Origin of the sequence: uncultured Endozoicomonas sp., assembly GCF_947495845.1 — a bacterium.
Classification (GTDB): domain Bacteria; phylum Pseudomonadota; class Gammaproteobacteria; order Pseudomonadales; family Endozoicomonadaceae; genus Endozoicomonas.
This window is the reverse complement of record NZ_CANMAO010000009.1, coordinates 1-115,343: the sequence shown is the minus strand read 5'-3', so window position 1 is coordinate 115,343 and position 115,343 is coordinate 1. Positions and strand designations below refer to the sequence as shown.

Below are 115,343 nucleotides of genomic sequence, written 5' to 3'. Positions count from 1 at the left end.
AGCCTCAGCAGTACAACTCAACTGTGAGAACAGTTGCCTGCCATCAAGGCAAATATCCACACCTTTCAGGATTAAATTCAACGGTTCATTCTCCCTGCAATTCGTCCATTCTTCACAGTCCAGTTGCTCAATAGAAACGCCACTGCGTAGGCAAGGAATGGCAAAATCATCTGAACCAGCCCATAAACACCGATTAAACGACGATTCCCCCCAGAAACCAGACCAACCGCTTCAGTGGTTACCGTTTCAATTCTTCCGGCACTGGCAAACAATGTTGGTAGATACTGGGCAATGCTCACGGCAAAACCCAGTGCAATAGATGCCATCAATGGACGCCACAGCATCATCAGTTTTATCTGAAAAAATGTTTTCAGCCGCGACTGAGAAAGCAGCAACCCCTGAAGACTCTGCCGTTGATCATAATAACGCCATGGGCCAGAAAGGCTGAGAAAACAATAAGGCAATACAAACAACAGATGCACACCAACGACAGTAGACCAGTATCCTTCCAGCTGATATTCAAGCAGTAAAATCTGGATACCAAACAAGAACGTCATCTGCGGTAACAACAACGGCGCATACATGGCAAGGCTGGAAAATAGTGTCAGCCTTTTCCCCAGCCCCTGGTGTTTTCTCCTTTGCAGATTAATCAGTTCCAACAGCACAACAGCGAACACGGTAGCCAGCACAGACGCTGCCAGCCCAACTTTCAGGGAGTTCACAACGGGCTCAATCAAACCATTCCACGCTCTTTCCCAACTCCTTAATGACCAATCAGGCCAAAGAGAAGGAAAACGCCATCGCCAGACAAATGACCATATCAGTAAGGTGATCGCACTTAGAGAAAATACAAGCAGAACACTCTTCCAGATAGCTCTGAATAGTGTCATTGATACACCAGAAAACCGCCCACGATCACCATTCGTCAGCCAGTGTCGTGAACTTCGTTTCGCGATGATTTCAATCAAATAGAATGCGCCAATACAAAGCGCCACCAGCATCAGAAGCAGTAAGCTTCCAGCCGCAGCCAGCAGCCGGCTGGAGAGATCAGGATCTTGAATCCACTGAAGAATTTGCACAGCAAAGGTTGGAGGATTTGTTGGGCCAAGAATCAACGCAATATCCACAACCGAAATAGAGAATGCCAGAACGGTATACACGGGCAAGCGAATCATTGGATACAACTGAGGCCAGATCAACTTCACCCAAACGGTCATTGGCTGAAAACCAAGGCTGGCTCCTAGCTTCAGGGTTCCGGAAACCGGCACCTGCACCAACGCCGTTAGCAACATCAGAATCAAGAAGGGCGTTTCCTTGATAACCAGAAGCAAGATCATGCTCAGCCCAAAAGCATCATTCACTGTTTGCCAATCTGGCGGTAACTCCCAATCAGCCAATAGCGCAATCAGTCGGGTAAACAAGCCACTGGGCATTAAGATAAAGGCAATGCCAAATGCAAGCGCAACGTGGGGAACCGCCATGACCGGCGATAACCAGTGCTGAAGCCTACGCCAGAGCGGCGTTCCCCATAACGCGCTGACTGCACCCAAAGCCAGCAACAAAGACAAGAGCGTAGAAAAGACAGAAGTGCCAAGGGTCAGAAACAGCATTTCTGATAACTTTGGTGTCACTAGAAGGTTTAGCCAAGGGGCGACACTGAAGTTTGTAAACCCAAGAGCCGGCATAATATTAAATGCCGGCAAAACAACACTGACGACACCCGACAACACTGGCAAAAGAAAAAGAACCGTTAATCCCACTGCCAGAAACGCAGATGGAGATAAACGGCTCGAGAAGTATTTAACGACGGTCACTACCGGTATCTTTTAACCCACTCTTTCTCAAGCGCTGACACCCATGAACTGTGCGGCTCAGGCAGTGTAGCTCCCAAGCCTTCAGCAGACAGTGTTGCAGGCCCAAGCGGCAGTTCTGCAAATCGTTTCTGGTCCATACTGTTCAAGCTGGACATGGTTAATACTGTTGGGTCTCCCCAGACATCCGGATTGGCTTTATGAGCCTGAGCTTCCGGTGACATCAGGAAATTGATCACTACCTGAGCCCCTTCACTGGCACTGCTGTTAAAGGGAATGGCCAGAAAATGGGTATTCCCCAGAGTTCCGGTTTTGTGAACATACGTTCTTACCGTTTCCGGCAGTTCACCACTGGCAATAGCAGAGCTTGCATAAGAAGGATTAAACGTCATCGACAGGAGAATTTCACCGTCGTCCAGCAACGGTGTTAATGCAAGGTTGTTTGCCGGGAAGGTTTCACCTTTACGCCACAGCAAAGGATGAATCTCATCCAGATAACGCCACAATGGCTCAGTAACTTTATCGAAGTCAGCGTTTTCCACTGGTTTCTGCAGAACGTCCGATTGTGTGGATAACTCACTCAGTAACTGCTTGAGAAAAGTGGTACCAATAAAATCCGGTAGCAGAGGGTACGTCACACGACCTTGATGCTTCCGAGCAAAAGCCAGAAGTTCTTCGGCATTCGCTGGCGGCGCATCTAAACGATCAGTGTCATACATAAAGACCAGCTGCGCCATTCCCCATGGTGCTTCCAGTCCATCCACCGGTTCTCCAAAATCCACCACCGTGGTTGGTTTCTTAACAGGGTCAATACCGTTAAACGACGGCAAATCAGTGACAAAAGGACCGTAAAGCAAACCATTGTGCTTCATCGAACGGAAGTTTTCTCCATTGATCCAAACCAGATCAACAGTCCCTTTATCCGTACGGCCTGCAGATTTTTCCGCCAGAACCCGACTAACCACATTGGCAGTATCCGTCACTTTGACGTGTTTCAGCATTACGCCATATCGCTTTTCTACTTCTTTGGCCGCCCAATCGATATAGTCATTGATCTGTTCGCTACCACCCCAGGCATTGAAATAAACCGTCTGCCCGCGGGCTTTATCAGTCACCTGTTGCCACTGTGTACTGTCAGCCAAAGAAAGGGCTGGTGCCAAAGCAACCATGGCAGCCAGCGCCACCTTATTAATCCATCGTTGTATTCTTATCATTTTTCTTCTCGTCTCATGTTAACGATTGAAGATCCTTTTCACTGAAACCCAGCAGGTACAAAATACTATCCAGTCCCAGAGTAGAAATCGATTGTCGTGCACTCTGTTTCACCAGCGGTTTGGCTCTGAATGCCACACCAAGACCGGCAACACTCAACATTGGCAGATCGTTAGCCCCATCACCCACGGCAATGGTCTGATTTAAAGAAATGCCTTGTTCAGAGGCAATTTGCTTTAACAGCTCCGCTTTTCTATCACCATTAACTATCTGTCCCATCACCTGGCCGGTCACTTTACCATCGCGGATTTCCAGTTCATTAGCATGAACAAAATCGATGCCCAGCTTGTTCTGAAGATAACGGGCAAAATAAGTAAAGCCACCAGAAAGAATGGCAGTGCGATAGCCCAGTGAACGCAAAGTTGATATCAGTTCTGCGGCACCTTCTGTCAGTTTTAACTCGTTGGCAATGCCTTCGAGTACGGACTCATCCAGCCCTTTCAGCATGGCAAGGCGTTCACGGAAGCTCTCATTAAAATCCAGTTCACCCTGCATGGCGCGCTCGGTAATTTCCGCGACTTTATCGCCGACGCCCGCCGCTTCTGCTAACAGATCGATCACTTCAGCTTCTATTAGGGTTGAATCCATATCAAACACAACAAGTCGTCTATTTCGACGAAAGATGCTGTCTTCCTGAAACGCAACATCGGCATCCAAGTCCGCCGTCAGGTTCAAAAAATCTGATCGCAGTTTATCCAGATCCGGTGAAGTGCCTCGAACAGAAAATTCCAGACAAGATGTGCGACCAGTCTCGTTTTCACCTTCCAACAATGAGCGACGACCAGACAGGCGGGAGATATGATCAATATTGAGACCGTGAGCAGACGTAATACCGGATACTCGGGCAATTTGCTCTGCCGTCACATTTCGGGATAGCAACGTCAGGATATATCGGTTCTTGCCCTGTTCGGACACCCAGTGTTCGTAGTCGTTCTGGGAGACGGGCTGATAACTGAACTGCAAATCGCGCTCATGAAAATGAAACAGCAAATCTTTTAGAACCGCCGCGGAGTTCTGCCCTGAATCTGGTAGGCGAACCAAGGTTCCCCAAGTCAGGGTGTCGTGGATAACCGACTGGCCTATATCCAAAATCTCAAGACCATAATCCGCCATGATGGATGTAATGGATGAGGTAAGCCCCGGCTTATCCCGGCCAGTTACATTAATTAAGATTATTTCACTCACTGGACAGTCCAACTCTCAGGTCGATTCAGGCGCACAGTCTAACATACCGATGTGGATCAAACTGAAGTTTTGATAGGATAAGCAGTTGACCATTTGCTCAGGAGCTTTCTGTTGAAAAAGCGCACTCTCACGCCCGGACTGATTTCGCACTTTTCGTCCCGGTTTTCCATCCGTACTCAACTGATGGTGATTTTTGGCGTGATGCTGACCCTTCTGGCGCTGGGCATGTCATTGGTCATCAACAACGAGGTTGATTCGGCCAGCCGTCATCAAGCCGATAGCATCGGTCAATTACTCAGCGCTCAAACCGCCAGCGCTGCAACCGATATGCTGGTCACCGGTGATCGGCTGAGCCTGAATGTTTTACTCCGGCAGCTGGTGCAAAACCCTTATGTAACGGATGCCAGCATCTACAGTATTGATAATCAGCGAATTGCCAGCGCCAGCTCCAACAGCGGGGAGACAGATAGTGACAATCCGTCGTATTCGTCACCCATTCATTATCAGGATGTGATTGCCGGTTATGCTCGCCTGTCTCTGAACAACGAACTATTAAGCCAGAAACCGAAAGATGCACTGTTAATTATTGCCGCCATTAGTTTACTGGTCTTGATGGTTGGCCTGATTGTACTTCACCTTTACGGTTCCGGCATGGCTACAGAGCTTGGCATTATCGAGCGACAGCTGAGATCCATGATGCCAGGTGATGCCACCACGCCTGAAGTAAAGGGTGAGATTGCCCGATTATCTGCCTTTGTAGAACAAAAACTGCTGGAGAAGAGAACCGTTGAGCCAGAGGAAACTGAAGACGCCCCGGAAACCTCTGTAATCGTTGCCATCAAAGTAAAAAACCTTGGTCGCTTACAACAACTGCTGGCCCCCAGAGAACTTCAGGGTATTCTGTGGAGCTATAGTGAAATTATCCGCGAGTCGGCAAAACTGTACGGGGGTGAAGTTACTTACACACCAGAAGGCAACGCCTACCTAAGGTTTTCCAGCAATCAAAGCCCAAAATTCACCTCTGACGCTTTGTTTTGCAGTTTGATGATTGAAGCCCTGGTAGAGATCGCGGGCAAAGTGAATATCGCCAGCACACAACTGGGTATAGGTATCAGCATCAGTGAGCAACAATCGGAGTTTCCGGAAGAGCAGCATCCGGCGCTTGAAGAGAGTGCAGCAAGTGAAGCATTAACTCTGGCGAACCAACCAGAGATGAACGGTATTTATATGGTGCGCTCAGTAGTCAGTTGGTTACCCTCAGAGCTGCCAGATTTTGAAGCACTGGATAACGAAGTTGTTCGTATTAAAGGAATTAAAAGCGATGATATTGATGTACTTCGTAATCGTATTCACGAAATAGCCAGAACGCTGCAGCTTTCATAATCGAGAAACTATTCTCACATTACCAACAAAACGAAGATAAATGGTCTAGAGTCACTTCTCTGAATAGTTGAGGGATTACTCTGTGGACAATCCAAGCTCAGTAAACACTTTTGGCTCAACCTACGCCCTGCTCGGGAGTGACAATAATGCGCAAAAGAAAGCCGTAAAAGTATCTTGTTGCGGATTCGAGGTATCTATTCCGAGCTGTCTAACTGCTTGTCTTGGTTTAAGAACCAAGACTGAAGATCACCAGTTCACAGCACTGCCTACAAACGATACGAACCCAATAGTCAGAAAGATAGAGGAACGCGCTGCTGAAAGAGTCGGCGGCAATTAATACAATCGCTACGCCTGCTTCGAGTGGCTTTAATCAGTCCCAGAATATGTCAGTAAATTGATCTCACTATTATAATCTCATTTCAATTCCACATGACGCCATATATTGCTTAGCCTCCGGAATAGAATACTGCCCAAAATGAAAAATACTGGCCGCAAGAACCGCGTCGGCCTTTCCTTCTTTAACGCCGGCGACCAGGTGATCCAGGTTTCCGGCACCCCCTGAAGCAATTACCGGAATTCCCGTCGCTTCTGAAATGGCCCGGGTCACTCCAAGATCATAGCCGTTTTTAACACCATCCTGATCCATGCTGGTCAGTAAAAGTTCACCTGCACCAAAGGCTTCCATCTTCATGGCCCATTCAACGGCATCAAGCCCGGTTGGTTTTCTGCCACCGTGGGTAAAGATTTCCCAGCGATCTTTTTCTCCGGGCTGGCTGACTTTCTTGGCGTCAATGGCGACAACGATGCATTGAGAACCAAAACGATCCGCAGCTTCTTTAACAAAGTCCGGATTAAACACTGCGGCAGTGTTAATGCCGACTTTATCGGCTCCAGCATTCAGCATGGTGCGAATATCTTCGACTTTGCGAATACCTCCGCCTACTGTGAGAGGGATAAATACTTCGCTGGCCATTCGTTCTACCGTATGAACCGTGGTATCTCTTCCTTCGTGGCTGGCAGTAATATCCAGAAAGGTGATTTCGTCCGCCCCTTCATCATTATAACGACGGGCGACTTCTACCGGATCACCGGCATCACGAATATCCAGAAACTGAACGCCTTTGACGACTCGCCCATTTTCGACATCGAGACAGGGAATTATTCTTTTAGCCAGTCCCATTACAGCACCTTCTTTTAATTAACCAACCGCAGCGTCATCGGGTAGCGATAAAATTCGCCATTGCCCGCCTTCATGGCAGCTCGCACCATAAATATCAACACTACAATGGCGATAATCGGAACTAATGGCAGCAGTAATAACCCCACCAACATTAGTTTGAGCGCAACCCAAACGGCAATCAGTAAAGCAAGAGTAATCTGAAAATTCAGAGATTCCCGGGCATGGTGTTCAATGTATGGGGATGAATCCCTTTTCCAAAGCCAGATAAGCAGGGGAATAACAATACTGAGTCCAGGCACCATAAAGCCAAACAATGGCAGAAGGTGCGATAGCACCGCCATGTTTTTATCATCCCGATTGATGCTCGGACTATTAACTGGTGGAAATTCTGAATCTTTCATCATGTGGTCTCTATACCCAAAGGATTTCAAGTTGCTACGCGGCGGCAACCGAGTGAATCCCCATGAGCCTACGAATAGTAGGTGATTGGGGTGAGCGAGCGAAGCCAACAAAGTAGCAACTTGAAAGGCGACGGGTATAAATCGTTACTGAAGACAATAACGCTGAGCTTCTCCAAGATCCAGAGAACCTTCATAGATTGCACGGCCAGTAATGGCGCCTTCAATGCCTTCATGGGATACAGCTTTCAGAGCACGAATATCATCCATATTAGTGATACCACCAGAAGCGATAACGGGTATGGACATACTGTTCGCCAATTGTCGTGTAGCTTCCACATTCACACCCTGCATCATGCCATCACGGGCAATATCGGTGTAAACAATGGCGGATACACCATCCTGTTCAAACTGTTTCGCTAAAGAAACAGCCTCAACATCGGTGACTTTTGCCCAACCATCGGTAGCGACCAAACCATTCTTTGCATCGATGCCCACAATCACATGACCAGCAAACTGTCGGCAGGCCTCCTTGACAAAATCCGGATCTGTCACTGCTTTAGTTCCAATAATTACCCAGGAAACACCAGACTCCAGATAAGCTTCTATTGTCGTCAGATCGCGAATACCGCCGCCAATCTGCACAGGCAAATCAGGGTATTTTTTGGTAATGCCACGGACTGCTTCTGCATTGACTGGCTTGCCGGCAAACGCACCGTTCAAATCAACCAGGTGCAATCGACGACATCCAGCGTCTACCCAACGACTTGCCATGGCCACAGGGTCATCGCCAAATACCGTAGCATCGTCCATCTCACCCTGACGCAGACGGACACAGGCACCATCTTTCAAATCAATAGCTGGAATGATTAACATCTTATTATGGTTTCCACTTCAAATAATTTTCGAGAAGCTTGAGTCCGCTGTCGGCACTTTTCTCTGGATGAAACTGGACGGCAAATACATTCTCATGGCTTAGAGCCACATCAAATTCAAGGCCATACTCTGTTTTCCCAACCACCATCGAGGCATCAGCAACATGAGCGTGATAGCTGTGGACAAAGTAAAAACGGCTATTGTCTTCAATCCCTTGCCAGAGTGGGTGGGAAGGATTTGTCTGTTGAATCCGGCTCCAGCCCATATGAGGGACTTTCAGGCGATTGCCATCGTCATCCTGAAGCGGGTTAGCAAAACGCTTCACATCGCCAGGCAGTATTCCAAGACACTCAACACCACCATTCTCTTCACTGTGGTCCAACAACACCTGCATGCCTACGCAGATACCCAGCAATGGTCGGGTATTAATAATTTCCCGGACAATATCATCAACCCCGTGCCGGATAATTTCTGCCATGCAGTCACGGATTGCACCGACGCCGGGCAAGACAACACGATCCGCCGCAAGGATGTCTTCTGGTTTAGAGGTGATAATGATTCGGGTGTCAGTATCGGCAACATGTTCCAGCGCCTTACTGACGGAATGGAGATTACCCATTCCATAATCAATGACAGCCACCGTTTGCATGCTAGAGCGTTCCCTTGGTGGATGGCATTTGTCCGGCCATTCGTGGATCCGGAGTCAGTGCCATGCGCAGGGCTCGACCAAAAGCCTTGAAGACGGTTTCTATCTGATGATGGGCGTTGCGGCCTTTAAGGTTATCAATGTGCAGGGTGATACCCGCATGATTCACAAAGCCCTGAAAGAACTCATAAAACAGATCGACATCGAAACGACCGATCATGGCTCGGGTGAAGTCGATGTTGTATTCCAATCCTGGTCGGCCAGAAAAATCGATCACCACTCGTGACAATGCTTCATCGAGGGGAATATAGGCGTGACCGTACCGGTAGATACCTTTTTTATCCCCCACCGCTTTAGCAAATGCCTGCCCAAGGGTAATACCGATATCTTCTACGGTGTGGTGGTCATCGATCTCGTTATCACCCACTGCCTTGATATCCAGATCAATCAAACCATGACGGGCAATCTGATCCATCATATGGTCCAGAAAGGGTACGCCCGTATCGAAGGTGGCTTTACCCGTGCCATCCAGATTGATGGCAACACGAATTTGTGTTTCCAGAGTGTTTCTTTCAACACTGGCCTTGCGCTGAGCCATGCAAATCTCCGGTTGGATTATTCATATATTCTGTTTCCGGGAGCTTGCATTATACCCAAAGGATTTCAAGTTGCTACGCGACGGGTATATATGGAGCGCCGGATTTAATCAGCTCTGACTTGCCCAAATATATCACCCTCCAGACTCTCCAGCAGTTTATTGACTGCTTTACGATCAACCTGTGCAGGCTTTGGCTTCAAAGGTTGGGGACGATCATTTACCCAGTGGGATGACCAGAACCAGGTAGTTGCCACACATTCCTCAGGATAACTCTTTAGCTGAAACTGCTTTGCAATCCTTATACAGCCTGTTAAAAATTCATCCACTGCAGATATACGAATCGGGTAATCAGACGATGGTTTTTCATAGAATTTAGCGCGAGTCTGATAAATCCAGAACTGCCCTTGCTCTGGAATACGGCTGTTGGTCATGGCAGCCAATTGGTCGGGGCGTATCTGAATCCGACAGGTTTGTATCTGCTGACGGTCTGTATATCGAATCTCTGAAGGCGTAATAGGAAACAGTATGCCGTTAAACACACTTCCTACTGATTGCATGACGCCAAGGTCGGTTTTTTTAAGCGTATCACCAGCACCGCTTTTAGTAAGCCAACCTCTCTTATAGCCATCAACCTTTACAGGTATGGCATGCTGATAGTTTCTGTTTTCTGATTGACCATAAAGCAAATCACCATACCCGATCATATATTGCGGACTATTTTGATCGACTACCGGATAGCATTCACTTGCGCGGACAATAAAAGGATATAAGAAAAGTAAAATGCCAAATAAAACTCCCGTTATTCTTTTTCGAAATATATAGAAGACAGTGCACTTTAAATTTAACATTTCAAACACCTTGAATATAGAAATCAGTAGAATAAGAAAAACAAAAAATCAAATCCCAAAAAAAAACCTGTAAAGAAAATCATAATTCACCCGAGTAACCCTGAAGGATGAGTATTAAGTTTAGCTATTAATCAGACGCTGATTAATATTGGAGACCTGAATAAATAAAAGCGGTGACTATTAAAGGTTGATTTTAGTCACTTGTCAGGTATCGTGTAATTTACAGAGAAGGATTTGATTACCATGCCCGGTCGAGTGTTTAAGGAAAAACAACTCCGGCTTTGTGTCGTGGCCGCCTTGACTTCACTCTCTGCACCCGTTGCAGAAAGTCTGCTGTTGCCGCCAAAACCATTGGCCTCCAATATATCTTGGCGATGCGATTCTGGCTTAGCCCAACAAAGGCTGTGTAATAATTTGGTGGATCCGAATTATCGTTATGCCCGCAACACTCACAACACTAACAAGTCAAAATCAATTCAGGCACCGCCGAACTCTTCACCAGCTTCACAGCAGCCAGAATTAAATAAACCTGTTTATTCACAAAACAATTTACAACCTGATTTTTCAGAACCATATATCAATATTGCCCCTGAAAACCGTTTATTAAATCTCTCGGGCAATCAATACGTGCTCCAATGGATGGCCGCAAAAGAACGCGGACAACTAGAAGCATTAAAACAGCGGTACCCTGTCCTTAAAGACGCACTGATTGCAAAATATGAACGTTCCGGAAATACCTGGTTCGTGCTTCTCGACGGTCCATTTAAAAGTCGCACCGATGCCATGGTGGAATTGGAGTCACCACCACGATCGGCAATGGCAAGAGAGCTTTATCCCTGGACTCGGTCTCTGGCCAGCATTCAAAAGCTGAACCCTGTTGTTTCAAATCCCAGCTACCGAGTTGCAAAGAACAACTGGCAAGACCCGACTCAAGAGCGAGTTTCTTACTCTACGCCATTGTTGGTAACCACAGAACAAACAGCACCCTATATAAATCAGCAATACATTGACCCACCGACTTATAATGATAACTACTCATCGCAACAAGTTGAGGTCGTTGCGAATCGCCAGAGTAACTCTCATTATGAGCGTGGCTATGAGAACGGCCGCGAGATGGTTCTACCCTACGGGGCTGAATTCGACGAAGTAACTAACTCGGGCAATAATAGCAGTACTCAACAACAGAGCTACCAGAACGCAGACAACTCACAGTCTAAATCACAGTCTAATCACACCAGCGTTTCGGCCTATATAAACCCAAAAGTCGATCAGCAATCGTCACACGAAGTGGATTATAACCTGCAAAACACCCAACCAGTTTCTTACAACAAACCGGCTCAACAACCAAAGCTTCGCAGAGAACCGTCCTACCATCCGCAGCTGCAGTATGCGATGAATGTTCTAACAGCAAACCCCAGAAGTTATACCATAGAGTGGATGAGCTCCAACCGAAAAGCCTCTCTGGAACGAGCACAGCTGCGTTACAGCGAACTACAGAACACTCAGATAGTTCGTTACAATAGAAACAACCGAAAACGTTATATGCTGGTGAGCATGTTGTTTGTTAATCGTGCAGCAGCTTTGGATGCTTTACTGACCCCATCCCTTGCACGCATCTCTACCCGTTTCTCGCCAAAAGTGAGGCGCGTGGCTGATCTGCAGACAATGGTCGGCAACACGGTTCAGGATAACCATGCATGGGTTGGTCCGGCACTGGAGCCATCTATCCAGAAACGACACTGGATCGGCACTGATGATCCGGGTAATCGTGAGTACATTGTCCATAGCCGCTCAGAACGCTCACGGGCAAAACCAGTCGCCAGCAACTATTCGACATTGCCACAAACAGTGACACAAAGAATGCCTGAACCAAAGTCTATGCCGATTATAAATAATGACCAGCAACAACTCAGCTCATTACTGAACACGCCAGGTGATGCATACACTATTCAGTGGTTCTCATCGTCCAATGAGCAATCAATAGAACAGCTTAAGCAGCGCTTCCCACAGCTGCAGGATGCTATGACCGTGCGGGTGCAAAAAGGTAGCAGACAGTGGTTTGTTCTTGTGCAAGGACAATACAGAAATAGCCAGGAAGCCATTCGTGCATTAAAAACACCGTCAATGCAAACCATTGCCACCGTATTACACCCATGGACCCGCCCTGTGGATTCCCTGAGAAAACTGAGCGTAGCCACGCTGTAACGCTCTGGCTTAAGCACTTCCTTTTCGAGGCTGCTTTTCGCATCCGCCTGCCATATAAATTTACCTACACGACAATAGTGTTAAGATAGATTTAAATATCTAAAACCCATTCCCAGACATTCCCTGAGGCTATCCATGAACCGCGCTATTAAGTTCATTGCCGTTTTGCTGGCGGCATTGGTTCTGCTGGTTGTCATTGCTGCAGCACTCCTTCCACGATTTATTGACCCGAACCAGTTTCGTGGCGACATCACCCAAACGATTTATGACCAGTCTGGCCTGAAGGTAAACATCAATGGCGATATCGGCTGGTCGATTTTTCCCTGGGTTGGCCTTTCTCTTTCCGATGTTGCGGTTGAGGGCAAGCACAACTCAAAACTCGCAAAGCTGGGTTCTGCTGATGTCAGTGTTAAAGTCATTCCGTTATTGAGCAAACGGATTGAAATGCAAACCCTTGAGCTGAAAGGCCTTGAATTAACATTGGTAAAAAATAAATCCGGGATTGGCAACTGGGAAGTCTCAGCGCCGGTCACGACCAAACAACAACCTGCAACAACCTCTGACCCCGCTGACACAACAACTGACACAACAACTGACACAAAAAGCACGGAATCCAGCACCAGCGCATCCGCAATCAAGCTCAACATTGCCAGTGTAAACGTCAGTGATCTGTTAATTAGTTATGACGATCAACAAGCTGGCCAGAAATACATTATTGATAACGCCAGCCTGACTACCGGCGCTATTCGCAGCCAACAGCCTTTCGATTTTCATTTGAAAGCCCATGTAGAAATGCCCGATCTGGCACTGAATACATCCATCATGGGCAATATGACGTTTAATCTGGCGGCGGGCACCTACCGGCTTGAAAAGCTCAATATCAGCGCCAGCCCGGATACGGCCAAAGCAGAAACCGTCAGCATTGTCGGCAACCTTCTTTACCAGCAGGAACCGATGTTGGTTCAAGGCAACCTTGGGGTGAATGCATTTAATGCTGCCAATCTTGCAAAGCAAATCAAACTTCAGCTCCCCCCTATGGCTGATCCGAAGGCACTGACCAAAGTCGCTTTTGACAGTCATTTCAATACGAATGGTCAAAGCCTGAATGCAGAAAAGCTGACATTCCAATTAGACGACTTTTCCCTGAACGGGAACTTCAAGATGTCCAGCATTGAACGAGGTGATATGAAATTTGCTTTCAAAGGCAATCACCTGAATGTGGATAAATATCTGCCACCAGCCGCCAGTTCAGAGCCAGCAGCTGCTGAAAACAGCCCTAATAATAACGACAGAGAAACAACAAATCAGACACAATCCTCACCGCCCAAAGAACACCCGTTGATTCCTGAAGCCATGCTCCGCGGGTTGAACCTGGATGGCTCTTTGACGCTGGAATCCCTCACGGTCGCCAAACTTCTATTCGAGAAACCATCAGTGGGCATTAAAGCGGCTAATGGCACGCAGGAAATCAAAATTGGCTCAGCCTTTTATCAGGGTACTATTGATCTGACGTCTACTCTTGATGTGCGTAAGGCTGGCAATCCAAAAATGGCAGCTAATGGCAAGCTGAAAGGCATCAACCTACACGCCCTGGCCAAACCATTGCCTGATCTAAAACCTGTGGAAGGTGACGTCAATGCCACTATGAAATTAAACACTCATGGTCAGTACGCCAGCACCCTCACTAAAAACCTCAATGGCGATATCGCCTTCCAGATCAATAAAGGCGCATTCACAGAAGCCAATTTCGACAAAATGGTCTGCGAAACCGTGGCTTTTGTGCGCAAGAAAGAGCTGCAAACAAAGGACTGGGGAAGCACTACACACTTTACCGACTTGAGCGGCACCTTTGTTATCACCAATGGCGTTGCCGAAAACAAGAACCTCATTGCCGCACTCGCTAACATGAACCTGAAAGGGGATGGATACGTAAATCTTGTGGACCGGAAAATGGACTATCATATTGGCCTGAATATCCGTGGCGAAGAATCGCCAGACAGTGATCCGGCCTGCCAGATCAACAAGGATTATGTAAACGTCACCTGGCCAGTACGTTGCCACGGCTATTTGGACGCGCCTAAGTGTGGAGTGGACACCAAACGTATTGGTGACGTTATTTCCAGCGTAGCGAGTAATAAGCTGCAACAGAAAATCGAAGAAAAGGTACAGGGGCCGGTTAAGGATCTGCTGAAAGGCCTTTTTAAATAGTAAACAACTTCTGACCGCTATTTATCTAAAGCGGTCAGAAGTTTCACATCAAATTCTAAATGACCATAAAAGACGAAGTAAGCACCCAAGTTTTTAGCCAGAAAATTCTTCGCTGGTTCGACCACCATGGCCGTAAAAACCTACCATGGCAGCAGAATAAAACCCCTTACCGGGTCTGGATCAGCGAGATTATGCTCCAGCAGACTCAGGTCACGACAGTGATTCCCTACTATCAAAAATTCATGGCTCGTTTTCCAGATGTGTTCACCCTTGCGGCAGCCCATGAAGATGAAGTGCTCCACCACTGGAGTGGTTTAGGCTACTACAGCCGTGCCAGGAATCTTCATAAAGCCGCTAAAGCGGTGGTTGCGCAATTTGATGGCGAGTTTCCCAAATCGGTTGAACAGCTGATGGAACTGTCCGGCATTGGTCGCTCAACTGCTGGCGCGATTGCTTCCATCAGCATGGGAATCCGGGCGCCTATTATGGATGGCAATGTGAAACGAGTGCTTACCCGTTACTTTGCCATTCCCGGCTGGCCCGGTCAGACGACCATTAGCAACCAGCTTTGGGAGCTGGCGGATCAGTTAACACCTGATCACAGAACCGGTGATTACACTCAGGTTATGATGGATCTGGGTGCCACAGTCTGTAAACGAAGCAAACCTACCTGCGACATCTGCCCAGTATCTGATGATTGCGTTGCTCACCGACTAGGACAGGAAAAACTCTACCCCGAATCCAAACCAAAAAAAGCCAAACCCGAAAAGTCCACCATCATGCTTATGGTGGTCAACCAGTTTGGTGAGATTCTTCTGGAAAAACGTCCACCTTCGGGTATCTGGGGCGGCCTTTGGGGATTTCCAGAGGTATTAGGTCTTGATCAGGTTAAGGAGCAGGCAAAAGAAAAAACGGGTCTGCAACTGGGTGATTGTGATTTCTGGCAACCTTTCCGACACACTTTTAGTCATTATCATCTGGATATTACGCCAGCTCTGTCATTTATTGAGTACCCTGATAGTGATACTGATTATTCCATCAAGGATGGCGACTCGCTCAAATGGTTCCCATTGGCAACACTTCCAGAACTGGGGCTTGCAGCACCAGTCAGTAAACTGCTTGGCAAGTTGCAAAAGGCTTTATAAGACCTGATCGGAGTGGCTTCATAAAAAAACGGAATATAAGTTTTTCGTCGTTCAATTTTTACGTGAGGTGCTACCCTTATAAGCAGTATAAATTTGCAGATAACGGAGAGCACAATGAAGTATGCAGTTTCTCTTCTCGTTGCAGGGTTACTCTCTATAAGCCTTTCTACTTGGGGAGCGGAAAAACAAACGGTTACGATGAACCTGAAAAGCCCTCAGGTAACCAATGGTCAATCGTTTCACAACCAGCAGATTTTCAACCATTGGGGATGTACCGGTAAAAATGTCTCACCTGAGCTTCAGTGGGATAAAGTACCTAAGGGAACAAAAAGCTTTGCCGTAACGATGTATGATCCCGATGCCCCGACCGGCAGTGGTTGGTGGCATTGGGTTGTCATTAACATTGCAGGTGATGTTCACAGCCTTACTGAAAATGCAGGGAAAGAAGGCGGTAAACAATTGCCCAAAGGGGCTCGCATGCTGCGTAATGACTTCGGTTTTGAAGGCTATGGTGGCGCCTGCCCTCCTCCTGATGCCAAACCTCATCAATACCACATTACCGTCTATGCACTGGACATTGCTAATCTGGATGTTGATAGCAATGCCTCTCCGGCAATGGCTGGCTACTACATCCTCCAGCATATGTTAGCAAAGGCTGTCCTGACGGCACCAACAAACAAACGTTAATCCATACACACTTCCGGAGTTGAATATCTGTCTGAGGTAACCGTTCATACGAGCAAACCTGCTCTACACTTCCAGAGAGATTTTATATTGGATATTTATCGTATTGGTTTGCTTTCTGAAAACATATGGGCTGATCTTAGTCTTGTGTCTCCCAGTTTCTTTGGTCAACGCCTTAGAGCCATCACCGGAATACTGGCAACTCGCAACGACTGACAACAAACTTGGTTTTGCATCAAACCTATGGGTTCAATATTCCCATAGCCATGCAAATCAGGCGTATCAACAACAGATGCCTGGTTTCAAAATGAAAACTCACGGCTATTCCTTGGGCTGGAACACAGCGCTGGGAAAAGAGCAGGAAATAACAACCGGCGTTTTTTATACCGCAGCTCGAGGAGATATCCACAGTAAAGACGACAACAGCCAGTTAGACACAAAAGATCATATCGTTGGCATTAATACATCGTGGTACGAGGATAATTTCTTTTTCCATGGCCAGCTGCAATATGCCAGAGGTGAAAACCGTGGCAATCAAGATCAGCATAAACTTCGGTATGACAACCAGCATCGAGGATTCAGCCTGAACGCTGGCTACACGTATGCTCTTGGGCAACACTGGCAATGGCAGCCTTGGGCATCTTTCAATCGCTATACCATCGAAACGGATAATGTTCACAGCCAAACCAGACTTCCGCTGAATAGGCCTTTTTGGAACCACCCCATCAATAAAAAATACCACATCAAAGAAGCGGGCGGAGGTTTAAGGCTCATGGGAAGTCTAAATACAGGCACGCTTCTCTTTAAACCCGAAATGGGCATTAAGGGTTTTCATAATTTCAAAGATGATCCCATTGATGTCGTTGCCAGTTTCGATAAAGCGGGCACTCTTTTCATGATTGATGCCACCAGCACAGATCGCCGCCGTTATCAGTTTGATCTTGGCCTCGCGCTGGAACATGCAAATCAAACATTTCTCACCCTGAAATACGCCCACCAATGGTTAGATAACTTCAAAGTCGACGGGTTTATAGCCATAATGCGCTATGAATTTTAATAATACCTTTTCCCGTTTACCCGATATTTTCTTCACCAAGCTGAACCCGGCACCGCTGGATAACCCACAACTGGTGGTTATCAGCCCATCTGCAGCGGGCCTCATCGGATTTGAATCGTCTTCTCAAAACCTGGATACGCTCACAAAAATGTGTGGCGGCCATGAGCTTTTCTCCGGTTCAGCCCCTCTTGCCATGGTTTACTCAGGGCATCAGTTCGGTGGTTATAGCCCTCAACTGGGCGATGGTCGTGGATTATTGCTGGGCGAAGTGGTCAATGATCAAGGCGAAAAGTGGGATCTACACCTGAAAGGCTCGGGCCCGACGCCTTACTCTCGCTCTGGCGATGGTCGAGCGGTATTGCGCTCCTGCATCCGTGAATTTCTGGCATCAGAAGCATTGCACCATCTTGGTATTCCAACCACCCGGGCACTCTGTGTGGTCACCAGCGATACACCGGTTTATCGGGAAACCACCGAAGCAGGCTCAACCCTTCTGCGATTGGCGAAAAGCCATATCCGCTTTGGTCACTTCGAATACTTCTACTACACCAGAAATCACGAAGCTCTGAAGACCCTGGCGGACTACACCATTGAAAATAACTTTTCTGATCTCGAAGGCATGCAAGAGCATGCCGGCACCGATGAAGGTTACCGGTTGTTTTTCGCAGAAGTCGTCCGTCGCACAGCAAAATTGATTGCCAAATGGCAGGCTGCCGGTTTTGCCCACGGTGTTATGAATACCGATAACATGAGCATCATTGGCGACACCTTTGACTACGGCCCCTATGGTTTTATGGATGACTTCAACTGGCATTACATCTGTAACCATTCCGACCATCAGGGTCGCTATGCCTTCAGTCAACAGCCGGAGATCGGTCACTGGAATCTTGGCAGGCTTGGGCAGGCATTGGTGCCCTTGTTTGATAATGCCGAGCTGATTCAAACGGCACTGGATGAATACCCAAAAATCTACACTGACACTTATATGGAGCTGATGCTCACCAAGCTTGGCATTTCGAATAAGCAAGAAGGCGATGATCAACTGGTTACCGATTTACTCCAACTGCTTCATGACAGTCGTTGCGATTACACGATCTTCTTTCGTACGCTCTGTGACTTGCCCTCAGATAATGCCAAACACGCTCTGACCGAGCGGGTGAATCACCCATCATTAGCGCCTTGGCTAACTGCATACCACCTCCGGTTAGCAACGGGCACCACTGACCATCAAGCACGCCAAACTCAGATGATGCAGGTGAATCCAAAGTTTATTCTCCGGAACTATCTTGCCCAGCAAGCGATCGAAAAAGCGGAGAAAGGCGATTATCAGGAAATGGAAAGCCTGATGGCGGTACTCACTGCACCCTATGATGATCACCCTGATTTGGAACATTATGCCGATGCGCCACCGGACTGGGGCAAAAAGCTGGAAATCAGCTGCTCTTCTTAGTCATCCGTTTTACAGTTAAGATAACGCCAACAGCTCAGCTCAACAAAACAGTACAGCGAGATAACAATATGACCAGAATGGTTCACTGCGTAAGACTTAAGAAAGAGGCAGAAGGCCTGATGGTTCCACCTCTGCCGGGCCCAAAAGGCCAGTGGGTTTTTGAAAATGTCTCCCAGGAAGCCTGGACCGAATGGCAAATTCACCAAACCCGGCTGATCAACGAGAAGCACCTGAATCTTATGCAGCCCGAGGCTCGTCAGTATCTCACCGAACAGATGGATAAGTACTTCAAAGGTGAAGCGGTGGATGCGGCTGATGGTTACGTTCCTGAAACAAAATAATCCCTTCACATAAGTACCCAATCTGATAAAGCCAAATGGGAATTGCATTTTCATTTGGCGCGCAATCTTGACACCGCTAAGATCAAAAGATAAGTTGCGGATAAGTTACGAGTCGCCGGCTAATTCAAACAATAAAAAGAGTGCCTTTATGAGCCAACAGTATCTGGATCAGTGGCATAACGTTGTGTTCAAACGAGATATGAAACAACTGAGTGCCATATTGCATGACGATGTAGAGTTTCATTCGCCAACTCTCTGGAAGCCCAAGGTCGGGCGCCCGGTAACCCAATACATTTTACAAATGGTGATTGAGATCTTTAAAGATTTTCAATATCACCGGCAATGGGTTGAGAGAGATGGCCACGAAACAAACATGGCACTGGAGTTTTCCGCTACAGTGGATGGGAAAAATATAAAAGGTATCGACCTTATTCGCTGGAATGAAAAGGGTCAGATCGTGCATTTTGAAGTCATGCTTCGCCCGATGAATGGGTTACAGCTCATGTTTAATAAAATGACTGAGCACCTTCAGGAAGCAGGCTTTATTCCAACTGCCTGACGGTAGTGGGTCAAAAGCGTGAATAGCGGATGACTCTGAAGATAATCTATCCACTCATTTGGCCCGCCACCCACTCTTTTAAGGGCATACAGACTTCGATTCTGAAAAATTTGCCAAGCAGTTATTCCCTTAAATAGCACTGGGAATAGCTGTTCACTTATTCTTCCCTACTCTCATGGTATTTATCACCAGAGGTCTTGCTATTGCACCGCCATAAATCCTATTCTTTCCAGCCCTTTGAGACCATTACCCTGAGCAACACATTGTGGATCGTAAGACTTACCGACAGCGCCGTGATTTTCTGGTAGCGCTGGGACAGGCTCTGCATAAATTCGGGACGCCGGCTTTCCGCCTTGAAAGCCATATGCTGAACGTCTGCCATACTCTTGGGCTGGAAGGTTACTTTATTGTCTCGCCGACCTTGCTCACCGTTGTGTTGTGGATTCCCGAGATTTCATCAAAACGACACAATTATCATATCCGCGTAAAGCCCGGCGATTTGGATCTTGGCTCTCTTGCCAAAACAGACCAGTTGGTTGATGACGTTGTCAGTGAAACTATTTCTGTGGCTGAAGCGTCTGTTCAGCTGAAAGAAATTCTATCAGCGCCTGCCCCTTACAGCCTGGCGACCACCTACTTTGCCTTTGGTATAACCAGCGCAGCTTTCGCGATGCTGATTGGTTTCAATTGGGCAGAAGTCTGGATTTCTTTTCTGGCTGGCATAGTTGTGTTCAGTATGATTTGCCTGTTAGAACGATTTTCTTCCAGCAATGAAGCACTAGACCCTCTGGTCGCGTTAGCCGCTGCACTGTTTTCAGGGATGGCCAGCTATTGGTTTCCGCAGATAAACGTCCATCTTGTGGTTTTATCGGGCATCATTGTTTTTATCCCGGGGCTTTCTATCACACTTGCATTAAAGGATCTGGCTGCAAGGCATTTGATTTCCGGCACCAGTCGTTTAATGGACAGCCTGCTCTGCCTTTGCAAACTCTATTTTGGTTCTGCTCTTGGTAATGCATTGGTTAAGTTGTTCTGGGAGCAACCTGCCACATTGCCAATCTCCAATATTCCAGCATGGATGGACTGGATCGCGATTCCATTACTGTCACTTTCGCTGGTCATTGTTTTCAAAAACCGATTGCGAGATATCCCCTGGAGTTTGCTTTGCTGCTTTATTGCATTCGGGGGAGCACGTTTTGGTGCAGAGTATCTTGGAGAAGGTATGGGGCCATTTGTTGGCGCTTTGCTTGTGGGGATCTACAGTAATATCTGGTCACGCATTACTAACAAATCGTCGCTGATTATTTTGTTGCACGGTGTCGTATTACTGGTACCGGGAAGTAAGGCGTATATCGGATTGGACAGTGCCATCAACGGTGTCGCTTTTATCGACCTGCCACAGATTGGTGTGCACACATTTATGATGTTTATGTCGATTCTGGCAGGGTTAATCTTTGCTCGCTTACTTTTTCCGGCGAGAAAACTGCTTTAAGAGCAAGGAGGCAAAACCTCCCAGCTCATTTAGTTTAAATATCCAAATGAACGCCGGCAGTGAAGCCTTTGATCTTATCGGACTGGGCATGGCTGCCGTCAGTTTCAACGGTGTACTGACGATAACCAGCCTGCAGATAAACCGCAGGAAACAGTTCTACACGAGCACCTGCAGCAACATCTTTGACAGTATCATCGGAGCCTCTGCCATAACTTGCCCTGGCATAAAAAGACAGATCATTGTTAGGCAACAACTCAAGATCTGCAATCACCATGGGTAATGTTGCATCATAGTGATCACTGCCATCAATTCGATGAAGCCCTGCTCCCAGGTCTACGGATACAAGGCTATTGTCCAGTATTTCGTAATAGCCATAGGCGTCTGCAGTATTGAATCCATCCTTATCACCTTCGAAGCCAGTCGCTCTCAATGCAACGTTTGGGAGTAGAGGTACAGGGTGTTCAATCTGAGCATAAATTGATCCAGCGGTGCCATGGTCTTTGGTTTCCCACACATCACCGCCGAATTTGGCACCCACTATATCGCCATAGCCGTAAGTGCTTGAGAGTAACAGCAGGGAAAGGCTAATTGCTTTCTTCATTATCGCAGTCTTATTTGAGTAAACATGGCATCTTACCTGATAATCAGCAGGCCTTTTATCACGTCCTCAAAATTTGTGACGGCTCCGGGGTTATCTGTTATCAGAGCTCCCCGGAAGCTACCTGCGTTATTAATGCAGCTCTGTCACAATATTCTTACTGAACGATTTCTCGCAGTAATGGCACTTCATCATCACATCTATCTTTCCCTGCTTCAGAGAAAACTGACTCTGAACCGGCTCGTTGTGGCTAATGCAGTTTGAATTCGGGCAGGCCAGCACGCCGGTCATGGTTTCCGGCATGGACATTTTAAACTTACCCACCACCTTATAATCTTCAATAACATTGATAGTGGCGGACGAAGCAAACAACATCAGTTCATTGGCTTCCTGCTCGGTAAACTGACGACCCTCTACCTTGATGATGTCTTTTGCGCCAAGTTCGTCGCTGGGCAAATTAAAACCTACCGTAATGCGAGCGTCGCTGTTTAATACCTGCAAACGGTCAAGTACTTTCACACCGTGGCCAGCAGGAATGTGGTCAATCACAGTACCTGTGCCAATGGCTTCTACCTGAAGTTTCTTGTTCATGATAAATCTCCCCCAGATAGTCGTTTAAAATACAGCTTCGTTAAGAATGAGAGCCAGCAACGCCTGACGTGCATAAACACCATTACGCGCTTGTTCAAAGTAATAAGCATGGGGTGTTGAATCCACCTCAACCGCAATTTCATCCACGCGCGGCAGTGGGTGCAACACTTTCAAATGTTCTGGCGCTTCTTTCAACGCCGCTTTTGTCAGTACATAGTTGGAGGCAATGTGTTTGAATTCGGTTTCATCAAAGCGCTCTTTCTGAACCCGGGTCATATAGATGATGTCCGTCTTATGAGCCACTTCTTCGATGCTTTCTGCGCAGCTGTATTTGATACCCTTCTCATCCAGCTCCTGCAAAATGTAGTCCGGCATCGCCAGAGCATCTGGAGCAATAAAGGTAAATTCCGCGTTAAAGTGTGTGAGAGCCTGAGCCAGAGAGTGAACGGTGCGTCCGTATTTTAAATCACCAACAAAAGCAACTTTCAGATTATCCAGCGTGCCCTGACATTCTTTGATGCTGAAAAGATCCAGCAATGTCTGGGTCGGATGCTGATTAGAACCATCACCACCGTTGATCACCGGTACGCTGGAAAACTCTGCAGCCAGCCGAGCCGCACCTTCCTGTGGATGACGCATCACCACGGCATCGGTGTAAGAACTAATAACCTTGATAGAATCGGCCAGCGTTTCCCCTTTCTTGGCCGACGTATTGCCACCGTCGGCAAAACCGATCAGGCTGCCGCCCAATCGCTGAACCGCCGTTTCAAAGGATAAGCGGGTACGAGTGGATGCTTCAAAAAAACAGCTGGCAACGACCCGGCCTTTTAACAGATCCGACCGTGGATTCTTTTTCAGCTCTGCCGCAACGTCCAGTACTTGCTCCATGTCTTCCCTGTCCAAGTCGGCTATGGAGATTATACTTCTGTTTAGAAACCGATTTTCCATTGGTCTTTCACCTACTGCTTTCATTTTTCTGGCCCAAAAAAAAGCCCCTGATCAAGGGGCTTTTTTACCAACAGAGAAGAAACGGCAAATAAGGTCAATAGAATTGACTGATTCATAACCAGCTCTTTCCATTAAATCCTTAATTTGCATAAAATTTCGCCTTTCTCCGCTGCTTCTTCCTCAAAATTGCTGAAAAATACAGCAACTTAAAGAATCAAATTTGTGCGCCATTTTACGCACACTGCTTGTAAGGTCAAGGGAGAGAAGCGCTGCCATTTTTTGTTTTCTCTAATGATTGTGACTCAAGTCAATCCACCTTCCCACATAACAACCAACAATGTTTATCAACACTTTAATGTAATAAAAAAGGGATCTTCAATGGCTGTAGAACATCACCTTAATAGCACATCTGCTGCTCCGCTCTGGTCTCACTTCCAGAACATTGCCAGCATTCCACACCCATCCGGGCATGAAGAAGCACTGGTTAGACATATTTCGGATTTTGCTGAACGCCTTCAACTGAAGCATGTGCGTGATACTGCAGGGAATCTGATTGTTTATAAGCCAGCGTCAGAAGGGTTTGAGGGCAAGCCCGCTATCATCTTACAAAGCCATCTGGACATGGTGCCCGAAAAATCAGAAGACAGTGGTCATGATTTTCTGAAAGACCCTATTGCCTTACAGCTGGATGGCGAATGGCTCACTGCCACTCACACCACTCTAGGTGCTGACAACGGTGTGGGTGTTGCAGCCATCATGGCCATTCTTGAAGACAACACGCTCTGCCATGCCCCAATTGAAGCGCTGTTTACCGTTACCGAAGAAACAACCATGGCTGGTGCCCAGGGTCTTGATGCCAGCCTGTTGAGCGGTAACACTCTGCTTAACCTGGATACAGAAGAAGACGGTTCACTTTATATAGGCTGCGCCGGCGGTGTAAACGTCGAAGTTCGTCAGAAGTGTTCAATGGTCTCTGCACCAAGAGAATATCATTGGTTTGATCTGAAAATTTCTGGTTTAAAAGGGGGGCATTCTGGCTGTGATATCCACCATCAACGAGCGAATGCCATTCAAACCATGGCAAGACTATTAAAAGCACTGAAACCCTGTGGTTTGAGTCTTGCCAGCTTCCATGGTGGCGTGCTGGATAATGCGATTCCAAGAGACTCAAAAGCATTAGTGGGCGTTCGATTGGATCAGGTCGAAAATGCCTATGCCATTATTGACCAACTGAGCCAAACCATACGACAAGAGCTCGCTCACATTGATCCTGACTTTCATCTTGCCTGCTCTACTGCAGAAGCACCTGCCACCGTTTTCAGAGAATCCGACTTGGCAATATGGCTCAATGCCTTACATAGTTGCCATCATGGTATCAAACGATACAGCGATCAGTTCAGCGGCGTCGTTGAAACCTCAAACAATCTTGGCGTCCTGACAATGGACAATGGCAGTATATCCATTGACTGTTTCACCCGAAGCCTTGTGGACAGCGCTACACAGGAGCTGGCAGGCAACATCACCGGTCTTTTTCAGCTCACCGGAGCCGAGGTGAAACAAACAGGCCTGTTCCCGGGCTGGCAACCTCATGCTGATTCCAATGTGCTTTCTCTAGCGACAGCACAATTCAGGAAGCTGTTCCATAAAGAACCTGAGATCAAAATCATTCACGCAGCTCTCGAATGCGGTATTCTCAGTGCTGCTATGCCCGCTACGGATATGATCTCCTTTGGACCTCAGATTGAGAATGCCCACACACCATGGGAACGGGTTCATATTGCCAGTGTTGATCGGTTCTGGTCTCTACTGAAAGCCACCATTGAGAGCATTCCATGATCGACCTTCATGGGTTTATTTCAGAATACGGCGCTGACTGGATAAAGGTGTTTCACCCGCCAGTCACCAGCTGTGATGAGTTCAATAACTTGTTCCCCGAATTGCCTGGTTCCAGAGCCAAAAATCTCTTTCTCTGTGACCGAAAGGCCAGACAGTTTTATCTGTTGGTGATAGAAGACCACAAATATCTCGATTGGAAGCACATCAGTAAACTGGCAGGGAAACGGCTTCAGATGGCATCTGTCGATAATTTGAAAGAACAGCTGAATCTGGATCGAGGTGCGCTGTCCATTTTCGCCCTGATAAACGACCCGGAACGAAAGGTAACATTGATGGTGGATGAAGATGTGTGGTCGTCAGAAGCGGTGCAATGCCATACTCTCAACAACACCAATACGGCAGTGGTTCCCATTGATGGGATCAAACATTTTTTAACACTGACAGGGCACGAAGCGCTTATCATTTCACTGCCTGCCTAAAATTACAGCACTAAATTGATACTCGGGTTACTCCATGGATAACCCGAGCTCTCTTCGGACTTTCTTCGTTAACCCCTGGGCTACCATGCGATAAGATTCCATGATGTAGTATTCCAGCTCCTCTTTATCGGCGATGACTTCGTCGAACTGCTGTATCCACTTCATACCCCGAGATGCAAAATACGGCGCTGGTTGGTAACCCTCCTTTTCCCGCAAAAAGTAATAGTTATTTTCAGACGCTTTAAAGGTAAAAGCTGGGCTTCTGTCTTTTCTGGCAAAGCCTATGGCAAAAACCTTACCGCCAATTTTCCAGACATGGGAACCACCCCACTGCATTACATACGTTGTATGGGGCAAGTTGCTGCAAAATGCATTGAATTGTTTGTGCGTCATTGACAAAAGTAGTCTCGATACGCCTCGTGGCTTAGATAAATACAGTCACCATCCTCAGAAAAGTGAAACATCTGAGTATCCTTATCGAACAGAGCGATTTCATATGAAATCAAGATAGAAGTCTCATCTTCAACAAGCACTTCAAATTCTATCTCATCATAGGCAATACTCGGATCGGATAAAAATGACGCACTCATCCTGCTATCAGTAAAATTAAACTTGAGATCTCCAAGAATGTTGGAAAATAGGGCTACTCTCTCATCAGATATCTTGCCAATTTCCTTCATACTCTGAATGGTTCTTTCTGGATTAGAAATCCATTTTCCATCCAACCGTCCGGCTTGTGCATTAGACGACACAAATATTAGCACTGCGATGAAAAAGGCGATCGACGTATGATTTTGTGAAGACATCATTGGTACTTCCTCCCTGCAAGCTGAAATGTCGATAGCCTCATGATTTCCAATCTGACGATCGTTATTAAAACCTAGCTACCCCTCGGGTTGATTATTTAACCCTGACCTACCAATAACGCGAGACGATAGAATACTTGCAAAAATAGCTACAGCGACAACAACCACAAGATAAAAGGCAATAATATCGATAGCTGGCACTGAAAAGTTCAAGGTTTTACTTACTCCAAGGATAACCGGGAATATCCATGACATGAATGAAACAACACCAATGACGGTCAGTTTTTTTATCTCAGCTTCAGATAGAGAGTCAGCCAATGACCGACCAATTGAATCGTTGACTCTCGGCAATACAACACGATGCACCAAGAAACCATTCAACGTCAGAACCACAACAATAAATAGCTTTCCCCATACCTTCTGATTGACTAGAAACTCCGGTGTATAAAGGTAGTAATAACCAATAAACGAAAAACCTGATAGCCACAATATAACAAGCCCAGCCAGAACGAACTTGGATACGAATTCGATAGTAAAATATTTATCTTTGGATATCGGGTTATGCAGGTGCTTAACAATAAAAGCATCCAGAACCCATGCCCCTCCTAACCCAATAGCCAGTCCGGCCAAATGAACGAACGTGATCAGCGACTTAAGATTGGTAATATTGAATAGAACTTCCATGATTCACATCCATATCTGTGTTGAGGTTATTGAAAACATCTCACACAAGGACATAACATCTCGCCTTGCCATTGTGTACGGACAGAGTAAAAGAGAATGAATGTTGGGTTATGATCAGGAGGAGACAACAGCAGAATCGTCTTCTTATGACCTGCTGATTCAGCAGCTCAAAAATCCATTTCCAACAGTCATAAACCGAACAGCCATCCAGACTCTTCAATTAAAAAGCATAATGTATGCCAGTTAGTGTTTATGCTGCGCCAAGCTTTTATTAAAATTTCCTGAATATTTATACGTCAGTTGTAATATAGATTCCAGATAAAGCAGTTCGATAATTGATCAGAATATGAATTATTGAGAACTAGTATACATTTGTCGTTTATAACGAATAGACAGAAGCGTGATGAAATATCGCTCAATATTTCATCACGCTTCTGGGCTGATCAATAAGCCAGTACACCACTGATGGTTTCATAAAGACGTGAAATAGAAGTATTACGGGTGGGTGTTACAAAAATGGTGTCATCTCCACCAACACAACCAAGAATGCCATCCCCCTTACCTAAGGAATCCAGCAATCGCGCAACAACCTGGGCACCACCCGGTGTGGTTTTAATAACAACTAACTGATCATTGTAATCTATATCTGTCACCAAACTGGCCAACGGGGCATCAATGGCCGGCACAATCATTTCATCGGGAACACAGTAAACGGTTTCTTTCTTTGCATTCCGAGTGCGAACAGCACCAATGTTATTGAGGATGCGAGACACTTTTGACTGGCTGATGTCGTGGAATCCTTCCGCCTTGAGAGCATCCACCATTTCCTGCTGGTTGTGAAAATGGTGTTCACACAGCATCACCTTAAAGGTTTTTATCAGTTCAGAGTCCTGGGTACGCATAACAATCTCCCTACTTTCTTCGGGGCTGAAGCAGAGAGCTTGCACTCTCTGCTTCGCCTTTTACTACATCGCGGCTACGCTCAGGCAGACCATGGCAATGACTGCAAGAACCAGCAGCAGAGGAGCCATAAACTTAAACCACCGTACTATAGATATACGACCAATTGCCAATGCGGCAATTACTACTCCAGAGGTAGGTGTGACCAGATTCACAAGGCCAGAAGCAGACTGATAAGCAGTAACAGCAAGGTCTCGACCTACACCGGCAAAGTCAGCCAGTGGTGCAATGATGGGCATAGAGAACACAGCCAAACCAGAGGTAGATGGAATCAGGAAAGACAATACGACGTGAATCCAGTACATCAGGTTGATAAAGACGACAGATGGCGCATCAGCCAGGGCGCCTTCACCCCAGTTCAGAATCGTGCCGGAAATCATGCCGTTGTCCATGATGGTGCCGATACCACGGGCAATACCCAGCACCAGCACGACACCCAGCAGATCTTTTGCACCTTCCAGAAACTTGTCGACAAACACTTCTTCGCTCATGCGATCAATGATGGCAACCAGGATGGAAGCAGACAGGAACAGGACAGACATTTCATTCATCCACCAGCCACCATAGGCAACACCCCAAACCATCACGGCAAAGGTCAGGCCGAAAATGCTCAGAATCAGTTTGTGTCTACCAGTAAACTCTTCTTCGCCAGCCTTTTGACCACCTTTTTCAAGGAAGTGCTTTTCGTTGCTTTCTTTCATGTCAGCTACGATTGAAAGCTCTGGGTTGTTGCGGATTTTTTTGGCGTAGCGCATCACATAGAAGCAACCTGCCAGGAAACTCAGAGCCAGAATCAACAGACGCAACCCCATGCCTTGAGTAAACGGAATACCTGAAGCATCAGAAGCAATAACAGTTGCGAACGGGTTGATGGTGGAACCCAACACCCCGACACCAGAACCCACCAACACAATGGCTACGGCCACTGTCGCATCATAGCCAGCAGCAATAATCACTGGGAGCAGCAGGATATAGAACGGAATCGTCTCTTCCGCCATGCCATAGATAGTGCCGCCTGCAGCAAAGCACAGCATCAGCGCTGGAATCATCAGATGCTCTTTGCCTTTCATGCGCACCACGGCACGGGCAATACCGCTATCAATGGCGCCGGTAGCAGTGATGACCATCAGATAACCACCAATAAACAGAATGAAAAGACCTAAGTCGATGGTCTTCTGTATTCCGGTAATGGGTGCTTCGATGATGTCCATAATGCCCTGTGGGTTGGCTTCAGCCGGTGCATAAGTACCGGCAACGGCCACCTCCCGGCCAAGGGTTTCATTCATCGCCATATCGTATTGACCAGCAGGAACAATCCACGTCATAGCCGCCATAAAAGCGATAATCATGAACAGAATTGTATAGGCTGAGGGTAGCTTTATTTCACTTATTGCCTTCATCACTCATTCCCCTTTTACTGAAAGAAAAGAACGAGACCCAGGCATTTCATTTGTTGATCTTTGTTTCTAAACCCGGGTTCGAGTTCCTCTGAGTGCAGTCTCCTTAATTGATGAAGGATTTTTGTTGATCTATATCAGGGTTATACCCGTCAGGTTTTAATGCATAAAAACCTGAAATACACCCACTAAATATTTCCCATAGTGCATATTCACCCTGAATAGACCCGTAATTACTTATTATTGCGGATATTCCGCCCACTCTATTCGTTATCAATATTGACTCACATCAATATTATTCAATTTGCAAAACGTACACTGAATTCCAACGACAGGTTAATTACAACATTCAAAAGCATATCAATTCATTAATTCGTTATTGATTGATGTTGTTTCTCTAGAAAGCAAGACCTTGTTTGGGAGTGTAAGATGGATAGGTTTTATGTAGGCTCTGAAGTCGGCAAGCTTCGTAAAGTACTTCTGCATCGTCCACAATTGAGTCTAAAACATTTAACGCCAGGAAACTGTGAATCACTTCTTTTTGATGACGTGCTTCGCATTGAAAAAGCGGGCGAAGAACACGATGCATTTCAAAAAGTTTTAACAGACAACGGTGTTCAGGTTTATTTGTTGACCCAGATGCTGGCGGAAACATTAAGCATGAGCAATGCCAAAAAATGGATTCTTGATCGCCAGATCAATAACTTCCGTTTTGGCGAAACCCTTGCCATGGAAGTTCGCTCTTATCTGGAATCTCTGGATAATTTGACCCTTGCCAAGCACCTTTCCGGTGGCTTGACTCTCGCTGAAATGGGCGCCACCAGCAAGAGTATGACTCTGGGCAGAATGACCGAAACAGACTTCCTGATCGAGCCAATTCCTAACCATCTGTTCACCCGTGATACCTCCTGCTGGATATACGGCGGTGTCTCCATGAACCCAATGGCGAAAGACGCCCGTAAGCGCGAAACCGTTCATCTTCGCGCTATTTACAAGTTCCACCCCATGTTCAAGAACTCCGAGTTCATTACCTACATGGGTGATGAAGACCTCAACTACGACAACGCCACCATTGAAGGCGGCGATGTACTAGTACTGGGCCGTGGCAATGTATTGATCGGTATGTCTGAACGCACTACGCCACAAGGTGTCGAGCAACTTTCCAGAGCACTGTTAAAAACAGGACAGGCTAAGAAAGTCATTGCTCTCGAACTGCCAAAAGCTCGTAGCTGCATGCACCTGGATACCGTGTTTACGCACATGGATATCGATTGCTTCACTTACTACCCAGACATCATGCGTGCCGATACGGATTGCTGGGAACTGACCATGAACGACCATGAACAGGTAGAAGCCAATCGCGTGAAAGATGGATTTACTAATGCCATTGCCCGTGCGCTGGATGTACCTGAACTTCGTTTGATTCCAACCGGCGGTGATGCATTTGAAGCAGAACGCGAACAATGGAACGACGCAAATAACGTCCTCACCATTGAACCCGGTGTTGTTGTCACCTATGAGCGAAATGTAAACACCATTCGCAACATGGAAGAAGCCGGCATCAAGGTATTGACCATTCCAGGTGAAGAATTAGGCCGTGGTCGTGGTGGTGCTCGCTGCATGAGCTGCCCAATACTGCGTGATGACATTTAATTAAACAGAACTTTCAATTAATTTTAATTAACGTGCAAAACATTTTTTCAAAGGTGTTCAAAAGAACAGCGCTATTGCTTTGCACTTTTTTCAGGAAATCGTTATGTCTTTTAATCTGAGAAACCGCAACTTTCTTAAACTGCTCGACTTTGAACCAAAAGAAATCCAGCATCTGTTGACCTTGAGTCTTGAATTAAAAAAGGCCAAGTACGGCGGTTATGAACAGCAGCGTCTGAAAAACAAAAACATCGCACTGATCTTTGAAAAAGATTCAACTCGTACTCGCTGTGCATTTGAAGTAGCTGCCTTCGATCAAGGTGCCAATGTGACTTACATTGGCAGTGGCTCCCAAATGGGTCACAAAGAAACTGTAAAAGACACCGCTCGTGTACTGGGTCGATTCTATGACGGCATCGAATTCCGTGGTTTCTCCCAGGATGCGGTTGAAGATCTAGGAAAATACTCTGGTGTTCCTGTGTGGAACGGCCTGACAGATCAGTGGCACCCAACCCAGATTCTGGCCGATTTCATGACCATGATTGAACACGGCGAAGGTCGTCAGTTGAATCAAATGTCCTTCGCTTATCTGGGCGATGCCCGCAACAACATGGGTAACTCTCTGCTGGTTGGCGCCGCCAAGATGGGAATGGACATTCGTCTGGTGGCTCCAAAAGCCTTTTGGCCAGAAGAAAAATTGGTAGACGAGTGCAGCCGTATTGCTGAAGAAACCGGCGCTCGCATCACCCTGACTGAAGACGTTGCTGCCGGCGTGAAAGGTGTGGACTTCCTGTACACCGACGTTTGGGTCTCCATGGGTGAAAGCAAAGATGCCTGGGATGAGCGCGTAGCCATGATGACCCCTTATCAGGTGAACATGGAACTGATCGGCAAGACGGGCAACCCACAGGTTAAATTCATGCACTGCCTGCCTGCATTCCATAACGAAGACACCAAGATCGGTAAGGATGTGGCAGAAAAATACGGAATGAAAGGACTGGAAGTGACTGAGGATGTGTTTGAATCCAAGCACTCCATCGTCTTTGACGAAGCCGAAAACCGCATGCACACCATCAAGGCGGTGATGGTTGCCACGCTGGGTGACTAATCAGAGCAATTAATTATACCAATGGCGTTTTTTAATTTTGGAACGAGCAAGTTATTTTGGGCGACTGGGCAATACCCACAGGGCATAAAGGCGAAGAGACGAGTCATAGCCTTTATGCCCTCGGGTATTAGCTATGGCGAGGAACTTCAACGCAGATCCAGTCAGTCAAAATAGCTGCGCAGCCCATAATTTAAAAACAGAATTGGTATTACACAACGCCTGTCGGGAAAGGGTTCTCCTCTTTCCCAACCTCAAAGAATTCATGACTTGGAAAAAAACCCATGAGAATTGTAATCGCTCTTGGTGGCAACGCTATTCTTCAGCGCGGCCAGCCTATGGAATGCCATGTTCAACGGGAAAACATCGCCAAAGCTGCTGCGGCTATTGCTCGTATCGCTAAAGATCATCAGGTGATTCTGACTCACGGCAATGGCCCGCAGGTTGGCCTGCTGTCTCTGATGAATGACGCTTATAAAAAGGTGACACCGTACCCGCTGGACGCTCTGGGCGCCCAAACGCAAGGCATGATTGGTTTTATGTTTGAGCAGGAATTACGGAACCATCTGCCCGGTAGAGAAGTGTGCACCATTGCAACGCAGACTCTGGTCGATCCGCAAGACCCAGCGTTTAAAAATCCGGACAAATTTGTTGGCCCTGTTTACAGCAAAGAAGAAGCCGATGCGTTATTAGCCGCAAATCCTGACTGGACTGTTCGACAGGATGGCGAATACTACCGTCGTGTCGTTCCATCACCTCAACCTGCAGCCATCCTTGAACTGGAATCCCTGAAAACCATCGCTGCTTCTGAAAACATCACCATGATCTGTGGCGGTGGCGGCGGTGTGCCGGTTTATCGAGCAGAAAATGGCATGCTCGAAGGCGTAGAAGCCGTTATTGATAAAGATCGCGCATCTCGATTACTGGCTGAAGGGCTGGAAGCGGATGCCTTTTTGATTCTCACCGATGTTGCAGCCGTTGCTACCAACTTTGGTCAGCCAGACTCCAAAGACATTCGTCGTGCAACACCGGAGGCAATGGACGCTCTGAACTTTGCTGCTGGCTCCATGGGCCCAAAAGTTGAATCTGTCGTACAGTTTGTACGCAATGGTGGCAAGATGGCTGCGATTGGCTCATTGGAGCAAGCTGCTGACATTCTGACCTCTGACTCTGGCACGGTTATCTCTAACGATTTACTGGAAGGCATCTCTTATTATTAAACTCTGACCGGTTATCTTTATTTTTCAAGATAGCCGGCATTATTATTTCAATTCCTCAGCAGGAGTATCGCTGGACGATTACTTTTAAATTTGGTCACTTGCTCCAATACATATAATCTTCAGCAGCGCTTACTGCACTTAACTTTGCTCTACGAAAGTCATTATAATCTATATGACAGCAGGAATACTCACTATGCCCGGTGTTAGACAGCTCAGCCGGAACATGATATCTATAACACTTACTAGTTAATTGTTCAGATCCAAGATAAACAGAAGCAAACATAGTATCGGGGTGTTTTTCTTTAAACAAATCACGATCCATCTCTGAATTAAAAACTTGAACCTCTACCAACATTTTTTCATTTTCAGGAGAAGGTCGTAAATAAGTCAAAGCAAGCTCATTTTTTTGGCTTCCTCTGTTATATTCCCCTCAGCGATATTGACTGCCAACAACCTTCCTATTTCCTTTGCCTTATCAAAATCATTGTTTTCGATTGCAGTTTGCTTTTTTTCATGGAGGGTTTCTATGCTGCAAGTGGTCAGTTTTGATTTTTTTCGAAACCACGCTTCGATTTTGTGTACAGCACATGAACTCTGATTTATTGAATTTTCTAAGCCTTGGTTGAGTTGTTCCTGGCTTAAGACAGACCCACCGCAAAGTTCAACGTTAAAACCATTAAATTCAAAGACATCATCGCACATACCATTCTCTAATAATTTGTTTTGTTTTTCTTGTACTAGTTTTTTAAATTCTGGTGTGCTGGTTGCGCCTGCCTTAATCAAACTCCAAAAATCACTACGCCAAAATAGTTCTTCCTTTTCTATTACGCTATAAAGCTTACTGTTTAAAGCATCCTGAATTAGAATATATTCCATGGCTCTTGTATTTGGGAGTATCAAATCCCGATCTTTAAAAGATTCTGTTAGGATTTCATTAATAGCCCTGCCCGTAAGTTCGAACGTGTTATGAAGATCATTACAGAGTGCGTCAATACAATATTCATCAAGCCTCTTGACAGTTCTTCCATCTTCAGCTTTCTTCTCGGCTAAATATCTTTTAAGTTGGAAAAGATCGTTATCATTTATCATTCCCGTAGCGCTCTCATAGAGAGGAAAATGGTTTAAGGAGACGACTGGTGTTATCATGATGTTAATATCATGTAGCTTCTCAAAAAATGCTGGGGAACCAAAGTGCCATATATTCGGAGACCTTGGTAGACGTGAAATATGTACTAAGGTTTAGTATTAATTTACGTCACTCACAGCACTTTTTGAGAAGTTACAACCTCATTAATTAAAAAAAATTTCCCACAATTATATTGTAATTAAATAGGCAGGCCAGTAACAAAATAGTTAGCAATACTAACACAAAAATTCAGACGTGAGAGAGCGACTTTTCCCGCGCGATAAACATGTTTGTTTTTTTGGAGTGTAGGTGCCTTTGTAATCATGACGATAGTCATCGTGGTAATACTGGTTCTTAGGGTGGACATTAAGGATTTTACTGTGTGGCGCAAGCGCTTCAGAGGTCTCTATCCATTGGAATCAATTGATTTAACAGACGAAAAGCGTCTCTTGTGTCCTGCATCTGATTTTAAACTAGCTGCCTTCACCTGATCTGACTTTCGGTAGCCCTTGGAAACAGAGGGCGAACCCTTAATGTCTACCTTAAGAGGCGTCTCTGCAACAGGAGAAACTAAGCAGCCATTAAAAGAGCCTGTCTTTAATAACTCCGATGACCCATTATTATTTAAAGGACTGATAACCGAATTAACACCTAAACTCGAAACACCATTATTATTCATTTTTAATCTCAATTTATTGTACTTTTTAAAACCGCGTAATTGTAAGCACAATAATATAACTCAAAAAAAAACAAAACAGAGCTGTTAGGCATGCTAACCAAAACGATTCACGGGCTTAAAATCATAATTTTTTACATTCTGTCTGTAACCTTTATAATGCCAATCCATTGAATCTAAGGAATGCCTGAAGGGATGAAATACCTGATCGTCGGTCCTTCATGGGTAGGGGACATGGTGATGGCACAGACGCTGTTCATCGCCCTTAAACAACAACATCCTGAAGCGATTATTGATGTGCTTGCTCCCGCCTGGAGCCTTCCAATCATCGAGCGTATGCCAGAAGTCCGTAAAGGTATTGATATGCCTCTCGGCCACGGCAAGCTTGGTCTGAAAGAACGCTACGCTCTCGGAAAAAGCTTGAGAAGTGAACAATACACTCACGCTATTTCTCTGCCAAATTCATTAAAATCAGCGCTGGTTCCCCTCTGGGCAAAAGCCAAACAACGCATCGGCTGGCGTGGTGAAATGCGTTATGGGCTGCTGAACGATCTGCGTATTCTGGATAAAGTAAAATACCCATTAATGGTGGAAAGGTTTGTTGCCCTTGGTTATCCGAAAGATGCCAAGCTGCCAGACCCACTGCCCATTCCGGCATTGCAGGTGGATGACCAAACGGCCGCGAAAGCGCTGCAGCGTTATAACCTGAATACAGCCATGCCGATTCTGGCGCTTTGCCCGGGAGCGGAGTTTGGCCCATCCAAACAGTGGCCGGCGGGGTATTATGCAGAAGTGGCAAGAACCCTGTGCGAACAAGGCTGGCAGGTTTGGTTGTTTGGTTCCGGGAAAGATCGTGGGATCACCAGCGAAATCAAACACTGCCTACCGGATAACCTGCAAAAATATTGCCATAATCTGGCCGGTGAAACCACGCTGGCGGATGCCATCGACCTGCTCTCTTTTGCCAACGCTGTCGTCAGTAATGATTCAGGTTTGATGCACATTGCAGCAGCACTGAGCCGACCTCTGGTTGCCGTTTATGGCTCCACCTCGGCAGAACATACACCGCCCATGAACAGTAACAGTGAAACCCTGTCCATGAATCTGGAGTGCAGCCCCTGCTTTCAGCGGGAGTGTCCGTTGACTCCTCAGGATCACATGAACTGCATGAAGCTGTTGTCACCAGAGTTGGTTCTGGCTGCTATTTCTCGTCTGACGAATGATCAGGCAGTAGCGGTGGAGGTTATCTCTTGAATCAACCTACCCGTGTTCTGATTGTTAAAACCTCTTCCATGGGCGATGTGATCCATACGCTGCCGGCGTTAACAGATGCCGCCAATGCCATACCCGGCATTCGCTTCGATTGGGTGGTGGAAGAAGGGTTTGCCGAAATCCCGACCTGGCACCCTGCTGTGGATAAAGTAATCCCCGTAGCCATTCGCCGCTGGCGAAAGTCGCTGCTGCAAACCTGGAAATCCGGCGAGTGGAAACAGTTCAAACGCATCATCGGTGCACAAAAGTACGACGCCATTATTGATGCCCAGGGGTTACTGAAAAGCGCTTTGCTGCTGCGTTATGCACAAGGGCCCCGCTACGGGCTGGACAAAGATTCTGCCCGCGAGCCAATGGCGAGTCGGTTGTATCAGTTTCCACAAAAAGTTGAGTGGAATCAGCATGCGGTAGAACGAGTCAGGCAGCTTTTTGCCAAATCTCTGGGTTACGCGGTTCCGGAAACACCGGGGCAGTTTCTGCTGAACAAAGAGCAGTTTCCGTCCGAAATCGTGCAACAGAAACCGTATGCAGTGTTTCTCCATGGCACAACGTGGGCAACCAAGCACTGGCCTGAAAATTACTGGTGTTCGCTGGCTCAGAAGGTTAACCAGGCGGGTTTACACGTTGTACTGCCCTGGGGCTCGGAAAAGGAACGAATCCGAGCGGAGCTCATCGCATCATCCTGCGATAATGCAACGGTGTTGCCAAAACTGAAGCTGGCAGAAGTGGCCGGGGTCATCTGTGAAGCCAAAGCAGCTGTAGCAGTGGACACGGGCCTCGGGCACCTGACTGCAGCACTTGAAACTCCGGCGGTTTCTCTTTACGGGCCAACCAGCCCGGTAAAAGTTGGTGCCTATGGTACCGGACAAAAACACCTGACTCTCGAGCAGTGCCCTGCCGGGGAGTTCCCGGCAACAGAACCAGAAATATTCGCACCAATGACACCGGAAGTTGTGTGGCGCGCTTTTGAGCCACTTATTGAGACTCATTGAACAGTTGCGCTATTCACAGAAAGTACCTAAAGTTGCCGCTTTTATAATCTGATCGTTGGAATAGAGAATGTCCAAACTGGAGCAACTTAATACCATTTTGGCGGAACTGCTCAAACTGGATACCAGTGAATTTGATGAGTCTACCGAACTTCTGGGCGCTCTCCCGGAGTTTGACTCAATGGCGGTTGTTGGGCTGATTACCGCTATGGAAGAAACCTTTGGCATCGCTGTCAATGATGATGATCTGGATGCAGAATTGTTTTCTACTGTTGGATCGGTACTTGCTTACATTGAGAGAGCCTCTGCATAACGAGGCTCCACGCTAAAATTTATATTTCCAAAAACAAAAAAGGAATAGCTTTAAGCAATGCGTCCAACTCCAACGTCGCTTTTCAAACGAGATGGCAAATGTGTTGATATTTTCAAGTAGGAGCCCTCATCTTACCAACATCAAATATTGCTTGAACTTGAAGCAACACTGGATCAACAGATATTCAGTCTATCTGCTCTCTGCTTAATTTAACGGATGAAGATATAGAGCAAAAAGTCACCGACTACTTCATTATCGCTTAGAGAAATAACTCAACTACTTCCGGGTGACCTAAAAAACGCTGAGGGCTGGCGGTAGCACCATAAGCACCAGACTGCAGCACAACAATAAAATCACCAATATCTGCTTTAGGTAACGGCAATTTTGCACCAACGATATCCAGAGGCGTGCACAATGGCCCTACCACTTCAACTGTCTCAAGCTCTTCACTTTCCAGACAATGAGCTAGTACCACAGGGTAATTTTTCCGAATCACTTGCCCAAAGTTTCCAGAGTTCGACAAATGATGATGTAACCCCCCATTGGTCATTAAAAAAGTCTGTCCGCGGGATACTTTTTTATCCGTCACCTGACAAATGTAATAACCAGCCTCACCCACCAACCAGCGGCCAAGCTCCATAACAAACTCGGTAGATACTAACGACGATGGGAGAGCATCTATCAGAGATTGCAGGTTTTCAGCAATACCGGCTAAATCCAGAGCCTGCTCTCCCGGAAAATACGGAATTCCCAGGCCACCACCTATATTTACATGCTTTACCGGTGCAGAAGCTAACTCTGCGAGGCGGGCAGCCAGCTCAAAGGTTTTCTGATGACACTCAATCAGTGACTCAGATCGAAGGTTCTGTGAGCCAGAAAAAATGTGGAAGCCCTGAAAATCCACTTTCTCTGTATCAAGTGTGGCCAAAATAGAAGGCATCTGTTCTGCGTCAATACCAAACTGTTTTGGGCCGCCAGCCATCTTCATGCCGGAAGATTTCAATTCGAAGTCCGGATTTACCCGGAACGCGACTCGGGCACGAATACTCAGATCATCATAACATTCATAGAGACGCTGCAACTCAAGGGGAGATTCAACGTTAACGGTGATCCCTGCAGCAACAGCCGCTTTCAGTTCGAGCATGCCTTTAGCTGGCCCCGCAAAACTAATGTCAGCAGCAGCCATGCCACTACCCAGAGCAATCAGCATCTCCTGGTGAGAAGCCACATCAAGACCATCCACATGCTGAGCCATATGGCTGACTAACGCCGGCATAGGATTGGCCTTAATGGCGTAGTGCAACTTTAATGCTGCCGGCATCAGCTCTCTGAACTGAACCACTTTTGCACTTAAAACGGATCGATCATAGATATAACAAGGCGAAGAGCCCGCTATAGCCACCAGTTCATTTGCTGTGCGGCCGGCAATTATCAGACGATTATCGTTAGATTGAAGCGTTTGCAGGCGATGATGAGTCTTACTCATGCCTTGCTCTCCTGAAATAGCCTACGATACTCATCCAGCAAAGGCTTTCGATCTATCTTCCCGTTAGGATTTCGAGACAGCGAAACGTGCTGAACCACCCGTTTTGGCACCATATAGGCAGGCAGACATTGTTGACAGTGACGAATCACTGAAGCTTCATCCGACACACCGCCTTCACTGCATACGACAACCGCCACAATGGCCTGCTCAAGCCTTGGATGAGGTACACCAATCGCAGCCACTTCAGCAACCAGGCCAGAAGCGTAAATCACTTCCTCAACTTCTGAAGGACTGACCCGGTAACCAGACGTTTTGATCATGTCGTCTCGTCGGCCAATAAAATACAAATAACCTTCGTCGTCTTTTCTGACAATATCACCGGACCAAACCGCTAGTTCTTTATTGGGAATCTCGGGAAGCCCATTAGGTGCAGGTCGAAACCGTTCAGCGGTGCGTTCAGGATCATTCCAGTAACCCATCGTGACCAATGCACCTCGATGCACCAGTTCGCCAGGTTCATTAGGTGCACTGGCTTCGCCCAGCTCATTAATCACCATGACATCCGCATTGGGAATGGCTTTACCAATGGAACCAGGGCGAATATCCACTTGTTCAGGAGGGAGATAACAGGAGCGGAATGCTTCCGTAAGGCCATACATTAAAAAGGGTCTGGCATTTCGGAAACGGCGACGCAGGATATCCAGAGTGGAAGTGGGCATTGAGCCACCGGTATTGGTGAAGTAGCGGAGGCTGTCTGCAGCGCCTTCTGCCCAGTTCAATTCGGCCAGTTGAATCCAAAGCGGCGGAACCAGACCGAGGCCAGTAATCTGCTGCTGCTCAATGGCTTTAATCACATCTTGAGGTAACAAGTATTCCAACAGGTAGCAACTGGCACCCACCAGAAATGCCGTGGTTAATTGGCTGAACCCATAATCGAAACTGAAGGGTAAAACACACAACAGGCGATCTTCAGATGTGTTACCAATGTATTCAGCAACACTGGTCGCACCCGTCACCATGTTGCGGTGAGAGAGAATAACGCCTTTCGGCTTCCCGGTACTTCCTGAGGTGTAGAGTATCGCCGCCATATCAGCATCAATGGCGTGTATGGGTTCCCACATTCCGTAAGGCTGAAGAAAGCGCGCCCAATTTGTTGTACCACGGACGTCTGCATCCACCAGCACTACGTGTAAAAGGTCGTGACACTGACTGATCTCGGCTTCCAGTTGCTGATAGCGAGCTTTGTTAGTGATTAATACACGAACATTGCAGTCTTTCAGAATGTGGAAAACCTGCGCAGCCTTTAACACCAGATTCACCGGAACCATGACACCGCCCGCAGCAGTAGCGCCAAAATAACTGAACACAGCTTCCGGTGTTTTCGGCAGATAAATACCCACTCGTTCATTGGTAGATAGCCCCAGTTTTTGCAAACCGGCAGCCACTGACCGAATCTGTCGGGCGAGTGTTTGGTAATCAAGCCACTGATTTTTGCAGCCGAGGGCCTCTGAGGCTGGCGTACGTTCTGCCTGCCTCAAAGGGATCTGGTGTAACAACAAGCTCATGGAGGTAATTACTACTCAGGAATTTTCAACAGTTACAGCGCTTCACGCGCATTTTTTACTGCCTTCCGAACCTGCTCCGGTGCAGTGCCTCCAAGATGATTTCGGGCACTGACGGAACCTTCCAGAGTCAGAACATCAAATACGTCCTGCTCAATGGTGTCGGAGAAGGCTTTCAATTCATCCAGGGTCATTTCAGACAGATCACGACTCTCCTGAAGACCAAACGCGACGGCTTTACCCACCACTTCATGGGCATTTCTAAAAGGCATACCCTGTCGTACAAGATAGTCTGCCAGATCTGTTGCCGTACTAAAGCCTCTGCGGGCTGCTTCCAGCATGCTCTCTTTTTTTGCCTGAATATGAGGAACCATATCTGCAAAAGCTCTCAGGCAATCCCGCAGTGTATCTACAGTATCAAACAGTGGTTCTTTATCTTCCTGATTGTCTTTGTTGTACGCCAATGGTTGAGACTTCATCAACGTTAACAAGGACACCAGATGGCCATTCACCCGGCCAGTTTTGCCTCGCACCAGTTCCGGCACATCGGGGTTTTTCTTCTGGGGCATGATGGAAGAGCCGGTGCAGAAACGATCAGGCAATTCAATAAAGTTAAACTGTGCAGATGTCCAGAGCACCAACTCTTCAGACATCCGCGACAGGTGCGTCATGATCAAGGCGCCAGCAGCACAAAACTCAATGGCAAAATCCCGATCACTGACGGAATCCAGCGAGTTATTGGTCGGGCGATCAAAGCCCAAGGCTGATGCCGTCATTTCACGATTAATTGGATAGGTTGTTCCAGCCAGTGCTGCGGCGCCCAGTGGGCTGACATTGACCCGCTTTCGGCAATCCTGCAGCCGTTCAAAATCACGCACCAGCATTTCGTACCACGCCATCAGATGATGACCAAATGTCACCGGCTGAGCTGTCTGCAAATGGGTAAAGCCCGGCATGATGGTGTCGGCTTCGCGTTCGGCAACATCCAGCAGGCCTGCCTGCAACCGTTTCAGCTCAACGCTGATGTTATCGATTTCATCACGTAGCCAAAGCCTGATATCCGTCGCGACCTGATCATTCCGTGACCGACCAGTGTGCAGCTTCTTACCCGCATCGCCAATGCGATCGGTCAGTCGTGCCTCAATATTCATATGAATATCTTCAAGCTCGATGGACCAGTCAATGCGATCCTGCTCGATATCTTCCAGAATGCCTTCCAGACCAGAAATAATGGCTTTCAGTTCCACCTCGGTGAGGAGGCCAGCTTGATGCAGCATATTCGCGTGAGCCATAGAGCCCTGAATATCGTGACGATACAGACGTCGATCAAAATCGATAGAGGCAGTAAAGCGAGCCACAAAGGCATCCACACCTTCACTGAAACGACCACCCCACTGCTGGTTACTGCTTTTATCACCGTCACCTGCTGACATCGATTTCTCCTTCGTCTGGCGTCGTTTCAAACCGACTCACATCAATATTGAATGAAACAAAAACGCCAACTGGTTCTCATTTTTAGAAGACGAACGTACAATCTCATCAAAATCCGTCATCAACGAACTTTTAAGTATCTGACCATATGAAATCCCAGATTTCTGGCTTAATGGGTAGTTACTATGTAAGGCGCAGCGGCGTGAGCATAGCCTTAGCTATGTGATCAGAGCTGCAACGCAACAGAGTGACTGACCAGTAAGTCAGAAAATAGGATTTTATATGATCAGATACTTCAGGCGGCATTATATCGGTGTCACGTATTGATTGCATCGCTCTTTGAGAGAATAGATCTATCACCGATAACTAATAAATTGAATTTGCCAAGACCAGAATTTTCCCTAATGACAGATCACCACGAACATCTTAAGGATGATTTTTTTCTACCGGACCTGGGCTCTGTCAGATCCGTATTTCTGTTGGTACTGATATCGGAGTTATTTGTGTTGGTGCAGGTGCTCGCCCTGCCCGGGACGATGGATTTCAGCTGGTCGCGTTTGGCGATGATGTCGCTGTTCGTACAATGGATCGTTCTGTCCAGTAGCGCTTTCCTCTATCTGGCCAGGCCATACCTCAAGAAATTACCGACCTGGCAGTCTGTGACCATTGCCATGGCTGGCGTTCAGGTCATCACTCTGATACTTACCTTGCTGGCTCAGAAATTTATCCTGCCACTCAGTGGCCCCATGCCTGACTGGTTGCAGATTCTGCGAAACATGCTGGCGGCACTGCTGATATCAGGCATGTTGTTCCGATATTTTTATATCCAGTATGAAGTTCAGATGCAACAGCAGGTTATCCACAACGCTCGACTGGATTCACTGCAGGCTAACATTCGCCCGCACTTTCTGTTCAACAGCATGAACATCATTGCCAGTCTGATCCAGATAAATCCGGATAAGGCAGAACAGGCGGTGGAAGATCTTTCCGACCTCTTCAGAGCAAGCCTGCAAAATCGCAGCGCCGTGGTGCCAATTCATAAAGAGATTCAGATCAGTAAAAGCTACTTGAGAATTGAGCAGCACCGACTGGGTGACCGCCTTCGGGTAAATTGGCAACAGGGCGACTTACCTGCAAATATCACCATTCCCCCATTTACTCTGCAGCCCCTTGCAGAGAACGCGGTTTACCACGGAATTCAACGGCTTGAGCAAGGTGGCAGTATCACTATTCAGATATCTGCTGACCATCAAATGGTTCAGATTTCCGTAGAAAATCCGATGCCCTATACAGAGACCATTTCAACAGGCAACCAGATTGCTTTGAGCAATATCCGCTCCCGGTTGGAAATGCTGTATGGGAATAAAGCAAGAATGACAACGGATATCAAAGAACAGGATGGTTCAAAATGGTTCACCGTACGGATTCAATATCCCAATAAAATCGATAATCTACTACAGGAATAGACGACTGGAACAATGAATGTACTGATCGTTGATGATGAGCCCCTGGCCCGGGAACGACTGCGACACCTGATCGCCCGGATTGATAACTTTATGGTACTGGAGCACGAAGCCAGTAATGGCCGTGATGCCATTGATTTGTGCACCAAGCTGCAGCCGGATATTGTCCTGATGGACATTCGTATGCCGGTTATGGGCGGCCTGGAAGCCGCAAAGTACATCAGTAATATGGAAAGGCCGCCGGCCATTATTTTCTGTACCGCCTACGACAGTCATGCCCTTGAGGCGTTTGATGCTCAGGCTGTCGGCTATCTATTAAAACCTATTCGCCTTGAAGATTTGACCATGGCGCTGCAAAGAGCCAGCCGGCTCAATCGTTTGCAAATGGCCTGGTTGGATGTGCAACTGCCGGAACAGCATCATGAAAAAGAGCATATTGCCGCAAAAACCCTTCGTGGTATCGAGCTGGTTCCGTTAAACGATGTTCTCTATTTCATGGCGGATAATAAGTACGTCACGGTTCATCATCGTCATGGGGAAGTATTGATTGATGATCCACTGAAAGTGCTGGAAGAAGATCACACTCACGACTTTGTGCGGATCCACCGTAACGCCCTGGTACGTCGTGATGCTATTGAGAGTTTGTCACGTAATGATAAGGGTCACTGTTTTCTTCATTTGAAAGAAGTGCCTGAGCCGTTGTCCATAAGCCGTCGTCATGTGCCGTTGATCAAAAAGATCATGCAATCTCTATAAGTAACCGTATTCAGGCTCCGGTAGTGGAGCCTGAACTGTCTCTTCCCCCAAGTCTGTCGTATTATCTTCCCTAATAAGCCCCATTGACTGAATAAGAAGTTATCAACCCCGTGAAAGCCATCCGCATTGCCACCCGAAAAAGCGCGCTTGCCCTCTGGCAAGCTGAATACGTCAAACAGCAGCTGGAACTGCATCACCCGGGCATTCGGGTCGAATTGGTGAAGATGAGCAGTCAGGGCGACCGCATTCTTGACGCGCCTCTGGCCAAAATTGGCGGCAAAGGCTTGTTTGTCAAAGAACTGGAAAATGCGCTGCTGGAAGACCGTGCAGATATTGCCGTGCATTCCATGAAGGATGTGCCTATGGAATTTCCTGAAGGGCTTGGTCTTGGGGTTATCTGCCCACGGGAAGATCCCAGAGATGCGTTTGTCTCCAACCACTATGTAAACCTTCATGAACTGCCCCAGGGCGCCGTGGTGGGCACATCCAGTCTGCGCCGACAGTGCCAGATTCTGGCTGCCCGGCCGGATCTGACCATCAACTTCCTCCGGGGCAATGTGAACACCCGTCTGGCAAAACTGGATGACGGCCAGTACGACGCCATTATTCTTGCCGCTGCGGGTTTAATTCGTCTGGAAATGAAAGATCGCATCCGCTCGTATCTGGATACAACCACCAGCCTGCCAGCAGCCGGCCAAGGCGCTGTTGGTATTGAATTACGTATGAATGATGAAGAGACCCGTCAGCTGATTGCACCACTCCATCATGAAGAAACCGCGATTCGGGTTGGTGCTGAGCGCGCCATGAATCGTCGATTGAACGGCGGTTGTCAGGTACCTATTGGCGGTTTTGCAGAACTGGAAGGCGATCAACTCTATATGAGAGGTCTGGTTGGCGATCCGGATGGCACCACCATTTATCGCAGCGAAGTTCGCTGTGCTATCAGTGATTTTGAAGCCGCTGGGATTCAGGTGGCTGATGCGCTTCTGGCACAGGGAGCGGATAAAATCCTGTCAGCGCTCTCGCACCCATAACTGCAGGTACATAATCCAATGAACCTGTCTCACATCCGAGCATTGGTCACCCGCCCTGAGCCTCAAGCTCAGGCGCTGGCGGACAGTATTATCAAAGCCAGTGGCAACGCCTGGACAATGCCGATGCTACACATCAAGGCTTTGCCAGAAACACAGACTATGAGAGATTGTGTTTTGTCCCTTGAACAGTTTGATAAAATCATCGTCACCAGTCGCCCCGCCGCCAATCTGGGGCTTGAGTTGATAGAACAGTACTGGCCACAATTGCCTATTCATTGCCAATGGTTCGCCATCGGTGGCAGTACTGCTGCAGAGCTGGAACATTACAACATCAAGGCTGCATTCTCAGACGTCGGTGTGGATAGCGAAGCACTGCTCAATCTTGATGCCTTTAGTCACATCCAGAATGAGAAAATACTCATCATCAAAGGTGTCGATGGTCGAGGTTTGCTGGAAGAACATTTGCATCAGGCTGGTGCAATAACCCAGACGCTGGACGTCTACCAACGCGCATGCCCCCAGTACGAAGATGATGAATTGGTAAAAAAGTTGGAAAGCCATTCAATCAATGTCATCCTCTGTGGTAGCGGTGAAACCCTCTCTAACCTTGGGCGTTATCTTCCGACCTCCCGTCGAACCGGCTTCCAACTGCTGGTTCCCAGTGAACGCGTCGCCCAACAAGCCAGGGATCTGGGTTTCCAACAAGTTTTGAATGCCTGTGGCGCCAGCAACGATGCCATGCTGCAGGCTTTAGCCCAAATCTGATTTGGGCAAACAACCCGGACGACCCAAACGTGAGTAATACTGACCAAAGTAATGTAAATCCACCCGGTGCTGACGAGAAAAGCACTGACCGTTTGCCAGAAAACAAAACGAAAGACACCTCTCAGAAAGCACAAAAAAAACCGGTAAAAACAAACGCATCTTCTGGCCGGAGTTTGGCAGGTCTGTCGCTGATACTTGCCCTGGGTGCCATCGGCCTTTCCGGTTATATAGCCTGGCGAGCCATGCCCATCGAGCAAAATCAGCCTCTGCTGCAAGAGTCCATGAACCTGCTGCAGGCTCAGGTGGCAAGGCAACAGGCAAGGCTAACAACCGTGGATGAAACCACCACGAGCCTTCTGGAAAGACTGCAAAATCAGACCACCGACCTAGAGGAACGGGAAGAGCGACTGTTATCTCGAGTCGATAGCCTCTCTGGAAAAGTGACGAATCTGGAAGGCTCCACTCGGAACCAATGGCATATTGGTGAAGTTGAGTTTTTACTGCGCTTGGCAAACCAACGACTTCTGACCACGAACGATACTGCTTCAGCCCTCAGCTTAATGGAAAGTGCCGATCAGATTCTGGATCAGATGAATGAGTTTTCCGTATTTCAACTCCGGGAAGCACTGGCTGAAGACATCGCTGTATTGAAATCTGTCGATGTACTGGATCAGGAAAATGTCTGGTTGCGCATACACGCTCTGACGGATCTGATTCCACAGCTGATCACCCTCGATGATAATCAGCTCACTGAAAGTGCGACAGCACCTCTGGCAGAATCAAACTCTGCAGAAACAACTGACGAAAGCACAACCTGGCAACAAACCATTCAAGTCATCCTCGCTGACACCTGGCAACGATTTACCAGCTTGTTTCGGGTTAATACCGATCGAGCCAAACCCATTGAAGTGTTGCTGGATGCAGAACAGGATTTGTTAATTCGACAGAAACTGATTCTCTTGATTGAACAAAGCAAGCTGGCTCTAATGACCGGGCAGTCGGTGATTTATCAAAACAGTCTGCAACAAACCATTGATTGGATTAACCAATACTTTACCCTTGGCGGTGAAACCACCCGTCGTCTATTAACAGAGCTGGAAGCACTGAAAGCCCAGCCTGTCACCCCAGAAACCCCTGAAATCTATCGTTCATTGGAAGCGCTGAAAGATTATCAGAATACTGAACTGGAAAATGATCTCGAACCAGAAACTGAAAGCCCCAAGCCACCAGCCGTACAGGATGAACCCATAGAAGATGATATCGAGACCAATCCTCAGGGAGCGGTCATTTCATGAAAGGTTTTGCACTGTTTCTTCTATTAGTCTCAGCCTGCTTCCTGCTGGCCAATATCATGGTAAACGACCATGGATACATTCTTGTCGCCTACGACAATATGACCTTTGAGAGCAGCCTATGGGGCATGATGCTGCTGGTTGTCATTTCAGCGGGCGTACTCTGGCTGGCATTAATTGCACTCAAAATCTTATTGAGCATGCTGAGTATTGTTTATCCGGTATCGTCCCATGCCAAAAAAATAAAATCCCGCAAATTGTTTGACCGTGGTCTGGCAGAATTTACAAAAGGCAACTGGCGCAGAGCAGAAAAACTGCTCGGCCACGCGGCAAGTATTGGTGATCCGTCGCTTATTAATTATTTGGCGGCAGCAAAGGCATCCCATGAAGCAGGTAATTTTGAAGCCAGTGCCACCTGGCTGCGTCTGGCTGACACCAAAACACCTGGCGCAGAAATGGCGATTGGGATTACTCAGGCTCAGCTGCAACTTTCCAGTAATCATCTGGAACAAGCTTTGGCTACGCTGCAAAGTCTGCACAAAAAATACCCGCGCCATGCTTATATTCTGAAGATGCTAAAACAAGTTTATGTGCGCCTACATGACTGGCAGTCCCTTGAAACACTGCTGCCAAAACTGCGCAAGCTCAAGGTGATCAATGAAGACGAACATCACCAACTGGAAACCAAAGCATTTCAGGAGCTCTTTGCCCAAGCCTGTAATTATGGCCGTAACCGCAGCGCTCTGGAAGATCGGGTGCAACCTGCCAATGATCTCTGGGCCAAGCTAAGCCACAGCCAGAAAAAAGATCCAGAGATACTCTTTCGGTATGCTGAGTGTCTGGTTCGACTGGGAGTAGAAGACAAAGCGGAATCCGTACTAAGAACGCACCTCAACCAGTGCTTTAGTGAAAATCTGATTCGCCTCTATGGCAAAATTTCTGGTATTGACCTGAAAAAACAATTGCTCTTTGGGGAGTCGTTATTAAATAAACGCCCCAACGATCCCGAACTACTGCTCGCACTTGGTCGGCTGGCCCTGAAGAATGAACTCTGGGGCAAAGCCAGAGAATATCTCGAGACCAGTTTGAAACTAAGAAGGTGTGTCGATGTTTATAACGAACTTGGGCACCTCCTGACTCACCTGGATGAGTTTGAAGCCAGTGCACGCTACTTTCAGGAAGGTTTAAAGCTGGCAGCAGAGAGCGCTACTCAACTGCCTCTGAGCGCACGCCTATGAATGCGCTGTTTATTGGTGCCACCGGTGGCATGTTAGCCGTTGCCTTAAGCGCGTTTGGCGCTCACGCCCTGCAAAGCTCTTTTGCCGAAAGAGCAATGGAAGTGTATCAGACAGCGGCTGACTATCAGTTTTACCACAGTCTGGCACTGGTATTTGTCGCTCTGCTCGGTAAATTTTACCCTGCTACTAAGAAGCTAAACTGGTCTGCGGGCTTTTTCACTGTGGGAATGCTGCTGTTCTGCGGCAGCCTCTATCTTTTGAGTTTCACAGGTATCCGGTGGCTTGGAATGATTACCCCGCTGGGGGGCGTGTCGTTTATTCTTGGCTGGCTGATGCTGGTCATTTTTAGTGTGACTCATTATTCCAATGACTAATACAAACGGCGCTTTTAAATTTTGTGCGAACAAGTTATTTTGGACAACAGGGCAATACCCACAGGGCATAAAAGGCGAAGAGACGAGTCATAACCATAGTTATGGCGAGGAACTTCAACACAGATCCCGTTAGCTAAAATGGCTGCACAGCCCATAATTTAAAAGCAGAGTTGGTTATAAGACAGCCCTTTCAGAGCTGCCTTAATTCCGGTTTAGCTGTCATACCGTGAATGGTCAGATCATGGGCGTTCCAGATCTCAAATAGTTTGCCAGAATGCTCTACTAATACGGGCATCATACTCACAGTGAGGTCTTCTGCGTAGCGACAACCCGCTTCTGAATATATGTTCAAGGCTGTTACATTGGGAACCGTCATCGTATCGACCTGATAACTGTTTACTGCCAGTAGTTCACTTTGCCCAGTTGCCGGATTGGTGACACTGGCCATTCCTCTTTGTGGCATGGTAGTTGTTACCTGTTTGGTACCACCTTCATGTAAATAGGCGGTACATGTCTTCCCAAAGACTAACCCCCAACGGGATACATGAATAAACTGACCTGACTTTTGCCCCGCTTCATAAGAACCTCTTTGCTCACCTGAAGGGTCATCAAACCTGTAACCATATTGACGGTAAGACTCTGTTTGCTCAAAAGGCTGGCCAGCCAATTGAACTGAGGTAACAAAGTACTTGGACTCTGTCAGATGAAATGGGTTGAATGGATAAGGATGCACATAACCCAGCACCACAGGCTGATCGAATGGCACAGATTGAAGTTGGTCGTAAACAGACTGGTCATAAGTTGAGACTTTTAACGTTTCAGAAGGATAGTGTTTACCATTAGCACTATGATTTGCTCCAACCTGAATCGTCATTTCTTTTGTGGAAAAGAGTAGCCCTCGGGTAACCACGTCCCCTTTATGGCCAACTAGCACGCCGCTTCCCCAATACCCATGAGGAGTCGACGATACCGGAGCTCCGAACACTGTTTGTGTCATCAAACCTGAGTAGATAATTGTGCTGGCAGCCACTCGAATCAATAAACCTGGATTTAAACTACTGAACATAACCTTCGCCTTATTTATGAAATTTCGAGACTCGCTCGAAGACAGTCATTGCTCTGACAGTTTTTAATCTTGAAAATTCAAAAAAATATTGCCTTTTTTGGGAGGAAAACCCTACGGGCACAGCTTTCACAACCGCTCCCACAATGAACAACAGCGACTTTTACCCGTTAAGAAATTTGCATTTTGAAGAGTGGGCAGTATCTTACGCGGTTATTTCCACAGATTCAGAACCCCAATGAACGATATCACTAAGTCAGTTGATGATGCTGAGAACCCACATGATACCAACCCCCATCAACGCCGGATAAAAAGCTTTGTCTTACGCGCAGGTCGTATGACTACAGGTCAACAACGTGGCTGGGATGAGTGTTGGCCTAACTGGGGTCTGTCTCTGGAAAGCGGTACTGAAGGTTTCCTGAATGCTTTTCCGGAACAGGCACCACGGGTTCTGGAAATCGGTTATGGCATGGGCCACTCTCTGGTGACCATGGCTTCTCAGGAGAGCGATAAACACTTTATTGGTATTGAAGTGCATCGCCCAGGTGTTGGCAGCCTCCTAAATGAAGCGCGACTGGCAGGCATTAGCAACCTGCGCAGCTATTGTGATGATGCCGTTGAAGTGCTTAAGCAATGCGTACCCGATGGCAGCCTGTCTCGAGTGCAGATTTACTTCCCGGACCCATGGCACAAAAAGCGTCATAACAAGCGTCGTCTGATTCAGCCGGAGTTTATCCAGATGATTCGTCCAAAACTGGCGATTGGTGGCGTTGTTCATCTAGCGACAGATTGGGAAAATTACGCCGAGCAAATGCTGGAGGTAATGAACGCTGCAGAAGGCTATGACAATCAGGATAAAGAAAATGGCTATTCACCACGTCCGGATTTCCGCCCACTGACCAAGTTTGAAAAACGTGGTCAGCGTTTGGGGCATGGTGTTTGGGATTTGCTGTTCACTCGCCTTAGCTAGGGGGCGTTACCAACTGGTCATACAACCAGCCACCCATGGTTTGCGCCAGGCAAGGCACGAGCTGCGCTGTGTGGTTATTCCACATAAGCAGCGAGTAACGCTGTATGGCGCAAATCATGGGTGGCCCTTCGGGTTGGTTATACAAACACTCATGCTGCGTTGAACGATTTGAACATAGAGCCACCATGTCCTGCATCGTTCGCCTTGCCTGAGTGTTTGTATAACCAACTGGCTGGATGACCAGTTGGTAACGCCCCCTAAGTGCAGAGTTAAGTAAATAGCTCCAAAAGGTCGTTCAGAAACAACCTGCCCGTTGGGGTGGGTTGCAGGCGACCTTGCTCAAGCGGCTCTAACAAACCTTTTTGCTGAGCCAGTGCTAACGACGCTTTGATACTGTCCAGACTGTCACCGGTTCTTGCACTGTACAAACCCTTTTCAACACCATGATTCAACCGCAGCACATTCATCATAAACTCGATAGGCAACTCATCAACCGCCAATGTTCGCCGCCCTGTTTCAAAGGCTTTCTGCTCATCATTTGCCGCTAAGTAATCTGCTGGCATTCGGGTTTTCCAGTTACGAATGATCTGGCCTGTGGATAAATCAGTCAGCTTGCCATGGGCACCGGCACCAATCCCCATGTAATCCCCAAACTGCCAATAGTTCAGGTTGTGCCTTGAGCGTTTGTCAGCCTGACTGTATGCCGAAATCTCATACTGTTCAAAACCCGCTGACGCCAGTAGTTTCTGGCCTGCCTCCTGAATATCCCATAATGTGTCGTCTGGTGGGAGCACAGGTGTTTTTGAGTAGAAGACTGTGTTTGGTTCGATGGTCAGCTGATACCAGGAGATATGCGCAGGTTTCAGGTCAATGGCCCGTTGAAGATCATGGAGCGCGTCATCAAGAGATTGATTGGGCAAACCATGCATCAAATCAATATTGATATTGGTGAAGCCGCTTTCAATGATGGACTTGATGGCCTGATACGCTTCTGCAGCACTGTGGATTCGGCCAAGCTTTTGCAGTTTTTCATCCTGAAAGCTTTGAACACCGAGAGAGATTCGGTTCGCTCCCGCCTCGATATACGACTGGAAACGATCATGTTCATAGGTGCCAGGGTTGGCTTCCATGGTGATTTCAATGTCATCAGTAAAGGTGACATGCGCCTGAAGACCATCAAACAGCCTCTGGTACGCTTTTCCTGATAATAGGCTAGGCGTTCCACCCCCAATAAAAATCGAGTGTATAGCGCGTCCCTGAACCTGTGGCAGCTCACTCTGGAAATCATGCAACAGTGCACTGATATACGCGTCCTCCGGAATGTCGCCATTCAAACGGTGGGAGTTGAAGTCACAATAAGGGCATTTCTTCACGCACCAGGGCACGTGAATATAAAGACTGAGGGGAGGAAGGGTTAACATAAAGTCCATCACCGAGGCGTTTGCAGCCTCAGTTATTCAGCTCCTTCAGGCTACTGATCAGCTTTTGCAAAGCCTGAGCGCGGTGGCTTAATTGATTTTTAACTTCTGATGGTAATTCAGCGGCCGTTTTGTGTTCTGTGGGCACCATAAACAAAGGATCATAACCAAATCCGTGATCACCCAGCGCTTCTTCAATAACAAAACCTTCCCACTTGCCGTGAGCAATGATGGGCGTTGGGTCATGCTCGTGACGAAGGTAAACCAGCACACAATGGAAACGCGCTGTTCGCTCTGCAAACTTAACACCGGCAAGCTTTTGCAGCAGCTTTTGGTTGTTGTCTGCATCAGAAGCTTCTGATCCTGCATAGCGTGCAGAGTAAATGCCAGGCTCGCCATTCAGGTAATCCACCTCAAGCCCGGAATCATCAGCAATCACTGGCAGGCCGGAGATCTTTGCTGCATAGCGGGCTTTCAGGATGGCATTTTCCACGAATGTCAGCCCAGTTTCTTCTGCTTCAGGCAATGTAACCCCAATACCAAACTCGCTTTGAGGCTGCATCTGGATATAAAGCGGCTCCAGAAGTCGCTGGAATTCTGCCAGCTTGCCCTTGTTACCACTGGCAAGCACGACCTGGCGAATATCCCTGGCCATAATATCTCTCTATTCTAAAAATCTTTACTGATAAAACGTCTGCTCAAAGCGCAATGTCTCGCTTTTCAGACTGTCTTGGGGCTTAACATCAATGACGAATTTTAGCAGTTCTTTATCGGAGAATTTGAAGTCAGCCAGATAATAAATAGCGCCGCCTTCTTTCACTTCGGAAAATTCCAACCCCTTTTTCTGGGTCAGTAAATTCATTGAGTGCCCAGCAATGGTTCCGGTCACGGCTTTACCAAGTTCGCCTTCTGACACGTCACGAATGGCAATATTCACAATGCCATAACGCTCACCACGGCGGAGATTATACTGATCCGCCACATCCGGGGTAATAAACGTGCTATTAAACGCACTGAAGTACACTTCATAGTTGCCGAACCTTTCCGGCTCGTTATCCAGAGCCCGAGCGGCTGGAATGTTATCATTTGCCTTTGCAAGGCTGGTCAGTAATACAAAGACAATAAATATCCCTGCTTGCTTCAATTGTTTGGTTAATGCCATTACGATTCCCCCTCCGCCATCGTCAAATGATAAATGGCTACTTCTCCCATCAGGTTTGGCCAGACATTGGCAAACACGCCATTTTGATATGACTGATCCACGACCATTCGGTTCAATACCCGATAATTCTTTTCCCGACACAACGCTTCAAAGTCCCGAAAGGTACAAAAGTGTATATTGGGTGTGTCGTACCAAGTGTAAGGCATGTACTTGGATACTGGCATCCGACCGTTGGCGGCCAAGTGTACACGACAGCGCCAGTGACCAAAGTTCGGAAAGGTAACAATACATTGCCGTCCAACTCTCAGCATTTCTTCCAGAACAAGATGCGGAAAGTGCATCACCTGCAGCGCCTGAGTCATAATCACAGTATCGAAACTGCCTGTTTTGAAATTCCCCAGCCCGCGATCCAGGTTCTGCTCTACAACGTTTACCCCTTTATCAATACAGGCCTCAATGTCCTGCGAATTGATTTCAAGGCCGTAACCCGTCACCTGCTTTTCTTTTTGCAATTCATACAACAACTGACCGTCACCGCAGGCCAAATCAAGCACCCGACTTGTTGGTGCCACCCATTTGCGGATGATGTCCAGATCTCCACGAGTCGTCATTGGCAATCCTCCGCCACGCGATTCATATAAGCCGCTAACCCTCGGGTGTATCTTGGAATATCCATCAAGAAAGCATCGTGTCCCTGTGGCGCATCCACTTCCAGATAAGTGACGCATCTGTCCGCTTCCATCAGCGCATCGACAATTTCCCTCGAACGCTCCGGTGAAAAACGCCAGTCGGTGGAAAACGACGCCAGAAAAAATTTAGCGGTTGCATTGCCAAGCGCCTTTGGAAGACTGTCGCCAAACTCTGCAGCAGGATCAAAATAGTCCAGCGCCCGGGTCATTAACAGGTAAGTATTGGCATCAAACATTTCTGAAAAACTTTCACCCTGATAACGAAGATAACTCTCTATCTGGAAATCCACGTTGTAGTCATAGCTCAGGCTGTCGTTTTTCATTTCCCGCCCAAACTTGGCACCCATGGAATCGTCAGACAGATAGGTGATGTGCCCGACCATCCGAGCCAGGCCAAGCCCCTTGCGGGGAATCGTGTTTTCTTCGAGGTAACGTCCATTTAAAAACTGTTCATCAGACATAATCGCCTGACGAGCCACTTCGTTAAAAGCAATATTTTGGGCTGACAGCCGAGCCGCTGACGCAATGATAACGGCGTGGCGTAATCTTTCTGGATAGGTAATAGACCATTGCAGCGCCTGCATACCACCAAGGCTGCCACCGACGACAGCCGCCCACTGACCAATACCTAAATAGTCTGCCAGCATCGCCTGACTGCTCACCCAGTCACTCACCGTGACTACCGGAAAATCAGGGCCGTAGGCTTTACCCGTTTTCGGGTTCTCACTGGTGGGCCCGGTACTGCCATGACACCCACCCAGATTATTCAGAGCAACCACAAAAAATCGATTGGTATCGATGGGTTTTCCCGGGCCAATGCAGTTATCCCACCAGCCGGGCTTGCGCTCTTCCATGGAGTGGTAGCCCGCGGCGTGATGATGGCCGCTCAGCGCATGGCAAATCAGAATCGCATTGGAGTGGGACTCATTCAGCTGACCATAGGTTTCGATCATTAGCTGGAATCCGTCCAGCACTTCACCGCAATTTAGAGCCAGAGGTTGATCAAACCAGATTGCTTTCGGCTCGACCAACCCAACTGAGTCAGAAGGGATTACTTCAGGCATTGCTTTATCAGGCTTTTTATTAGTGACCAAAACGCTCCCTCTAGCGCCAAAAGCGGCAGAGGAAACTGAAAGAAAGCAATGGGAGTGTATCCGCTAATTGATTGATTGTCAGCTCGATTGAGCTACCTGATTGTTGGCGCTTCTAATGCCAGCTCTGTAAGCGCCAGAACATGATTCAGAAAACAACCTTCAACTTGCCGCGAACAAAAATGCAGGTGTTGTGTATGAATATAATCATCCACACTCTGCCGATTCATCAGGGATACATAAAATGCTCTCAGTGCTTCATCTTCTACATTCAGATCAGAAATAATTCTGGCACAGGGCTGTGTATTTTCGTTCATTTAAAACTCCCGAAGCCTGATGCTTCTGGGTACTGCTTTGTTCCTTACAGAGGGCTCGGAATACGATATCCAAAATTCTCAAAAGCAGGCTCGAAATAGATACAAGACGCTGACTAACTATTTGAAGCCATTCAGCGTTGAACTTTCAGACAGTGTACTTATCCATTTACGGATAAATACATAAAACAAATAGAGTATAGTCAGGCTTTTCTGAGTTATTCTTATTTAAACTACTTTCGGACAGCCACACTGATACAATCAGTGCTATCGTAACTATCCGCAATAGTGCAAACTATTCAATCATCTTTCACTGTTTTTCGGTGTCATTGTCGCTATGTCTATTGAATCTCTTGGTCAGCTGGAATCAAGGCTGCAAAACCTGATAGATAAATTGGAACTGTCCAGAATGGAAGTCGAAGACCTCCGCTCTGCCAATTCCCGTCTTGAGGAAGAAAACACTCAGCTGAAACAGGAACTGTCCGCTTGGGCCGATCGTGTTTCTGCGCTGCTTGGCAAGCTTGATGTGGTTTCTGAAGAAGAAACAAGTCAGGAAGAAGAAGCAGTCGCCTGATATCAGGGGCATTCAGCCCCTGAAACTCTTTTCTTAAGAAATGATTCAACCCATTTCGGCAGATTCCAATTCTTCCAGCGCTTCCATCCAGGCTTCTTCTATCTCGACCATCTGACACTTGATATCAGCTTGTCGACCCAGCAAACCTTTTAACTGATCTTTGGCGGATTCCTCATACAACGATGAATCTGATAATGATGCTTCAACTTCCTCCAATGAAACCTGAAGACCTTCAAGCTGTTTTTCCAGATTTTCCGCTTTTTGCCTTAGCGGACGTAAAGCCTGACGTCTTTCAGCCTCCTGTCGTTTAGCATCTTTTCTTTGCTGAGCAGAACTGGACGACACACCCTTTTCTTCGGTTCTGGCTGCACGGGATTCGTTCTTTTCCCGAGTTCGTAGCTGAACTAGCCACTGGCTGTAATCTTCCAGATCACCTTCGTAACTTTCCATGCGACCATCATGTACAAGATAGAGTTCATCCGTCGTACTGCGAATCAGGTTTCTGTCGTGAGACACCAGAATCATTGCGCCTTCGAAAGACTGCAACGCCATAGTCAGTGCCAAACGCATATCCAGATCAAGATGGTTGGTGGGTTCGTCCAGCAACAACAAATTAGGTTTCTGCCAACCAATAATAGCCAATGCAAGACGGGCTTTTTCTCCACCCGAAAACCCTTGGATCACTTCAACGGCTTTATCACCGTGGAAACCAAAACCTCCCAGGAAGTTTCGTAATTCCTGCTCCCGGGCATTAGGCGACAATCGTTGCAAATGCAGAAGAGGAGTTGCCTGAAAATCGAGGCTTTCTAACTGATGCTGGGCAAAGTAACCAACACTTAAATGTTCTCCCTGATGCACTTCACCCGCGAGCAGAGGCAACTCTCCTGCCAGAGAGCGAATCAAAGTGGACTTACCCGCACCATTTGCCCCAAGCAAACCAATGCGACTACCGGGCTGGATATTCATACTCAACTGCAGCAGTGTCTTTTCGCCGTACCCCAATTCAGCCTTATCCAGAACCAGCAATGGAGACGACATTTTGTCCGACTCAGGGAACGAGAAAGAAAACGGTGAATCAACATGAGCGGCTGAGATATCTTCCAATCTTGAAAGTGCTTTCAATCGGCTTTGGGCTTGCTTGGCTTTGGATGCCTTGGCACGAAAACGCTCAACAAACTTCTCCATATGAGCACGCACTTTTTGCTGTTTCTCGAAAACGGCTTGCTGCTGTTCCAGCCTTTGAGCTCGCAGCGTTTCAAATGCAGAATAATTGCCTCGATATTGGTTCAGCGTCTTCTGTTCAATATGCAAGGTGTGATCTGTTGTCTCATCCAGAAAATCACGGTCGTGTGAAATAATCAGTAAGGTGCCTGGGTAGCGCTTTAAAAAGCTTTCCAGCCAGACAATCGCATCGAGATCCAAGTGGTTAGTCGGCTCATCCAACAACATAATATCGGATGGACTCATCAGGGTTTTTGCCAGATTCAGGCGCATTCGCCAGCCACCGGAAAAATCACTGACGCTTTTATTCAACACATCATGATTGAACCCAAGTCCATGCAATAGCTGCTCGGCACGTGATCGCGCTGTATAGCCATCGGCTCTCAATAACTGCTCATGCAAATCGGCCAGTTTGTCGTGGGCACCGGATGTTTCGGCATCGGCTATTTTCTGCTCGATTCGACGCAATTCTGTGTCACCATCAAGAACATAGTCTACCGCATTTCTACCCAGGGCTTCTATTTCCTGAGCCATATGAGCCAATCCCCGACCTTTATCAAAGTGGAGATCGCCTTTATCCGGCTGCAAATCGCCCGTCAGCAATGCGAGCAGACTGGATTTTCCACACCCATTCGCTCCAACCAGCCCAACATGCTGGCCAGAATGGATGGTAACGGAAGCATCCTCCAGCAGGAGTTTGCCGGATCTTAATAGGCTGATTGAGTTTAATGTGATCATGCCGGGCATTATATTGGGGAAGAGAGAGATTACGAACTGTTTTGGCGGGGTTTATTTCAGATATTAAAAAAGGGGGATCAAAATCCCCCTTTAGCGTAGAACATCCAACTTGATTACTTCTTCTTGGCAACTCTTCTGGCCGGAGCCTTTCTCTTAGGAGCTGCTTTACGAGCTGGCGCCTTTTTCTTAGCTGCAGGCTTTTTCTTAGCGGTTGCCTTACGAGCCGGAGCCTTCTTAGCAGCCGCCTTACGAGCAGGTGCTTTTTTCTTGGCTGCAGGCTTTCTCTTAGCCGCTACTTTTTTCTTGGCAACTTTCTTTTTAGCTACTGGCTTTTTCTTAACTACTTTTTTCTTAGCCGTAGCCTTCTTCTTGGTAGCTACCTTCTTTTTAGCAGCAGTCTTTCTTTTAGACGCTGTTTTTTTGACAGCAGCTTTTTTAGCAGTGGTTTTCTTTTTAGCAGTGGCTTTTTTCTTGGCAGCAGCTTTTTTCTTAGCTTCTGCTTTCTTTGCCGCATCTGCTTTCTTTTTAGCACTGGCTTTTGCTTTCTTCAGCGCTTCACGCGCTTTTTCCAGCTTTTTCTTCAGTGCATCAACTTCTTTTTCCCACTTCTTAACCATGTCGACTTTTCTAACAGTCTTCTTGGCTGTGGTCTTTTTCTTTGCTGTTGCCTTTTTAGCAGGTGCCTTCCTGGCAGTGCTTTTTTTGGCTGCAGTCTTCCTTGTTGCAGGCATGGGTCGTCCCTCGTTCTGAATTATCCAATCTACTAGTAGTTAGAACATCGTTATAAAAACCGAGCAATTTATACCCAGCTTTAATTCCAACATAGAGTGCTTATTCGTCATCTGCAAATTTTTTTTTAGTAATTAAAGTGTTTTTTTTACGCAAAATGATTAATTCAGGAAGTAGTCAGATGACATCCGTATTCATTGTTAATAGAAAAACACTTTATTTAAAGTATATTCTTAACAGAGATAGAAGAAGCAGTAGAAAAAGCTCAACAAAAAAAATATTCACCGAAAAATCAAAAAAATAAAAAAAGCCACAGGCATTTATACCATGCAGCTTGTTAAAAAATACGCTTAAAGCACTTTAACCAGACAGTTTTTCTCTGTGCGGTTCATGCAATATCTCTATCATTTTATCTTCCAGGCTGAACCGCTCTTCCAATGCTTCTCCAAGTTCTGAAACGGATTCCTGAAGTCTTTGAAGGGAACTGATAGACTCGCAGCTATCATTAAAGCTCAAACACTTCGAGGTATTTTCTTCTAACCTGGGAATGATATCGAGAACAAACTCGCCACTTTTATCTTTATGCTCCAGCGCTTCCTGAATTAGCTGCTCATACACTTCAAAGTGCCCTGCAGAAACATAATCCACCAGAATCTGACACAGTTCTTTTAATTTGTTCGCTACCGGGCGGTTGTCATCATCAAATTGATCCATTCCATTTATGGAACAGTAGAGCACAATCAACTCCTGTCGTTCGCTGAGCCAGCGATCAATAATTTCTGATACTCCTCCCCAGCGTTCTTTTGCCGTTTGGCAACCCTTCAGCATGATAAACAGTTCCTCTTAACAGTTAGATCTCTTCTGCGTGAACGGGACCACTTAAGTACCTTTAGTAGGTATTTAAAGTGCTAGGTTATGACACTGGATTTTTTGCGGCAAGGGTTTATTTTTCTCACCATATAAAAAAAACAATTGCAAGTTTTGCGAAATCTGCATGTTTGCTAAGGAATAGGGCTTATTAGTCTCTGGTAAATTATATTTAATTATTAAAACAGCAGACTTTAATGATAAAACAGTATTTTAATAGACTGGAAATCCTTTTCCTGATCTAAAAATAAGCCATTACCACTTACGTTCAATTCAATGAACGTTAAACTTCCGAAGCCATATATCCCTTAAGGAATTCATCAAAGCTTCTGTCATCACTACTTTCTCTGACTAATTGATCTTCAATGGATCGCCCTGCAACCTCTTCAAAATAGCTGGTACGTTCAGCGCTCAATTTTTCACTGTAGGTGATATCGGCGTGCTGTTTAGATAAAGAGAGCATGAATTCCAGATACCCCATACCCCCAGACTGTAATGCACTCAGCACCTTTGCAGATGGCGTTAAGGATACATCCTCAAGCTTCGCCTGTTCTCCATGGATACTGTCTGCAAACAATGAGCGCTCATTGGCTTCATCCAGCAATTGAGCGATAGGCAACATTTCTTCCAGTAGCTGGGTTCCCCATTTTTTCATGGAGAGCATCTGACCTGCATTTTGAAGTTCCAAATCTGGACGACGACCTTCCAGCACAACGCGCTTAAAGTTACCCGTAATTTCCATGCATTCCGCTTCAAGAATCGGCTTACTAGGTTGGAGCGCACAATAAAGAAGGAAGACATCAAGAAAGTGCGCGTCTTGCTCACTCAATCCAAGAGGTTCAAACGGATTGATGTCCAGACAACGCACTTCAATATACTCAACACCTTCATTACGAAGAGCGGTAACCGGCTTTTCACCGGAACGAGTAACCCGTTTAGGACGAATATTGCTGTAATACTCGTTTTCAATCTGCAACACATTAGTGTTCAGTTGTAGATACTTATCACCCGACTTCAAGCCAATCGCTTCATAAGGCGGATAAGGCGTGCGAATGGCTTTGGTCAGACAATCAACGTATTCATCCAGCGTGTTATAGCAAATGCTTAAGGATGACTGCGCATCATTGCTATAACCCATATCACTCATACGGAGTGAGGTTGCGTACGGAAGATACAGAGCGTCATCGTCCAGTGCTTCCAGCCCGGACTTTTCACCGCCCTCAGCATCATCAGCAAAAAAGCTTCTGTGCACGACAGGTGAGGCACCAAACAGATACATTAATAGCCAAGAGTAACGGCGGAAGTTTCGAATCATGCCGAAATAACCAACGGACACACGATCCGCGTCTTCAACATCTTCGCCTATCACGTCCCAAAACGCTTCAGGCAGTGAAAAGTTATAGTGTATGCCCGCGATAGTCTGCATCGGCTTACCATAGCGATGCCACAAACCTTCCCGGTACACGCTTTTCATGGTGCCAATATTGGAGCTGCCATATTGGGCGATAGGAATATTTTCATCACCTTCCAACAAGGGCGGCATACTGCCAGGCCAAAGCAACTCACCATCAATATTTTGCCAGGTGAATTGATGCAATTGCTGCAAGAAAGTCAGAGTATCATCTACGCGACAATGTACAGGGGTTATAAACTCAAGCAGTGCTTCGGAGTAATCGGTGGTGATGTAAGGGTGGGTCAGCGCCCTGCCAAGGGATTCATTATGAGAGGTTTTGGCAAGACGTCCATCAGACGTGACTCTGAGACATTCCCGTTCAATCCCGTGACAAATACCACGAAGCATCGAGTTATTAGCATGGGACCGGAGCAGCTCCAGACGATCCTGATAATCAGTAGCCAATGTAAAAATCCAATAATTAGGTCAAGTATCAGTGCGATAATTCCGGGGAGGAGCACGACACCTGAAAGCAGTAATCAGTTTAGTCTTTGATCACGTTCTTTAAAGAAGTAATGATAACAGCGCCACCCTATAAAATCTTTTACTTCCTGCGGTCCAATACAAAGAGCCTGTTTAGCAGAAAGCCAGACACATCATGCATCTGGCTTTCTGTTATTGGTAGCAACTGTCGTTTATATGGCCTTCAAGCCATCACTTACGCAACTGCTTTGCATTTGCGAAGATATCCGCAAGAGTTCCACCGGCGTTTTGCTGTTTCTTACTTCGGCTTGCAGGCTGACTTGCCCCTTGCGGTTTACGACCTGCAGGTTTGTCTGACTGGGTTTTACGAGGTTGCTGACGAGCTTCTGCAACCTGCTCAGCTTTATCAGACATTCTCATGGTCAGACCAATACGCTTACGCGGCACATCCACTTCCATCACTTTTACTTTGACAATGTCGCCTGCTTTCACCACCTCAGCAGGGTCTTTGACAAAGTTTTCAGACAGCGCAGAGATGTGTACCAGACCATCTTGATGCACGCCCACATCAACAAACGCACCAAAATTAGTGACGTTGGTCACGACACCTTCCAGCTCCATGTTCAACTTAAGATCACGGATATCTTCGACGCCATCTTTAAACTCTGCGGCTTTAAAGTCAGGGCGTGGGTCACGGCCTGGTTTGTCCAGTTCAGCAATGATGTCAGTAACCGTTGGCACACCGAAGGTTTCATCGGTGAAGTCAGCAGCGTTCAACGTTCTCAGGAAAGCTGAGTCACCAATCAAGCCACGAACGTCACGTTGTGAATTTCCGGCGATTCGTTCAACCAGCGGATACGCTTCCGGGTGAACGGAAGAACTGTCCAGTGGGTTTTCGCCATTCATCACCCGCAGGAAACCCGCAGCCTGTTCGAAGGTTTTCTCACCGAAGCGGGTCACTTTCTTCAGATCTTTACGGCTTTTGAACGTACCGTTTGCATCACGATACGCAACAATGTTGTCAGCCAGCGTGCGGTTCAAACCGGATACTCGAGCCAGCAATGGGCTGGAGGCGGTATTCAAATCAACACCAACGGCGTTTACACAATCCTCTACCACCGCTTCCAGAGAGCGCGATAGATTTGTCTGGCTAACATCGTGCTGATACTGACCAACACCAATGGCTTTCGGTTCAATCTTCACCAGCTCCGCCAATGGATCTTGCAGACGACGGGCGATGGATACTGCGCCACGGATAGAAACATCCAAATCCGGGAATTCACGGGCAGCCAATTCAGAAGCGGAATAAACCGATGCGCCTGCTTCGCTGACCACAATTTTGGTCAGATTCAGTTTTGGATAGCTGCGCATCAGTTCAGCCGCCAGACGATCTGTCTCACGGGAAGCAGTGCCATTACCAATACTTACCAGCTCTACCTGATGAGTGAGGCACAATGTTGCCAGAGTACCCAGCGCTTCTTTCCACTTCTTCTGTGGTGCGTGTGGATAAATTGTCGTGTATTCCACCAATTTGCCGGTGCCATCCACAACGGCAACTTTTACGCCGGTTCTCAAACCTGGGTCTAAACCAAGTGTTGGACGCAAACCAGCCGGTGCCGCCAACATCAAGTCTTTCAGGTTTTTAGCGAAGACTTTGATGGCTTCTTCTTCAGAGTTTTCGCGAATGCGGGTCATCAGCTCGGTTTCCAGCTGAGACAGTAACTTCACCCGCCATGTCCAACGAACCACATCTTTCAGCCAATCGTCACCCGCACGGCCTTTGTGTTCCACTTTCCAGAAATCAGCAACCAACTTTTCACAAGGATGAGTAGCGCGACGGTCTTCCGGCTCATCAGCCAGTTTAATGCTGGCCTGAAGCACACCTTCGTTGCGACCACGGAAAATCGCCAGAGCACGGTGAGAAGGCACACGTTTCAGTGCTTCGTCGTGCTCAAAGTAATCTCGGAATTTTGCGCCTTCTTCTTCCTTACCTTCCACACCACGGCTGCTAAGAATGCCATCGTTCCAAAGCAGGTCACGGAGCTTGCCAAGCAGCTCAGCGTTTTCGCTGAAGCGTTCCATCAGAATGTAGCGAGCGCCTTCCAGTGCTGCCTTCACATCGGCAACGCCTTTCTCTGCATCAACAAATGCAGCAGCTTCTGCTTCAGGATCTTTTTCAGGCGTATCGAACAACATATCTGCCAGAGGTTCCAAACCTGCCTCACGGGCAATCTGAGCCTTGGTCCGACGCTTAGGCTTGTAAGGCAGATAAAGATCTTCAAGACGGGTTTTGGTGTCAGCGGAACGAATGTCCTTTTCTAACTCAGGGGTGAGCTTTTCCTGCTCAATAATACTTTTAAGAATGGTTTCGCGACGGTCTTCAAGCTCACGAAGATAACGAAGACGTTCTTCCAGCGTTCTCAGCTGAGTATCGTCCAGACCGCCAGTGACCTCTTTACGATAACGGGCAATAAAAGGAACCGTGGACCCATCATCCAAAAGTTGTACCGCACTGGTGACCTGTTCAGGTCTCGCACCTAACTCTTCCGCAATACGCTGAGAGATACTCTCCATCAAATCACACTCATTACCAGTGAAAACGGTCAATTATAACGAAGCCTGCACACCTTGGAAGCATAAAAAAAGGGAAGACAGTGCTTCCCTTTCATCCGGCATCACAATTGTGATGTCAGTCCAGTGACGGACCTGCGGCTACCAGCGCCTTACCTTCGTCATTGTCTGTGAACTTCACGAAGTTGGTAATGAAGCGATCAGCCAGATCTCGAGCCTTGCGTTCCCACTCAGCTGGATCTTCGTAGGTGTCCTGAGGGTTCAGGATACCATCGTCCACACCTTCTACCTGTTGCGGCACGTGCAAACCAAAGAATGGCAGAGCGTTGGTTTCCGCTTTATCGATAGAGCCATCGAGGATTGCATCAATAATTGCGCGAGTCGCTTTGATGGAGATGCGTTTGCCAGAACCGTTCCAGCCAGTGTTCACCAGATACGCAGTGGCACCGTTGGCTTCCATCTTCTTCACCAACTCCTGCGCGTAGCGGGTTGGGTGAAGTGACAGGAACGCCGCACCAAAGCAGGATGAAAACGTTGGTGTTGGCTCAGTAATACCACGCTCGGTTCCCGCCAGTTTGGCAGTGAAGCCTGAGAGGAAGTGGTATTTGGTTTGCTCTGGCGTCAGGCAAGAAACCGGAGGCAAAACACCAAAGGCATCAGCAGTCAGGAAGATCACCTTCTGAGCATGACCAGCTTTGGAAACGGGCTTAACAATGTTTTCAATGTGATAAAGCGGGTAAGAAACCCGGGTATTCTCGGTTTTGGAGTTATCGTCAAAATCGATTTTACCATCGGCGCTCACAGAAACGTTTTCCAACAAGGCATCACGGCGGATGGCGTGGAAAATCTCCGGCTCATTTTCTTCTCTGAGGTTGATGGTTTTGGCGTAGCAGCCACCTTCAAAGTTGAAGATACCATCGTCGTCCCAGCCGTGCTCATCATCACCAATCAATGCGCGTTTTGGATCTGCGGACAGTGTCGTCTTACCGGTACCAGAAAGACCGAAGAAAATAGCAGTATCACCATCTTCACCAACGTTGGCAGAGCAATGCATGGAGGCGATGCCGCGCAGTGGCAACAGGTAGTTCATAATCGAGAACATACCTTTTTTCATTTCGCCGCCGTACCAGGTTCCACCGATTACCTGAATCCGTTCAGTCAGGTTAAAGGCGACAAAGTTCTCAGAGTTCAGCCCCTGTTTTTCCCAATTCGGATTGGTGCACTTGGCGCCGTTCATCACGATGAAGTCTGGCTCAAAGCTTTCCAGATCAGCAGCATCTGGGCGAATAAACATATTCTTCACAAAGTGCGCCTGCCAGGCCACTTCAGTGACAAAGCGAACACTCAGGCGCGTTTCCGGGTTGGCTCCGCAGAAACCATCAATGACGAATAAGCGTTTACCAGACAGTTGATTGGTTACCAGACCTTTGAGATCGGCCCAGATTGCTTCGGTAATGGGTTTGTTATCGTTTTTACCTTGATCCGACCACCAGATAGTGTCACGTGTGGTGTCGTCTTTTACGATGAACTTATCTTTAGGAGATCGACCGGTGAAAATACCGGTGTCCACTGAGACCGCCCCCATTTCGGTGACAATGCCTTTTTCATACCCCTCCAGCTCTGGCCGGGTTTCTTCCTGAAACAGTATTTCATAGGAGGGGTTATAGACAACTTCCGGGACATCCGTAATCCCAACTGCAGCCAGGGCTTCCTTTACGTTTACATGGGTCATGCAAAGTTCTCCTAAGGCAATACTCAACTTAACGTTTTATGATGTTAAATTATGATAATTCTTGTGGCGCAGATAATAGGGCATTCGGCTAGTTATTGAAATATAAGTACCAGTGTTTCTGGAGGAAAATCGCCCTTTATTTTGCGCCGATTGTTAATCGAGCACTAATGACAGTAATCCTTTATAAGGATCGATATTTTGCTGCAGATCAATTTTTCGAAGAACGGTAGAGAGAAATCCACCCGGAATAATGGCAAAGAGGCAGGAGCCACAGTGGCATCCTGACTCTCCCATTATAAACTGTCAGTGCAGAGGTGTTTTATGGCTGAAGATCGCATCAATATCGTCTTTACCAAAAGCATATTGCTGATTACAGAACTGGCAATCCATAGCAACCTGCCCTTCTTCTTCAACAATCGTTTCGACTTCTTTACGGTCCAAAGTACTGATGATTTTCGCGCTGCGCTCCCAGGAACAAGTGCAGGCAAACTTAACCGGCTCGCTATCGAATACCCGAACGGTTTCTTCATGGAAAAGACGAACTAATAAAGTCTCATGATCCAAATCCAGTAACTCTTCAGCCTGAGTGGTTTCTGCCAGAGCCGTCATGCGATTCCAGGATTCAGAGCGGTCTTCTTCAGAAAGCTCAGCACTGGCGGGCAGAGCCTGCAGTAAAAAGCCTGCAGCCGTTTTGCCATCACAGGCCAGCCAAAGGCGCGTTTTTAACTGAACGGACTGGGTAAAATAATCCTCAAGGCTGGCGGCCAGACTCTCTTTTTCCAGAGGCACAATCCCTTGATATCGTTGACCTTTTACCGGATCGACCGTAATCAGCAGGCTCGCCCTGCCCAGCAAATCCTGCATGGACGATTCGGTGATACCTTCTTTAAACTGAGCCACTGCACGGAAGGACTTTTGATCTGTACACTCCACCATCAAAAGGGATAGCGCGCCTTCGCCACGAGCCTGAAGCGTCAAAAGCCCGTCAAATTTCAGAGTTGTACTCAACAATACTGCGGAGGCAATCAACTCTCCCAGAAGCTTACGAATTACTTCCGGATAGTCATGGGAGGCCAGCGCAGCCACATAACTTTCATTCAGAGAAACCACTTCTCCACGAATATCCGTGTTTTCAAAAAGGAAACGCTGAACTGCGTTATCACTTCTACTCATCAGTCAAATTCCAAAATCGCCACCGTCTCTGCTCCAATATTATGATGCTGTTTGACCATTCATAATGGCAGAAAAAACGATAAATATTCAATAAAAACAATTGATTATATAACAACCAAAGATCTAAATCTTCCTGCTACTTATAGCTTATATATATCAAAATTCACTCAGCTATACTCAGATAATGTAAAAACAAGCGACTATAGAGAGCACAAGGATGGCAACTAAACCAACAAATGCAGGTGGGGTTAATCCATTACAAAGGGTTCATCACGACGAGCTAACCGAGCAAGAGCCTTCGAAACAGCCTGCTCACCAAAAACCTGTATCAAACTTTATACCACCAGCCGAGCATGACATAGAGGGCACAGGTCTTCATGAGCGGCTCGTAGAGAATCAATCAAACTCACCAGAAGCACTGGAAAACTTGCTCCGAACGGAAAAAGATTATCTGGCGACGCTTGAAGAAAAAAGTGATTTATTAAAATCACTAGAAAGAATAAAACCGCTTGTTGGCGACTTAGGCAGTCTTAAAAATAATCTATCACGCTTAAACAAAGATTTTGGCTTCTCGATTTCTTATCAATACGAGGGTATCAATGGAGAAGATGTGTCTATCATTCCTCCTGATAGTAAACTCAATGAGGCAGAGCTTTTCAGATTACTCGGCGAGCTTGGCATTCAAATCAAAAAAATGGATGATGCGTTCAAAGACGAAAAACTTACAACACTATCAAAAAAGATAAAGAACGATATAGAAAATACAACGGCCGAACTTCTCGAGCTCAAACCTGAATCTGAAGAAATCACATACAAACCTAAGAGCAAAGAAGTAATAGATATCACCCCATACTTGCCTGATTACCCAACAAGATCGAATCTTGAAATGAGAGCACCTAATGCTAGCGATAATAATTCTGGCGGGCATTTCAAACTCTACAACCTGAATAAACAACAGCATAAACCTTCTGACCGAGAAGCCAAACTGCCAAGTCGCCCTAAAGAAGCAACGAGTGCAAAAACACCAAAAACGTTACCACATTCTTTACCAGACCCTGTATTGAGAGATCTGGCAGACACGGGTGAAACAATACCTAAAGAAATACCAGCATTAACAGCGCCATCTTTCGCGACTCCCCCGAGAGCAACACCCCCTTCAGATTACTTCTCTCGTGATGAAGCCGACATTATTTTTGCAAAAAATAAAGTTGACTTCCAGGATACAAAATTTGAATTACTGAGTAATCCTGAACGTGTCGGTAACATTCAATCTATCGCCTGGGTAGTTCTTGACAAAGACCAGGAGAGTGAATCAGATTTTTTTGCCGGACAAATTAATAGCCAACTCAACAAAGATTCATCAACTGCTCTTTTAAAAAATCTTAAAGATATAATGTTTAAAGAAATACAACTTAAGCGAGAGCAAAAAAACCCTCTGGATAAGTATGATGTTTTAGAAATAGTACACAAAGCCTTTGCAAGCAGTGGGCTTTCATCAGAAAGCAACAGTAAAGAGCATTTCAACATCTATTTAATGCTTGACAAAAAAAACTACTTAATCAATCGTGGTGACATTGAACTATGCTGTATCCCTCATTATTTCCCCGATGAAGTTAAAAACATCCACCTTGGCAATACTGATTCAGAAATACAATCTATTCTCAGACAAAAAAACTTTTGCCAACAGCTTAAAGAACCAAACCTTTTACCTGCGATTACAGAGCTTCCAGATGATGACGACACAGAGGACAAAGATAAACGCACACACTATTACTGCTTCCAAAAGAACCGAAACTCTCAATTCTTAAATGACACATCTCCTCTTAGTAATTATGTCAAAAAGGCTAAATGTGACGGTGCCACCACTTCAGAGAAAATCACTGATGGACTTGTACCGATAATCGAAGAATTAAATGGGGGGGAGTCTGTCAGCAATACGCCTCTGGTTTTGTTCAACTTCAATATAGATCCTACTCATGATGAAGGTTTCCGTACTCCTTCACCATCGGACGATGACTTCAGCAGTGATGACGATACTGCTGACAAAACACCTGCAGCCTCTTCAGATTCATCAGAGTTCTCTTCTGAAACATATTCCTTGAGTGCTTCAGAAGGTTCTGATGATCAACTAGTTTCTTTGACAACACACTTAGACCCAATAAAAGCTGCAAAGGTATCGCAAACAATACCTCCAAGTCTGGCTGATAAGAATCACACTGAAGATGAAGACGTTTTCGAAAATGACAGTAGATACCCTGCCGATGAAGGGCTGCCGAAGACCTTTCCGCCACCAGAACAGACGATACCGTTTAAGAGTGACGCCACCAGCTCTTTTGACCACTTGGTCAACGCAGAAGATGAAAATAACTGGAAAACAAGAGTCTCTAAAAGAAGCAGAGCTCCTAGACCTGAACAGGTACCAGCATCAGATCGCAAAACATTTAAAGAACAGCAAGCAGAGTACCTCAATGCAGAGATGGAACAAAGTAAGGGTAAACTATCTGGGACAGCTTTAAGGCGACAACAAAAGCTTGCCTTCATAGCGAATTTAAATAAAACAGCAGAAGAAACGGAAAAACACACTCTACCAGACAATGAAGCTGGCCATGCTGTTGTAGATATAAAAGAACCTGAAAGTGATGGCGAGTCACCTTCAGGGCAATTCAATGCGGTAGCAAGCTTTAACGCAGATGCACCCTTATCATCACTCACTAGTTCGGATGATTCATTATTAAGATCCTATGGTGGTGAAACCTCAGATGCTAGTTACAATGTCGATCAGCCTAATGACGATTATTATACGGATACAAACTCTTCTGCCCCCGAGAACATAAACTCAAGTAACACTTCGTTAGATGAAACTCCACCTTTAGCCAAAACCAATAGTTTCATGAATGAAGAGCATATTACAGGATTAGAGAACTGGAAAAATCGACGTAAAGAGTTACCCAGTTATAAAGACAGAAAAGAGAGCACTGCTGGCACGACAATGTATTCACAACCAACATTGCCTAACGATAGAGCTAATAATAGCTCAGCATCCTTGGTCGCAGGGCATGGGGTTGCGTATAGAAACACCCCATTTACTAATACTACAGAGGCCTCCCCTACTGATTTAACACCTGCAACAAGTAATCGATTAGGCATTCCTGTCGAACAGGGCTCCTCATCGTTCTCTGACATAAAAGGTAGCTCTGATTTAACTGATCAAGCCCCTAATGGCAATACCGTTACTGGAGCAACAGGTAACACTCAACCTTGGAATCGACTTACTGGTCAGGTTCCACCTTTCGGTGCGACAAACGACGTCTCTGAACCTTCCCCTATTCCTTTAAAAAATCGCTACCCTGCCCCATCAATAAAAAACAGGACCGGCTCGACTTTAACAACGATAGTCGAAGAGGAAGGGGAAGGGGAAGGGGAAAATAAGACCGACGGATTAGAAACCAGCAATAACGAGCAGTTTTCTGATAAAAATTCTTCCACAGAAACACTTACAAAGAAGAACTCCAATTTAGAAAAAAGAGAGGTAGAAATCAGAAACATATCAACACAAACAATAGATGAACTGACACAGGATGAAGAACAAGATGTGATCAATGAAGATTCTAAGCCAGCTCCACCTCCACCTCCACCTCCTCCACCACCGCCACCGCCACCGCCACCAAAAGCATCCGGAAATGAATCATCCAAAGATGATGCACAGCTTGCAGAACAGATAAAAATCAAAAATATTGGTGCCGATATATTGAGCCCTGATATTATAGAAAAAATATCAGAAATAGCATTAGACCTTGCCAATCAAAAAACAAAAGCTGCCAAACCTAACACCAGCGTTGACAAAAAAACCAACACGATTATTGCCACACAAAAGCTTCAAAATGCAACAATCGCAATTAGCAAACTCCAAAAAGCAAGTCTCACTTTAGAAAAAATTGAAGCGGCAGCTGAAGAATTGGATTTAGACTCATTGAATGATGAAAAAGCAGACATGATTTTACAACTATTTAGCTTATCTAGCAAAGACATGGAAGATTACAACACAGCTATAAATGAAAGCTACACACCAACGGAAGACGAAGAATTCCTGTATGCGGTAAACTCAAACCAGAAACTAAAAGACAGAATGCAGCTTATTAAAGACATACATGAAAACGCAAACATTAAAACAACTGATGATAAAGTAACACAAAACACAATGAAACTCTCCTCTGTATTACAGGCAATAGCAGAAAGAACAGATTCAAAAACATTTATCGCAATGTCACAAAGACTATTAACCACATCAATTGAAAGATATCAAAAAAACTTAATAACCATTGAATCTGTAAAAACTGGGCTTGAAACAAGGACTGGATTAACAGCAACAGATAATGGAAAAAAATACATCAGATACTTAATAGAACTAATAGAAGAAAAGGACAGCATTAAAGATTTATTAAAATTACCAGAAATCCTACCCCTAATAAAAGGAACCTATGAAATAGAATTTTCAAGCACAACCACAAGAATCAAAGAACTTACAGGAATAATAAAAAGGCTGAACAGCATAGTTGACAGTAAAGACCAAAACACAAACATAGAGACAGCAAAAAAATTAATAACTAGAGCCAACAGATCTATCGAAAATTTAGAAGCACAGATAGTATCAATCAACAAATACTATAAAGAACTAATCAAACTATTCAATCCAGCAAAAAAAGAAAAACTACTGAAAGACTTGGAGAAAAAACCGAAAGAATATGACTTCAAGATGCTAAAATCATTTGAAGACATTTTGATTTTAATGAAATCTGAAATTGAACAAAAAACAAGAGAAGAAAACATAAAAGCCACACAAGAAAAGACCAAAGAAAGGAAGGCGCAAATAAAAGAATCAAAAGCTAAAAATGAGAGCCTGGCCAAAGAAAGCCTAATCAAAGAAGCCAATAACCTTAACTTACATCTTGACTTTCTTTCAAAATCCAAGAGACGCAGAGGAGCAAAAAGTCGAGGACCACGCACAGAACCTGATACTAAAAGAGAACGTTAATAGCTAATAGACGAAATTAAAAAGTCATGAGCTGAGCAACTGACAACATACAAAAACTCTATTACTCAGCTCAGCCCCAAGACTATTCGCCGCCAACCTGCCAACTCTCAGGAAGCACAAACCCCATGCTATCCAGCAATGAACCCATAGAGGCCAAAATCCGATAGCGAGCCTGAGTCTCCTGATAAATAGCCGATATCAGGCTATTACTTGACTGAAAAAGTTCATTCTCACTGTCCAGCAAATCCAGCAGAGTACGCTTACCAATATTAAACTGTCCTTTGTAAGCGATAACCGTTTCCCGGCTCGCCTTTTCATGGGCTAACAAATATACCCGCTGTTCGCCGGCAAACTTGTAAGCAGCCCACGCAATACGAACGCGCTCTTCAAGATCTCGCATGACCCGGTCTTTCTGGGAATGGCGTTCTTCCACCTGATAGGCACTTTCCATTAACCGGGCTTTATCACCACCACCACTGAATAAATTGTACCGAAACCGCAGCATCACTTGAGTATCGACGTTCGAACCTGGTTGGCCATCGGCGTCTTTTTTCCAGCTCTTATCAAGCTCTATATTCAATGAGGGTAAATAGGCGCTCTTCCGTGATTCGAACGCATGCTCAAATGAACCGATATCTGAGTCAGCTGCTTTTAAACTGGGGTTGCCTTGGCCGCTTTGTTGGATTACCGCGTCAATATCGTCAGGTATTTCTAAGTGCTCAAAACTTGGAAAAGCCAGTTCAGCGGGGCTATGTCCAACGAGCGAACGGTATTCACTTTCCGCATCCGATAAATTGTTATAGGCATTAATCAAGTTGGCATTAGCTCTTGCAAGGCGACCTTCAACCTGAATTAAATCTGAGTTTCTTGCTACGCCCTGTTTGGCGCGCTGCTCAATCTGAGCATAAATCTCGTTATGAATGTCCAGATTATCTTTCGCCAGCTCAACCAGCTCACGCTGCTCCATCACTCTCAAGTACACCGAGGTAATCTTCAGCGAAATCTCTTCAAGGGTTGACACCAAACGCCACTGCTCAGCTTCCGTACTTTTTTTGGCACCGGCAACACGATTTTTGGTATTAAACCCGGCAAAAAGACTTTGCTTTATGGAGATCGCTGCCTCCTGTTTCGTGAACTTAATACCATCCACTTCATCATTCTGACTTTCATCTGATAGATCTTTCCGCTGTTTACCGTACCCTGCAGATATATCCAACGATGGGAAATAATCAGCTCTGGCAGCACCAATGGTTTTCTCTTCAGCTCTGAGACGGTTAACGGCTACTTTAACCTCCGGGTGGGATAACAGCGCTTTGGTTAGCACTTCCTCCAATGCTTCCGCAGAAGCCTGTGAGTTCCAGAGTATCAAGCCTAAAGCAAGGCTACACACCAAAAAGGGAAAGCGGCTCATAAGGTTCCCTGTATCATTCCTGACAAAATTTATTATGAAATTACATCGCCACCGAGGCGCAGGACTTTAAGTAATACTCAAAATCGACCTTTCCTGAGTGCGTGACTTCTAGTCAGCACCCGCCCACTTGTGATAAAAATGCAGAACTAACGATCTGGATTGATGGTACTTAAATAACAAACTGAGAACGGATCGAGAAAATCAAAAAGCGACAGTAAAAAGTTTTGGTGCTTGTGTGGGGCATCGGGGGCAAAACATGCAAGGCAGCGAAAAAGACCTCAAGGTCATGATTATTGATGACAGCAAGACAATACGTCGTACTGCTGAAACTCTGTTAAGCAAGGCGGGCTGTGCGGTAGTGACAGCAACCGACGGTTTTGATGCTCTGGCAAAAATTGCCGAGTCTGAGCCGGATATCATTTTTGTTGATATTATGATGCCTCGTCTGGACGGTTATCAGACTTGTGCATTGATCAAGAACAACAGTGCCTACCAACGAATTCCTGTTATCATGCTCTCCAGCAAGGATGGTCTGTTTGACCGAGCTCGTGGTCGAATCTCTGGGTCTGATTATTATTTAACCAAACCTTTCAGTCGTGATGAACTGTTTGGTACGATTCGAGACCACTGCCCAGATTACGCTCTGGCGGTATAACATCGAATAAAGAGTGGGCAGCATTAGCCTACATACGTTTTAACGATTCATTTGCCTGATGATGGCCTTCCAACAATAAAAGGCTGTTTTTACTAGGGGGACTTATGGCGAAAATTCTGATTGTCGACGACTCACCGACTGAACTGTATCAGCTGAGCGCCATGCTGGAAAAACATGGTCATACCGTTCTGACTGCTGATAACGGCGCTGATGGTGTGGCTTTGTGCCGCGAAGAACAGCCTGATGCTGTACTGATGGACATCGTCATGCCAGGCCTTAATGGTTTCCAGGCAACTCGCCAACTGTCAAAAGATGCTTCTACAGGCCACATCCCGGTCATCATCGTGACCACCAAAGATCAGGAAACTGATCGTGTTTGGGGAATGCGTCAAGGCGCCAAGAACTATCTAACCAAGCCCATTAAGGAAAATATCCTTCTGGAAACCCTCAACGAAGTGCTGAGTGACGTTGCTGCCTGATAAAGCAGAGTCTGGTTTTTTGTTGAACTTCCTATTGAAGATAACCTTTCTGTTGTGATCCAGTAGGGGTTAACCAGAAATAAAGGAATAGAATGAGCAGCTCCACTCATCCATTCGACTATCTGGAAGCACTGGAACAATGTGCTTCCCTGTATGCTGCACCCATGCCTGCTGAACAGTCTGAGCTCAGTTACTGGCAGGGCATCTCGTTTTTGCTGCACAAGCAACAATACGTCGTGCAATTGGGCAGTGTTACTGAAATCCTTCTGGTTCCCCAGACAACACCATTACCGGGCGTTCATGGCTGGGTCAAAGGCATTGCTAACGTCAGAGGACGTTTGATCCCGATCATCAGTCTGACTGATTTTTTGAGCAATGATGACAGCTTGCTAAATATTGAAACGCAACGGCAGGCCAAACCAGAAGCCAGTAACCGAATCCTGGTTATCGAGAAAAAAGACATGTCCGTTGGTCTGATTGTTGATGAAGTTCAGGGAATGATGCAGTTTTCAGCCAACACCTTCTCGGATGAAATACCCTCATCGCTACCGACCAGTGTTCACCCCTACACCCGGGGTTCATACCAGAAAGATCACCACTACGTTGTATTCAGTATTGAAGGGCTCATGACCAGTGAGCGTTTTCTCAAGGCAGCCAGCGAATAAACAGGATTTTGATTTCAGATTAGAAATCGGGGAATAAAGCATGAAAGGCAATCCAGCGAACAGGGGACAGGGAAGCAAGGCGAACAGAGGCACCATTGTATCGATTACAATGCTGGTTCTGTCCCTGTCGGTCATGACAGGCGCGTTTTTCTACAATGACCAGCAGTCTCAGCTGCTCCTGACCCACGCAACCAGTGCGGGCGAGCTCCGGGTACTTTCTCAGCAGATTGCAAAGAACGCTTCGGAAGCGGCTTCTGGTAAAGAAGAAGCGTTCCCCCTGCTGAAAGACGCTACCAACATGTTTGGCCAGTACATCGGCGAGTTGAATAATGCAAAGCTTTCTGCCCTGCCTTTCGTAGAAACCTCTGACTCTGAAGCTGCCCGACAGATCAACGCCCTGAACAGTTCCTGGATGGAGATGCAATCTGAGGCGCAGAACATTCTGACAGCACAAGACACAGTACTGTCTCTCCACGACGTAGCGAACACCTTGGGTGAAACCATCCCACAGCTACAGATTGAATACGATGAGATCGTAGAAATCCTGCTGGAAAATGGCGCTCCATCTGATCAGATCTCCATGGCGCAAAGACAGCCATGGCTGGCAGAACGTATTATTCGAAGCGTTGCCAAGGTACTGGAAGGTGGTGAAGATTCCATCATGGCAGCAGACAGCTTCGGCCGTGACGCCAAGCTGTTTGGTCGGGTACTGGACGGTATGATCGAAGGTAACGTCGCCATGCGTATCAGTCAGGTGACAGATAACGAAGCGATCGACCGCTTGCTGGAAATTGCCGACCTGTTCGAATTCGTTGACGGTAGTGTGGACGAAATTCTGGAAACCTCTCCAGAACTGTTCCAGGTACGTGCCGCATCCGACACCATCTTTACCGACTCCCTGGAACTGCTGGAGCAAACTTCCGCTCTGGCTGAAACTCTGTCCGTTTCTACTGTAGAACAAAGAACACTGGAAATGATCATCCTCTTGTCTGGTGGTCTTTCCTTGCTGTTTGTACTCTCCACTGCCATGTCCATCATTATGGACACCCGTCGTCGTCTGGAAGAAACCAAAGCCCAGAGTGACGCAACGGAAGCACAGAACAGCGCAAACCAGAAAGCGATCCTGCGATTGCTGGACGAAATGGCCGACCTGGCAGACGGTGACTTGACCGTGAAAGCCGAGGTAACCGAAGACTTTACCGGCGCCATCGCTGACTCTATTAACTTCTCCATCGAGCAGCTGCGAGCTCTGGTTAACACCATCAACCAAACAGCTGTACAGGTAGACGCCGCCGCTCAGGAAACACAGGCAACCGCCCGTTTGCTGGCACAAGCATCTGACCATCAGGCCCAGGAAATCGGTTCGACCACACAATCTGTAAACGAAATGGCGGAATCCATCGACCGGGTATCCGGCGAAGCCTCCGACTCTGCAGATGTAGCAGAACGTTCGGTACAGATCGCTGCCAATGGTGGTTTGGTCGTACGTAACACCATTGATGGTATGACCACCATCCGTGAGCAGATTCAGGATACTTCGAAGCGTCTGAAGCGCCTTGGTGAATCTTCTCAGGAAATCGGTGACATCATCTCCCTGATCAACGAGATCGCGGACCAAACCAACATCCTGTCTCTAAACGCGGCCATTCAGGCTTCCATGGCTGGTGAAGCAGGACGAGGCTTCGCCGTGGTAGCGGATGAGGTACAGCGTCTTGCGGAACGGGTTTCTGCCGCGACCAAACAGGTAGAAGGACTGGTATCTGCGATCCAGACAGATACCCACGAAGCCGTTATCTCTATGGAACACACCACTTCTGAAGTGGTACAAGGTGCACGACTGGCACAGGATGCGGGTGTTGCTCTGGAAGAAATCGAGACAGTATCCAACAGCCTTGCAGGCCTGATCCGGAACATCTCCGAAACGGCAAAAATTCAGTCTCAATCTGCTTCTCAGATTTCTTCCCGCATGGTGGCAATCCGGGATATCTCGGTTCAAACATCGACTGGTACCAAGGCTGCGGCGCAATCCGTAGGTCAGCTGGCAGACATGGCGGTGACCATGCGTCAGTCCGTCGCCGGCTTCAAACTGCCTGAAACCACGGATGCCTGATCTTCAGGATCGGAGCTGTAAGAAACTGAACGCATGAACTTAAGCATGATGCCCGCCATTCAGGGGTGTTTGATTACGGGGGCCTGGCATGGTCGAACAGCGTGAATATTTAGGTCTGGACTGGGTTATCAGTGAAATTGACACAACCCTCACTGAAGCCCGTCAGGATCTTGAGACCTATGCCGAAGCCATGGAGGATCAATCCTCCCTTGCCGGCTGTCGTGCAAAAATCCAGCAGGTTCACAGCACACTTAAAGTGCTGAAACAGCAAAGTGCTCGCCTGTTAACCAGTGAAATATTATTGCTACTGGAAAACCTGCAGGAGAGCTCTGCCGAATCAAAGCCTGCCGGACAAAAGTCTGACGAGAACAGTCAAGACAAGATGGTCACGTTGATTCAGGCCATGTTACAACTGCCTGATTATCTGGTTCAGATTTCAAGAACCGGAAGGGACAACCCAAGGCTGTTTCAAAAACTCTTAAGTGACATGCGACAGCTTCGAGGTGAATCTGCACTATCCGATCTGGACTTTTTTTCACCGACGATTGTCATCGCCAATGAGCCTATTGCTGATGAACAATTGGCAAAGATTCAGGCAGGCGGCTTTACCCCGCTGGTGCGTAAAATGCGCCAGAAATACCAGCTGTCGCTGGCCGGTGTTTTAAGAGGCAGCCAGCAAGAGCAGCAGCTGGTGATCATTGGTAAAATTTTTGCCAAGATGCAAAACCTTTGCTGGGACTCCCCATTGTCTCCACTGTGGGATGCAGCGACCGGGCTTGCAGAAGGCCTGCGGGAAGGTGCAATTGCTGCCGATAATCATGCCATTTCCATTCTGCGCAAAATGGATAATGAGCTGAAACTCCTGACTGGTGACGACATTCGTCGTATTAACACCACTCCAGACGAAGAGCTTCTTCGTCATATCCTATACCGTGTGGGTAAAGCAGAAAGCAACAACGCATTACTGCTCTCACTGAAGCATCGCTATGGTTTGGATAAAGCGCTGGAACAAAATCAGGCTGATGAAAAACTGACGAACTTCCAGGCAACGGCACCTGTCGTCAGCGCCATTAAAGAAGAACTTGCTAACGTCAAAGACGCTTTAGACCTGTACATTCTCAACCCTGAGACCAACAGAGAGCGGCTTCAAGAACACATGCCGGTGTGCCAGCAGATTACTGATACTCTTCGTATGCTTGGCCTCGATAAACTACAAAGCACCATGCAAAAAGAGTCAGAAAGCCTGCATCTGATTCTGACCACTGAACAGCCAAACCCTGCCGAAATTAATAATTCGCTGATTGATATTGCCGCTCGTTTACTGGAAGTTGAAACCGGACTCAATCAGTTCATGAGTTATCGCCCCACCGTTACGGGCGATGGTTCAGAATCTTCGCAGATGAGTGATATTCATCAAACGGTTATTCATGAAGCCCGCGAAACCCTTGAGCAGGCAAAGGGCACGTTAGTTGATTATCTGGGTAGCAATGAAAACAAGGAGTTTCTGACTAAATTGATCCCGATGCTCAAGAGCATTCAGGGCAGCCTGGCCATTATTCCATTACCACGTGTTGCTGACTTGATGGGGCGGTGCTCCAATTACATTAAAAATCAATGGTTAGAAATCACCGCTAAGCCAGAGCTTGATGAACTTGAAGCATTGGCTGATGCTCTGTCCAGTGTTGAGTATTATCTGGAACAGTTGACTACCGGTGTATCCAACTTCACTGAGAAGACTCTGGATATCACTCAGCAAAGTATCGAAAAGCTGGAAGCCAGAACACCTGCACCATCCATTCCAGAAAATAAACCAGCACCAACAACAAAACCGGTTGGCGAAAAGGTGAACCCTTTTGCCAGCCACCTGCTCAGCGATGAAGAAAAGAAAGAACAACAAGCTGCACAGCCTACCGATACAAACGACCATGTTCTGGAGTTCAATTACGAAAAGCCTGTAACTAAGGAGCAGGTACAGGTCGTTGAAAGCAGCCAGAGCGACGATGGTTATAACCTATCCATCGATTTCAGCCCAACCATCTCTAGCGCTACGCCTGAGCCAGAAAAGGTTGAAGCGCAGAACACAGTAGATGACGCTAACCTTTCTATCGATTTCAAACTAGATAGTGCAAAGGCTGAGACAGCTGAACAAACCTTAGAAGAAACCAAAGAAAACGACGAAGCCCTGTTCACTGACTTCGCTTCCGACGATTTAACCTTCGAGATTGAAACATCAGAATCGGCTCAAAACAGTCCTGAACCCATTCTGGATGACCAAATTCTATCCCTCGACGATATGGAGTTTGATGAGTCTGAGTTCGAAGCCGATCCTATCGGACCAGAAATCGAAGCCTCACTGGCGCTGAGCGATAATGTTCTGGATTTCACTCTGGATGACGAAGAAGATCTGGGTGAAATCTTTGTAGAAGAAGCGACCGAAGTTCAGGAGCTTCTGACCGAGCAATACGCCATCTGGCGTAAAGACCGTGATGATGTACGCAGCCGGACTGAAGTTCGTCGTGCCTTCCACACCTTAAAAGGCAGTGGACGTATGATAGGCGCTGAAGTTATTGGAGAACTCGGCTGGTCTATCGAAAGCATGCTGAATCAGTTGATCGATGGAAAGATCAATATCTCTGATGGCATGATCCAGCTGATAGACGACGTCATTGTCATGCTGCCAGAACTGGTTCAGGACTTCGCTTCTCAAAACCAACAACTGACGCCGGAAGTTCTGGTCTGCATGGAGAAAGCAGATGCCCTTGCCAAAGGCCTGAGTTTTGTTGTCGAGCAGGAAGAACCTGAAAGTGATGCACAAGATGACCCTGCAGTCCTCTTTGGTGAAGTAGTACCTGCAGTTGAAGGCATTAGTATCGCCGAAGAGATTCAACCAGGTTCGAATGAAGGCACTAACGAAGAGTCTGACGAAGAGTATGACCAACAGCTTCTGGAGATTTTTGACAACGAAGCCAGAAGTCATCTGGCCGTTGTCAAAGATTTCATCGAGCGGTTTTATCAACTGGGTGACAGCATCCAGATAAGCGACACCGTTCAACGCGCACTGCATACGCTGAAAGGCAGTGCTTACATGGCAGATATCACCCCTCTGGCAGACCTGATTGCTGCCATTGAGAGAACGGTGAAAGAGTTCCGGGCACACCTGGTGCCAGCAGACAGTCAGATTATCAGTATGCTGGAACAGGGCATTGATCTGATTGAAGACGCTTTAGTCCAACTCCATGGCGGCGCCAAACCGGTTGAACTGAAGGTTGATAATTACCTTAATTGGATTGCGGCTCTCCATAGCCAGTTGCTTAGTAACAGCCTGCAGGATGACTCGTCTCACGACGCACCTGCAACGATTGTCACTCAGCAGGGACAACAGGCATCATTATTCTTATCTAACGACCTTGACCTTCTATTGGACGCCAACACGTTCCTGAAAGGCTGGGTAAATGGCATTCCGAAGGAAGAGCTCGAGAGGTTCAAGTTTGAGCTTCGGGTTCTCACTGCAAATGCCACCGAAGCCAGTCTTGCTACGATGGCTGAACTCTGCGACGTGCTTCTTGACGTCTGCACCTACCTTGAAACCCGAGAGTCTTCTCTTCCAGAACTGCTGCTAATGCCATTTATGGATGGTTTTGAGGCACTGGTGGAGATGATGAATCAGGTGGCTTCTCAGCAAACGCCTGAGTCACCACAAGCAGTCTTTGCCGATTTACGAAAAGCTCTGGCCCTGTTGCTGAATGAACAGCAGGCATTACAATCCATTGAAGCCTCTCCCGCTCCAGTTGAACCGGTGATACCGGATATCGTTATTGAAGAATTGGACGACAGCGCTGTTGAAGAAATTGTTATTACAGCGCCTGCCAATAATAAACCAACAGAAATCACACCTAAGCCTTCACCCGCGACGCCTGCTACAGCCACAGCTCAACTGGATGAATATGAGCTGGAGTTGCGCCAGAACTTTATTGAAGAAGCCTTTGAGCTTCTCGAAGATTCTGCCCAGGCATTGGAGGTCTGGCTTGATGCACCGGACGATTTACACCCGGTACATGAACTTCAGCGTAGCCTGCACACCCTGAAAGGTGGTGCGCGTATGGCAGAACTCTATGAGCTTGGAGATCTCTGCCACGCACTGGAAGATATTTATGAAGTGATCACCACGGGTCGGTGTACCTCTGATCGTGCACCACTGGCACTGATTCAGAAAACACACGACACCATTGAGTCATCACTGAAAAACCTCAGCACCGGTATGGCGCTACCAAGCACTGCCAACATGCTGGAAGAGCTGCAATCATGGAAACAGCGTTTGATCTCCGGAGATACCGCTCCTGAGGTTGAGGTACTGCCGGATTATCTCGCATCACCTGAATCGGTTCAGAGCCTGGCCAGTGCCATCACACCGGCGCAGTTCGCTGAAGTAGCAGAAAGAGCTGAGATAACGCCAGTACAAATTTCGACAGAAACGGCTAACCCTTTGGAGCCCGTTTCCACCATTAAGGTTGCCACTCAAAACACTCCTGCATCGGAAGGCGTTGCACTTCAGACAGCACCCAGCGAGATGATTCGTGTTCCATCTGATCTGCTGGAAACACTGATCAATCTGGCCGGTGAGTCCAGCATCAGCCGCTCTCGCATTGAGCAGCAAACGGCTGACACTGCCCGAACACTGGACGAAATGAATCGAACCATTCTTCGTGTGCGGGAACAGTTGAAACGTCTGGATATTGAAACACAAACCCAGATTATGTCCCGTCACCAGGGAGACCTTGGTGAAAATCCAGACTTTGATCCGCTGGAAATGGATCAGTACTCAGAGCTTTCACAGCTTTCCCACGCTCTGGTCGAGTCGGCATCTGACCTGGTGGATTTGCGCGAAGCGATGCAAGAAAAAACCAAAGACATGGAAGGCCTGCTGGCACAGCAATCCAGGACTCAGATCGAGCTTCAGGAAAAACTGATGAAAGCCCGGATGGTTTCCTTCAGTCGCCTGGTACCAAGACTCCGCAAAATCGTCAGACAAGTGTCTGATGAACTGGGTAAACCTGTTGAGCTGATGGTTGGTAATGCCGAAGGTGAGATGGACAGAACTATGCTCGAGCGTGTGCTTGCACCACTTGAGCACATGCTGAGAAACGCCATCGGTCACGGTATTGAAAACGCTATCGAAGATCGTCAGCGCCTTGGCAAACCGGATATTGGACAAATTTCTATCTCCATTCGTCGCGATGGCTCCGATGTGGTCATCGAACTGTCTGACGATGGTCGTGGTATTGATGTTGAAGCCGTCAAAGCAAAAGCAATTGAGCAGGGCTTGATCAGTAAAAGTGCTCAACTGTCTGACCAGGAAGCGCTTGAATTGATTATGCGTTCTGGCTTCAGCACCGCCAGTAGCATTACCCATATTTCTGGGCGTGGTGTGGGTCTGGACGTAGTAAACAGTTCTGTTCGGCAGCTGGGCGGCAGCATTCAGGTGAAATCAGAAACCGGCGAAGGTACTCACTTTTCTCTGCGCCTGCCTTTTACTCTTTCCATCAACCGTGCGCTGATGGTGGAAGTCGGCGGTAGTTTATATGCACTGCCTATGCATGCCATTGATGGTATCTCTATGATGTCATCGGATATCCTGACCGACTGCTACCACAACAATTCACCATTGGTTTATGGTAATGGTACTGAGCACAAACTGATTTATATGGGCGCTCTGCTGGGCACCAGTATTCCTAAGATCAGTGAAGGCCAATGCCCGGTGGTTCTGGTTCAACGTGGTAACGATAATGTTGCCGTACACGTCGATGCGATTATTGGTAGCCGTGAAATTATCACCAAAAGTCTGGGTCTTCAGTTTTCTGGCCTGGCGGGTGTGAACGGTGCCACCATTCTGGGTGATGGTCGAGTAGTGGTGATTCTCGACCCGGCGGCACTCTATCGCAGACGTCTGCTGTCGCATATTAAAGCTACGATTAAAGACGAAGCTGAAAAGAGTGAGAAAGTCGCGAAAGTACTGATCGTAGACGACTCCGTAACTGTGCGAAAAGTGACTAGCCGTCTACTGACCCGCCAAGGCTATGAAGTGTCATCTGCCCGGGATGGTGTTGAAGCTCTGGCCATGCTGGCTGAGCAGAAGCCGGATATCATGCTGCTTGATATTGAAATGCCGAGAATGGATGGCTTTGAGGTCGCCAGCTCCGTGCGTAATGACCCTGAGCTGAATGATCTGCCAATTATCATGATCACGTCACGAACCGGTGAGAAACACCGAACTCGAGCCATGAGCCTTGGTGTCAACGAGTATATTGGTAAACCTTTCCAGGAAGGCCCATTGCTCAAAGCTATTAAAACCCTGATTATGACTGAAACAGCTTAAGCCAAGCGACTAAGAGAATAGTGCTATGCCAGGAATTCATCACATGACATCGGTGCTGCTGCCCATCCAGCAGCGACCTTTGCTGATACCGGCAGTCTGCCTGGCGGGTAATACTGACTACACCAGGCCAGAGGACAACTATCCTGAACTGGATTGGTTGCTGGGTGACATTCGCTGGCGTGGTGAAAAAGTGCCTGTCATCTCATTTGAGCGAATGAATAAAGGCCGGTTTACGGAGTTCTCAGCCACCAACCGGATTGCCATTATTAATCGTACGACAAAGGGCAGTAATTACGGTTTCTATGGATTGGTGGTTCAGGGGATTCCACAGCCCCTTACCATCGTTAAAGAAGAGTTACGAAACTCGGCTGAAGAAGCGGGCCCAATGGAGCAACATCGAGTTATTCTCAAGGATATCCCCGCCTCTATTCCAAACCTGACACTGCTTGAACAAGCGCTTGAGCAGGCGGTTTCTGCTCGAAATACTGCCGAAGTCGTCTAGGTCTGGCAGCTCCGATTAAAAGGGAGTCACGCTCCCTTTTAATAATCTCCCCACAAATATTGCATCAAAGAGATCGCGACCACTGGTGCTGTTTCAGTTCGTAATACTCGTGGACCAAGAGCTAGCGGATTAAATTGCTTTTGCTCAGCCATGACAATCTCGTCTACCGTCAAACCTCCTTCAGGACCAATCAACAGAGAAACTGATTCTGGTGCTTCGTAGCCACTTAACTGTTCTTTTGTCCGGTGGTGCAGAACAAAATTAAGATTCGTCTTTCTTGTGGATAACCACTCCTCAAGCTTCACCGGTGGATGAATCACTGGAATAATGTTGCGCCCGCACTGCTCACAGGCACTGATGGCAATCTGCTGCCAATGCTTAACTCTTTTATCCAAGCGTTCCGCATTCAATTTTACTTCACACCGCTCACTCCACAAAGGCGTGATTGATGTAACACCCGCCTCTGTGGCTTTTTGGATAGCATAATCCATCCGTTCACCACGGCTTAAGGTCTGACCAAGCTCAATGGTAAGAGGAGATTGAGCATCGCCTTCAATAAGGTTATCTAAATAAACGGTCACTGACTTTTTACTAACGCTTTCCACCTTTCCCTGCCACGCACCGCCCTGTCCATTAAACAAAACCAGAGGTTCATCCACTTTCATACGAAGCACACGCCCAACATGATTGGCCGCACTTTCAGCGAGTTCAACCGAGCTGTTTGCCTGAAGAGGCTGATCAGAAAAAATTCGAGGGTTTCTCATAAGTAGAATGAAAATAACATCAGAAAATAATGCTTATTTTACTCAAAGATTCAGCACCGACACGAGGAAGTTTCACATGGAAGTAATCATACAGATTGTAATATGAGAAATAGCGGTAGAACTCCTGTTCATCGATCGCATCAATAATTTGATAACCCTCTTCAACTTGCAGCACATTAATAAAGTGCCCCTTCGTTGAACCATCACCTAAGATGTATTGGAAATTGACAATTGCGTGCTCATACAAATTCAATTCAAGAAGTATTTGTTCACACTGGAAAATAATATCTATTTGTGAGCCGGTAAAGCACTCAAACCGGAATGATTTTTCACCCATATAAGCATCATCCAGCTTTCCGTAGACGTCACGTTCACATAATGGGTCAAGAGCTTTGGAATCGTGAGACCGTATAGGATTGCACCCCCTGCCTGAAAGGCAGTCATAAACTCGCATCGCCACAAAGCCACAATTAGACTTGCATTCAGTCTGATTAATTGTGGCCAGCACTTGAAAATTATTTACCGGAGTGCTTTTTACTTCTCTGAGCGTATGTAAACAGAAATTAACTCCTGAGGCGATATTACTGCAAATTTGATTCATGACTACCTTTGGCAACAAACTTAAGAATTGTTTACCTTATAGTCTATTTTGAACCAATCTGCAGGTTGTTACATATTGCCTCACAAGATGCAGACTGATTCAGCGTATAGAAGTGCAACGCTGGCGCACCGCCTTCAATTAGCCTTTCGCACAGTCGGCTAATTACCTCTTCACCAAACTTTTTGATGCTGCCGACATCATCTCCATAGGCTTCTAGCTGCTTGCGAACCCATCTCGGCATCTCGGCACCACAGGCATCGGAGAAGCGAGCCAACCGACTGTAGTTGGTGATCGGCATAATGCCCGGCACAATCGGCACATCAATACCCATGGCTCTGACACGCTCAACAAAATAGAAATAGCTATCAGGATTGAAAAAATACTGGGTGATTGCCGAATCGGCACCGGCATTCACTTTGCGCTGAAAGTTTTCCAGATCTGTTTCAAAGTTAGGCGCTTGTGGATGCGACTCTGGATAGGCGGCAACTTCAATATGAAAATGATCGCCAGTTTCTTCACGAATAAACTCAACCAGCTCATTAGCATATCGCAACTCACCAATGTCACGCCCCATACCCGAGGGTAAGTCACCTCTCAGGGCGACAATACGAGTAATATCTTTACTGCGGTAAAAGTTCAGAAGCTCCCTAAGCTGCTCCCGGGAATCGCCAACGCAGGAAAGGTGTGGTGCGGTAGCAATATTGGTTTTGCTCTGAGTGGTGAGTACTGTATCAAGAGTACGATCTTTTGTAGAACCGCCAGCACCATAGGTGACTGAGAAGAATTCCGGCTGGTACGCCGCAAGATTCAGAGCGTGCTGCGCAAGTTTCTGAGCGCCTTCTTCCGTTTTAGTAGGAAAGAATTCAAAACTGATCGGGATTTTTTTACTTGTTGTTGCAGACATGATGAATACCGTAGGGTAAAGCGACTGATACATCTAACAGCATCAGTCGCATACTGACTTAATACTTGTAGTCGTCGCTTTTGAACGGACCCTCAACAGGCACATTAATATAGCCCGCCTGCTCATTGGTCAGCTTGGTGATCACGCCACCAAAGCCTTCGACCATGTAAGCCGCCACTTCTTCATCAAGCTTTTTCGGCAAGACGGTCACTGACAGGTTAGCCGCTTTCTGATCTGCAGGCAGGTCGGCAAACTTGCTTTCAAACAGATGAATCTGTGCCAATACCTGGTTAGCAAATGAACCATCCATAATACGCGACGGATGGCCGGTAGCATTGCCAAGGTTGACCAAACGGCCTTCGGACAAAAGAATCAGATGATCGTTAGACGACTCATCACGCAGGATTTTATGCACCTGCGGTTTGATTTCTTCCCAGCGCCAGTGATCACGCATGAACTGAGTATCGATTTCAGTATCAAAGTGGCCAATGTTGCACACCACACAGCCATTTTTGAGACTTTGAAGCATGTTGCGGTCACAAACGTGAACGTTACCGGTGGTGGTTACCAACAGGTCTGTGGTGCCAAGGAGTGCCTTATCAATAGAAGCCAGTGTTCCATCATTAACACCATCGAGGTAAGGAGACACAACTTCATAACCATCCATACAGGCCTGCATGGCACAGATAGGATCCACTTCTGTCACCTTAACGATCATGCCTTCCTGACGAAGCGAAGCGGCAGAACCTTTACCCACATCACCATAACCAACCACCAGTGCTTTCTTACCAGAGAGCAGGTGGTCTGTGCCGCGCTTGATGGCGTCATTCAGGGAATGGCGGCAACCGTATTTATTGTCGTTCTTGCTCTTGGTGACCGCATCGTTAACGTTGATTGCTGGTACCTTCAACGTACCTTTTTCCAGCATTTCCAGCAGGCGATGCACGCCGGTGGTGGTTTCTTCAGAAATACCGTGGATGGCATCCAGCATTTCAGGGTATTTGTCATGGAGCAGCAGAGTTAGATCGCCACCGTCGTCCAGAATCATATTGGCATCCCATGGGTTGCCTTTACCATCGAGAATGGTTTGCTCAATGCACCACCAGAACTCTTCGTCAGTTTCACCTTTCCAGGCAAAAACAGGAATACCTGCCGCTGCAATAGCCGCCGCCGCATGGTCTTGAGTAGAGAAGATATTACAGGAAGACCAGCGAACATCGGCACCCAGTTCAATCAGGGTTTCGATCAGTACCGCTGTCTGGATAGTCATATGGATGCAACCCATGATCTTTGCATTCTTAAGGGGCTGCTGATCACGGTATTTGGCGCGAATGGCCATCAGAGCAGGCATTTCACCTTCGGCAATCTGTATTTCGCGGCGCCCCCACTCAGCCAGGGAAATATCGGCCACACGGTAATCCGTTACCTCGGTAGCAGTTGAAATGGCAGCCGTATCAGGGTTAGCACTCATTTTTTATATCCCGCTCTGCGTATTATCCGAATATAACGAAGTCTAGCAGTGGGCAACATCTATATCAATATATTTTGATATAGATTTCGAGTGATCATGTAAAGTGCTAAAGGAGGGAGCTTGCAGAAAGAAAAAGGGCAGCCATTTAGCTGCCCGATATGATTACAGACCTGCTGCCTTGCGAAGCTGGTCAGCTTTATCAGTGTTCTCCCATGTAAACTCAGCTTCTTCACGGCCAAAGTGACCATAAGCGGCTGTTGCCTGATAAATTGGACGCTTAAGATCCAGCATCTTCACCAGCCCACCAGCACGCAGATCAAAGTATTCACGAACCAGTTCTACAATTCGATCGTCAGATACTTTGCCGGTTCCGAAGGTGTTGATGGAAATGGAAGTAGGTTCGGAAACACCAATGGCGTAGGAAACCTGAATTTCACAACGATCAGCCAAGCCTGCAGCAACAATATTCTTAGCCACATAACGACCCGCGTAAGCAGCTGAGCGATCAACCTTGGACGGATCTTTACCAGAGAAGGCACCACCGCCGTGACGAGCCATACCGCCGTAGGTATCAACAATGATTTTACGGCCGGTCAGACCACAGTCGCCTACCGGGCCACCGATCACGAAAATACCGGTTGGGTTAATGTGGTATTTGGTGTCTGCGTGGAGCCAGCCTTCCGGGAAAACAGGCTTGATGATCTGTTCCAGCACTTCACGGCGAATCTCTTCAAGAGACACATCAGGAGAATGCTGAGTAGACAGCACCACAGCATCAACACTTTGCACTTTGCCGTTTTCATCGTAGCGCATAGTGACCTGACTTTTTGCATCAGGACGCAACCATGGCAGCGTGCCATCCTTACGTAACTGAGCCTGACGTTTCACCAGCTCGTGAGCGTAGTAGATTGGCGCAGGCATCAGCACAGGCGTTTCGTTGGTTGCGTAACCAAACATCAAGCCCTGGTCACCGGCACCTTGATCGTGATCGTCACGCTCATCAACACCAACAGCGATGTCTGGAGATTGCTTACCAATGGCATTCAGCACTGCAACGCAATCGCCATCAAAACCCAGATCACCGTGGTTGTAACCGATATCGGTCACTACCTTGCGAACCAGTTCTTCAATATCAACGTATGTGTTGGTTCTTACTTCACCCGCAACCACGACCATGCCGGTTTTTACCATGGTTTCCACCGCGACACGGGCATCTGGATCGTCTTTCAACATCGCATCCAGAATGGCATCAGAAATCTGATCAGCAATTTTATCTGGGTGCCCTTCGGAAACAGATTCAGAAGTAAATAGTGAATACTCAGACATAGTCGTAGAACCCTCTTAATCAATGAAAAAATAATAAACTGTCAAAATCAGTTATTCCGGTAACTGGAAACATCTGACCTGAATTTGAAAACCATTACGTAAGCCGAGATATTGGGACTCGGAGCTTAAAAGCCCCACTTTCTCTGCCCACTGGCTTAACTCTTCTGCGCTGAACCCCAACCATAAATCACCGCAGGATTCACGTACCCAGTCCTGATCATGATGACTGAGCTCGCTGATCATTAAGCTGCCGCCGGGCTTTAACAGCTTTGCTGACCAGTAAAAAATATCGCTGGGGCTGGGAACATGATGCAGCACCATGTTCGCAACGATGCAATCAAAGCGTTTTTCGTAGTCGCTTAACGATTGAATCTCACCATGGATAAAGTGGATATTGTCCAACTTATGGTTACTGGCACTTTGTCGTGAATAATTGAGCATTTTCTCTGAGCTATCCACCGCATAGACATCATCAAATATGCCCGATAGCGTCTTCAGAAAAGCGCCTTCTCCCGGCCCGAGTTCCAGTGCCATTTTGGAATCGGTAAATGTGGTCGCTGCAATCAGATCCGATACCGAATCGGCATAAAGCTGATGTTCAGCAATCAGCTCTTGCTGCTTGCGAAACTCATCAGAATTTCGGGTAAAGAATGCCTGAGACAACTCTGACCTCTGATGACGAATCAACTGAAGGCGATCTGTCAGCAGCTCAGGCATAGGAAGCTCTTCCACCGCCTGATACAACGCTCGCACCACAGGTTCTAGAAAGCTGTCGGATGGTGGCAACGCCCTGCGATAAAAAATGCTATTGCCATCCTTCCGGGTAGAGACGAGCCCTGCCTGCAGCAGAACTTTTAGATGGTGACTCATGGCAGGTTGTCGCATATCAAAAAGGCTGCTGAGTTCCAGCACCCCTAATGACTCCGTACTCAATACTCTGAGAATCTGCAGCCTTAACAAGTCGCCGCTGGCTTTTGTCACAGCTGCCAGCTGTTCGTAACCCTCAGTCAATGTAAACCGCCTTTTCCTTTATACCCATCTGCACAGCGGGTCTCATTTGCTGATGTTGATTTTAGCAACACAGACAACCTATATCAAAATATTTTTATATACATGATGGTTTGTGAATTCTGATCTATAGTTATCCCCTCCAATTGGCTCAGGCATTCCCAATAGCCCTTCTAATAAAAATCCCCTGTGGCCAACAACCAGATGTAATAACACAAATGAATAAAGTCCTTGCCAGTGAGGTGCCAGACAGCTCAAACACCTTGCTTTATCTGCAAATCACCATGATGGCCTGCTGCATCTTCAATTTCGACATACTCTGGAATTTAAAAGAATCCCTTCTGGTCACCCGACTGGGAGCAGAAGCTATTCCTTTTATTAAACTGTGCGCCGTTATGCCAGCTGCTTTCATTTTTTTGTTTTGTTACAGCGCACTGGCTAACCGATTGAATAAAAGAATGCTATTTGCCGTAGCAATTGGCCCGTTTCTTTTATGGATGCCCCTGTTCTCTTTACTCATTTACCCAAATCTTGATGCTTTTGCCCCGGCCACTTTTACCCAATGGCTTTCACCTCTTGTACCAGATCATCTTCAGTTTATTACTGGCATGATTTATTACTGGCCACTCACACTGTTTTTTGCGTTGGCTGAAATATGGGGATCCGCCGTCATTTGCATTTTGTTCTGGACCTCCGTTAATGACTTGCATAGTAGTCGAAGTGCAGCCCGGCATTACCCAGTTTTGACCATGGTCGGCAGCAGTGCCTCTATCATTTCCGGACCTCTTTTATACTATTGTGCCTCAAAAGGATTATCTTCAGAGGACGCTGGATGGCAGGGAAGTCTGACAACACTTTCCGTACTATTTGTCATTTTTGGGCTGATGATTCTTGTACTGAATGAATACTGCTATCGCCTGCAGGGTGAAGATACGAAAACTCAGTCAAGCCTTTCAAACACAACCCACCTTCCCGTTTTTGATAGTTTTAAGTACCTGGCTCGCTGCCCCTACCTCACCAGCATTGCTCTGATGATGTTGGGATATTGTATCTCTATCAATATGGTTGAGCTGGCCTGGAAGAGTCAGCTTGTGGAGAAATACCCCAATGAAGTCGACTATTCGATGTTTATGGGCAAGGTTGCACTGGTTAATGGCATCGGTAGCCTGCTCTGCGGATTAATGACGCCGGTATTACTCAATAGAAGCTGGTTCACAGCGACGTTTGCAACACCTTTTATTATTCTTATTACAGCAGCCCCCTTTTTCATTTTCACGCTGTTTCAAAATGCCAATCTTAACCTTCTTTTTTTTAGCGGCCTTGATCTATCGATGCTAAGCCTTAATGCCGGACTCTGCTGCCATGCTCTGGGAAAATCCGCAAAATATACCCTTTTTGATGCAACCAAAGAGATGACTTTTGTACCTTTGGATGTAGAAAGTAAATACAAAGGCAAAGCGGCTATCGAACTGGTGGTCAGCAGAGTTGGCAAATCCGGAAGTTCTCTATTTCAACAAATCGTCATTTCACTGGGCGGTTCATTAAGCCTGATTACCTCCTGGCTGGCTGGCGCTTTCTTTGCAGCCATCATCTTATGGCTATATGCAATCAACCAACTTGGACGTCATTACCGCGAAAAAACAGGGCAAGACACAGACTCAGATGGCTTTTAGATTAAGCGTTCATGCATATTCATTTAAGTTTTTCTCCGAAGGCTTTAAAATAGCGCCCGAATTCAAATGAACTGGATCCCCAGGAGCAGAAATTCCATGTCCTCACGTCGTGAGCTTGCCAACGCTATTCGCGCCCTCAGTATGGACGCCGTCCAGAAAGCCAAATCCGGCCACCCGGGCGCGCCCATGGGAATGGCGGATATCGCTGAAGTACTTTGGCGGGATTACCTGAACCACAACCCGACCAACCCAAAGTGGATGGACAGAGACCGCTTTGTTCTGTCCAACGGTCACGGGTCCATGTTGCTTTACTCTCTGCTCCACCTTTCCGGGTACGAGTTAAGCATTGATGATCTGAAAAACTTCCGTCAGCTGCATTCCAAGACGGCAGGCCACCCTGAATACGGTTATGCACCGGGCATCGAAACCACCACTGGCCCACTGGGTCAGGGTATTGCCAACGCTGTTGGTATGGCGGCGGCTGAAAAAGCATTGGCCGCTCAATTCAACAGACCGGGCCATGAGATTGTTGACCACAACACCTACGTATTCATGGGTGATGGTTGCATGATGGAAGGCATCTCCCACGAAGTTTGCTCCCTGGCGGGCACCCTTGGGCTGGGCAAACTGGTGGCGTTCTACGACGACAACGGCATCTCCATCGATGGTGAAGTGGAAGGCTGGTTCACCGACGACACCGTTAAGCGTTTTGAAGCTTACAACTGGCACGTTATCCCTGCGGTTGATGGTCACGATGCAGATGCCATCAAAGCGGCTATTGAAACGGCTCATGCAGAAACCGAAAAGCCAACCCTGATTTGCTGCAAAACCATCATCGGTTTTGGTTCGCCAAACAAAGAAGGCAAAGAAGATTGTCACGGCGCGCCACTGGGCGACGACGAAATCAAACTGACCCGCGAGCGTCTGGGCTGGACTCACCCGGCGTTTGAAATTCCATCTGACATCTACAGCCAGTGGAATGCCAAAGAAGCCGGTGCTGCCAAAGAAGCGGCATGGGATGAAAAGTTTGCCGCTTACTCCGCCGAATTCCCGGAACTGGCTGCAGAGTATGTTCGTCGCCAGAAAGGTGAACTGCCTGCGGACTTCTCCGAAAAAGCCAACGCTTACATCAAGTCCTGTCAGGAAACCGGTGAGAAAGTTGCCAGCCGTAAAGCGTCCCAGAACACTCTGAACGCTTATGGTCCAAACCTGCCAGAACTGCTCGGCGGCTCTGCTGACCTGGCGGGCTCTAACCTAACCATATGGAGCGGCTCCAAAGGCATCAAGCGTGAAGACGCTAACGGCAACTACCTGTTCTACGGTGTTCGTGAGTTTGGTATGACGGCCATGATGAATGGTATCGCTTTGCACGGTGGTTTCATTCCTTACGGCGCCACCTTCCTGGTCTTCATGGAATACGCCTGCAACGCAGTGCGTATGGCAGCACTGATGAAGCAGCGCTCCATTCAGGTTTACACTCACGACTCCATTGGTCTTGGTGAAGATGGCCCAACCCACCAGCCAATTGAGCAAATTGCCAGCCTGCGCATGACACCAAACGTTAACGCCTGGCGCCCATGTGACACCGTTGAATCTGCGGTTGCCTGGAAGCACGCGATCGAACGTACCGATGGCCCAAGTGCACTGATCTTCTCCCGCCAGGGTTTGCCATGCATGCCAAGAACGGATGACCAGATCGCCGCGGTTGAACGTGGTGGTTACATCCTGAAAGACTGTGAAGGCACTCCGGAATTGATCCTGATTGCCACCGGTTCTGAAGTAGAATTGGCCATGAATGCTGAAGCGGCTTTGACTGAAAAAGGCCGTAAGGTGCGCGTTGTCTCCATGCCATCTACCGATGTATTCGATGCACAGGACGCAGAGTACAAACAGTCCGTTCTGCCTCTGGAAGTCTCTGCTCGCATCGCCATTGAAGCGGCTCAGGCTGACTTCTGGTACAAGTATGTAGGCTTGGATGGTCGTATTATCGGTATGACCACCTACGGCGAATCCGCGCCAGCGGAAGACCTGTTCCCATACTTTGGGTTTACCGTAGATAACATTCTTGCTGCTGCAGAAGAGCTGATCGATTAATACCAATGTCGTTTTTAAATTATGGTGTGAGCAAGTTATTTTGGGCGACTGGGCAATACCCGAGGGCATAAAGGCGAAGCGACGAGTCATAGCCATAGCTATGGCGAGGAACTTCAACGCAGATCCAGACGGTCAAAGTGGCTGCGCAGCCCATAATTTAAAAACAGAATTGGTATAATCACTTCTAAAAAGCAAAACCCTTATAAAAACGGCGGCGGACGTAAGTCTTCAGCCGTTTTTTTTGCAAACGTTTGGTAATTCACATCCGAACTAGAGTACCTATCTATTTATTGCGTATGGCTTTTATGAAAGAATCGTTATAGCCGTATGCAATAAAGGGAGGCTGTCCGAGAATAAACTGCCCTACTGCGGTGGCATCAAATTGGTCTAAAAATCCTGTTTTATTCGGCGAATAGCCCCGCTATTCACCTCACAAAACTGAATTTCTATCCTCAATTTTTTGCCATCCTCGCTACGGGCGCGATCCTCGGACAGCCTCCCAACCGATGCAGTTATCTCTTCGCTCTCCAACAAGAATCTCATTCATCAATATGAGAGTGGGTATAGCGATCTCACCACCACACGGCAACACATAACCCGTGTTGTTTACTCAAAACTGCATCGTTACGGCCTAGCCGCATTCCATTTGCGGAATCTCACTTATACGCAGTCACTGTCGTTTTGCAAAAAATGCTTTTACCTAAAGCAGCAAAATTGTGGCCGCCTGACGATTTAGGCCTGAAGAATGACAATGATCTCCGGAAAAACCACCGGAAACGGGATGACCAAAAAGGAATATCTCAGCCTTATACTGACACTAGGTACACTCACAGCCCTTGGTCCATTGGCTATAGACCTTTATTTGCCAGCAATGCCTGCTATTGCCAGCAGCATGGGCGAGCCTTTAAGTCGCATTCAGTACACATTAAGTGCTTACACCATTGGCTTTGCATTAAGTCAGCTTATTTATGGGCCACTTTCTGATCGCATTGGTCGACGCAAAGTCATGTACCCGGGCATTGTCTTTTTTGCCCTGACCAGTTTTCTTGCCGCTTATAGTACTTCCGCTATAGAACTGATCATTGTTCGCATCCTTCAGGCCTTTTCCGCAGCGGCCATTATGGTCACCATTCCGGCCATGATTCGGGATCTTATGCCCAGAGAGCAGGTAGCAAAAACATTGTCGTCCATTCTGATGGTGATGACTGTTGCTCCTTTAGCAGCACCGCTGCTGGGCGGGCAGATTCTGAAATATTTTGGCTGGGAAATGCTGTTTGTCTTTCTGGCAATTGCTGCGGTTCTGGCACTTGTGCTGGCGGTTTTCCGTATTAAAGAAACGCTCAAAGAGGAAGACCGACTGGTGGTTCCACCTGTGCAGCTGGCGTTGAATTACGCCAATATCCTGCGCAATCGTGAAGCGATGGGCTGCATTCTCTGCCATTCACTGTTCTTTGGCGGCATGTTTGCCTTTATCGCCGGTTCACCTTTTATTTACATCGAACTTTACGGCGTACAGCCTGATCAGTACGGCTTGCTCTTTGCTATCAACATTCTGGCCATGAGCGTCACCAATATGGTGAATATTCGCCTGGTGGAAAAGTACAAACTCTACGCCATTTTGCGCAATGGCAGTCTGCTGGCTTCGGTTGCTGCACTTGTTTTACTGTTCAATGCAGCGACTGGATTTGGTGGGATTGCCGGCTTAATGATTCCTATCGCCATCTACATATCTTGCATTGGTTTTACCGGCCCAAACTCTAACGCCCTGGCACTGTCTCATTTTCCAAAATCTGCCGGTTCCGCCAATGCGCTTGCGGGAGCTCTGCGTTTTATCGTCGCAGGTATTGCTTCTGCTCTAGTTGGTGTTTTGCATAATGGTACTGCCATTCCAATGGCTGCCGTCATGGCTGGTTGTGGATTACTCTCCGTAGCAGCGCTGGCACTAACTCGCCATGAGGGAGCAACCAAAGAGGATAAGGAAGCGGTTATTGTGAACGGATAAAGCTCATGAGCTATCATATCGTTTTGGTATTATAATCATCTCTCTAAAATGATTAGATTTGGATAGCTGAACCATGACATATCGGGTGGCCATTAATGGATATGGTCGAATTGGCCAGTGCGTACTGCGGGCACTCTACGAAAATGGCTACCGCCATCACCTGCAGGTGGTCGCCATTAATGAGCTGGCCAATATCGATACGCTGGCTTATCTGACTCGCTACGACACCACCCACGGTCGCTTCCCCGGAGCCGTCAGCTTTGAAGATAATCAGCTATTTATTGGTGACGATGCCATTCAAATCTCTCGAGAATCAGAGCCACAAAAACTGAACTGGAAAGACTTGAACATCGATCTGCTGCTGGAATGCTCCGGCGCATTTTCTGATCGGTCAACCGCAGAACTGCACCTGGAAAGTGGTGCTGCGCGCCTGCTCTTTTCCCAGCCGGCCAAACCAGATGTGGATGCTACTATTGTGTATGGCATTAATGAAGAGTCTCTCGACCCAACTCATCGAATTATTTCCAGCGCCTCCTGCACCACCAACTGCATTGTGCCTGTCCTCAAAACCCTGAATGACTCCCTGGGCATCGAATACGGCACCATGACTACCATCCATTCAGCCATGAATGATCAGCCAGTCATTGACGCATACCATCAGAATGACCTGCGCCTGACTCGAAGCGCATTGCACTCGATCATTCCTGTGGACACTGGTCTGGCAAAAGGCATCAACCGTCTACTGCCGGAGTTGAAGGGTCGTTTTAAAACCAGTGCCGTTCGTGTGCCCACCATCAATGTTTCCTGTATCGACCTTACGATTCAGGTCAGCCGCGATACGTCAACCGCCGAGGTGAACCGATTGTTGGAACAGGCAACCTATGGTCGTCTCGAAGGCATTATGGGTTTCACTAATGAACCCCACGCCTCTGTTGATTTTAATCACGACACCCGGTCATGTATTGTTGATGGTACTCAGACGCAGGTTTCTGCTCATCGTCTGGTAAGGCTGCTATGCTGGTTTGACAATGAGTGGGGTTTCGCCAATCGAATGCTGGATGTTGCGAACTATTGGTTAAATACGGCTGTGGATAACTAATCCACAGTAAACAAGTTCAAACAACATTCACCAAAAACCTGTGCCCCTCCGAAAACCCTTGATACGCCTGTTGATTCAGGTCATCAGAGTGTTTCAATGAATACCTGAAGCCCATTTTATATGCTATTGTCCCTGACGTTTTTTCGCTGATTCCAAACAGCCATGAGCTGAAAATACCATTGCTCCGAAAAGTCATAGTATTTTCTCCAGCCTGGCATTTGGCATTTGGCATTTTCACTACAGATAGCCCCAGCCGTCTTTCGCAAATGCGAAAGTAGCAAGAGTGAATATCAGGAGAGCTCTCCATGAACGTTTTAAAAATGACTGATCTGGATCTGGCCGGCAAACGCGTTCTGATCCGTGAAGACCTTAATGTTCCGGTTAAAAACGGCAAAGTCACCAGTGATGCGCGCATCCTGGCTTCCCTGCCAACCATCAAGCTGGCAATAGAAGCCGGTGCCAAAGTGATGGTGACTTCTCACCTGGGTCGCCCAACCGAAGGTCAGTACGACGAAGAATCTTCTCTGAAGCCTGTAGCCGATTACATTGCTGATCTGCTGGGCAAAGACGTTCGTCTGGTAAAAGACTGGGTTGAAGGCGGCTTTGACGTCGCGGACGGCGAACTGGTCATTCTGGAAAACTGTCGTTTCAACGTTGGTGAAGGTAAAGACGACGAAGGTCTTTCTCGCAAAATGGCGGCTCTATGCGACATTTATGTCATGGATGCCTTTGGTACGGCTCACCGCGCTCAAGCCTCTACTCACGGTGTTGGTAAATTTGCTGCCATTGCCTGTGCTGGCCCTCTGCTGGCTGCAGAACTGGAAGCCCTTGGCAAAGCCATGGATAAGCCTGCCCGCCCAATGACTGCCATTGTTGGTGGCTCCAAAGTGTCTACCAAACTGACGGTTTTGGAATCCCTGTCCGGCATTTGCGACCAGCTGATCGTTGGTGGCGGTATTGCCAACACCTTCCTGGCAGCTGCAGGCAAGAACGTTGGTAAATCTCTGTACGAAGCTGATTTAATTCCACAAGCCAAAGCCCTCATGGACAAGTGCAGCATTCCAATGCCTGTCGATGTCATCTGTGGCAAGAAGTTTGATGAAAACGAACCCGCTGTCGTTAAGTCCGTTGATGATGTACAAGACGACGACATGATTTTCGACGTTGGTCCTGAAACACAGAAACTGTTCGCCGACGTTCTGATCTCAGCCAAAACTATCCTGTGGAATGGCCCGGTTGGCGTGTTTGAATTCGATCAGTTCGGTGAAGGCACTCGCTCCATGTCTATGGCCATTGCCAACTCTGACGCTTTCTCTATCGCTGGCGGTGGTGACACTCTGGCGGCTATCGATAAATATGGTATTAAAGACAAAGTGTCTTACATATCCACCGGTGGCGGTGCTTTCCTTGAGTTTGTAGAAGGTAAAGTGCTTCCTGCTGTGGCTATGCTGGAAGAAGCTGCCAAGCGTTAAGTACGTCTTAATTCTGAAAATTTATAGTCGAGTTCAGGCATTGCCTGTTCCCGACTATAATGCCTGTTACGCCTTTATACCGCTTGCATCATCGTCAAATGAGTATTTTCTTCGTGGCATTCTCGCGCCTTGCTGCGCGGTCTTGCTATTGAGTCCCCTTTTGAGTCCTGTAGAATGTTTTTACTGAAAACGTCTGGATCGTTTGTTGGTTTCAGTGAAGTTGTTTTAAAAAGGATTTGCTATGTCGTGTAGTGCGGATAAGTTGAAGCAGGGATGGTATTTACTGAAAACTAAAAACCGGGAAGAAGTTCGGGCGCAAGAGAACCTGGAAGCGCTTGGCTTTGAGGCCTATTGTCCGCTGATTTTTGGCAAAGCTGTACAGGTACCTCTTTTCCCCAGCTACATATTTATTCGCTTGGGTATTGAAGGCGAACCACCTTATCACAAAATTCGCTCAACCCGGGGCATTCTGCACATCGTTCGATTCAACCGGATGAATCACAAGTTAAATGAGTCTGGTCGTTTACCTAAAAATCAAACAGCCTCTCTACTCCCAAGCCCAATTCCGAACGGCGATCAAATCATCGATCAGATCGAAGCTATTACCTGGTTACAAAATGGCGCTGACCCTGAAGAAAAGCCCTCTAATCTACGCTTCCAGTCTGGGGAAACGGTGCTGTATGACAACCCGCTATTCCGACATCTTGAAACCACCTTTATCAAAGGTGTGAACATCGATCGCGGTATTGTTCTCATCAAATTTATCGAGAGCATGCGCACAGATGATGGTGGTGAAGAACGCAAAGTCATTGCCGAACGAGAACTAAACGTTCCGTTAAAAGATCTGCATAAAGTAGCCGAAGAAGCTTGATGGACAAAACAACACTGGTCGCTCAAATGCGGCCGCTATCCCTCAGGCTGGAAGCATCGTCGCTTGAGCAATCCTATTTTCAATACTATGGAATTGACTTAGAAAGCAGGCTTGAGAATATCCATCACACCTTTGGTTATGTCGATACTCAAGATTTCCGGATAGCCTGCCATCTATATGCCTGTCGCGCCCCTAAAGGCACAGTATTTTTGCTCCATGGCTACTACGATCACGTTGGCCTGTTTGAGCACATTATCCGTTTTTTCCTGGAGCAGAACCTCAACGTATTGGCCTACGATTTACCCGGGCATGGTTTATCCAGTGGTGAGTCAGCAACCATCGAGGATTTTGGAGACTACCGTCAGACTCTGGAAGATATGCTTTCTTTTTCGGAGCCTCTGCTACCAAAGCCTTGGTTTGGTTATGGACAAAGTACCGGATGCGCAATCATCACCGACTTACTGAACGACTATGTTAGCCAGAAGCAACCATTACCTTTTCAGCAGGTCATTTTGTCAGCACCTCTGGTTCGCCCTTACTTATGGTGGCTCGCACGCATCAAGTTCTACATAGCACAACCATTTATCAAACAGATTCCGAGAACGTTTAAAGAGAACTGCCGCAATAAAGCCTTTATCCAGAAGGCCCATAATGATCCGTTAGCACCAAAAGTTCTGCCTACGCAGTGGGTAGCGTCCATGAATCGGTGGATAAGAAAAATTGAAGCCAGCTCAAGTCAAATCGATGTTCCTGCATTCATTCTACAAGGTACGAATGACACGACAGTGGATGGCCATCATAACTTGAAAATACTGAACAGGCTTTACATCAACCCTTCAATCATGTGGCTTGATGGTGCCCGCCACCATTTGCCGAATGAAATAGAAGACACTAGAACACAATATATGAACTGGCTGATCAGCAAGATCAAACCATAAATCTACATCTTGTCCCAACCGAAAGCTTCTCGCTTAAGCTTTTTAGTATCGTAACAAAGGTCCTGAAATCTTAGAAAGTTCTTACCATAAGGCTGCCCATTGAGCATCAACTGATAGTCTGAAAATGTTGATTTATTGATACCAAGAATCCGTTGATGTGGGATTGAAAAGTGAGCTATCGAATTAAGCCAATTATCCAGTGCGTCCAGAGCATCCTCCCGGGCATGAGTGCCATAGAGATCCAGAATCTTTTGATTATCCAATCTCACGATACAGCTTGAGCTTGTCGTTTTTATTTCAAGCCGCCCATTCATCGCGGGATGATGCAATACTCGAAACTCTCTTTTCAGTGAAGACAGGTTATCTGCAAGCTCATTACAAGCTCGTTTCTTTGCGTCGTTTCTAAGAGTATTTACCTCTTTAGCTTTTCCCACCGCTTCTGATTTTGTTGCAAAATAGGGCTTATCATTAACCTCAACCATATAACGGGCTTCATAAATGATATTGTCACTGCTATCTGAGGTCAGTTTTGCTTCTTGCTTCCATACGGTAACACCTTTCTGTATCTCATCAGGAAGATCGTTGATGGCCTGAAATAAGTCTTTCGGGTAATCATTATAAGGTACCTTTTCTCTCGGGCTCAGGTTTCCGTAATACGTTCTCCCTGTAAAAATACCATCTCTGTAAGTCAGGTGGGCTTCCCCCTTATTACCATAGGGTCGTTCGTATCTTAGAGAACATGAAGAGTCCCATATCGACACAGTAATTTTTCTGGCTCCCAGAGGCACATCCTTTACCAGTTTTTCATACACTTCCGGTAAATAATTCTTCACCTGCACCAGAGCGACTTTGTAGCCACAAAACGTACCTTGAATACCGGCCCAGGTACTTTTTGCCAACTTAACAATAAAGCAGCTCTTATTCTCTTTTTTCCAGGCAAACTTAAATGCGTCTATACCGCCTAAACTGACCTGATTATCAATAGACATAAAAAGCATCCCTTTTAGTAAAGTGCCCGTTAAGAACATGACATCGCAGTTACGCGTGGAATATGCGACCATATTCCTCAAGAAAAGTTCACTAAGTGCGTAACCTTATGAAATATATTGGAGCACACGTCAGTGCTGCCGGAGGCGTTGAGAACGCTCCGAAGAATGCCTATGAATTGGGCGCTACTGCTTTTGCGCTGTTCACTAAAAACCAACGACAATGGGTGGCCAAACCACTTACATCTAAAAGCATCGACCTATTTAAAGAACGATGTGAAAAGTACGGCTACAAGCCTGAGCAAATCCTTCCCCACGACAGTTACCTTATAAATCTCGGACACCCCGAGCAGGAAGCATTGGATAAATCCCGTGCAGCCTTTCTTGATGAAATGGAACGCTGCATGCAGCTTGGGCTTGACCGACTGAACTTTCACCCGGGCAGTCATCTACGCAAAATGGATATCTCCGTATGTCTGGCTCGTATCGCTGAATCCATCAATATCGCTCTGGATAAAACCGAAGGCGTCATTGCGGTTATCGAAAATACGGCTGGGCAAGGCAGCAACCTTGGCTGGCAATTCGAAGAGTTAGCAGAAATCATTGAGCAGGTTGATGACAAATCCCGCGTCGGTGTCTGTCTCGATACCTGTCATACTTTTGCCGCCGGTTATGATCTGCGCACACCAGAAGCCTGTGAGAAAACCTTTGCTGAATTTGAAAAAACGGTTGGCTTCAAATATCTGCAAGGCATGCACCTGAATGATTCCAAAGGCGAGTTAGGCTCACGGAAAGACCGTCACCACAGTTTGGGTGAAGGGGAAATCGGCTGGGAAGTATTCCGCTATATCATGGAAGATAAGCGTTTCGATGGCATTCCGATGGTTCTGGAAACTATTGATGAGTCTATATGGGCTGATGAGATTCAGGCGCTCAAAATGATGTGTTGATATACTCCTCTGCCAGAAGGCTCTCAGTATTGAACATTTTAGAGAGTAAGCTGTCTAAGACAGCTCGCTCTCATCAAGAATGTTCACAGAGTCCCCATGGATACCAGTCTTGTCGCCAATAGGCAGTCGAATCCCCTTACCCTGCCATCACCACAGAACTCTCAATCATCAACAGCCTTCAATCGACCAACCAAGCATTTTATCCCGTCAATCTATCTACCAGACCAGACTGCCACAAAAACTGATATTCACAGGTTATTGGGACTCAATGGTCTGGATGGCACACATGCTTGCAGGCTGGCCGATGGATGGCAGACAATTCCGCGCATTTCCTGGACGGGAAGGGTTACAGCAGCATCCAGGGATATTCTTCGCCTGAAAAACATACAAATTTTTCGTGGCGAGCCTTTATCCTCTGGTTTAGAAAAGTGCATGATTGGTCCAAACCACTACCTTGGAGTCTTGGATGACACTCACACTTATACATGCAAATTAATTTCTACTAATAATACCCTTCAATTTATTAACACCAATTCAGAGCCTGAACAAACCCTGCCTGACCAGAAACCGAATTCCCATCATATATTAACCATTGGTGCAAAATGGATATCCGGTAAAAAAACTGAAAACAGACCCTTTATCCAAGAGCAACTTAATTTGACCGATAATGATCAACGACAATCGCTTACAAAAGATATAGGCGTACTGATTGTCGATAAAAGCCAGCTGACTTTACCTAAATTTGATGCTACCAATATTGATCTATCCTGCTTTGGAGCAAAACTGGTAAGAAATGATCAGCCATTTAAAATCACCCAGATAAAAGAAGATCCTCTGGACGTTGTAACCTATCATTTTGGCTCTGAATACGCCGAGATGACGGTTAAAGAAAAAAACGGCTTATTCCTCGAAACCCATGACTTCACCCAGATAATGTCTCCCATGACTAAAGACTCGTCAGGATTCATTACCCTCGGAAAATGGCAGGACTCAAGCCAAAAAATGCTAGATCTTATTGGAGTAACAGTGCCTTATGGTTATTCCATCATTGTTACTAAAGGAGCCATTCACGGGGATGCCACTTTTGTCGGCTGCTATTTGATGGGAATGACGGTTGACCATAATACAATGGCAACCGCAGATGTCCTGCACCTGAAAGATCAGTTCAAAAACAACGTTATGCTGAAGCTGACTTCTTCGGCGACACCATCTGAAAACCGGCAGCCTCTAGAAGTGCCTCACACAACCGGAAACATCTCACGATCATTTCTGGACAACAATGTACGGCCTCTGGTTTTGGTTAACGGGGGAGAATTAAAGCCTTATTTTGATAAGATATGCTGGAAAGAAATCGAGCTGTTAAAAGGGAAGAGGGGTGCTCTCACTTCCATTGTGTTTAATCCTCTTAATAATGGATGGAAAGTGATGTCTGAATTATGTTTGAAGCAATGGCTGTCAAACTATTTCAGTCACTAAAAATCAGGAAAACGCTTTTTTAATTTTAAAGTGAGTTAAAGCACTGGCTTCATGAATACGTTAAATTCAGCACCGGCAGAAAACTACCGGTACTGGAAGCAGCTTTAGAACTGCTTGAGAATCTTCTCTACACTGTCGGTAGCATCACCAAACAGCATACGACTGTTGTCTTTGAAGAACAGAGGGTTCTGAACGCCCGCATAGCCAGTAGCCATTGAACGTTTGAATACAATCACTTCACCAGCTTCCCAAACACGCAGAACCGGCATTCCCGCAATCGGGCTGGTTGGGTCTTCTGCGGCAGCAGGGTTCACCGTATCGTTGGCGCCGATCACCAAAACGGTATCGGTTTCTGCGAAGTCATCGTTGATCTCGTCCATCTCTTCAACAATGTCGTAAGGCACTTTGGCTTCCGCCAGAAGAACGTTCATGTGCCCTGGCAAACGTCCGGCAACTGGATGAATACCAAAACGCACTTTCACGCCACGATCACGAAGCTTGTTCACCAGATCACGCACACCGTGCTGAGCCTGAGCCACCGCCATGCCGTAACCTGGTGTAATGATCACGCTGGAAGAATTCTTCAGCTTTTCAGCCACGTCTTCTGCAGAGACTTCGGTGTATTCACCCATGTCCGCATCAGAAACCACAGTGCCTTCTTCCGTACCAAAACCGCCGAGAATAACGGAGATAAAAGAACGGTTCATGGCCGCACACATCAGGTAGGAAAGAATTGCACCGGAAGAACCCACCATGGCACCGGTAATGATGAGCAGGTTATTGCCCAACATAAAGCCCGTCATAGCGGCAGCGAGACCGGAGTAGGCATTGAGCATTGATACAACAACTGGCATATCCGCACCGCCAATACCCAGCACCAGAGTGATACCAAAGATAAAGGCAAGCCCGGTCAACAGAATCAGCGCCAGAATGCTGTGTTGCTGGACATAAACGACACCCATCAGAATGGCCAGAGCCAGAATAATCAGGTTAGTCCAGTGCTTTCCAGGAAGTGATTTTGGACGACTGGAAACCTTGCCGTGTAATTTCAGCGCCGCAACCACAGAACCACTAAACGTCACCGCACCAATAATGATTCCGATAAATATCTCGGAGCGGTGGATCAGTTGTTCGGTGGATAACACCAAATCTGCCAGTTGTGATGCCAGTGAATCATTCACTTCCAACGCACTGGAAAATCCAATCAGTACTGCAGCCAAGCCACCAAAACCATTAAGAATCGCAACCAGCTGAGGCATTTCGGTCATCTGAACCTTAATCGCCAGATAAAGACCAATACCCGCCCCCACTACCATACAGGCAGTCACCAGAGTAAAGCCGGAAATATGCGCATGGCCAAGGGTTGCCACAACAGCAATCACCATACCAATAATGCCGTATATATTGCCGTTCTTCGCAGTATCCTGCTGACTGAGCCCCGCAAGGCTCATAACAAACATCAGAGCAGCTACCAAGTAAGCCGCTACCAGTAAACCTTCAGACATCGTAAGCGACTCCTGTTAATCCAGACGGAACATCTTGAGCATCCGCTGGGTAACAGCGAATCCACCCACAATGTTGATAACGGCGACGGTAATCGCGATACCCGACAAGGCCAGTACAATTGGATTATCACTGCCCATTTGCACCAGACCACCCACAACAACAATGCCACTGATCGCATTAGTTACACTCATCAATGGCGTGTGCAGTGCAGACTTCACATTCCAGATCACGTAGTAACCGACAATGGACGCCAACAAAAACACGGTGACATGCTCAAGGAAGTCGCTTGGTGCGGCGTTGGCAATATAGCCAAAAAAGATTGCACCAACCGCCATCAAAACAGGCTTCACCCATGGCCGGGACTTTTCTTCTTTCTCTTCTTTTACAACAACAGGCTCAGGCTTGGCAGCCGGCGCAGCGCTGACTTTGACCGGGGGTGGTGGCCAGGTGATGCTGCCATCGCGGATCACGGTAAGACCACGGATCACTTCATCGTCAAAATTGATATCGATCTGCCCATCTTTATTCGGGCAAAGCAGTTTCAGCAGGTTGACCAGGTTAGTGCCAAACAGCTGTGAAGACTGAGTAGGCAAACGGCTTGGCAGGTCGGTATAACCAATAATTTTTACGCCGTTTTGTACCGTCACTTGATCTTTAACCGTAAAGGCACAGTTGCCCCCGGTCTGAGCAGCGAGGTCAACAATGACGCTGCCGGGTTTCATCGCCTTCACCATCTCTTCGGTAATGAGCTTTGGTGCCGGTTTACCGGGAATCAGGGCAGTGGTAATGATGATATCCACTTCCTTTGCCTGTTCCATAAAGAGAGCCATTTCCGCATCGATAAATGCCTTGCTCATCTCTTTGGCGTAGCCGTCAGAAGAATCTTGTTCTTCTTCGTAGTCCAGCTCCAGGAACTCGGCGCCCATACTCTCAACCTGTTCTTTTACTTCAGGTCGGGTATCAAACGCTCGCACAATCGCACCCATGCTTCCGGCAGCACCCAGCGCAGCAAGACCGGCAACACCGGCGCCAATGACCAATACTTTGGCTGGCGGAATTTTACCTGCAGCGGTGATCTGACCATTAAAGAAACGGCCAAACTCATGGGACGCTTCAACCACCGCACGGTAACCACCGATATTGGCCATTGAGCTTAGAGCGTCGAGGGATTGGGAGCGGGACAGGCGGGGAACACTGTCCATCGCCAGAATGTTCACATTGCGCTGGCTGAGTTTACTCATCAGCTCTTCATTCTGGGCAGGCCAGATAAAGCTGGCCAACGTTGCGCCGTCTTTCAACAGCGCAATTTCTTCATCAATGGGTGCATTAACTTTTAGAATAATGTCGGAGTTCCAGACATCATCACGATCAACGACACTGGCTCCAGCTTGAGAAAACGCTTCATCCTCAAAGCTTGCCTTAACGCCTGCACCTCGTTCGACAACGACGTCAAAACCGAGTTTCTGCAGCTTGCCCACTGTATCGGGGGTCGCAGCAACACGGTTTTCGTTTGCCTGGACCTCTCCAGGGATCCCTATACGCATATGGTCACCTAGCTAGGAAGCTAATAGTTTTACATTCAGTTTTTATACCATTTCTGCTTTAAAATTATGGGCTGCGCAGGCATTTTGACCGACTGGATCTGCGTTGAAGCGCCTCGCCATAGCTACTACCCATAGGGCATAAATGCTATGACTCGTTTCTTCGCCTTGCCCAGCCGCACAAAATGACTTGCTCGCATCATAATTTAAAAGCGCCAATGGTATCACTCATCAGCCCTTACAGCTCATGACCTGAGAGCAAACATTGCTGGAACTTTTACTGTAAAAACGTATTTTATTCCTACCTCTTTTGTACGATGCCGAATAGCCGGATCGACAAAAGGAATACACGACAACTTATCACAACAAAAGTACTGGCAAGTTTCTGTCATCAAAGAAGTATCAGTGCCTCTGACACTAAACCTTCCTTAAAAACCGGCCAACATAGTAAGTGATTTTAGAGAAAAGTGGTAATTCACAGCGTGTATAACCGAAATTTAATGCGATATGTACAACAAACCATCGCAAACCATCAATAGCAGCCCACCGCTAAAAGACGGAAAAATCGCTCATCTGCAACTAAACTTCTTTTAATGTCTATTTTTTGCGAGATCAGTCATGAGCAGTCGTCGTATTTCTCTATCAGACATTGGTCTTCTGATAGCACTAACCTTTTTTTCAGTTTCTGCCACGGCAGAGCTCTCTGAAAGGGTCATGAAAGTTACCAGCCCAGAGATAGCCAATGGAATATCTTTTCAAGCATCTCAGTTTTATAACCGCTCCGGGTGCAAAGGTGACAATAAGTCTCCTGCACTAAGTTGGTCTCGCTTCCCGAAAGGCACAAAAAGCTTTGCTGTCACCTTGCACTCTCCAGAAACACTTAGTAATAAACAATTCTGGAATTGGACCGTGATTAATATTCCGCCGGACATATCTGAGCTGGCGTTAAACGCTGGAAAGGAGAAGAGTGGCTCACTGCCTTCTGGCGCAAGCATGCTGAAGAATGACCATGGCTATAAAGGCTATAGTGGACCTTGCCCCGAACCAGGTGTTGCATCCACCAAGTATCAAATTACTGTCTTTGCTCTGGATGTTCCCAATTTAAACATTAACAGTAACTCAACACCTGCAATGGCGAGCTTCTATATTAAACAACACACATTGACCAAAGCAGTGATTACCGCTTCGGCCAGTCGATAATCCAACAAAGCTCAGCTCACCGCATCGTCACAAACTCTTCCGCTGATGTCGGATGAATCGCCACGGTGTTATCAAAGTCTGCTTTGGTAGCACCCATTTTCAGCGCAACGGCAAAGCCCTGAAGCATTTCATCGGAGCCATGACCGATGGCGTGGATGCCAACGATTTTTTCATTTTCACCCACAGTAACCAGTTTCATTTTGGACGGCTGTCGATGACTGGTGAGCGCGCTGTACATGGCAGTGAACTGGCTGGTGTACACTTTTACACCGTGGTCACCATATTGCTCACGGGCTTCGTTCTCTGTCAGGCCAACAGTACCAATGGGCGGGTGGCTGAACACAACGGTGGCCACATTGTCGTAGTTTAAGTGTTCTTCCGGTTTATTGTTGAAGAGGCGTTCAGATAAACGACGGCCGGCAGCAACTGCCACAGGCGTTAACTCGATTTTTCCGATGTTGTCACCGACGGCATAAACGCCATCAACGTTTGTGTTCTGGAATTTATCTACCGGGATATAACCCCGTTGATCTGTTTCAACTCCGGCGGCATTCAAGTTGATGTTACCTGTTTTCGGTTTTCTTCCCACTGCCCAGATAACGGTATCCACATTCAACGTGTTGCCATTTTCCAAGTGAACCGTCAGGCTATCATTTGATTCTTTGGTGATTTCTTTAGGAACAGAGTGAGTATGGAGTTCTGGGCCTTCGGCCTCCATTACTTCAACGAGCGTGTCGGACAACATATCATCAAAGCTGCGCAACGGCTTATGCTTGCGGATCAGCAAGTGTGTTTCACTGCCCAGAGCGTGAAGCACGCCGGCAAGCTCAACGGCGATATAACCAGCACCAAGTACCGCCACTCTTTTTGGGCGTTCTGACAGTTCAAAAAAACCATCTGAATCAATACCGTATTCTGCGCCCGGTATTTCAGGAATCATCGGCTCACCACCGGTAGCGATGGTGATGTGATCTGCCGTGTAGTGTTCGCCATTCACTTCAACGGTGTTGGCATCGACAAATTTCCCAAAGCCATTGAGAACCGTAATTTTATTATTGCCAAGAACCCGTTCGTAGGATCCATGGATACGACTAATGTATGCCTCACGGCTTTCTACCAGTTTTTTCCAACTAAACGACTTTAACTGTGCATCAACATCAATATCAAAACCGTAATCAGGGCCATAACGACAAGCGTCAGCTATTTGCCCGGCAAACCACATGGCTTTTTTGGGTACGCACCCTACGTTGACACAGGTTCCACCCAGATGTTTTGCCTCAACCAACGCAACCTTCTTGCCATACATGGCAGCGCGATTGGCCGATGCGATACCACCACTTCCGCCACCAATGACCAGATAATCGAAATGGTTTGATGTTGTCATGTTGCTGTCCTGGTTTTTGCAGAATCGTCAGAGGTCTGTTGAGAATCTCTGGGCTTGGTATGTAGATGAGGACTTGATAGACAGTTTTAAAGTGCTTTTATTTATATCTACCCAAACAAAAGGTTTAGTCCATGTGTGTTACTCACAGTGATCAGGTTACACCTGAAAGGGAAACGTAGTAACAGAAATATCGCACAATTGTCATATACAAGAGCTCACAGAAATCATTTACCCCCTATTTACCAAGGGCTGTAGAGAATCTCACAAAAACTGGCACAGCAATTGATACGAACAAATTGAAAAACAAAATCGTCAAACTATAACAATAATAATCATGGCGATGCCCAGCCTAGAACAATAATAACAACAGGTCGGGTAGCTCAAGTAGACAGGTTTGCAGGTTACTCCGAGCAGTATGAAGCAACCGACAAACAGGAAAGGGTAGCTAAGAAGACTGACTGAATCTGGCAACAGGTTACTAAAGCAGCAAGAGCTATTCGTTACAGGGAAGAGATAAAGTGCTTCTGATCATCTGTAAACCTGTCTGCTTGTTTCTTTTCTCTTGGTCTTCCTGATCATTCTGCAATTTCTTCCTCTAATCGATAATGCTTCTTTCAGACACTTATTTCACACGTCTGCTGTCTTATTTTAACCAGTTCCCAAGTTGTATTTGCCAGTGAGAATATCTGTTACCCACGTTACGCACACCAACACACGATGTTTATCTGGTAACAAATAACTGCCTTTCAAATGGCTTAAATCAAACAAGAAAAACGCAATAAACCCATATAAATCAATAATATAGACATTATTTATAATTATTGGCACACCGATTGTATATCTACTGTCAAAAATATGACGCCACACAATAAAAATAATATGGCGATCACTGACCTCCAATAACAATAATAGAAAGGTCGGCCCTTCAAGCAGATAAGTTTGCGGGATATCAAGGTCATCAACTGGCATGACCTCTGGAATGTAAAAAGATTGCCGCAGCCTCTTTAGAGACTGCATCAAAAGAAAGGCAACAGACGCATACCAGACAACTGTCAGTCAATAACAACAATAACGATGCCTGGTAGTTTGTAAACTTATCTGCTTAACCCTTCTCTACTACTGAACTGCTGCAATTCAACTGATCAAGAATCTGACAACAAAACCCGACGATATTCCGGACTCCAACGCTGTCCTCTTACTCTCGCTTCCAGCATTGTTTGCTCACACTTTGGCGCCAGTCCTTCTTCCTGAGCCTTCTTGGCCACAGCAATCGCAATTTCACAGGTCACCTGATGAATACGGTTCAGCTCTGGCAGAAGCGGTGCTTCAGGGTTGATGACTGCCGGTGAGGACATCGCCAGCGTTTCTACCGCCGCATCCAACATACCATCGGAAATGCGTTCTGCACCCGCAGCCAGCACACCCAACCCGAGACCCGGGAAAATATAGATGTTGTTACATTGCGCAACAGGGTAACGATTGCCTTTGTACTCAACCGGATCAAACGGGCTGCCCGTAGCGATTAACGCACGGCCATCACTCCACTCGATAATGTCTTCTGGCGTCGCTTCTACCTGACTGATGGGGTTCGACAGAGGAAACACAATTGGACGCTCGTGATTTTCAGCCATGGTTTCAATGACTTCACGGGTGAACAATCCTGGCTGACCCGAAACACCCACGATGGCGTCTGGCTTGCCATGGGTAACAACGTCCAGCAGTCCCGGATTCTCAGAACATCCCCACTGTTTCAGTCCTTTAGTGCTTTGCACCAATCGCTGTTGGAACGGACGCAATCCTTCCATCTCATCGTTCAGAACACCATCACGATCCACCATAAAGATTTGCTGGCGAGCCTGTTCATCACTCAAGCCTCTGCCAACCATCAAACGCACGAGTTGTTCGGCAATACCGCAACCGGCAGAGCCTGCCCCCAGAAAGGCGATCTTCATGTTTTCGATGGATTTGCCCGCCGCCGTTGCTGCTGCCAGCAAAGAAGCGCCGGTAACACCCGCGGTGCCCTGAATGTCGTCGTTAAATGAGCAAAGCTCGTCGCGGTATTTTTCAAGCAGTGGTGTCGCGTGGTTGATAGCGAAATCTTCAAACTGCAGCAGAACATTTGGCCAGCGACGTTTAACGCCACGAATAAAGTCTTCTACAAACGCGTAGTACTCATCGTCAGAAATTCGCTCATGACGCCAGCCCAGATAGTTGGGGTCATTCAACAGCTGCTGATTGTTGGTACCGCAATCGAGCATGATAGGCAGTGTTTTGTTTGGAGCGATACCACCCACAGCACTGTAAAGGGAAAGCTTGCCAATACAGATTCCCATACCACCGATGCCCTGGTCTCCCAGACCAAGAATACGTTCGCCATCGGTCACCACGATGACTTCAATGTTACGTTTGAAGTTCGCTAGCATGGCAGAAATATGCTCACGCTGGTGATAGGCAATGTAAATGCCCCGAGGACGACGATAGAGATCACTGAAGCGCTGGCAGGCTTGTCCGACAACCGGCGTGTAAATGATTGGAAGCATCTCTTCAAGGTGGCTTTGCACAAGAGCGTAGAAAAGTGTTTCGTTAGTATCTTGCAGAGAACGCAGATAGATGTGCTTAAGGATCGGCGTGGGCTTAATGGAAAACGATTTGTACGCCCGACGACACTGCTCTTCCATGGACTCAATCCGTGGTGGTAGCAGACCGTGAAGGTCCAATTCGCTACGCTCCTCCATGGAAAATGCAGTTCCCTTGTTGAGCAGGGAGTTTTCCAGTAACGAACGGCCGGTGAGGCCGGTGTGGAGGCATTGGTCTTGTTCGTTCATCGTTTTCCTACGTATTTTCCTGTTATTCAACAGAAGAGTTTAATCCCGGCTACCAGTCTCAGCAGGGCGCGCCAAGAATAATCCCTATTGGACAGGCAGAACAAACGGAATAACCGAAATGATCAAACAATTTCACCGTATTTATTCGGCAAAAGTATCTGTAATAACAGTCTGTTAGCTAAAAAGTGAACAGTGCGACCTGGCATTTGTTACCTTGTCGGTAGCACTGCCACGCATTACGGGTAAACCAGTAACAAGTGCCAACTGAAATGTCCGTAACATTTTTAAGCTATAAAATAGCACCGCTTCGGAAACTACGTACGACAGGGGTTGTAGAAATTTACGCAAAGTTGGCACGCAGGTTGTATTAGTAAAGATAAAAGAACAACAGCCCACAATAACAATAATAACAGGGCAAAAAAGTTCGGCTTATTTAATAAAAATAATAAAGAGCCGACTGTAACAAGCAGATGGGTTTACAAGGTGCTTTTTTGAGGAGCAGCACCAACAGGGAACCGGAAAGTGTGATAAAGATAAAGTCCGAAAGGATTTCGGATAACATCAAACTGACCGGTATGCATGGAAGATAAAAAAGCCATTATCCTCACAGCTTGCAAACCCATCTGCTTGTCTCTTCTTTCTTTCCCACATCAATACTCAAGAGCTGCTTAACCATTGCCGGTCAAACAGCAACTTCAGATACGCTCAACCTAACTGCCCATCATGCTTTCTGCGTAATTGAGACAACAGCATGCCAACCATCATCAGAGTACAGCCTAAAATACCTGCTGTGCCCAGCTGTTCGTTGAGCAGAAGCCAACCACCAATAACAGCAAACACTGCCTCAAGGCTCATAATGATGGCTGCATGGGAAGAGGCGGCATCCTTTTGTGCAATCGTCTGCAAGGTAAAAGCAACACCGGTCGACAGCACCCCGGTAAACAGCAGAGGCCCCATGCTTTTGGTAATGGCATCCAGAGTAATGACTTCCGTTGCCAATGCCACCAGCAAGCTACAAAGTGCCACCATAGAGAATTGCACCAGTGATAATCGTAAAGGGTGTACGTTTCTGGCAAGCCATCCAATCAGCAGAATCTGAATAGCGTACATTAAGGCAGAACCCATCGTGAGAAGGTCGCCTTTGTTCAGGCTAAGACCATCTTTTACCGTCAAGAAATACAGGCCTGCCAGGGCAAAAGCACCACCTATCCAGGTAGCCGGGCGAGTTGTGTGTCCAAGCCCAACTCCCAGAATCGGCACCAGAATAATATAGAACCCGGTGATAAAGCCTGAGTTGCCTGCTGTCGTATAGAGCAGCCCAACCTGTTGAAATGACGATGCCAGAAAAAGAACGACGCCGGTTAACGGTCCCCACTTAAGTAATAAGGTATTGTCGTATTTTTTCACTGTGCCTTTTTTTTGCGCCACTTTCTCCAGGAGAAAGTACACCGGCAGCAAGGAGATAACCCCAAAAGCAAAGCGAACCGCATTAAACGAAAAAGGCCCGAGGTGGTCCATTCCTTTAATCTGGGCAACAAAAGCGAATCCCCAGATAGCCGAGACCAGCAACAACAGCAGGTCGGCACGTAGTGCTTTGGTTTTCACGAAGTACATCCTTTTTGTGCCTGTTATCAATTCAGAGAGACTGAATGAACGGCTTTTTTATTGGCGTGAGGCTTGTGAAGCCATTGTGCCACTGGTGCTAAGCGGCGAAAAGAGAAATAGTCAATCACAAGAAAATGGACTACAACAGTTTAGGGAAATACCATTATCAAAGAATAACGTCCGGAAACGACTAACTAATGATCGATTTGCATCAGACATGCTGCTCACTTCTGCCAGAACTGTCTCCCGAAGACATGGAGCGACTTGCCAAAATTTTCCAACTGCTGGGAGATACCAAAAGACTGCAACTGGTCATTGCCTGCCTGGAAGAGCCGCAACCTGTATGCTGCCTGTCGGAAATCTCAGGCATGTCGCAACCATTAACCAGCCACCATCTTCGCAACCTGCGGGAAGCCCGCATTCTTAAATCCAAGCGGAAGGGTAAACAAGTTCTGTATGAACTGGACGACCATCATATCCGCCATGTGATTCTGGATCTGGCCAACCATGTGAAAGAAGATCAAGATGGATAAAGCTGGAGTCAGTCCATTTTGTTACTATTACCAACTGCCTTGTTAGTGCTAAGCCCCTGATAGTCCCATATCATCAATGAAACTCTATTGCTTAAGTTACAGCAATTAAGACTACCGTAAAGCATTGATCATATTGGATTTGAATAGGAAAAGGCTCTAGATATGGATATTACGACCCCAACTGGCACAAATACTTCCTCTCATTACCCAGTGGATAATAGGCCTACTTTACTTCAGCAATTCCCGCTGAAGTGATTCCAGTCAACAGCACCAAGGCTTCTAGCCAGTTTTACTTATTCCGGAATCGCAA

At 47.0% G+C, this 115,343-nt stretch carries 96 protein-coding genes (1 of these 96 running past the window's edge); 45 read left to right on the top strand and 51 right to left on the bottom strand.

The window, feature by feature from the left end; genetic code table 11:
- The 4 genes in view from Q1B11_RS08865 to serB are tightly spaced (at most 13 nt apart) and all read right to left on the bottom strand, a layout consistent with a single transcriptional unit that may run on beyond the window.
- Positions 1–81, bottom strand: the beginning of a protein-coding gene (locus Q1B11_RS08865; RefSeq protein WP_299730853.1) for an ATP-binding cassette domain-containing protein. The gene continues 543 nt to the left of window position 1, outside the view; the window shows 81 of its 624 coding nt (coding positions 1–81); its start codon is at positions 79–81; its stop codon lies beyond the left edge, outside the window.
- Positions 78–1,814, bottom strand: a complete 1,737-nt coding sequence (locus Q1B11_RS08860; protein WP_299730850.1) for a hypothetical protein — start codon at positions 1,812–1,814, stop codon at positions 78–80. Before Q1B11_RS08860 ends, Q1B11_RS08865 begins: the two co-directional genes overlap by 4 nt.
- Positions 1,814–3,025, bottom strand: coding sequence for an ABC transporter substrate-binding protein (locus Q1B11_RS08855; RefSeq protein WP_299730847.1), 1,212 nt, complete (start codon positions 3,023–3,025; stop codon positions 1,814–1,816). The genes Q1B11_RS08860 and Q1B11_RS08855 overlap by 1 nt, the downstream gene beginning before the upstream one ends.
- A 13-nt stretch (positions 3,026–3,038) precedes the next feature.
- Positions 3,039–4,268: a phosphoserine phosphatase SerB gene (gene serB / locus Q1B11_RS08850; protein ID WP_299730843.1), complete on the bottom strand. Its 1,230-nt coding sequence runs from the start codon at positions 4,266–4,268 to the stop codon at positions 3,039–3,041.
- Between the two features lie 111 nt (positions 4,269–4,379).
- Here serB and Q1B11_RS08845 point away from each other — a divergent pair, with 111 nt between their 5' ends.
- Complete coding sequence (locus Q1B11_RS08845; protein ID WP_299730840.1) at positions 4,380–5,651, top strand: AhpA/YtjB family protein; 1,272 nt, start codon at positions 4,380–4,382, stop codon at positions 5,649–5,651.
- Between the two features lie 406 nt (positions 5,652–6,057).
- Here the strand turns inward: Q1B11_RS08845 and hisF are convergent, their stop codons facing one another.
- From hisF to Q1B11_RS08815, 6 genes are all read right to left on the bottom strand, one after another.
- On the bottom strand, positions 6,058–6,831 hold the full coding sequence (gene hisF, locus Q1B11_RS08840) for an imidazole glycerol phosphate synthase subunit HisF (protein ID WP_299730837.1): 774 nt from the start codon (positions 6,829–6,831) through the stop codon (positions 6,058–6,060).
- A gap of 14 nt (positions 6,832–6,845) precedes the next feature.
- Positions 6,846–7,235 carry a DUF4870 domain-containing protein gene (locus Q1B11_RS08835; protein WP_299730835.1) on the bottom strand — a complete coding sequence of 130 codons (390 nt, stop codon included), beginning with the start codon at positions 7,233–7,235 and terminating at the stop codon, positions 6,846–6,848.
- Positions 7,236–7,376: 141 nt separating this feature from the next.
- Positions 7,377–8,105: a 1-(5-phosphoribosyl)-5-[(5-phosphoribosylamino)methylideneamino]imidazole-4-carboxamide isomerase gene (hisA, locus tag Q1B11_RS08830; RefSeq protein ID WP_067515547.1), complete on the bottom strand. Its 729-nt coding sequence runs from the start codon at positions 8,103–8,105 to the stop codon at positions 7,377–7,379.
- A 4-nt stretch (positions 8,106–8,109) separates the two neighbouring features.
- A complete protein-coding gene (gene hisH, locus Q1B11_RS08825; RefSeq protein WP_299730827.1) occupies positions 8,110–8,754 on the bottom strand; it encodes an imidazole glycerol phosphate synthase subunit HisH in 645 nt (214 codons plus the stop codon).
- Position 8,755: 1 nt separating this feature from the next.
- On the bottom strand, positions 8,756–9,349 hold the full coding sequence (gene hisB, locus Q1B11_RS08820) for an imidazoleglycerol-phosphate dehydratase HisB (protein ID WP_299730824.1): 594 nt from the start codon (positions 9,347–9,349) through the stop codon (positions 8,756–8,758).
- Between the two features lie 104 nt (positions 9,350–9,453).
- Complete coding sequence (locus Q1B11_RS08815; RefSeq protein ID WP_299730821.1) at positions 9,454–10,197, bottom strand: hypothetical protein; 744 nt, start codon at positions 10,195–10,197, stop codon at positions 9,454–9,456.
- Between the two features lie 243 nt (positions 10,198–10,440).
- On the opposite strand from Q1B11_RS08815, the gene Q1B11_RS08810 reads away from it, so the two are divergent.
- The 9 genes from Q1B11_RS08810 to Q1B11_RS08770 all read left to right on the top strand — a co-directional run bounded on the left by Q1B11_RS08810 (position 10,441) and on the right by Q1B11_RS08770 (position 21,338).
- On the top strand, positions 10,441–12,402 hold the full coding sequence (locus Q1B11_RS08810; RefSeq protein ID WP_299730818.1) for a hypothetical protein: 1,962 nt from the start codon (positions 10,441–10,443) through the stop codon (positions 12,400–12,402).
- Between the two features lie 135 nt (positions 12,403–12,537).
- On the top strand, positions 12,538–14,610 hold the full coding sequence (locus Q1B11_RS08805; RefSeq protein ID WP_299730814.1) for an AsmA family protein: 2,073 nt from the start codon (positions 12,538–12,540) through the stop codon (positions 14,608–14,610).
- A gap of 59 nt (positions 14,611–14,669) precedes the next feature.
- Complete coding sequence (mutY, locus tag Q1B11_RS08800) at positions 14,670–15,755, top strand: A/G-specific adenine glycosylase (protein ID WP_299730811.1); 1,086 nt, start codon at positions 14,670–14,672, stop codon at positions 15,753–15,755.
- Between the two features lie 114 nt (positions 15,756–15,869).
- Complete coding sequence (locus Q1B11_RS08795) at positions 15,870–16,442, top strand: YbhB/YbcL family Raf kinase inhibitor-like protein (protein WP_299730808.1); 573 nt, start codon at positions 15,870–15,872, stop codon at positions 16,440–16,442.
- Positions 16,443–16,545: 103 nt separating this feature from the next.
- On the top strand, positions 16,546–17,496 hold the full coding sequence (locus Q1B11_RS08790) for an autotransporter outer membrane beta-barrel domain-containing protein (protein WP_366139447.1): 951 nt from the start codon (positions 16,546–16,548) through the stop codon (positions 17,494–17,496).
- The gene (locus Q1B11_RS08785) at positions 17,486–18,946 is read left to right on the top strand and encodes a protein adenylyltransferase SelO (protein WP_299730805.1); all 1,461 of its coding nucleotides are present in this window, start codon (positions 17,486–17,488) and stop codon (positions 18,944–18,946) included. The genes Q1B11_RS08790 and Q1B11_RS08785 overlap by 11 nt, the downstream gene beginning before the upstream one ends.
- A 68-nt stretch (positions 18,947–19,014) precedes the next feature.
- Complete coding sequence (locus Q1B11_RS08780; protein WP_299730802.1) at positions 19,015–19,287, top strand: oxidative damage protection protein; 273 nt, start codon at positions 19,015–19,017, stop codon at positions 19,285–19,287.
- 148 nt (positions 19,288–19,435) lie between these two features.
- Positions 19,436–19,846, top strand: a complete 411-nt coding sequence (locus tag Q1B11_RS08775; protein ID WP_299730799.1) for a nuclear transport factor 2 family protein — start codon at positions 19,436–19,438, stop codon at positions 19,844–19,846.
- 265 nt (positions 19,847–20,111) lie between these two features.
- Positions 20,112–21,338, top strand: a complete 1,227-nt coding sequence (locus tag Q1B11_RS08770) for a threonine/serine exporter family protein (RefSeq protein ID WP_299730796.1) — start codon at positions 20,112–20,114, stop codon at positions 21,336–21,338.
- Positions 21,339–21,372: 34 nt separating this feature from the next.
- Here Q1B11_RS08770 and Q1B11_RS08765 read toward each other — a convergent pair whose 3' ends face one another.
- The 3 genes from Q1B11_RS08765 to pyrB form a co-directional block, all read right to left on the bottom strand.
- Entirely contained in the window at positions 21,373–21,939 is a 567-nt protein-coding gene (locus Q1B11_RS08765; RefSeq protein WP_299730793.1) for a hypothetical protein, read from the bottom strand.
- 129 nt (positions 21,940–22,068) lie between these two features.
- Entirely contained in the window at positions 22,069–22,527 is a 459-nt protein-coding gene (gene pyrI / locus Q1B11_RS08760) for an aspartate carbamoyltransferase regulatory subunit (RefSeq protein WP_067586344.1), read from the bottom strand.
- Between the two features lie 24 nt (positions 22,528–22,551).
- Positions 22,552–23,475, bottom strand: a complete 924-nt coding sequence (gene pyrB, locus Q1B11_RS08755) for an aspartate carbamoyltransferase (RefSeq protein WP_067586650.1) — start codon at positions 23,473–23,475, stop codon at positions 22,552–22,554.
- Positions 23,476–23,853: 378 nt separating this feature from the next.
- Between pyrB and Q1B11_RS08750 the strand changes: the two genes are divergently transcribed.
- Together Q1B11_RS08750 and Q1B11_RS08745 are read left to right on the top strand one after the other, a co-directional pair.
- On the top strand, positions 23,854–25,311 hold the full coding sequence (locus Q1B11_RS08750) for an aminoacyl-histidine dipeptidase (protein ID WP_299730785.1): 1,458 nt from the start codon (positions 23,854–23,856) through the stop codon (positions 25,309–25,311).
- Positions 25,308–25,790 (top strand): YbaK/EbsC family protein, encoded by a 483-nt coding sequence (locus Q1B11_RS08745; protein WP_299730783.1) that lies wholly within the window; start codon positions 25,308–25,310, stop codon positions 25,788–25,790. The genes Q1B11_RS08750 and Q1B11_RS08745 overlap by 4 nt, the downstream gene beginning before the upstream one ends.
- A gap of 27 nt (positions 25,791–25,817) precedes the next feature.
- On the opposite strand, the gene Q1B11_RS08740 is transcribed toward Q1B11_RS08745, so the two are convergent.
- The 5 genes from Q1B11_RS08740 to Q1B11_RS08720 form a co-directional block, all read right to left on the bottom strand.
- Positions 25,818–26,183, bottom strand: coding sequence for an MmcQ/YjbR family DNA-binding protein (locus Q1B11_RS08740; protein ID WP_299730781.1), 366 nt, complete (start codon positions 26,181–26,183; stop codon positions 25,818–25,820).
- Complete coding sequence (locus Q1B11_RS08735; RefSeq protein ID WP_299730779.1) at positions 26,180–26,599, bottom strand: hypothetical protein; 420 nt, start codon at positions 26,597–26,599, stop codon at positions 26,180–26,182. The genes Q1B11_RS08740 and Q1B11_RS08735 overlap by 4 nt, the downstream gene beginning before the upstream one ends.
- 75 nt (positions 26,600–26,674) lie before the next feature.
- On the bottom strand, positions 26,675–27,280 hold the full coding sequence (locus Q1B11_RS08730; protein ID WP_299730777.1) for a hypothetical protein: 606 nt from the start codon (positions 27,278–27,280) through the stop codon (positions 26,675–26,677).
- Between the two features lie 443 nt (positions 27,281–27,723).
- Positions 27,724–28,182 (bottom strand): transcriptional regulator ArgR, encoded by a 459-nt coding sequence (gene argR, locus Q1B11_RS08725; RefSeq protein WP_299730775.1) that lies wholly within the window; start codon positions 28,180–28,182, stop codon positions 27,724–27,726.
- 63 nt (positions 28,183–28,245) lie between these two features.
- Entirely contained in the window at positions 28,246–29,640 is a 1,395-nt protein-coding gene (locus tag Q1B11_RS08720; protein WP_299730773.1) for a YfcC family protein, read from the bottom strand.
- Positions 29,641–30,066: 426 nt separating this feature from the next.
- Here Q1B11_RS08720 and arcA point away from each other — a divergent pair, with 426 nt between their 5' ends.
- From arcA to arcC, 3 genes are all read left to right on the top strand, one after another.
- Positions 30,067–31,290, top strand: coding sequence for an arginine deiminase (gene arcA / locus Q1B11_RS08715; protein WP_067586329.1), 1,224 nt, complete (start codon positions 30,067–30,069; stop codon positions 31,288–31,290).
- A gap of 103 nt (positions 31,291–31,393) precedes the next feature.
- Entirely contained in the window at positions 31,394–32,395 is a 1,002-nt protein-coding gene (gene argF, locus Q1B11_RS08710) for an ornithine carbamoyltransferase (protein ID WP_067515527.1), read from the top strand.
- A 281-nt stretch (positions 32,396–32,676) separates the two neighbouring features.
- Positions 32,677–33,612 carry a carbamate kinase gene (arcC, locus tag Q1B11_RS08705; RefSeq protein WP_299730751.1) on the top strand — a complete coding sequence of 312 codons (936 nt, stop codon included), beginning with the start codon at positions 32,677–32,679 and terminating at the stop codon, positions 33,610–33,612.
- 94 nt (positions 33,613–33,706) lie between these two features.
- On the opposite strand, the gene Q1B11_RS08700 is transcribed toward arcC, so the two are convergent.
- A complete protein-coding gene (locus Q1B11_RS08700; protein WP_299730748.1) occupies positions 33,707–34,003 on the bottom strand; it encodes a hypothetical protein in 297 nt (98 codons plus the stop codon).
- The gene (locus Q1B11_RS08695) at positions 34,000–34,701 is read right to left on the bottom strand and encodes a hypothetical protein (RefSeq protein WP_299730745.1); all 702 of its coding nucleotides are present in this window, start codon (positions 34,699–34,701) and stop codon (positions 34,000–34,002) included. The genes Q1B11_RS08700 and Q1B11_RS08695 overlap by 4 nt, the downstream gene beginning before the upstream one ends.
- 908 nt (positions 34,702–35,609) lie before the next feature.
- On the opposite strand from Q1B11_RS08695, the gene waaF reads away from it, so the two are divergent.
- The 3 genes from waaF (at position 35,610) to Q1B11_RS08680 (ending at position 37,988) form a co-directional block, all read left to right on the top strand.
- A complete protein-coding gene (waaF, locus tag Q1B11_RS08690; protein WP_299730742.1) occupies positions 35,610–36,668 on the top strand; it encodes a lipopolysaccharide heptosyltransferase II in 1,059 nt (352 codons plus the stop codon).
- Positions 36,665–37,678: a lipopolysaccharide heptosyltransferase I gene (waaC, locus tag Q1B11_RS08685; protein ID WP_299730739.1), complete on the top strand. Its 1,014-nt coding sequence runs from the start codon at positions 36,665–36,667 to the stop codon at positions 37,676–37,678. The genes waaF and waaC overlap by 4 nt, the downstream gene beginning before the upstream one ends.
- 67 nt (positions 37,679–37,745) lie before the next feature.
- A complete protein-coding gene (locus Q1B11_RS08680; RefSeq protein WP_299730736.1) occupies positions 37,746–37,988 on the top strand; it encodes a phosphopantetheine-binding protein in 243 nt (80 codons plus the stop codon).
- Between the two features lie 259 nt (positions 37,989–38,247).
- On the opposite strand, the gene Q1B11_RS08675 is transcribed toward Q1B11_RS08680, so the two are convergent.
- The 3 genes from Q1B11_RS08675 to argH are packed head-to-tail and all read right to left on the bottom strand — an operon-like array spanning position 38,248 to position 42,469.
- Positions 38,248–39,474, bottom strand: coding sequence for a pyridoxal-dependent decarboxylase, exosortase A system-associated (locus Q1B11_RS08675; RefSeq protein WP_299730733.1), 1,227 nt, complete (start codon positions 39,472–39,474; stop codon positions 38,248–38,250).
- On the bottom strand, positions 39,471–41,039 hold the full coding sequence (locus Q1B11_RS08670; RefSeq protein WP_299730730.1) for an acyl-CoA ligase (AMP-forming), exosortase A system-associated: 1,569 nt from the start codon (positions 41,037–41,039) through the stop codon (positions 39,471–39,473). The genes Q1B11_RS08675 and Q1B11_RS08670 overlap by 4 nt, the downstream gene beginning before the upstream one ends.
- A gap of 32 nt (positions 41,040–41,071) precedes the next feature.
- Entirely contained in the window at positions 41,072–42,469 is a 1,398-nt protein-coding gene (gene argH / locus Q1B11_RS08665) for an argininosuccinate lyase (protein WP_299730727.1), read from the bottom strand.
- Between the two features lie 402 nt (positions 42,470–42,871).
- Here argH and Q1B11_RS08660 point away from each other — a divergent pair, with 402 nt between their 5' ends.
- The 7 genes from Q1B11_RS08660 to Q1B11_RS08630 all read left to right on the top strand — a co-directional run bounded on the left by Q1B11_RS08660 (position 42,872) and on the right by Q1B11_RS08630 (position 49,389).
- Entirely contained in the window at positions 42,872–43,933 is a 1,062-nt protein-coding gene (locus Q1B11_RS08660; protein ID WP_299730724.1) for a histidine kinase, read from the top strand.
- 12 nt (positions 43,934–43,945) lie between these two features.
- Positions 43,946–44,686: a LytTR family DNA-binding domain-containing protein gene (locus Q1B11_RS08655; RefSeq protein WP_299730721.1), complete on the top strand. Its 741-nt coding sequence runs from the start codon at positions 43,946–43,948 to the stop codon at positions 44,684–44,686.
- 110 nt (positions 44,687–44,796) lie between these two features.
- Complete coding sequence (gene hemC, locus Q1B11_RS08650) at positions 44,797–45,720, top strand: hydroxymethylbilane synthase (RefSeq protein WP_299730718.1); 924 nt, start codon at positions 44,797–44,799, stop codon at positions 45,718–45,720.
- An 18-nt stretch (positions 45,721–45,738) separates the two neighbouring features.
- Positions 45,739–46,485, top strand: coding sequence for a uroporphyrinogen-III synthase (locus Q1B11_RS08645; protein ID WP_299730715.1), 747 nt, complete (start codon positions 45,739–45,741; stop codon positions 46,483–46,485).
- 29 nt (positions 46,486–46,514) lie between these two features.
- Entirely contained in the window at positions 46,515–47,780 is a 1,266-nt protein-coding gene (locus tag Q1B11_RS08640) for a uroporphyrinogen-III C-methyltransferase (protein WP_299730712.1), read from the top strand.
- Positions 47,777–49,015 carry a heme biosynthesis HemY N-terminal domain-containing protein gene (locus Q1B11_RS08635; protein WP_299730709.1) on the top strand — a complete coding sequence of 413 codons (1,239 nt, stop codon included), beginning with the start codon at positions 47,777–47,779 and terminating at the stop codon, positions 49,013–49,015. The genes Q1B11_RS08640 and Q1B11_RS08635 overlap by 4 nt, the downstream gene beginning before the upstream one ends.
- On the top strand, positions 49,012–49,389 hold the full coding sequence (locus Q1B11_RS08630; protein WP_299730706.1) for a DUF423 domain-containing protein: 378 nt from the start codon (positions 49,012–49,014) through the stop codon (positions 49,387–49,389). Before Q1B11_RS08635 ends, Q1B11_RS08630 begins: the two co-directional genes overlap by 4 nt.
- A 190-nt stretch (positions 49,390–49,579) precedes the next feature.
- Here Q1B11_RS08630 and Q1B11_RS08625 read toward each other — a convergent pair whose 3' ends face one another.
- On the bottom strand, positions 49,580–50,455 hold the full coding sequence (locus tag Q1B11_RS08625; RefSeq protein WP_299730704.1) for a hypothetical protein: 876 nt from the start codon (positions 50,453–50,455) through the stop codon (positions 49,580–49,582).
- A gap of 235 nt (positions 50,456–50,690) precedes the next feature.
- Here Q1B11_RS08625 and trmB point away from each other — a divergent pair, with 235 nt between their 5' ends.
- Positions 50,691–51,422, top strand: a complete 732-nt coding sequence (trmB, locus tag Q1B11_RS08620; protein WP_299730702.1) for a tRNA (guanosine(46)-N7)-methyltransferase TrmB — start codon at positions 50,691–50,693, stop codon at positions 51,420–51,422.
- A 269-nt stretch (positions 51,423–51,691) separates the two neighbouring features.
- On the opposite strand, the gene hemW is transcribed toward trmB, so the two are convergent.
- From hemW to Q1B11_RS08590, 6 genes are all read right to left on the bottom strand, one after another.
- The gene (gene hemW, locus Q1B11_RS08615; protein WP_299730699.1) at positions 51,692–52,843 is read right to left on the bottom strand and encodes a radical SAM family heme chaperone HemW; all 1,152 of its coding nucleotides are present in this window, start codon (positions 52,841–52,843) and stop codon (positions 51,692–51,694) included.
- 28 nt (positions 52,844–52,871) lie between these two features.
- Entirely contained in the window at positions 52,872–53,495 is a 624-nt protein-coding gene (locus Q1B11_RS08610) for an XTP/dITP diphosphatase (protein ID WP_299730696.1), read from the bottom strand.
- Positions 53,496–53,519: 24 nt separating this feature from the next.
- A complete protein-coding gene (locus Q1B11_RS08605; protein WP_299730693.1) occupies positions 53,520–54,002 on the bottom strand; it encodes a DUF4426 domain-containing protein in 483 nt (160 codons plus the stop codon).
- Positions 54,002–54,613 (bottom strand): methionine biosynthesis protein MetW, encoded by a 612-nt coding sequence (gene metW / locus Q1B11_RS08600; protein ID WP_299730690.1) that lies wholly within the window; start codon positions 54,611–54,613, stop codon positions 54,002–54,004. The genes Q1B11_RS08605 and metW overlap by 1 nt, the downstream gene beginning before the upstream one ends.
- Positions 54,610–55,755 (bottom strand): homoserine O-acetyltransferase, encoded by a 1,146-nt coding sequence (locus tag Q1B11_RS08595; RefSeq protein ID WP_299730687.1) that lies wholly within the window; start codon positions 55,753–55,755, stop codon positions 54,610–54,612. Before Q1B11_RS08595 ends, metW begins: the two co-directional genes overlap by 4 nt.
- 122 nt (positions 55,756–55,877) lie before the next feature.
- Complete coding sequence (locus Q1B11_RS08590; protein WP_299730684.1) at positions 55,878–56,099, bottom strand: hypothetical protein; 222 nt, start codon at positions 56,097–56,099, stop codon at positions 55,878–55,880.
- Positions 56,100–56,433: 334 nt separating this feature from the next.
- On the opposite strand from Q1B11_RS08590, the gene Q1B11_RS08585 reads away from it, so the two are divergent.
- On the top strand, positions 56,434–56,670 hold the full coding sequence (locus Q1B11_RS08585; RefSeq protein ID WP_299730681.1) for a cell division protein ZapB: 237 nt from the start codon (positions 56,434–56,436) through the stop codon (positions 56,668–56,670).
- Positions 56,671–56,715: 45 nt separating this feature from the next.
- Here the strand turns inward: Q1B11_RS08585 and Q1B11_RS08580 are convergent, their stop codons facing one another.
- From Q1B11_RS08580 to hslO, 7 genes are all read right to left on the bottom strand, one after another.
- A complete protein-coding gene (locus Q1B11_RS08580; RefSeq protein ID WP_299730678.1) occupies positions 56,716–58,629 on the bottom strand; it encodes an ATP-binding cassette domain-containing protein in 1,914 nt (637 codons plus the stop codon).
- Between the two features lie 113 nt (positions 58,630–58,742).
- Positions 58,743–59,360, bottom strand: a complete 618-nt coding sequence (locus Q1B11_RS08575; RefSeq protein ID WP_299730675.1) for a hypothetical protein — start codon at positions 59,358–59,360, stop codon at positions 58,743–58,745.
- A 358-nt stretch (positions 59,361–59,718) separates the two neighbouring features.
- Entirely contained in the window at positions 59,719–60,186 is a 468-nt protein-coding gene (gene rsd, locus Q1B11_RS08570) for a sigma D regulator (protein WP_299730672.1), read from the bottom strand.
- A gap of 322 nt (positions 60,187–60,508) precedes the next feature.
- On the bottom strand, positions 60,509–62,083 hold the full coding sequence (gshA, locus tag Q1B11_RS08565) for a glutamate--cysteine ligase (RefSeq protein WP_299730670.1): 1,575 nt from the start codon (positions 62,081–62,083) through the stop codon (positions 60,509–60,511).
- A gap of 249 nt (positions 62,084–62,332) precedes the next feature.
- Entirely contained in the window at positions 62,333–64,675 is a 2,343-nt protein-coding gene (locus Q1B11_RS08560) for a Tex family protein (RefSeq protein ID WP_299730875.1), read from the bottom strand.
- 115 nt (positions 64,676–64,790) lie between these two features.
- Positions 64,791–66,404 carry a phosphoenolpyruvate carboxykinase (ATP) gene (pckA, locus tag Q1B11_RS08555; RefSeq protein ID WP_299730667.1) on the bottom strand — a complete coding sequence of 538 codons (1,614 nt, stop codon included), beginning with the start codon at positions 66,402–66,404 and terminating at the stop codon, positions 64,791–64,793.
- A 303-nt stretch (positions 66,405–66,707) separates the two neighbouring features.
- Positions 66,708–67,577 (bottom strand): Hsp33 family molecular chaperone HslO, encoded by an 870-nt coding sequence (gene hslO, locus Q1B11_RS08550; protein ID WP_299730665.1) that lies wholly within the window; start codon positions 67,575–67,577, stop codon positions 66,708–66,710.
- Between the two features lie 217 nt (positions 67,578–67,794).
- Between hslO and Q1B11_RS08545 the strand changes: the two genes are divergently transcribed.
- Entirely contained in the window at positions 67,795–72,609 is a 4,815-nt protein-coding gene (locus Q1B11_RS08545) for a hypothetical protein (protein WP_299730661.1), read from the top strand.
- An 82-nt stretch (positions 72,610–72,691) separates the two neighbouring features.
- Here Q1B11_RS08545 and Q1B11_RS08540 read toward each other — a convergent pair whose 3' ends face one another.
- Entirely contained in the window at positions 72,692–74,020 is a 1,329-nt protein-coding gene (locus Q1B11_RS08540; RefSeq protein ID WP_299730658.1) for a TolC family outer membrane protein, read from the bottom strand.
- A gap of 256 nt (positions 74,021–74,276) precedes the next feature.
- Here Q1B11_RS08540 and pilG point away from each other — a divergent pair, with 256 nt between their 5' ends.
- The 6 genes from pilG to Q1B11_RS08510 all read left to right on the top strand — a co-directional run bounded on the left by pilG (position 74,277) and on the right by Q1B11_RS08510 (position 84,804).
- The gene (gene pilG / locus Q1B11_RS08535) at positions 74,277–74,675 is read left to right on the top strand and encodes a twitching motility response regulator PilG (RefSeq protein ID WP_067515666.1); all 399 of its coding nucleotides are present in this window, start codon (positions 74,277–74,279) and stop codon (positions 74,673–74,675) included.
- 104 nt (positions 74,676–74,779) lie between these two features.
- A complete protein-coding gene (gene pilH / locus Q1B11_RS08530) occupies positions 74,780–75,154 on the top strand; it encodes a twitching motility response regulator PilH (RefSeq protein WP_067515667.1) in 375 nt (124 codons plus the stop codon).
- A 92-nt stretch (positions 75,155–75,246) separates the two neighbouring features.
- Positions 75,247–75,819: a chemotaxis protein CheW gene (locus Q1B11_RS08525; protein WP_299730645.1), complete on the top strand. Its 573-nt coding sequence runs from the start codon at positions 75,247–75,249 to the stop codon at positions 75,817–75,819.
- Between the two features lie 40 nt (positions 75,820–75,859).
- Positions 75,860–77,929 (top strand): methyl-accepting chemotaxis protein, encoded by a 2,070-nt coding sequence (locus tag Q1B11_RS08520; protein WP_366139446.1) that lies wholly within the window; start codon positions 75,860–75,862, stop codon positions 77,927–77,929.
- Between the two features lie 88 nt (positions 77,930–78,017).
- On the top strand, positions 78,018–84,302 hold the full coding sequence (locus Q1B11_RS08515; RefSeq protein ID WP_299730642.1) for an Hpt domain-containing protein: 6,285 nt from the start codon (positions 78,018–78,020) through the stop codon (positions 84,300–84,302).
- A gap of 43 nt (positions 84,303–84,345) precedes the next feature.
- Complete coding sequence (locus tag Q1B11_RS08510) at positions 84,346–84,804, top strand: chemotaxis protein CheW (protein ID WP_299730639.1); 459 nt, start codon at positions 84,346–84,348, stop codon at positions 84,802–84,804.
- 38 nt (positions 84,805–84,842) lie between these two features.
- Here the strand turns inward: Q1B11_RS08510 and Q1B11_RS08505 are convergent, their stop codons facing one another.
- The 6 genes from Q1B11_RS08505 to Q1B11_RS08480 all read right to left on the bottom strand — a co-directional run bounded on the left by Q1B11_RS08505 (position 84,843) and on the right by Q1B11_RS08480 (position 90,881).
- A complete protein-coding gene (locus tag Q1B11_RS08505; protein WP_299730636.1) occupies positions 84,843–85,568 on the bottom strand; it encodes a 16S rRNA (uracil(1498)-N(3))-methyltransferase in 726 nt (241 codons plus the stop codon).
- A 19-nt stretch (positions 85,569–85,587) separates the two neighbouring features.
- Complete coding sequence (locus Q1B11_RS08500; RefSeq protein ID WP_299730633.1) at positions 85,588–86,169, bottom strand: hypothetical protein; 582 nt, start codon at positions 86,167–86,169, stop codon at positions 85,588–85,590.
- 43 nt (positions 86,170–86,212) lie between these two features.
- On the bottom strand, positions 86,213–87,073 hold the full coding sequence (metF, locus tag Q1B11_RS08495) for a methylenetetrahydrofolate reductase [NAD(P)H] (protein ID WP_299730630.1): 861 nt from the start codon (positions 87,071–87,073) through the stop codon (positions 86,213–86,215).
- A gap of 58 nt (positions 87,074–87,131) precedes the next feature.
- A complete protein-coding gene (ahcY, locus tag Q1B11_RS08490) occupies positions 87,132–88,544 on the bottom strand; it encodes an adenosylhomocysteinase (RefSeq protein ID WP_299730627.1) in 1,413 nt (470 codons plus the stop codon).
- Positions 88,545–88,706: 162 nt separating this feature from the next.
- Positions 88,707–89,870, bottom strand: a complete 1,164-nt coding sequence (gene metK / locus Q1B11_RS08485; protein WP_299730624.1) for a methionine adenosyltransferase — start codon at positions 89,868–89,870, stop codon at positions 88,707–88,709.
- Positions 89,871–89,921: 51 nt separating this feature from the next.
- Positions 89,922–90,881, bottom strand: a complete 960-nt coding sequence (locus Q1B11_RS08480) for a metalloregulator ArsR/SmtB family transcription factor (RefSeq protein WP_299730621.1) — start codon at positions 90,879–90,881, stop codon at positions 89,922–89,924.
- A gap of 215 nt (positions 90,882–91,096) precedes the next feature.
- On the opposite strand from Q1B11_RS08480, the gene Q1B11_RS08475 reads away from it, so the two are divergent.
- From Q1B11_RS08475 to Q1B11_RS08445, 7 genes are all read left to right on the top strand, one after another.
- The gene (locus Q1B11_RS08475) at positions 91,097–92,551 is read left to right on the top strand and encodes an Npt1/Npt2 family nucleotide transporter (protein ID WP_299730618.1); all 1,455 of its coding nucleotides are present in this window, start codon (positions 91,097–91,099) and stop codon (positions 92,549–92,551) included.
- A 96-nt stretch (positions 92,552–92,647) separates the two neighbouring features.
- The gene (tkt, locus tag Q1B11_RS08470) at positions 92,648–94,645 is read left to right on the top strand and encodes a transketolase (protein WP_299730615.1); all 1,998 of its coding nucleotides are present in this window, start codon (positions 92,648–92,650) and stop codon (positions 94,643–94,645) included.
- 745 nt (positions 94,646–95,390) lie between these two features.
- Positions 95,391–96,647 carry a Bcr/CflA family multidrug efflux MFS transporter gene (locus Q1B11_RS08465; protein WP_299730612.1) on the top strand — a complete coding sequence of 419 codons (1,257 nt, stop codon included), beginning with the start codon at positions 95,391–95,393 and terminating at the stop codon, positions 96,645–96,647.
- 73 nt (positions 96,648–96,720) lie between these two features.
- Positions 96,721–97,746, top strand: coding sequence for a glyceraldehyde 3-phosphate dehydrogenase NAD-binding domain-containing protein (locus tag Q1B11_RS08460; RefSeq protein WP_299730609.1), 1,026 nt, complete (start codon positions 96,721–96,723; stop codon positions 97,744–97,746).
- A gap of 305 nt (positions 97,747–98,051) precedes the next feature.
- Positions 98,052–99,218 (top strand): phosphoglycerate kinase, encoded by a 1,167-nt coding sequence (locus tag Q1B11_RS08455; RefSeq protein WP_299730606.1) that lies wholly within the window; start codon positions 98,052–98,054, stop codon positions 99,216–99,218.
- 241 nt (positions 99,219–99,459) lie between these two features.
- Entirely contained in the window at positions 99,460–100,089 is a 630-nt protein-coding gene (locus tag Q1B11_RS08450) for a transcription termination/antitermination NusG family protein (protein ID WP_299730603.1), read from the top strand.
- On the top strand, positions 100,089–101,027 hold the full coding sequence (locus Q1B11_RS08445; protein WP_299730600.1) for an alpha/beta fold hydrolase: 939 nt from the start codon (positions 100,089–100,091) through the stop codon (positions 101,025–101,027). The genes Q1B11_RS08450 and Q1B11_RS08445 overlap by 1 nt, the downstream gene beginning before the upstream one ends.
- Positions 101,028–101,029: 2 nt before the next feature.
- Here Q1B11_RS08445 and Q1B11_RS08440 read toward each other — a convergent pair whose 3' ends face one another.
- Positions 101,030–102,016, bottom strand: coding sequence for a hypothetical protein (locus Q1B11_RS08440; protein ID WP_299730598.1), 987 nt, complete (start codon positions 102,014–102,016; stop codon positions 101,030–101,032).
- A gap of 107 nt (positions 102,017–102,123) precedes the next feature.
- Here Q1B11_RS08440 and nfo point away from each other — a divergent pair, with 107 nt between their 5' ends.
- Together nfo and Q1B11_RS08430 are read left to right on the top strand one after the other, a co-directional pair.
- Positions 102,124–102,963 (top strand): deoxyribonuclease IV, encoded by an 840-nt coding sequence (nfo, locus tag Q1B11_RS08435; RefSeq protein WP_299730596.1) that lies wholly within the window; start codon positions 102,124–102,126, stop codon positions 102,961–102,963.
- A 96-nt stretch (positions 102,964–103,059) separates the two neighbouring features.
- On the top strand, positions 103,060–104,439 hold the full coding sequence (locus Q1B11_RS08430; RefSeq protein ID WP_299730594.1) for a hypothetical protein: 1,380 nt from the start codon (positions 103,060–103,062) through the stop codon (positions 104,437–104,439).
- A gap of 104 nt (positions 104,440–104,543) precedes the next feature.
- On the opposite strand, the gene pntB is transcribed toward Q1B11_RS08430, so the two are convergent.
- Both pntB and Q1B11_RS08420 read right to left on the bottom strand, forming a co-directional pair.
- Positions 104,544–105,944, bottom strand: coding sequence for a Re/Si-specific NAD(P)(+) transhydrogenase subunit beta (pntB, locus tag Q1B11_RS08425; RefSeq protein ID WP_299730592.1), 1,401 nt, complete (start codon positions 105,942–105,944; stop codon positions 104,544–104,546).
- Between the two features lie 15 nt (positions 105,945–105,959).
- On the bottom strand, positions 105,960–107,489 hold the full coding sequence (locus tag Q1B11_RS08420; protein WP_299730590.1) for a Re/Si-specific NAD(P)(+) transhydrogenase subunit alpha: 1,530 nt from the start codon (positions 107,487–107,489) through the stop codon (positions 105,960–105,962).
- Positions 107,490–108,104: 615 nt separating this feature from the next.
- Between Q1B11_RS08420 and Q1B11_RS08415 the strand changes: the two genes are divergently transcribed.
- Entirely contained in the window at positions 108,105–108,686 is a 582-nt protein-coding gene (locus Q1B11_RS08415; RefSeq protein ID WP_299730588.1) for a YbhB/YbcL family Raf kinase inhibitor-like protein, read from the top strand.
- Between the two features lie 16 nt (positions 108,687–108,702).
- Here the strand turns inward: Q1B11_RS08415 and gorA are convergent, their stop codons facing one another.
- The 4 genes from gorA to Q1B11_RS08395 all read right to left on the bottom strand — a co-directional run bounded on the left by gorA (position 108,703) and on the right by Q1B11_RS08395 (position 114,509).
- The gene (gene gorA, locus Q1B11_RS08410) at positions 108,703–110,070 is read right to left on the bottom strand and encodes a glutathione-disulfide reductase (RefSeq protein ID WP_299730585.1); all 1,368 of its coding nucleotides are present in this window, start codon (positions 110,068–110,070) and stop codon (positions 108,703–108,705) included.
- Positions 110,071–110,718: 648 nt separating this feature from the next.
- On the bottom strand, positions 110,719–111,039 hold the full coding sequence (locus Q1B11_RS08405) for a hypothetical protein (RefSeq protein WP_299730582.1): 321 nt from the start codon (positions 111,037–111,039) through the stop codon (positions 110,719–110,721).
- 173 nt (positions 111,040–111,212) lie between these two features.
- Entirely contained in the window at positions 111,213–112,895 is a 1,683-nt protein-coding gene (locus Q1B11_RS08400; protein WP_299730579.1) for an NAD-dependent malic enzyme, read from the bottom strand.
- Between the two features lie 705 nt (positions 112,896–113,600).
- Positions 113,601–114,509, bottom strand: coding sequence for a DMT family transporter (locus Q1B11_RS08395; RefSeq protein ID WP_299730576.1), 909 nt, complete (start codon positions 114,507–114,509; stop codon positions 113,601–113,603).
- 188 nt (positions 114,510–114,697) lie between these two features.
- Between Q1B11_RS08395 and Q1B11_RS08390 the strand changes: the two genes are divergently transcribed.
- Positions 114,698–115,033 carry a metalloregulator ArsR/SmtB family transcription factor gene (locus Q1B11_RS08390; protein WP_299730573.1) on the top strand — a complete coding sequence of 112 codons (336 nt, stop codon included), beginning with the start codon at positions 114,698–114,700 and terminating at the stop codon, positions 115,031–115,033.
- The last annotated feature ends 310 nt before the right edge of the window (positions 115,034–115,343 follow it).

Bases quoted from the DNA above. Each gene is read 5' to 3' on its own strand.
- Q1B11_RS08735 (WP_299730779.1), bottom strand. From the start codon at position 26,599: ATGATGTCTTCACAAAATCATACGTCGATCGCCTTTTTCATCGCAGTG.
- Q1B11_RS08635 (WP_299730709.1), top strand. From the start codon at position 47,777: ATGAAAGGTTTTGCACTGTTTCTTCTATTAGTCTCAGCCTGCTTCCTG.
- Q1B11_RS08605 (WP_299730693.1), bottom strand. From the start codon at position 54,002: ATGGCATTAACCAAACAATTGAAGCAAGCAGGGATATTTATTGTCTTT.
- Q1B11_RS08450 (WP_299730603.1), top strand. From the start codon at position 99,460: ATGTCGTGTAGTGCGGATAAGTTGAAGCAGGGATGGTATTTACTGAAA.
- hisH (WP_299730827.1), bottom strand. From the start codon at position 8,754: ATGCAAACGGTGGCTGTCATTGATTATGGAATGGGTAATCTCCATTCC.
- pntB (WP_299730592.1), bottom strand. From the start codon at position 105,944: ATGTCTGAAGGTTTACTGGTAGCGGCTTACTTGGTAGCTGCTCTGATG.
- Q1B11_RS08455 (WP_299730606.1), top strand. From the start codon at position 98,052: ATGAACGTTTTAAAAATGACTGATCTGGATCTGGCCGGCAAACGCGTT.
- hisF (WP_299730837.1), bottom strand. From the start codon at position 6,831: ATGGGACTGGCTAAAAGAATAATTCCCTGTCTCGATGTCGAAAATGGG.
- tkt (WP_299730615.1), top strand. From the start codon at position 92,648: ATGTCCTCACGTCGTGAGCTTGCCAACGCTATTCGCGCCCTCAGTATG.
- Q1B11_RS08540 (WP_299730658.1), bottom strand. From the start codon at position 74,020: ATGAGCCGCTTTCCCTTTTTGGTGTGTAGCCTTGCTTTAGGCTTGATA.
- Q1B11_RS08780 (WP_299730802.1), top strand. From the start codon at position 19,015: ATGACCAGAATGGTTCACTGCGTAAGACTTAAGAAAGAGGCAGAAGGC.
- Q1B11_RS08745 (WP_299730783.1), top strand. From the start codon at position 25,308: ATGATCGACCTTCATGGGTTTATTTCAGAATACGGCGCTGACTGGATA.
- Q1B11_RS08575 (WP_299730675.1), bottom strand. From the start codon at position 59,360: ATGCCTGCAACAAGGAAGACTGCAGCCAAAAAAAGCACTGCCAGGAAG.
- Q1B11_RS08680 (WP_299730736.1), top strand. From the start codon at position 37,746: ATGTCCAAACTGGAGCAACTTAATACCATTTTGGCGGAACTGCTCAAA.
- Q1B11_RS08630 (WP_299730706.1), top strand. From the start codon at position 49,012: ATGAATGCGCTGTTTATTGGTGCCACCGGTGGCATGTTAGCCGTTGCC.
- mutY (WP_299730811.1), top strand. From the start codon at position 14,670: ATGACCATAAAAGACGAAGTAAGCACCCAAGTTTTTAGCCAGAAAATT.
- Q1B11_RS08785 (WP_299730805.1), top strand. From the start codon at position 17,486: ATGAATTTTAATAATACCTTTTCCCGTTTACCCGATATTTTCTTCACC.
- pyrB (WP_067586650.1), bottom strand. From the start codon at position 23,475: ATGGAAAATCGGTTTCTAAACAGAAGTATAATCTCCATAGCCGACTTG.
- nfo (WP_299730596.1), top strand. From the start codon at position 102,124: ATGAAATATATTGGAGCACACGTCAGTGCTGCCGGAGGCGTTGAGAAC.
- pilH (WP_067515667.1), top strand. From the start codon at position 74,780: ATGGCGAAAATTCTGATTGTCGACGACTCACCGACTGAACTGTATCAG.
- hslO (WP_299730665.1), bottom strand. From the start codon at position 67,577: ATGAGTAGAAGTGATAACGCAGTTCAGCGTTTCCTTTTTGAAAACACG.
- Q1B11_RS08520 (WP_366139446.1), top strand. From the start codon at position 75,860: ATGAAAGGCAATCCAGCGAACAGGGGACAGGGAAGCAAGGCGAACAGA.
- Q1B11_RS08505 (WP_299730636.1), bottom strand. From the start codon at position 85,568: ATGAGAAACCCTCGAATTTTTTCTGATCAGCCTCTTCAGGCAAACAGC.
- pilG (WP_067515666.1), top strand. From the start codon at position 74,277: ATGCAAGGCAGCGAAAAAGACCTCAAGGTCATGATTATTGATGACAGC.
- Q1B11_RS08510 (WP_299730639.1), top strand. From the start codon at position 84,346: ATGACATCGGTGCTGCTGCCCATCCAGCAGCGACCTTTGCTGATACCG.
- Q1B11_RS08740 (WP_299730781.1), bottom strand. From the start codon at position 26,183: ATGACGCACAAACAATTCAATGCATTTTGCAGCAACTTGCCCCATACA.
- argR (WP_299730775.1), bottom strand. From the start codon at position 28,182: ATGCGTACCCAGGACTCTGAACTGATAAAAACCTTTAAGGTGATGCTG.
- Q1B11_RS08805 (WP_299730814.1), top strand. From the start codon at position 12,538: ATGAACCGCGCTATTAAGTTCATTGCCGTTTTGCTGGCGGCATTGGTT.
- Q1B11_RS08815 (WP_299730821.1), bottom strand. From the start codon at position 10,197: ATGTTAAATTTAAAGTGCACTGTCTTCTATATATTTCGAAAAAGAATA.
- waaF (WP_299730742.1), top strand. From the start codon at position 35,610: ATGAAATACCTGATCGTCGGTCCTTCATGGGTAGGGGACATGGTGATG.
- arcC (WP_299730751.1), top strand. From the start codon at position 32,677: ATGAGAATTGTAATCGCTCTTGGTGGCAACGCTATTCTTCAGCGCGGC.
- Q1B11_RS08415 (WP_299730588.1), top strand. From the start codon at position 108,105: ATGAGCAGTCGTCGTATTTCTCTATCAGACATTGGTCTTCTGATAGCA.
- Q1B11_RS08795 (WP_299730808.1), top strand. From the start codon at position 15,870: ATGAAGTATGCAGTTTCTCTTCTCGTTGCAGGGTTACTCTCTATAAGC.
- Q1B11_RS08500 (WP_299730633.1), bottom strand. From the start codon at position 86,169: ATGAATCAAATTTGCAGTAATATCGCCTCAGGAGTTAATTTCTGTTTA.
- Q1B11_RS08560 (WP_299730875.1), bottom strand. From the start codon at position 64,675: ATGGAGAGTATCTCTCAGCGTATTGCGGAAGAGTTAGGTGCGAGACCT.
- Q1B11_RS08810 (WP_299730818.1), top strand. From the start codon at position 10,441: ATGCCCGGTCGAGTGTTTAAGGAAAAACAACTCCGGCTTTGTGTCGTG.
- Q1B11_RS08420 (WP_299730590.1), bottom strand. From the start codon at position 107,489: ATGCGTATAGGGATCCCTGGAGAGGTCCAGGCAAACGAAAACCGTGTT.
- Q1B11_RS08675 (WP_299730733.1), bottom strand. From the start codon at position 39,474: ATGAGTAAGACTCATCATCGCCTGCAAACGCTTCAATCTAACGATAAT.
- Q1B11_RS08585 (WP_299730681.1), top strand. From the start codon at position 56,434: ATGTCTATTGAATCTCTTGGTCAGCTGGAATCAAGGCTGCAAAACCTG.
- hemW (WP_299730699.1), bottom strand. From the start codon at position 52,843: ATGTTAACCCTTCCTCCCCTCAGTCTTTATATTCACGTGCCCTGGTGC.
- Q1B11_RS08835 (WP_299730835.1), bottom strand. From the start codon at position 7,235: ATGATGAAAGATTCAGAATTTCCACCAGTTAATAGTCCGAGCATCAAT.
- metF (WP_299730630.1), bottom strand. From the start codon at position 87,073: ATGTCTGCAACAACAAGTAAAAAAATCCCGATCAGTTTTGAATTCTTT.
- Q1B11_RS08460 (WP_299730609.1), top strand. From the start codon at position 96,721: ATGACATATCGGGTGGCCATTAATGGATATGGTCGAATTGGCCAGTGC.
- gorA (WP_299730585.1), bottom strand. From the start codon at position 110,070: ATGACAACATCAAACCATTTCGATTATCTGGTCATTGGTGGCGGAAGT.
- hisB (WP_299730824.1), bottom strand. From the start codon at position 9,349: ATGGCTCAGCGCAAGGCCAGTGTTGAAAGAAACACTCTGGAAACACAA.
- argH (WP_299730727.1), bottom strand. From the start codon at position 42,469: ATGTCAGCAGGTGACGGTGATAAAAGCAGTAACCAGCAGTGGGGTGGT.
- Q1B11_RS08545 (WP_299730661.1), top strand. From the start codon at position 67,795: ATGGCAACTAAACCAACAAATGCAGGTGGGGTTAATCCATTACAAAGG.
- Q1B11_RS08595 (WP_299730687.1), bottom strand. From the start codon at position 55,755: ATGCCTGAAGTAATCCCTTCTGACTCAGTTGGGTTGGTCGAGCCGAAA.
- Q1B11_RS08720 (WP_299730773.1), bottom strand. From the start codon at position 29,640: ATGAAGGCAATAAGTGAAATAAAGCTACCCTCAGCCTATACAATTCTG.
- Q1B11_RS08750 (WP_299730785.1), top strand. From the start codon at position 23,854: ATGGCTGTAGAACATCACCTTAATAGCACATCTGCTGCTCCGCTCTGG.
- Q1B11_RS08695 (WP_299730745.1), bottom strand. From the start codon at position 34,701: ATGATAAATGATAACGATCTTTTCCAACTTAAAAGATATTTAGCCGAG.
- arcA (WP_067586329.1), top strand. From the start codon at position 30,067: ATGGATAGGTTTTATGTAGGCTCTGAAGTCGGCAAGCTTCGTAAAGTA.
- hisA (WP_067515547.1), bottom strand. From the start codon at position 8,105: ATGTTAATCATTCCAGCTATTGATTTGAAAGATGGTGCCTGTGTCCGT.
- Q1B11_RS08465 (WP_299730612.1), top strand. From the start codon at position 95,391: ATGACAATGATCTCCGGAAAAACCACCGGAAACGGGATGACCAAAAAG.
- ahcY (WP_299730627.1), bottom strand. From the start codon at position 88,544: ATGAGTGCTAACCCTGATACGGCTGCCATTTCAACTGCTACCGAGGTA.
- Q1B11_RS08645 (WP_299730715.1), top strand. From the start codon at position 45,739: ATGAACCTGTCTCACATCCGAGCATTGGTCACCCGCCCTGAGCCTCAA.
- Q1B11_RS08855 (WP_299730847.1), bottom strand. From the start codon at position 3,025: ATGATAAGAATACAACGATGGATTAATAAGGTGGCGCTGGCTGCCATG.
- argF (WP_067515527.1), top strand. From the start codon at position 31,394: ATGTCTTTTAATCTGAGAAACCGCAACTTTCTTAAACTGCTCGACTTT.
- Q1B11_RS08430 (WP_299730594.1), top strand. From the start codon at position 103,060: ATGGATACCAGTCTTGTCGCCAATAGGCAGTCGAATCCCCTTACCCTG.
- Q1B11_RS08655 (WP_299730721.1), top strand. From the start codon at position 43,946: ATGAATGTACTGATCGTTGATGATGAGCCCCTGGCCCGGGAACGACTG.
- trmB (WP_299730702.1), top strand. From the start codon at position 50,691: ATGAACGATATCACTAAGTCAGTTGATGATGCTGAGAACCCACATGAT.
- Q1B11_RS08515 (WP_299730642.1), top strand. From the start codon at position 78,018: ATGGTCGAACAGCGTGAATATTTAGGTCTGGACTGGGTTATCAGTGAA.
- pyrI (WP_067586344.1), bottom strand. From the start codon at position 22,527: ATGAACAAGAAACTTCAGGTAGAAGCCATTGGCACAGGTACTGTGATT.
- Q1B11_RS08525 (WP_299730645.1), top strand. From the start codon at position 75,247: ATGAGCAGCTCCACTCATCCATTCGACTATCTGGAAGCACTGGAACAA.
- Q1B11_RS08445 (WP_299730600.1), top strand. From the start codon at position 100,089: ATGGACAAAACAACACTGGTCGCTCAAATGCGGCCGCTATCCCTCAGG.
- Q1B11_RS08660 (WP_299730724.1), top strand. From the start codon at position 42,872: ATGACAGATCACCACGAACATCTTAAGGATGATTTTTTTCTACCGGAC.
- Q1B11_RS08625 (WP_299730704.1), bottom strand. From the start codon at position 50,455: ATGTTCAGTAGTTTAAATCCAGGTTTATTGATTCGAGTGGCTGCCAGC.
- Q1B11_RS08775 (WP_299730799.1), top strand. From the start codon at position 19,436: ATGAGCCAACAGTATCTGGATCAGTGGCATAACGTTGTGTTCAAACGA.
- Q1B11_RS08580 (WP_299730678.1), bottom strand. From the start codon at position 58,629: ATGATCACATTAAACTCAATCAGCCTATTAAGATCCGGCAAACTCCTG.
- Q1B11_RS08765 (WP_299730793.1), bottom strand. From the start codon at position 21,939: ATGAAGAAAGCAATTAGCCTTTCCCTGCTGTTACTCTCAAGCACTTAC.
- pckA (WP_299730667.1), bottom strand. From the start codon at position 66,404: ATGACCCATGTAAACGTAAAGGAAGCCCTGGCTGCAGTTGGGATTACG.
- rsd (WP_299730672.1), bottom strand. From the start codon at position 60,186: ATGCTGAAGGGTTGCCAAACGGCAAAAGAACGCTGGGGAGGAGTATCA.
- Q1B11_RS08475 (WP_299730618.1), top strand. From the start codon at position 91,097: ATGAATAAAGTCCTTGCCAGTGAGGTGCCAGACAGCTCAAACACCTTG.
- Q1B11_RS08670 (WP_299730730.1), bottom strand. From the start codon at position 41,039: ATGAGCTTGTTGTTACACCAGATCCCTTTGAGGCAGGCAGAACGTACG.
- Q1B11_RS08610 (WP_299730696.1), bottom strand. From the start codon at position 53,495: ATGGCCAGGGATATTCGCCAGGTCGTGCTTGCCAGTGGTAACAAGGGC.
- Q1B11_RS08400 (WP_299730579.1), bottom strand. From the start codon at position 112,895: ATGAACGAACAAGACCAATGCCTCCACACCGGCCTCACCGGCCGTTCG.
- Q1B11_RS08390 (WP_299730573.1), top strand. From the start codon at position 114,698: ATGATCGATTTGCATCAGACATGCTGCTCACTTCTGCCAGAACTGTCT.
- Q1B11_RS08405 (WP_299730582.1), bottom strand. From the start codon at position 111,039: ATGCCAGTTGATGACCTTGATATCCCGCAAACTTATCTGCTTGAAGGG.
- metK (WP_299730624.1), bottom strand. From the start codon at position 89,870: ATGTCTGAGTATTCACTATTTACTTCTGAATCTGTTTCCGAAGGGCAC.
- Q1B11_RS08395 (WP_299730576.1), bottom strand. From the start codon at position 114,509: ATGTACTTCGTGAAAACCAAAGCACTACGTGCCGACCTGCTGTTGTTG.
- metW (WP_299730690.1), bottom strand. From the start codon at position 54,613: ATGACGACTCGTGGAGATCTGGACATCATCCGCAAATGGGTGGCACCA.
- Q1B11_RS08730 (WP_299730777.1), bottom strand. From the start codon at position 27,280: ATGGAAGTTCTATTCAATATTACCAATCTTAAGTCGCTGATCACGTTC.
- Q1B11_RS08590 (WP_299730684.1), bottom strand. From the start codon at position 56,099: ATGAACGAAAATACACAGCCCTGTGCCAGAATTATTTCTGATCTGAAT.
- Q1B11_RS08440 (WP_299730598.1), bottom strand. From the start codon at position 102,016: ATGTCTATTGATAATCAGGTCAGTTTAGGCGGTATAGACGCATTTAAG.